Genomic DNA, 113,723 nt, shown 5'->3' with positions numbered 1-113,723 from the left:
TGGAGCCGCAGGACGCGGACGGCTGGGCGTCGGTGGCGCAGTTCACCGACCCGCAGGGCGGCCAGTTCGCGGCCTGGACGCCGGGCCGGGCGCGCGGCCTGGAGGCGACCGACGACCCGGGCGCGCTGTGCTGGACGGAGCTGTACACCACGGACGCGTCGGCGGCGCTGGCGTTCTACGAGACGGTGTTCGGCTGGCAGCGCGAGGACATGAAGATGCCGGGCGGCGGGGGCGAGACCTACACCATCGTCACCCCGGCCGGGCAGCCCGCCGAGCGGATGCACGGCGGTGTCCTGCAGGTGCCGCCGGAGCAGCTGTCGCTGTCCCGGGGCCTGCCGTCCTGGCACCCGGTGTTCACGGTATCCGACTGCGACGCGGCCGCCGCGACCGTGCGCACCAAGGGCGGCGAGGTGCTGATGGGCCCGGCGGACGCGCCCGGCATCGGACGGATGGCGGTGTGCGCGGACGGCGCGGGCGCGGACTTCGTGCTGATGACCCCGGCGGAGGCTCCCGCATCCTGATGCACCGTCAATTCGCCTCTTCCTGATCGCCCTTGAGGCTCTCGCGCGCCTCGCGGAAGCGGACTCCGGTGCTCTCGGGGGCGATCAGCGGGGCGGGGTAGTCGGCCGGTCGGCGCCGGGCCCGCCAGGGGCGGTGGATCTCCCGGCCGGACAGCGCGGCCAGTTCGGGCACCCAGCGGCGGACGTACGCGCCGTCCGGATCGTAACGGTCGGCCTGGGCAAGCGGGTTGAGGACCCGGTTGGGGCGGGTGTCGGTGCCGGTGCCGGCCACCCACTGCCAGTTCAGCTGGTTGTTCGCCAGATCGCCGTCGACCAGGTGGTCGAGGAAGTGCCGGGCGCCGAGCCGCCAGTCCAGGTACAGGGACTTGGCCAGGAAGCTCGCCGTGAGCAGCCGGGCCCGGTTGTGCATCCAGCCGGTCTCGGCGAGCTGCCGCATCCCGGCGTCGACGATCGGGAACCCGGTGCGGCCCTGCTGCCAGGCGGCGAACTCGGCCTCGTCGGTGCGCCAACTGTCGTGCCGGGTACGGTAGTCCGCGTGGGCGGCGGCCGGGCGGGCGGCCAGCACCTGGTGGTGGAAGTCGCGCCACACCAGCTGCCGGACGAACGCCTCCGCGCCGGGCCCGCCGCGCCGTTCGGCGAGGTGGACCAGCTCGTTCGCGGACAGGCAGCCGAAATGCAGGTACGGCGACAGGTGCGAGGTGCCGTCGGCGGCCAGGTCGTCGTGCAGCTGCGCGTACTGCGCGACGCGCCAGTGCTGCCAGGCCCGGCGGGCGGCGCTCTCGCCCGCCGCGGGCAGGCTGCCGGCGGTGGGCTTCACGCTGCCAATATCGCTTCCTTGCAACCCCGTTGGGGTGTTGAGCGGCCCCGGGACGGGCAACGGGGCGCGGCGGCCGACCTGCTGCCAGGCCCGCTGGTACGGGGTGAACACCGCGTAGTGGTCGCGACCCGCGGGTGTCACCGCGCCGGGCGGCACGGCCGTCAGCGATCCCTCGTGCACCCGCAGGCGGTCGCCGAGTGCGCGGCGCAGCCGCTGTTCGCGCCGCCGGGCGTAGCCGCTGACCCCGGCGGCGACGTGCACGGCCACCGCGCCGAGTTCGGCGGCCAGTCGGGCGGCCTGCTCGGCGGTGTCGCCCTCGCGCACCAGCAGCCGGCCGCCGAGGCGGCGCAGCGAGGCGTCCAGGTCGGTGAGGCAACCGGCCAGGAACGCACGGCGGTTGGGGGCGGCGAAGCCCGCGGCGGCGATCGCCGGGTCGGTGACGAACAGCGGCACCACCTGGTCGGCCGCGGCGCGGGCGGCGTACAGGGCGGGGTTGTCGTGCAGGCGCAGGTCCTGGGTGAACAGGACGACGGCGAGGGTCATCTCGGTGCGCGGCTTCCATGGTCGGCCCGGCGGGGCGTGGAACGAGCGGTCGCCCGGAGTGACCGGGCGGGCCGCCGGGGACGGCCGTCCCCCTCTGCTCATCGGCGCGAACACCGCCGCGGATGAGCGCCGGACGCCGACTGCCCGTGCACGGTACGCCGCGCGCGGGAACATCTCGGCGGGCCGCCTCGTTCCTCCGAGGTCCCGTCGCCTCGCTGCCCTGGGAGCACCATGCCCGAAGCCACGCCCGCCATGTCCGCCGCGCACTCCCGCCTCACGCCGCTCCGCGTGCAGGCCGAACGCCTGGTCGAGCTGGGGGTGCACGAGATCGTCGGCCTGTCCGCCGCCGAACTCCGCGCCTTCGCCGCGGCCGCCGAGACCACCGCGCCCGCCGACGGTGCCCTGCTCGCCGTCCATCCGGACCGCGCTCCCGCCTCCGTGCTCGCGCCGCTGCTGCGCCGCGACGGCAGGCCGGGCTTCGTCGTCGTCGACATGCCCGACGTCGACGCCTTCGCCCCGCTGGACACCGTCGAACTGCCCGACGCCCCGCTCTACCTCGTCACCGGCCTCGACCGTGGTGACCGGATGGCCAACTGGAGCCCCGACGAGGCACTGCCGGCCCTCGCGGCCGAGGACCGCACCCCGCTGCTGCTCACCGAGGGCATCCACTGGGTGCTGCAACAACCCGAGGTCCTGGCACGCAGTCGCTGCTTCATGACCATCGGCTCCCGGCTGCGCCGGCCGAACGGCACGCTCGACGCCCGCACCCCGGCGATCTGGATCAGCAACGGCACCGGGCGGGACGGCCGCGAGCGCCGCAACGCCCCGAAGGTCGGCTGGTGCTGGGCGGGCAACCGGCACACCTGGCTGGGCTTCGCGTCCGCGACGGGCCGCAACCCGTAGCCGCCATCCGTAGCCGCCAGCCGTCACCGCCGTCCGTCACCGCGGCCCGCAGCGGCGACCCGCCACCGCGCCGCACCGGCGAGGTGCGGCCGGAAGGTACGGTCGGGTTCGACCGATGCGGGCCTCGCGGGCCCGCGCACCCTCGATGCGACAGGAGCGACAGCGTGCACCAGCTCACGTACGGCGACATCAAGGCGGCCGGCGACCGGATCGCCGGCCGGGTCCGGCCCGTCGCGGTGGCCCCGCTCGACGTCGCCGGCGGGGAGGTCTGGGCGGCGCTCGAACTCCTCCAGCACACCGGCTCGTTCAAGGCCCGGGGCGCGCAGAACTTCATCCGGGCGCACCGGGAGGCCGGCACGCTCCCCGACGCGGGCGTCACCATCGCGTCCGGCGGCAACGCCGGCCTGGCGTGCGCCTGGGCGGCGCAGGAGCAGGGCGTCCGGGCCACCGTGTTCCTGCCCACCAACGCCCCGGCGGTGAAGGTGGCCCGGCTGCGCGGCTACGGGGCCGAGGTGCGGCTGGCTGGCCACGAGTACGCGGAGGCGCTGGCGGCCTGCGAGGAGTTCGCGGCGTCCTCCGGGGCGCTCGCCTCGCACGCCTACGACCACCCGCTGGTCGCGGCCGGCGCGGGCACCCTGCTGGACGAGATCCGCCGTCAACTCCCGTCCCTGGACACGGTGGTGGTGTCGGTCGGCGGCGGCGGCCTGTTCGCGGGCGTGGCCACCGCGGCCCGCGAGCACGGGGTGCGCACCGTCGCCGTCGAGCCGGAGGGTTCGCAGGCCCTGCACGCCGCGGTGGCGGCGGGCCGCCCGGTGGACGTCCCCGTCGACTCGGTCGCCGCCGACGCCCTCGGCGCCCGGCGGGCCTCCGCGGCCGCCCTGTGGGCCGCCCGCCAGGACGGCGTGCGCACCGCCCTGGTCGCCGACTCCGAGATCGTCCGCGCCCGCCGACTCCTGTGGGACGGCCACCGTCTGGCGGTCGAGCACGCCGCCTCGACGGCGCTCGCCGCCCTCACCGGCGGCGCGTACCGGCCCGCCGAGGGCGAGCGGGTGTGCGTGGTGCTGTGCGGGGCCAACACCGACCCGGGCACGCTCGCCTGACACCGCGTCAGCTCTCGATTTTCCGACTGTCGGACGGCGGCACTACGGTGCCGCCCATGACCTCACACCACACCCCGGCCGCGAGCGGCTGGGACCGTCAACTCGCCGACGCCTTCGCGGTGATGCTCGGCCGGCCCCTGCACGAGTACGACCCGGACGCGGTGTACGCCGCAGGCGTCGGCGGCAACCTGATCCACGAGGTCGAGTTCGACCGGGACGCCGCGTGGGTGCGGCCGCAGGCGCTGAGCGGCGCCGAACCGGTGCGCTGGGACTGCTCGTTGTTCGACGACAGCGAGCGCACCCCGGTGTTCGACGCCGCCGGTTCGATCTTCGCGATACCGGCCGACCGCGATTCGCCGGCCCTGCCGGAGCCGTTCGCCTCCGCCGTCGCCGCGGCCTGCTTCGCCGAGGGCCTGATCCGGGGCGCGGACCTCGCCCCGCTGGTGGTCGAGCACGGCGTCGACCTGGCCGACCACCAGGGCAGTTGGGCGGTCTTCTTCGCCCGGCTGCGCTCCGACGGCACCCTGCTGGACGCGTTCCGCGCCGCGCTCGACACCGGCCGCTCCCCCGAGGACCTGGTGCCGTTCGAGGCCACCCCCGCCGACGACTGGGAGGAGGACCTCGCCGCCGTCGAGCACCCCGGACTGCGCGCCCACCTCGCGTACTTCCTCACCGACGGCGAGGAGGGCCTGATGCCGATGGTCGAGGACGCCCCGGCCTGGGGCCTCGACGACTTCGGCTGCGAGCCGGTCATCGGCTGGGAGGACGGCTTCGGCCAGCTCGACCTCGCCGTCGTCCGCCTGAGCCCCCTGGCGGCCGGCCCCCGCCCCTGACTCCCGCACCCGCCGCCTCGCCCGTGCGGGGCGGCGCCACTCGACCGGGCCCGCTGTCGGCGGAGTTCGTCCCCCTTGTACGCATCCCGCAACGGCCCCCTCCCCCTTACTTCCGAGGACCCTGTGATGACTGCTGAGCCCGTGTCCCGGCAACCGCTGGACGACGAGCGGATCGACCGGCGCCTGGCCCGCATACGCGAACTGATGGCCCAATGGGCCGCCCTGCGGCCGGGCGACGGCGAGGTGTGGCGGACCGGCTTCTGCGCGTTGACGGAGGCCGAGGTGGTGGCGGCGGAGACCCGGCTGGGGCTGCGGCTGCCGGAGAACTACCGCCGGTACCTGCTGGAGTTCGGCGAGCCCGCCCACCTGCTGATGTCGTACGCCGGACGGCTCGTCGCCGAGCAGAAGGGCCCGCGGCCCGCCGAGCCCTTCCCCCTCGACCGCCCCTGGGCCGGCCTGTCGGCACAGATCACCGACTGGGAGGAGACCGAGGGGACCGACTTCTTCGAGGACGGACCGGGCGAGTTCTACGGCTGGCTCGACGATCCGGAGGACGCCTTCTACGACCTCCCGGCGGGCGCCCGGCACACGGACGGCACCCTGCTCCTGGGCGCGACCCGCAGCCACTTCCTGGCCCGGCTGGTGCTCAACGGCCCCTGGGCGGGCACGGTCTGGCTCGACAGCTTCGGCAACGACGGCGAGCTGATCCACCTGGCCGACGAGACCGAGGACCCCTACCAGGACTACACCCTCGGATCGTTCGTCAACGCCCAGGAATGGCTGCCGCTCGCCGAGCTGCCGTGGTTCCCCGCACCGGAGGCCGGCCCGGCCGACCCGGCCCCGGGGGACTTCCTCGACCTGACGATCGCCGTGCTGTGCCGCCGCGTGCGGCGGGCCGCGGCCGAGCGGGCCTGCGACCGGCTCGACCCCACGGACCTGCAGGACGCCCAGCTGCGGCTGCGCAGCCCCCGGGCGCACGGCTTCCCGGCCGGGCACACCTACGGAAGCCTCGCGCCCTGGTTCTCCGGGCGGGTGCGGGACGAACTGCTGCGGGCCACCCCGGACCCGGAGGCCGCCGAGCACCTCCTGGCCCTGCCGGACCCGCGCGGCCGACCCGCGGCGCTGATCCTGGCCGGGCGCTGGGCCGAACTGGCCGCCCACGAGACCGACACCGTCCCGGACGACGGGCGCAGCGCCGTCAACCTGGCCCTGGCCGCCGAACTGCTGGACGCGGAGCCCGGGCCCCTGCCCGTCCCCACCGCGTCGGACGCCCGGCGCCCGGACAGCGAGCGGTGGGCCGTCCTGAACGCCCTCGCCCGCCTCGACGCCGGGCGGCGGCAGCGCTGCCTGGACCGGATGCCCGTCCCGGACGCCGCCGCGCTGCGCCCCCTGCTGGAGATCGCCGCGCTCCCCGCGGACGCGGAGGCCCTCGACGGGCTGCTCGCCGGGGAGCTGTCCGGCCCCGAACGCATCGCGGCCACCGTCGCCCTGGTGCGGGCCCTGCACAGCGCGGCCGCCGCCGGCGTCCCGGATCCGGCGCTGGTGGACCGGTTGTGCGCCCTGGCTGTCGCGGTCGACCGGGTCGGTGAGGTCTTCGACCTGCTGGCGGCCGTGTCGGCGGGCCGCTGGACCGACTGGCGCGCCGCGGGCGCAGCCGGGCAGCGTCGACTCGACGTCCACCGCGCCCCCGCCCGGTAGCCGTCCGGTCGGTCACGGGGCGGGGCGGTCCGTGGGCGGAGTCAGCGGCACCCGGCCGACGGCGCGGCCGTGGTCGTCGAGGAGCCAGCCCATCCGCTTCGGGGTGTGCAGCACGATCGTGCGGTCCTTGATCTCCAACCCCGGGAAGGAGGCGGCGAGTTGCGCCTCGAACTGGTCGATGTCGGAGAGGCTGTGCAGCAGCACCTGGACGAGGAGGTTGTGCGGGCCGGTGACCGAGGCGCACAGCCGGACCGGGCTCAGCCGGGTCAGGCCCTGCCCGGCCTGCGCGAGGAGGCGGTGCGGGGACGCCATCCGGTACACGGCCGTCGTCCGCAGACCGGCGAGGGGGTGGGCGAAGTCGCAGCGCAGCCTCAGGTCGCCGTCCCGGAGCATCCGCTGCACCCCGCGGCGGGCCACGTGCTCGCTCAGCCCGGTCGCGGCGGCGAGCGCCGCGTAGCCGAGCCGGCCGTCGCCGCTCAGCGCCGTCAGGATCGCCTCGTCCGGCGCCGCCCCCCGGGTGCCGGCGCGGACGGCGTACGGCGTACGGCTCGGCACGCCGGGGGCGCCGAGTCCGGCGCGGCCGGCCGGTTCCATGGCCCGGATGCGCCAGTCGCCGCCCTCGCCGAACAGGGTGACGCCCAGCTGCATCCGCATCGCCCGCACGCCCGACAGGCCGCCGACGGCGCGGTGCACGGCCCGGCCGAGATCGGCCGGGCGGAAGGCGCCCACGGACAGCAGGAGATCGAACTCGCCCGACGTCTCGTCGACGCTGAACACCCAGGGCAGCGCGCACGCCTGCGCGCTCACGGCCTGGTGGGCACCCGGTTCGCTGCTCACCTCGACGAAGCCCACGGCGCCGTTCCTGGCCGAGTCGTAGGCGGTCACCCAGGCGAGCCCACCGGCCGTCAGCCGCTCCCAGCGGCGGGCGGCCGTCGTCGCGTCGATGCCCAGGGCCCGCCCGACGGCCGACCACGGAGCCCGCGGCGCCGACTGCAGGGCGTCGACGAGCGCGAGGTCCTGCTCGGTGAACTGCACGTCGGCCCCGATGCCGTGGGCCGGAGCGCCGGAATCCTGCATGGTCGACTCTTCCCCGTAGTTTTCCTGCAATTCGGCGGGCTGTGCGCCCGCGAGCCGGATCTTAGGTGCACTTCCCGGCCGAAATCCTGCTGCGGCCACTGGTGACAGGAGTTCCATGTCTGCTCCCGCTGTGCCGCCCTCGGACACGGATCCCGCTGCCGTCGACCCGGCCGCCCCGGCCGGCCGGTCCGCCGCGGCCGAACGTGCCGTCAGGACCACGGTCGTCCTGCTCTTCACCGCCTGGCTGATCGACTACGCGGACCGGCTGGTCATCAACTTCGTCCTGCCCTCGGTCGGCGAGGAGTTCCACCTGACGCACGGGCAGCAGGGCCTGATCGTCTCGGCGTTCTTCCTCGCCTACGCCCTGGCGCAGATCCCGGGCGGCGTGCTCACCGACCGCTTCGGCGCCCGCCGGGTCATCACCTGGGCCCTGCTCGCCTGGTCCCTGTTCACCGCGCTGACCGGCTTCGCCTGGTCCTTCGCCGCCCTGCTGGCCGTGCGCTTCCTGTTCGGCGCGGCCGAGGGCGTCTTCCCGCCGGCCTCGATGAAGGTGCTGGTCGAACGGACTGCTTCCGAGCAGCGCATGGGCGCCAACGGTCTGATCATGAGCTCCAACGCCGTCGCCGCCATCGCCGCTCCGCTCGCCGTCGCCCCGCTCGCCGCCGTCTTCGGCTGGCGCTCGGCGTTCTTCTCGGCCGCCGCGCTCGGCGTGTTCGTCGTCCTGGCGATCCGGGCCTGGCTGCCGGCTCCGCTGCACCGCGGCGGGCCCGGAGCGGCGGAGGAGCGGCACGGCATGCGGCACGTCCTGCGGATCGGCGTGCTCTGGCGTTTCGCGGCGATGCTGTTCGGCCTCAACGTCGTCCTGGGCGGACTCCTCACCTGGGCCCCGTCGTACCTCAGGACCGAGCTCGGCGTCCCGCTCGCCACGGTCGGCGTGCTGATGATCGCGCCGGCCGTCGCGAGTGCCGCCGCGACGATCATCGGGGGGCGGCTCTCCGACCGGCTGGGCGGTCACCACCGCAAGCTGATCGTGCCGAGCATGGCCGTCGCCGCGCTCGCGCTGCCCGCGATGGCCTTCTCCTCCTCGCCCGTCGGTTTCGTGGTCTTCGCCACGGTCGTCGTCATCGCCGCCTCCCTGGCCTACATGCCGATCCTCGCGGCGCCGCTGAGCGGCCTGCCGCCCGCCTACGTCGGCGTGGGAAGCGCCGTGATCGTCCTCGGCGGGCAGGTGGCCAGCATGGTGGTCCCGCCCGTCATGGGCGTGATCACCGACGCCTTCTCGTTCGAGGTCGCGTTCGCCTCCCTCGTCGTCGGCGCGCTCGTCGCCGCGCTTATGGCCGTCCTCACCCCGCAGGACTCCGCCTCCTTCCGCGCCGCGTTCGGCGCGTCCGCCCGCATCCGCCCGACCACCGACTCGGAGCAGTCATGACCACCGACTCCGCCGCCATCGCCACCGCCGCCGATCTGTTCACCGGCGTCGCCGAACGCGTCCCCGCGCTGCGGGCCCTGTACGAGGACCTGCACGCCCATCCCGAACTGTCCTTCCAGGAGATCCGCACCGCGGGCATCGTCGCCGGGCGGCTGCGCGAACAGGGCTGGCAGGTGACCGAGCACGTCGGCGGCACCGGCGTGGTCGGCGTCCTCGCCAACGGCGAGGGCCCGGTGGTCCTGCTGCGCGCCGACATGGACGCCCTTCCCGTCGAGGAGAAGACCGGCCTGCCGTACGCCTCGACCGCCAAGGGCGTCGACGGCGACGGCAACGAGGTCCCGGTCATGCACGCCTGCGGCCACGACATGCACGTCACCTGCCTGCTCGGCGCCACCGCACAGCTCGCGGCCCGCCCGGAGCACTGGAGCGGCACCGTCGTCGCGGTCTTCCAGCCCGCCGAGGAGGTCGGCGGCGGAGCGGCCGCCATGATCGAGGACGGCTTCCTCGACCGCTTCCCGCGGGCCGACGTGTGCCTCGCCCAGCACGTCCTGCCGGCTCCCGTCGGCATGGTCGCCACCCGCCCGGGACCGATCATGTCCGCCTCCGACAGCTTCCGGGTCCTCCTCCACGGGCGGGGCGGCCACGGCGCCGCCCCGCAGCTGACCGTGGACCCGGTCGTGATGGCCGCCGCGATCGTCGTGCGCCTTCAGACGGTCGTCTCACGCGAGGTCGCCGGCACCGAGACCGCGGTGGTGACCGTCGGCGCGATCCACGCCGGCACGAAGGAGAACATCATCCCCGACACCGCGGAACTGCTGATCAACGTCCGCAGCACCACCCCCGCGGTGCGCGACCGGGTCGTCGGGGCGGTCCAGCGCATCATCCGCGCCGAGGCGGCGGCGTCCAACGCCCCGAGGGACCCGGAGATCACCGCCCTGCCCTCCTTCCCCGTGACCCTCAACGACCCGCACGCCACCGCCACCGTGGTCACCGCCCTCGGCGGCGCCCTGGGCCGGGACCGCGTGGTCGTCCTTCCCCAGCCCATCACCGGCAGCGAGGACTTCGGCGCCTTCGGGACCGCTCTCGGCGTCCCCTCCGTGCTGTGGCACTTCGGCGGCACCGACCACGCCCTCTTCCAGGGCATCAGCCCCGAGGACCTGGTGGCCAACGGCCTGCCCGACTCCGTCCCCACCAACCACTCGCCGCACTACGCCCCGCTCCCCGACCCCACCATCCGGGTCGGCGTCACAGCTCTCCTGGCCGCCGCCGCGCACTGGCTCCCCCGCCCGACCGGGAGCTGACCGCTCCCCGGCGGGGCACGGGCGCGTCCTACCAGAGGGTGGACGGTCCCCCGACGACCCAGCCGGCGTCAACGGGCTTGACCCAGAAGCCCAGTGCCACTTCGAGCGTGCGCGCGCGGTGGGCGACCTCGACGTAGAAGTGGCTGCCGGCGGGCCCCCAGTGGAAGCCGGCGAGTTCGAGTTCGCCCAGCCACGACAGGTCCTGTTCCCACTCGCCGTCAGCGGGACCGCCACCCGCGCCGTCCGCATCGGGGCCCGCTCCGACCGAAGCGGCCCGGAGCGACTTGAGCACGTGCCGGACCGGCGGGTGCTCGACGAGTTGCTCGGCCTCCGGGATCCTCCCGGCTCGGAGCAGGCCGAAGTAGCGGCGGACTTCCGCCTCGACGTCGGTCTTGGCGGGCGGCTCCGTCCAGGTCCTCACCCCCGGGACCGTAGCGGTGCCGAGTGACGCTCGCGGCCGCTTCGGACGGCGACGGGCGCCGGGTGGCGGTCGCGGAAGGTGAACGCGTCCGGGCCGGTGCCCAGGTCGCGGATCCGGGCGATCCGGCCCATCGCCTCGGGCAGGCCCGGGCGGTGGCCGGCCGGCACCCACCACAGGGCCTGGTGCGGGCCGTCCGGGCGCTCGAACCACTCCCGGCGGCGGCTCAGCGCCCGCAGGTGGTCGCTGCGGTACGCGTACTCCCAGAGCGCCTCGACCGACTCCCACACCGAGCAGTTGATCTGGAACCGCGCGTCGGCCACCTCGGGGAAGGCGGCCACCGCCGCCGCGTCCGGGTCGTCCACCATCCGCCAGACGAAACCGGGGCTGCGCTCGGCGAGCGCGTTCATCTCGCCGAGCTGGCCGACGAATTCGGCGACCCGCGGGTCGCCGGGCGGGGCGACGAGGCGGCCGACGTTGATCTGGGCGAGGTGAAAACCGGTCATGGGCCAAGCATGGCCCGGCCGATGTTCTAGCGTCAATGATTTTTGTTTTTAGAGAGCGCCACGCAGCACCCGCCCGCGCACGCGTCCATCGCGGGCGACCACTCCTCCCCCGCCAGGCCGTCCAGCAGCGCCAGGTTCATCCCGCACACCAGCCCGGGGAACTCCTCCGCCAGCGCGTGGAACGGGCAGTTCCGCAGGCGCAGCACCTCGCCGTCCCAGAACGGCGCGTACCCGCGCGCCCGCAGCACCTCCTCCAGGTCCGCCCCCGAACCGGCGCCCTCCGGGTCCGCCGCGCCCGCGGCCTTCGCGGCCGCCTGCAACTCCCGGTCCAGCCCGGCCCGCTCCACCGTCTCGGCGAGCAGCCGGCCCGCCGTGTCGTACGAGCGCGGCGGGACGGACACCGCGAACTCCCCCTCCGCCCGCCGGTACAGCTTCGCCGGCCGCCCCGCACCCGGCCCGGTCCGACCGGACAGTCGCCGGTAGGAGACCGCCAGCAGCCCGGCCTCCACCAACTTGTCCAGGTGGAACGCCGCCAGCGACCGGGAGACCCCGGCCGCCTCCGCCGCCGCGTCCCGCCCCACCTCCTCCGGCGCCCCGGCCACCTGCCGGTACAGCCGCCGGCGCACCGGGTCCGCAAGCGCGCCCAGCACCGTGTACGAGTCGTCCTCAGCAGTCATCCGCCGAGTTTATGACCAACGGTCGTACCCGAAAGAGCCCGGTGGCGCGAACCCGCTGCCCGCACGGCGACGTTGCGCCATGCTCGGGGATTCCCCGCCACCACTATCTACACCTCTGTAGAGTGATCTCCACCGATCGGACTCGAAGGAGGCCGCAGTGCTCCCTCCGCAGCTGCAGACCGACCCCACCTGGTCCCCGCCGGAACCCGAAGTCCGCCCCGCCTACCAGCCCGTCGAGGTCCGCCTCGACGACACCGCAACCGGCACCTGGACGCTCGGGCGCATCAACGCCTGGTGGCAGGCCCCCGACGGCACCCCCTGGTGCCGCCTGCGCCTCATCGGCGCGGAGCCGGTGTGGTGCCCGTACGACCCGGACCGCATCCTGCTGCTGCCCAGCATCGGGACCTGACGGTCAGTCGGCCGCCGGCGGCGCCGGCTCCTCGGCGTCCAGCACCAGGTCCACCAGCAGCGGGACGAGCTCGGGGGCGACCCGGGCGAACTCCTCGACCACCTCGTCCCACGGGGTCAGCGCCAGCGCCTCGGCCAGCAGCAGCCGGCCCGCGGGGCCCGGCCCGCGCCGGGCCCCGAGCATCGCGAGCGCCCGGCCCCGGGAGGCGGGGTCCTTGAGCCCGTCGGCGAGCTCCCTGGCGGCCGGCCACTGGTCGTCGTCGGCCAGGCAGGCCGCCAGGTGCGGGGCGGTGCGCTCCTCCAGCGGCGACGCCTCCAGTTCGGTCCGCCACCGTTCCGCGCGGGCGACGTCCCCTGCGGCGGCGGCGCCCCGGACCATCGCGGCGACGCTGTTGTTCCACTCCACCTCGTAGTGCACGTCGGCCACCAACGCCTCGGCGGAGTCCAGTTCGCCCTGGTCCACCAGCGACTCCACCACCAGGTGGAGCAGCACGGCCGCGTCCCAGTCGTTGTCGAAGCTCTTGACCAGCTCCAGGCACGGCTCCAACCGCCCGGCCGCCAGGCAGGCCTGCGCCGCCGCGTTCCGCAGCCACACCAACCGGGTCGGGCTGCGCTCCGCCGCCACCCCCGCCAGCAGTTCGTCCGCGATCCGCCCCGCCGAGTCGCGGTCGCCGATCGCGCCGAACGTTCGCGCCACCTGCGCCAGCGAATCGCCGCGCTCCGCCGGGTGTTCCATCCGCCGACCGCGCTCCGCCTCGGCCAGCAGGAGGCTTCTGGCCTCGTCCCCGAGCCCGGCCGCGTGCAGGCCCAGTGCCACCCCGAGCCGGTCGAGCGTTCCGCCGAAGTGGTCGGCCAGATAGCCCTCCTGACGCTGGAGATGGCGGACCAGCCGGATCGCGCTGTCGCGGTGGCCCAGTCGGCCCAGCGTCGCCGCCGCCTCTCCGAGGGTCCGGCTGTTCGAGACGGCCACCGCACCGCGCCGCGCGATGGCCGCCGCGGCGCTCAGCACCTCCGACGCCTCCCGACCGCGACCGGCCTGCCACAGCACGTCGGCCGTCCGGACCCGCAGCAGGGCCCCCGCATGATCGGCGGCCGACTGCGCCGCCAGGACGGTGTCGTGCTCCAGCACGACAGCGGCGGCCTCCTCGGCCCGGCCGTCCCTCAGCAGTCTCCGTGCGACCGCGTACCGGACCGTCCACCTGTTCTCGGGCTCCGTGATCCCGTCGAGCGCCGCCACCGCCCCGTCGACGTCACCGGCCCGGGCCCGCCCCGCCGCGATCCGCGCGAGCGCGTACGCCCGGTCCTCCCCCGCAAGCTCCGATCGCTCCACCAGCGCCCGCGCGTCCTGGTGGAAACCGCCCCGGGCCAGGTCTTCGACGATGTCCGGCAGCGACCACTCCAGTTCGGCGGGGTCCAGCCGCCCGACCGCCCTCACCGCCGCCTGCCGGCACCTTCGCAGCGGCTCCCGAACTCCGCCGCCGCCCGCCGCCCGTCCGACGATCTCCGCGAACCACACCGCCCGCACACTGTCGTCCGACTCGGCGTCGGCGATGTCCTCCGCCAGGAGCAGCAGTTCCTCCGCCCGTCCCCGGTCGCCGAGCAGATCCCGCGCGGCGGCCTGTGCGGCCAGCAGCTCCAGCTGCCGCAGACCGCTCTCGAGTCCGGCGGCGGCCAGCAACGCGTCGTGCGCGACGGCCCCGGCGAACTCCGGGTGCTCCGCCGCGACGCGGTCGGCCGCCATCGCGCCGAGCAGCGCGGTCAGCGCACCCGCCCGGCGCCCGGCATCGGCCAGGCTCCGACCCAGCTGCCACGCCTCCCCGAACCGCCGCGCGTCGACGAGCCCGCGCACCACCCCCTCCCGGCACTTGTCGCGGTCGATCGCGGCGTCCAGCCCGTCCGCGATCGCCTTCGCCCGCGACAGCTCGCCGTCCTTCGCCAGCACCCGGGCGACCTCGGTCAGCGAGACGATCCGGTCGTACGGGTCCCGGTGCGACAGCGCCAGGTTGATCGCCCGGTCCGGGTGGCCCAACGTCGCCCAGCAGGCGACGAGTTCGGTCGGCATCCGGGAGGTGAGGTCGTGCAGCCCGTCCCGGGACACCGCGAGCCGCAGCGCCCGCTCCACCGACACCTCGCCGCTTCGGCCGGCTCGGGCCACCAGCTGGCCTGCGGTCGAGCCGAGTTCGCCGAGCGCGTCGAAGTCGGAGCCGGTGACCTCCCAGAGCCGGTGCTGGCGCGCCCGGTCGGCGACCAGCTCCACCAGCCGTTTGTCCTCGCCGAGTTCGCCCAGCAGGCGGCCGTAGCCGCGCAGCAGGTACTCGGGCGTTCCGGCCGGCCAACCCGCCGCACGGTGGCTCTCCGCCCACCGGTGGAGCCGCGTCCGGTGCTCGGCGAGCTCCCGGCGGTCCAGCAACTCCTCGGCGCTGCGCCGGATCTCCTCGTGCGCCAACAGGTAGACCCCGGGGCCGGCGGCGTCCCACTGGCCGGCCCGCCACTGGAAGCTGCGGCCGTGCACGGCCGACAGCTCGCGCTCCACCAACCGCCGTGGCCGGTCCACCAGTTCGGCCAGGTCGTGCGCACTCAGACCACCACCGGCGGCGACGGTGAGCCCGACCAGCTCCCAGCCCAGGCCGCCCGCTTCCCGGAGGCGCAGCAGGTCCTCCTCCGCCTCCCAGCGGATCGCCTGTGCAGCCTCCGACAGCTCCAGCGGATGGTCGATGTCCGTCGTCCGCAACGGATGCCCGGACGGCACGTCGCCGGGCACGGGCGGGTGCGGGCGGCCCGCCAGGACGAGGCACAGGCCGTGCGGCGGGGTGTGCGGGAGGAGGGCGGCGATGCTGTGGCAGTCGGGGCCGGGACGGACGCCGCGGTCCTCGTCCAGGCCGTCGATCACCAGGGCCAGGCGGCGGCCGCGCCGGGCGCAGTGTTCGGCGGCGCGGTCCAGCGCGAGGCGGAACTGCTCGTCCCGGCTGTGCGGCGTGCTGAGGGGTTCCTCCTCCCCCAGCAGGGCGTACAGCTGACGCTGCACCACCTCGCAGAAGGCGGCGACGTCGGCCTGGCCGGCCAGCCGGGAGGTGATGAAGAACGCCGCCACGTCGACCGCGTCCGGCGGGTGCAGCACGAACTCGGCCAGCAGCGCCGACTTCCCCGCCCAGGCGGGCGCGAGCCACCGCCAGTACCCACCGGGTCCGGGCTCCGCACAGAACCTGCGCAGCTGCGCCAACTCCTGTTCCCGGCCGACGAATGCGCCCGCGGCGAGGGCCCGCACCTGGTGCAGGTAGCCGGAGACGGCGATCGACCGGCCGGCGCCGAGGTGAACGTCGCCGAGGTGGACGCCGCTGTTGGCGTAGCCGCCCGTCCGGGCGCTCGCCGTGCCGCTCCCGCGTACCGTCGCCCCGCTCACGGCGCGACCGATCAGCCCTGCCGGTGGCCGGAGTTGGCCACGCCGCCGTCCTCGGCCCGGGCCTCCCCGGTGCCCGTCACGCGGACCTGCCCCGCCGCCGGGGCGGAGCCGTCGCCCTGGTGACCGGTGTTGGCGATGCTTCCGCTGCCCGTGGCGATTGCCGCACCGGTGTTGGCGACCTCGATCGCGCCGGGCCGTGACCCGCGGGCGGGGACCAGCGCGGCGACGGCCGCGCCGAGGGCCGCGATCGCGACCAGGCCGGAGACCACGCCGGACACCTTGTTGGCCTGGTCCCAGGTCAGGAACGACAGCACTCCGGCGAACAGGGCCACCGCGCCCCCGGTCACCACGATCACGGTCCGCTGCACGACGAGCTCCCCCACATCCGTCGACTGGTGCCCATACTTCAGCAGACACCCGCCTGCGCACGCAAAACCGGACGGTGCGCTCGCCCCGCGCACCGCCCGGCGCCGCTCGCAGGCCTCAGCGTCAGCGTCAGCGCCTGGTGCCGCAGCCGGGGCAGAACGCCGAGCCGGCGGGGACGTCCGCGTGGCAGGAGGTGCACTGCGGGGGCTGGGCGAGGCGGAAGCCGCAGGAGGGGCAGAACGGGGTGCCGTGGGTGTCGGCGCTGCACTGGGGGCAGACGAGTTGGCGCGGGGCGGTGACGTCGAAGTGCTGGGCCTGGGACTGGCCGTGCTCGTAGGCGTTCTGGGTGACGGCGTCGTTGAGGCCGCGCTGCTGGGCGGCGACGGCTTCGGCGGCGGTGTCGGGGGCGCAGCCCAGGCACAGGCCCTGGGCGGCGTTCCAGCAGCGCCCGCAGACGTACTGGGTGCAGCGGGCGCAGCGGTTGAAGTGCTGCTGGGCTTCGCCGATGGCACGCTGGAAGGCGGTGTCGCGGCCGCTGCCCCAGCTGGCGCCGGCCAGGCCGTCGGCGGCGTTGGTGAGGCCGCTGGAGGCGCTGCCGCCGAGCAGGCTCCACGCGGCGCTGACGCCCTTGTTGATCCAGCTCGCGGCCTGCCCGGTGCGGAACGGCTCGAACGGCGAGCGCCAGGTGTCGTAGCAGCGCGAGCAGGAGAACTCGAACTGGAATCCCGCGCCGGTGCCGTGCTGCTCGCTCAGGTCGCGGTAGTTGTTGCTGAAGTAGATCTCACTCATGGCCGCCGCCCCACCCTTATACATCTTTCACAGTTTCGACGCACAGGCTGCCACACGGGTGTGCGGAGCCGGAACCGGGGTGCCGGTCCGAACCTCGGCCTGCGGGAAATCTCTTGAGGAAAGGTCAGCGGCCGAACAGGACAGGTCCCAGCACGGAGGGACGGAACAGCGTGCTCGGCGGTTCCACCATCGCGGTGACGCGGTGGAACGCGGCGGACACGGCGGCGTCGGTGGTGGCGCGGGCGAGGACGCGGTCGAGGAAGCGGTGCTGGAGCCGGGCGACGGGGCCGCGCGGGCCGCCGGTGGTGCCGGCGAAGCGGACGTCCTCGCTGCCGGCCATCAGCCAGGAGTTCCTGGTGGTGGCGGCGATCGCCCGGCGGGCCTCGCGGACGGTGGCGGGCCCGAGTCCGCCGTGCCGGCGGGCGGCTTCGCGCAGGGCGCGGGCGCCCAGCGCGGCGACGGTGATGCCCTGCCCGTAGACCGGGTTGAAGGTGCAGGCGGCGTCGCCGAGGGCGAGGAAGCCGGCCGGGTCGGTGCGTTCGTGGTGCCGTCGGACGCTGGGACCGGCGACGAACCCGCGGGCGGGGCCGACGGGTCGGGCGTCGGCGACGGCCTCGGCGATGGCGGGGTCGCGGAGTTCGCCGAGCTGCTTCTCGAACTCCTCGGGCTGGATGGACGGTTCGAACCCGCGCATGCCGCCGACGCCGACCAGCCAGCGGTTGCCCTCGACGGGCAGCAGCACGCCGAACCGGCCGTGTTCGGGGGCCCGGCACTGCACGTACAGGGCGGGCTGGTCCTCGCGGCCGGGCGGGCGGTGGTAGAAGCGGCTGGCGTAGGAGACGCCCGCGTCGATCCGCTCGGCGGGGGTGGGGGGAAAGCCGAGCCCGATCAGCCAGCGCCCGGAGCGGGTGCCGCGACCGGACGCGTCGATCACCAGCTCGGCGGAGAGTTCGGTGACGGGCGCGCCGTCCGGGCCGCGCTCGCGCAGCTGCACGCCGGTGACGGCCCGTCGGCCGCCGAGCAGGCCGACCGCCTCGGTGCCCTCCAGGATCTCGATCGTCGGCTCGCTGCGGACCCGGTCCAGCACCACCCGGTCGAGCAGCGGACGGCTGCAGCTGAGCATCGCCAACTCGCTGTCGTGGGAGGCGAGTCGGCCCGCCGAGGTGAGCCACCGCAACCCGCCGGGGACGGGCACCAGCTGGGCTCCGGCGGCGAGCAGTTCGGCCCGGGCGCCCGGCATCAGCTCGTCGATGGTGCGGTGCCCGGCCTCCAGCAGCAGGGTCCCGTGCCGGGCCTGCGGCACGCCGACCCGGAAGTCCACGCCGTCCGGGTAGCGGTCGCTCTCCAGCACCACCACCCGACGTGCGACACCGCGCAGCGCCCACGCGGCCAGGCACCCCGCCGGTCCACCGCCGATCACCACCGCCGTGCCGCGGTCCCCGACCGCCCTCCCCGCAGGACTCATGCCCCGTACAGTAGGCGACACGACGCGCACCGTCACCGGGCCGCGCACACCCGGCCGAAGCCGCCCCCGCCGACCACTGCCGACCCTGCCCACCGCTGCCGCCCGGCGGGGCGCGCCCGCCCGGCGGGCGCCGCGCCCCGGGGGCCGACCGCGAATCGGCTGCGCGATTAATTCGGATGACAGTGCCACGAGCGCCGCCTACGGTGTCTCCCGGACGCCTCCCGATGCGCTGGGTCTTCCGGTTACTTCCTGACTATGACGCACCGGCACCCGCTTCGATCACGGGGGGCGTTTCCTCGGCCTGCCGTGTTTTCCGGCCGCCACTCATTCGACCGACCCGCCTGGGGGACTTCTGCATGGCCCGTTTCAACCGTCAGCGCAGCAAGGCCGAGACCAGGGCGGAAATCCGCACCGAGACACCGGAGTTGTTCGCAGGCGGGGCCAGCGGGGCGCTGGTGATGCACGGGCAGTGGCCGGTCGCCCCGCGGGCCGCACCGGCGCCGGTCCGGTCGCCGGTGCCGCAGCTCGGCCTCCCGCTGGTCAACCACCAGGGCGGGCCCGGATGGGAACGTGAGCCCCGGTCGGAGCTGTTCGTGCTCGCCGTGACGCACTTCTCCGGCCAGCAGACCTTCTACGAGAGCGCCGACAGCCGTGAGGCCCGCTTCACGTCGCTGGTGCGCCGCTTCGCCCTGGAGGATCCGGAGTGGACACTGGGCCTGCTGCGCTGGCTGCGCACCGAGGCCCACATCCGGTCCGCCGCGGTGGCCGGCGCGGTCGAGTTCGCCCGGGCCAGAGCGGAGGCGAAGGCCCCCGGCCACTCCCGGCAGGCCGTCGACGCGGTGCTCCAACGCCCGGACGAGCCGGGCGAGTTCCTCGCTCTCTGGACGGCCCGGTACGGCCGCCGGCTGCCCCAGCCGGTCCGCCGCGGGCTCGGCGACGCGGTGCGCCGCCTGTACACCGGCCGGGCCCTGCTCAAGTACGACACCCCCTCGCACGCGTTCCGCTTCGGCGACGTGCTGGAGCTCACCCACCCCTCCCCAGCCGCCGACCGGCCCTGGCAGGGCGAGCTGTTCCGCTACGCCCTGGACCGCCGCCACCGCCCGCGGCGCGCCCTCCCGCCCGCCTCCGAGCCGATGCTGACGGCCCATCACCGCCTGCTCGCCGTGCCGGTCGCGGAACGCGGCGCCCTGCTGGACGGCCCGGACGCCGCCGGGATGCTCGCTGCCGCCGGAATGACCTGGGAGGCGCTGGCGGGCTGGCTGCAGGGGCCGATGGACGCGGCGGCGTGGGAGGCGGTCATCCCGTCCATGGGCCCGATGGCCCTGGTGCGCAACCTGCGCAACTTCGACGAGGCCGGCATCGACGACCGGGCCGTGGCCGAGGTCGCCGCACGGATCTCCGACCCGGCCGGGGTGGCCCGCTCCCGCCAGTTCCCGTTCCGCTTCCTGGCCGCCCACCGCGCGGCCCGCTCCGCGCACTGGGCGGACGCGCTGGAGGCCGCGCTCGGCCACTCGCTGGCCAACGTCCCGGCGCTGCCCGGCCGGACGCTGGTCCTGGTGGACCGCTCCGGGTCGATGTTCTTCGCCCCCGAAAGCCGCACCTCGCTCACCAGGGCCGACGCGGCGGCGGTGTTCGGCAGCGCGCTCGCGCTGCGCGCCGAACAGGCCGACCTGATCGAGTTCGGCACCGGCAGCCGCAACGTGCCGCCGGCGCCGGACGGCTCGCTGCTGCGCACCGTGGACCGCTTCCACGACCTGGGCGGCACCGACACGGCGGGCGCGGTGGCCCGGCGCTACCAGGGCCACGACCGGGTGGTGGTGATCACCGACGAGCAGCCGCACTACTCCGGCGCGGCCGACCCGTTCGCCCCCGTGCCACCCGAAGTCCCGGTCTACACATGGAACCTGGGCGGCTACCGACTCGGCCACGCCCCTACCGGGCCGCACCGCCACCTCTTCGGCGGCCTCTCCGACGCCGCCTTCCGCCTGGTGCCGCTGCTGGAGGCCGGCGGCCTCGACCGGTGGCCGTGGGAGTCGCCGACCGCCGACTGATCGACCGCCCCGGGACGACGAGGTGCTCTCCCCCGTCAGGACAGCAGGATCGGGTTGGTCAGCGCCGCCATCCGCCCGTCCGGGTGCCGGACCTCCACCCGGACGAAGCAGGTCTCGGCGGCCGAAATGCGCCCGCCCGCCTCCCACGGGGCCTTCCCGCGCTCGGTGTGGACGCGCACCTGCGGGTCGGGGACGCCGGCCAGCGCCAGGCGCAGCTCGACGGGACGGCCCCCGGTGGCCAGGTGCTCGCCGACACCGGCCTCGCGGCCGTCCGCCTCGGCGGTGAACTCCAGGTGCACGGCGGCGGATTCGGCGATCCAACTGCGCCCCGCGCGCATTGCCGCGAGGATCGCCGGGGCGCTGAGCCCCTCGGCGAACACCACGGTCTGCGGGGTGCCGAGCCGGCCGACCAGATGGGTGTCGCTGTTGCCCAGGGCAGGCTGCCAGTGGCCGGCGCGCACTCCGGCGGCCAGGCGGCGGCCCCATTCGGCGTGCGCGGCGGCGTTGTCGGCGTTCCACGGCCGGTCGGAGGCCCATGCGCCGTTCCACACCTCGACCGCGTCGAACGCCTCCAGCGGGAACATCAAGTCCCCGCCGGGGTACGGCGCGTGGGGGTGCGCGGCGACGCTCAGGCCGCCCGCGGCCCGCACTTCGCGCAGGGCCCGGCGGAAGGTCGGCTCGCCCACCCGGTGCCGCCAGTCGACGAGTTGGCCCGGACGCAGGCCGAGCGCCAGCCAGTGGCCGGTGCGGGTGGTGACTTCCTGACCGAGCAGGATCAGCAGGTCCTCGCCGCCGAGCCGGTCCCAAGTCCCGGCCCGCGCAGCGCGGTTGTGCTCGGTGACGGCCAGGAAGTCCAGCCCGGCGGCGCGGGCCGCCGCGGCGAGTTCGGCGGGGGTGAGCTCCCCGTCCGAGTGCACCGAGTGCACGTGGCAGTCGCCCCGGTACCAGTCGCCCATCGTCGGCCTCCCCGTCTCGTCAACGGCGCTGCACGGCCGGGGAGTTCCGTGTCCGGCTCAGCCCGGGGAGAACCACGGGGCGGGGCTGTCGGCGAGGGCCTTCTCCAGTAGGAAGGCGTCGTTCGCGGAGAGCGGCGGCAGGGCGTCCAGCGGGAACCAGTCCACGGCGAGGGATTCGTCGTCGTTGACGTGGGCGGTGCCGGCGAGGAAGCGGCAGCGGAAGGCGACGTTGAGGAACTGGACCTGGTCGCCGTTGGCGCAGACCGAGGCGGGGAGGGTGTGCACGCTGGTGATCCGCTCGGGGCGGACGGTGACGCCGGTCTCCTCCAGGACTTCCCGCACCACCGCGCCGGCGGGCTGCTCGCCGGGTTCCACGATGCCGTGCAGCAGCGCCCAACGCCCGCTGTCGGAGCGGCGGTTGAGCAGGATCCTGCCCTCTTCCACGATCACCGCGGTGACGCCGGACAGCCACAGCGGAGCGTGTCCGATGTGCTCGCGCAGGTCGAGGATGAACTTCGGGGTCGCCATGCCCGCACCCTACGCGACCGGACGGGCGCACCGACGCGGCGCGCCGCCGCCGACCCCGCGAAGGGGCCGACGGCGGCGCGCCGGTGTCAGAATCTGACGGGGCGTCAGGCCAGCGTGGCGAGCGCGTCGTTGAAGGTCTTCGACGGGCGCATCACGGCGGCGGCCTTGGCCGGGTCCGGCTGGTAGTAGCCACCGAGCTCGGCGGGCTGACCCTGGACGGCGATCAGCTCCTCGACGATGGCCTGCTCCTGCTCGGCGAGGGCCCGCGCGAGCGGCGCGAACGCGGCGGCGAGCGCGGCGTCCTCGGTCTGGGCGGCCAGCTCCTGGGCCCAGTACAGGGACAGGTAGAAGTGGCTGCCGCGGTTGTCGATGCCGCCCAGGCGGCGCGACGGCGACTTGTCCTCGTTGAGGAAGGTGCCGGTGGCGCGGTCCAGGGTGTCGGCGAGGACCTTGGCGCTGGCGTTGCCGGTGGTGGTGGCCAGGTGCTCGAAGGAGGCGGCCAGCGCGAAGAACTCGCCGAGCGAGTCCCAGCGCAGGTAGTTCTCCTTGACCAGCTGCTGCACGTGCTTCGGGGCGGAGCCGCCGGCGCCGGTCTCGAACAGGCCGCCGCCCGCCATCAGCGGGACGACCGACAGCATCTTGGCGCTGGTGCCCAGCTCCAGGATCGGGAACAGGTCGGTCAGGTAGTCGCGCAGCACGTTGCCGGTGACCGAGATGGTGTTCTCGCCGCGGCGGATGCGCTCCAGGGAGAGCTTGGTGGCCTCGACCGGGGAGAGGATCTGGATGGTCAGGCCCTCGGTGTCGTGCTCGGGGAGGTACTTGTTGACCTTCTCGATCAGCACGGCGTCGTGGGCGCGGTTCGAGTCCAGCCAGAACACGGCCGGGTCGCCGGTGGCGCGGGCGCGGGTGACGGCCAGCTTGACCCAGTCCTGGATCGGCAGGTCCTTGGTCTGGCAGGCGCGGAAGATGTCGCCCGGCTGGACGGCCTGCTCCAGCACGGTCTCGCCGTTGGCGTCGACCAGGCGGACGGTGCCGGCGGCGCCGATCTCGAAGGTCTTGTCGTGGCTGCCGTACTCCTCGGCGGCCTGGGCCATCAGGCCGACGTTCGGGACCGAGCCGATGGTGGCCGGGTTCAGCGCGCCGTGGGCGCGGCAGTCGTCGATGACGGCCTGGTAGACGCCCGCGTAGGAGCTGTCCGGCAGAACGGCGAGGGTGTCGGCCTCCTGGCCGTCCGGGCCCCACATGTGGCCGGAGGTGCGGATCATGGCCGGCATCGAGGCGTCCACGATGACGTCGCTGGGGACGTGCAGGTTGGTGATGCCCTTGTCGGAGTCGACCATGGCGAGGGCCGGGCCGTCGGCGATCTCGGCGTCGAAGGAGGCCTTGATCTCGGCGCCGTTGGCGAGCTTGTCCAGGCCGGCCAGGATGCCGCCGAGGCCGTTGTTCGGGTTCAGACCGGCGGCGGCCAGGTCGGCGCCGAACGCGGCGAAGGTCTTCGGGAAGAAGGCGCGGACCACGTGGCCGAACAGGATCGGGTCGGAGACCTTCATCATGGTGGCCTTGAGGTGCACCGAGAACAGCACGCCCTCGGCCTTGGCGCGGGCGACCTGCGCGGCCAGGAACTCGTTCAGCGCGGCGGCGCGCATCACGGACGCGTCGACGACCTCGCCGGCCAGCACCGGGACCTTCTCGCGCAGCACGGTGACGGCGCCGTCCTCGGCGACCAGCTCGATGCGCAGCGCGCCGTCGGCGCCGATCACGGCGGACTTCTCGGTGGAGGCGAAGTCGTTGACGCCCATGGTGGCGACATTGGTCTTCGAGTCGGCCGACCAGGCGCCCATGCGGTGCGGGTGGGTCTTGGCGTAGTTCTTCACCGACAGCGGGGCGCGGCGGTCGGAGTTGCCCTCGCGCAGCACCGGGTTGACGGCGGAGCCCTTGACCTTGTCGTAGCGGGCGCGGACGTCGCGCTCCTCGTCGGTCTTCGGCTCGTCCGGGTACTCCGGCAGCGCGTAGCCCTGGGCCTGCAGCTCCGCGACGGCGGCCTTCAGCTGCGGGACGGAGGCCGAGATGTTCGGCAGCTTGATGATGTTCGCGCCGGGGGTCTTGGCCAGCTCGCCCAGCTCGGCGAGGGCGTCCGCGATGCGCTGGTCCTCCTGGAGGTACTCCGGGAAGACGGCGATGATCCGACCGGCCAGCGAAATGTCACGGGTCTCCACGCTCACACCTGCGGTGGCGGCGTAGGCCTGGACAACCGGCAGGAAGGAGTACGTGGCGAGGGCGGGGGCCTCGTCCGTGTGGGTGTAGATGATGGTCGAGTCAGTCACCGTAGCTCCAGCTTCCACGTCTGCAACGTCTTGACGTCAAGATATCTCGACTCGGGGGCATCTCCGCAACCAACCCCCCGTACGCGTCGCGCCGACCGGCCCCACCGGCCCGCTCCGGAGCCCGTTCACCGGCGCCCGCCTGCGGTCAACGGCGCTCCGCCCGGGCGGCGATGTTGCGGGCCATCCCGCCGAAGACGACCGCGTGGAACGGCGCGACCGACCACCAGTAGGCCTGGCCGGCCAGGCCGTGCGGGTGGAACAGGGCGCGCTGGCGGTAGTGCGCGCCGGCGCCCTCGGGGGTGACGGTGAGCTCCAGCCAGGCCAGGCCGGGCAGCCGCATCTCGGCGCGCAGCCGCAGCAGCCGGCCGGGTTCGATCTCCTCGACCCGCCAGAAGTCCAGCGAGTCGCCGACCCGCAGCCGCCCCGGCGAGCGCCGGCCGCGCCGCAGCCCGACGCCGCCGGCCAGCCGGTCGAGCGCGCCGCGCACCCACCAGGCGAGCGGGAACGAGTACCAGCCGTGCTCGCCGCCGATGCCCTCCACCACCTGCCAGAGCGCCTGCGGGTCGGCGTCCACGTGCCGCTCCCGGACGTCCTGGTACAGGCTCCCGCCGGCCCAGTCGGGGTCGGTGGGCAGCGGGTCGCTGGGCGCGCCCGGCAGCGCGGCAGAGGACCAGCGGGTGGCGACCTCGTCGTCGCGGATCCGGCGCAGCGCGAGGGCGACGGCCCGGTCGAAGCCGATCGCGCCGCCGGGCGGGTCGGGGATCCACCGGGCCAGGTCGTGCTCGGCGCACACCACCTCGTACCGCAGCGACTCCACCAGCGGCCGGGCCAGCCCGCCGGGGACGGGCGTCACCAGGCCGACCCACTGCGAGGACAGGCCCGGGCTGAGCACCGGCACCGCGAGGATCAGCCGGCGCCGCAGACCCGCCGCGCGAGCGTAGCGCTGCATCATCGCCCGGTACGTCAGCACTTCCGGCCCGCCGATGTCGAACACCCGGCCGGTGTCCGGGCCGGCCGGCAGGCCGGCCGCGCCGACCAGGTACCGCAGCACGTCACGCACCGCGATCGGCTGGATCCGGGTGTCCACCCAGCGCGGCGTGACCATCACCGGCAGCCGCTCGGTGAGGTGCCGCAGCATCTCGAACGAGGCCGACCCGGAGCCGATCACCACCGCCGCCCGCAACTCGGTGACGGCCACCCCGCCCTCGCGCAGCGCCCGTCCGGTGGCGACCCGGGACCGCAGGTGCGGCGACAGCTGCCCCTCCGGCACGTCACGGGGCACCAGCCCGCCCAGGTAGACGATCCGCCGGACCCCCGCCCGCGCGGCGGCCCGCCCGAACGCGCGGGCCGCTTCCCGGTCCACCGCCTCGAAGTCCGGCCCCGTGCCGAGCGAGTGCACCAGGTAGTACGCGACGTCCACCCCGTCGAACGGCCCGTCGAGCGTCTCGCCCCGGGTGACGTCCCCCGCGACGACCTCCACCGCCCCCCGCCACGGATGGTCCCGCAGCCGCGCCGGCTCCCGCACCAGACACCGCACCTCGTGCCCGGCCGCCAACAGCTCGGGCACCAGCCGCCCCCCGAGATACCCCGTCGCCCCCGTCACCAGACACCGCACCGCCACCACCGCCTCCTCGCTCCGCCCCGGTCAGTTCAGCCGATCATCGCCGTCCCGGCCAGCGCGGGGCCCGGCGGTCCGGGCGCGGCGGTGGGCGGCGACGCGTTCGCGGGTGGCGCAGCGGCGGGAGCAGTAGCGGCGCTCGATGCCGCTGCCCTGGGCGAGGTACACGTTCCCGCAGCGGGACGCGGCGCAGCTCCCGCCGGGCGGACGGCCGCGTTCCCACACCAGGACGGCGAGGGCCAGGCAGGACGAGGCGATCAGCCAGTCGTCCCACGGGGCGTCGTCGTCGTGGTCGAGGTGGGGGTGCCAGCCGGTGGCGCCGCCGTGGGTGGTGAGCCGCAGCGGGCCGGTGCGTTCGCGCAGCAGGCGGTTGAGGACGGCGGCCGCGCCGTCGGTGTCGGGCGCGACGAACACCTCCCGCAGGAGGGCGGCGGCGGTGCGCAGGGCGTCCACGTCGCCGGCGGTGAGATCGACGGGGTCGGGTTCGCCGTGGGCGCGCAGGATCGCGGCGAGGTCGGCGGGGGCCGGCTCTCCGGCGAAGGCGTTGATCACGGCGGCGGCGCGCCGGGCCGAGGTGAGGACGGACGGTCGCAGCGGCGGGTCGGTGGCGGCGGGTGTGGTCGGCACGTCGGCAATGTAACGCATCTTGTCGAGTTTTCCGTTACCGACGTAGCGTCCGGCAGGTGATCAGGTGTTCTTTCCTCGGACGGTGTCTGACGGGGGCCGCGATGGCCCGAACGGGCGACGAGATGTCGGGGCCCGCCCTGCTGCTGGCGGGTTTCGCCGCAGCGGGTTCCACCGGCGAGGCCTCGGCCCTGCTGGCGGCGCTGACCGCCGCATCGGCGCTCGGCGGCCCCCTGCTCGGCGTCCACCTCGACCGCGCCCGCCACCCCGGCCGCCTGCTCGCCCGGGCCCTCGCGCTGTACGCGGCAGGCCTCCTCGCCGTCCTCGCAGCCCTGGGCCGGCTCCCGCTGCCCGCGGTCCTGGCCCTGGCCGCCGCGACCGGCCTGCTCGGCCCCGCCCTCTCCGGCGGCTGGACGGCCCAACTCCCCCGGGTGGCGCCGCCCGACCGCCTCCCCCGGGCGAACGCCCTCGACGCCATGACGTACGACACGGCAGCCCTGGCGGGCCCGGCCCTGGCCGGCACGGTCGCGGCCACCCTCGGGGCGGACGCGGCGGTCCTCCTCGCGGCAGCCCTGATCGCCGCCGCCCTGCCGGCGGCCTGGACCCTGCCCGCCCGCGACACCGCCTCCGGCAGGTCCCGCCCAGGCCGGAACGTCGCACCCGACCAGGACGCCCGCCCCAGCCGGGGCATCGGACCGAACCGCGACGAAGCCCACTCCGACCGGGGCCGAGCCCGACCGCGCAGCGACCGCACCCGCCCCCAACGAGACACCAGGTCGAACCACGACGAACCTCTGCCTGACCGCAACGAAGCCCACTCCAGCCGGGACGACGCCCAACCGAGCCACAACCGCACCCGCCCCGAACGAGGCACCAGATCGAGCCACGACGAACCTCTGCCTGACCGCGACGAAGCCCACTCCGACCGTGGCCGAGCCCGACCGAGCCACGACCGCATCCGCCCAGAACGTGGCACCGGGTCGAACCACGACGAACCTCCGCCTGACCACAACGAAGCCCACTCCAGCCGGGACGACACCCGACCGAGCCACGACCGCACCCGCCCCCAACGAGGCACCAGATCGAACCACGACGAACCTCTGCCGGACGGCGACGACGCCCGCCCACGCCCCGTCGACGCCTGCCCTGGCCAGGACTCCCAGCCCGACCGTCACCGCGCCCGCCCGGACCGGCACGCCGCCTCGCACCACGACGATCCCCGCTCCGACCAGGACCCGGACGGCACCCGCCCAGCCCGCGACTACGGCTCCATCCGCTCCGAACTCGCCGCCGGCCTACGGTTGTTGACGTCCCGCCCGGCGCTGGCCCGGGCGACGTTCGTCTCGGTCGGCGTCTGTGCGGCCCAGGGCATACTGGCGGCCTGCCTCCCACTGCTCGGCGAACGCGCACTGGGCGGCGCGAGCCGTGGCCCGCTGCTGCTGACGTGCACGGCGGTGGCCGCCCTGCTGGCGAACGCGGCGCTCGCCCGGCGTCCTCACCTGCTCGCACCGGACGCGGCGGTCCGCCTCGGTGCGCTGCTGCAGGCCGTCGCGCTGGCCCTGGCCGCGACCGGCGCCAACGGCCGGCCGTGGGTGCTGCTCGCGGCGGCCGCCCTGGCGGGCCTCGGCGACGGACCATTGCTGACCGGCCTGTTCGCCGTCCGGCACCGCGAGGCACCGGCCCACCTGCGGGGGCAGATCTTCACCACCGGCGCCAGCCTCAAGATCACCGCTTTCGCCCTGGGCGCCGCCCTGGCCGGCCCGCTCGCCACCCACTCCGTCCCGGCCACCCTCGCCGCGGCCGCCGCCCTGACGGCCGCCACGGCGCTCGTCGGACCGCGAGCCGCAGAGCCCGCGTCCGACGGGTGAAACTGCTCGTCGTCGGCTTCGTCCCGCCGCTCCCACACACCTGCGGCAACCAGTTGGAGAAGCACCTCGTGCAGCGCGTTCCCCAACGGGTTGTCGGTCCAGAAGACCCACTTGACGTGCGTGAACGTCACGGGCTCGGCAAAGGTCCCGAGCTCGAAGGCGGCGCCGTCCCGATCGGTCCAGGCGCGCAGGCACTCGCGGAGATCCATGGGCCTGAGCCTGGCCAACTCGCTTTCACCGCAGGCGACTCCGTCAGGTGGCCGACGCAGTGCTGATCGTCCGTCCGGTGACGGTCGCGGGGGTCAGGCGGACCCAGCGGCCGTGGGCCGAGGGCTGGGGGAGTTCGGCGAGCAGCGCGGGTTCGGTGACGTAGGCGAGGGGGCCGACCATCAGGACGCTCCAGCCCTGGCGCAGGTCGGGGTCGGCGTGGTCCACCTCGAACGCGGCCTCGCCGCCCGCGGCGGGGGCGAGCACCCCGTCCGGGTTGGTGCGGTAGAGCACGGTGCGGTCGTGCACCAGGTAGCTGACCGGTCGTACCACCGGGCCGTCGGGGCCGGTGCGGGCGAGGCGGCCGAGGCCGCTCGCGCCGAGGCGGTCCCAGCAGTCGGCGGTGCCGAGTTCGCCGAGGACGGGAGGTCCGACCATCGGGAGGCTGTCGGAGCGGGGTGCGGCGCTCGCGCCGTGGACGCGTTCGGCGGGGCGGCCGGAGACCAGTTCCTGGTAGTCCAGGCCGAGGACCGCCGCGAGGCGCAGCAGCGCCGGCGGGTCGAAGTCGCTGTCGAGTTCCAGCACCCGGCGCAGGTAGGCGATCGACATGCCGGCCCGGGTCGCGGCCTGCGCCTCGGTCAGCCCGAGGTCGGCGAGGCGGTCGGCGAAGCGCCGGGCGCGCGCGGTCTGCGGGGCGGGGGCACCGGCTGCGTGTTCGTTGGTCACTTCGGTCACCTCCCTGGCGGTGGCGGTACCCCCATGGTGCGCGCCCGGGGGCGACTCCGGCAGAGGCGTTGGGCCCGTTTGGACCCACCGCGACGCCCGATCCACCGAAGGGACCAACGTCCCACTCGGCCGGGCCCCGCGACCCTGGCGGGCCTTCTGGCGCGGGGGAAGAGTGGTCAGCGATCCCGAGGCGGGCCAAGAGGCCCGCGGGGAACCCGAACAGGGAAAGGCACTGCCATGACTCGTCCCGTTCTCGCCGCCGTCGACGCGTCCGTCCGCAGCCGGGCCGCCGCTCACTGGGCGGCCCAGGAGGCCGGCCGACGGGGCGCTCCCCTGCGGCTGCTGCACGCCTGGCCGTACCTCGGCCGCAGGGCCAACGACCTGGTCAAGATGGACGACCTGGAGATGGGCGCGCAGACCATGCTGGGCGACATCGTCCAGGAGCTGGCCGCGGCGTACCCGGGGGTGGCGGTCTCCTCGGCGCTGGTGCCGGACTCGGCGATCGACGGTCTGACGGAGGCCGCCGAGGAGGGGCAGCTGCTGGTGATCGGCACCCGGGGCCTGGGCGGGTTCCGCGGACTGCTGGTCGGCTCGGTGAGCCTGGGCGTGGCCGGCCGGTCGAAGACGCCGGTGGTGCTGGTCCGCGAGGGCGGCCCGGCCCTGGAGTCGCCCGAGCCGGAGGTGACGGTCGGCTTCGACGCACTCGAACCGGCGGACGCCGTCCTGGAGTTCGCGTTCGAGGAGGCGCAGCTGCGCGGCGCCCGGGTGCGGGTGGTGCACGGCTGGGAGCTGCCGCCGACCTACGGTTACGCGGGCTGGGTCCCGGTGGAGACCGAGCGCCAGGAGCTCGGTGCGCTGGCCGTCGGCATGGTCGCCGACGCGGTCGCGCCGTGGCGGGAGAAGTACCCGCGGACGCTGGTGCTGGAGGACGTCCGGACCGGTGGCGGCGCGGCCGCCCTGGTGGAGGCGTCCGCGCAGTCGGACCTGGTGGTGGTGGGCCGTCGCCGCCGTGCCATCAACATCGGCCCGAAGCTCGGCTCGGTCGCGCACGCGGTGATCCACCACGCGCAGTCCCCGGTGGCGGTCGTCCCGCACGACTGACACCCCTCGACTCCCGGCCCCTCCCCCGGGCCGGGTCGCCAGGCCGCCCCGTCCTCACCCACCGCCTCCGGGTGACGACGGGGCGGCCGCGCGTTGTCGTACCCGGCGGGCAGGCTGGCCGGCATGGACAACGACGAGTTCTGGCAGCTGATCGACTCCGCCCGGGCGGCGGCCACGCCCGCCGTGCCGTTCGAGCGGGCCCTGGTGGATGTCCTGGCCACTCGCCCGGAGCCGGAGATCCTGCGCTTCGAGGCCTGCTTCGACCGCCTGCACCACGCCCTGTACCGGTGGGACGTCTGGGCGGCGGCGTACCTGATCGGCGGCGGCTGCTCCGACGACTCGTTCATGGACTTCCGGGCCGGCGTGATCGCCGAGGGCCGCGCCTGGTACGAGAAGGTCCTCGCGGGGCCGGACGTGATCGCCGAGCACCCGGCTGCGGTCGGCGAGAACCGCTTCGAGGCGGAGGACGTGTTCTTCAACGAGACCGTCAACTACGCCGCGTCGTACGCCTTCGAGCGCCGCACCGGCGACCGGGCCGGCTTCCACCTGGCCTACGAGCGCCACCGCGCCGAGCTGGGCGTCGCCCGGGTCGGGCCGGTCGAGCGGGACGCGGGCATGGGCGAGCCGTTCGACTTCGACGACGACGCCGAGATGCACCGCCGCCTGCCCCGTCTGGCCGCGCTCTACCTCGTCGACTGACCATCTGTGCAACACAGTTGACGCCTCGTCAGCGGTCGAATCGGAACGCCAGCAGCGTCGCATCGTCCTCCGACAGCGGGCCGGACATGTCGCGGACCACGGCGTCCACCAGGTCCTGCAGGGTGGGCTCCGCGGCGTGCGCCTCGACGGCCGCGCACAGGGCGTCGAGGCGCACGTCGATGTCCTGGTCGCGGCGTTCGATCAGGCCGTCGGTGTAGAGCAGCACGGTGTCACCGGGCCGGACGAGCGTCTCCGCGGCGCGGTAGGCGGCCTTCGGCAGGACGCCGAACGGCGGGCCGATCTCGGCGGGCACCAGGGTGGCCCGGCCGTCGCGCAGGAGCACCGGCGGCGGGTGGCCGGCGCAGATCCAGCGCAGCAGGTGCCGGTCGGGGTAGTAGCGGGAGACGATCGCCGTGGCGGTGGACTCGTCGCTGTCGTCGCAGGCGATCCGGTTGAGCCAGCCGCCGAGCGACTCCACCAGGGCGCCGGTGAACGCCAGCCCGGCCAGCGCGTGCCGCAGCATGGACATCAGCGCGACCGCGTCCAGCCCGTGGCCCCGCGCGTCGCCGACCGCCAACAGGGCTCGCCCGTCCGGGAGTTGGCGCACCTTGAACCAGTCGCCGCCGACCCGGCCCTCGGCCGGACGGTAGGCGACGGCGGTGGTGACGCCGAGGCCGATCAGCGTCGCGGAGCGCGGTTGCAGGGCGTCCTGGAGGCGTTGGACGACGGAGTGCTCGGCGTCCGCGCGGCGGGCCTGACGCTCCGTCTCCTCCTGCTGCTCGCGCAGTCGGCGCTGGCTCTCGTACAGCTCGGTGACGTCCTGCAGGACGGCGCGCAGGCCCTCGATCGGGCCGCCCTCGTCGCGGACCACCTCGGCCACCAGCCGGACCCGGCGGGGCCGGCCGACGCCGTACAGCTCGGTGAGCACGTCGATGTCGGCGCCGGTGGTGAGCAACCGGTCCAGGGCGCGGTACAGCGCGGGGCGGGCGGTCTCGGTGACCCGGCCGAGCATCTCGTGGAGGGTGAGGGTCTCGGTGTCGGGGGTGCGGCCGAGCAGCACGGCCAGGCCCGGCGAGATGTCGAGCCGGCCGTCGCGCAGCGTCCACTCGGCCCAACCGACCCGGGCGATCCGCTGCGCGGCCCGGGCCACCTCCTCGGTCCGGTCGTCGGTCCACAGCAGCAGCAGCCGGCGGCCCAGCCGGTGCACCGTGAGTCGCTCACGGCGGCTGCGGGCGCTGCCGTCCGGGCCGGCGCCGTCCCACCGCACGGGCACGCCGCGCGCGGCGTGCCCGGTGCGCAGCACCTCCTCGACGGCGGTCGCGACCGGCTCCGTCCACAGCCCCGGGTACGCCTCCCGCAGCGACACGCCGTGCCCCTCGGCAGCCACCCCGGACAGCTGCTCCGGGTGGTGCGGGTGCCGGACGACGGCCTCGTTGGCGATCACCACCGCCAGGTCCAGCACCGCGCCGTCGGAGCCCCGGACGGGTTCGGCGAGCACGGCCGCCTGCGGGACGGCGTCCAGCAGCCGGTGCAGGTCCTGCTCCGGCGGGCGGGCCAGGTCCGGGTCCAGCGCGGCGTCCGGGACGATCGGCGGCGGTCCGGGCGCGAGCTCCGGCCAACGGGCGGGGTGCTCCTCGCGCAGCCGGCGGACGGTACGGCGCAGCGCCTCGCCCCAGTCGGCCTGCTCGGCTCGCCCGTACAACCCTCGCCCCTCTCCGCTCGGCGTTCCCTGCCACTGTTCCGGCCCGCCCCGCCGCCCGACGACCGCACCGGCCCGGACGGGTGAGCGCCGCCACCCGCCCGGACCGACACTACGTCACCACCCGTCCACGGACCGGGGAACCCCCAGCTCAGGCGGGGCGTTGTCGGCACGGAACGATCTTCGGTTCAAGTGGAGGACCAGCATGTCAACGGCCTTGGCCAAGGGCGCCAACGTTCCTGTGCTCCGGGACGGCAAGGGCTCGGCGAGCGTCCTGATCGGCCTCGGGTGGCAGGCCGCCGGCGAGTACGACCTGGACGCGAACGCCCTGCTGTGCGACGCCGACGGGAAAGCGGTTTCCGACCAGCATTTCGTCTTCTTCAACAACCTCACCAGCCCCGACGGCGCCGTCACCCACCTCGGCGACCCGGGCGACGGCACCGACCGCGAACGGCTGCGCGTCGACCTCGGCGCGGTCGAGGACCGGGTGGAGCGGATCGTCCTCACGGTGGCGATCTACCAGGCCGACCAGCGCCACCAGGCGTTCGGCTCGGTGCACGGCGCGTACGTCCGGGTGGCGGACGCGGCGGGCGGCGGCGAGCTCGCCCGCTACGAGCTGGGCCCGGAGCTGACCACCGAGACCGCCGTCGTCTTCGGCGAGCTCTACCGGCACGGCGGCGGCTGGAAGTTCCGCGCCATCGGCCAGGGCTACTCGTCCGGCCTGGCCGGCATCGCCGCCGACTTCGGCGTCGCGGTCCTCGCCCCGACGCCGGCCGCGCCCGCGACACCCGCCACGCCCGCGGCTTCCGCGGCTCCTGCTGTGCCGCCGATGCCTGCCGCTGCCCCGGCCCCCGCGGCCGTCCCCGCACCGCTTCCCGCGCCATTGCCCACGCCCACGGTGGCGGTGCCTGCCGCCGTCCTGCCCGAGCCCTCCGGAGGTTCCCCGGTGACCTGCTTCTTCGACCCCGCCCACGGCCCCGGCACCGCGGCCGTCCTGTGGTCCCCGCAGTGGGGCGTCCCGCGCCAGATCCAGTCCTGCGGCGCCTGCGCCCAGCGCGTCCAGACCACCCCGCCGCCGTACTACACCGCCCCCGCGGCCGCCGGCTACCCGCAGCAGGGCTACCCCGCCGCCCAGCCCGGCTACCCCCAGCAGGGCGGTTACCCGCAGCAGGGCGGCTACCAGCCCGAGCAGCCCCAGGGCCGCCGCTTCGGCACCGGCGCGCTGATCGGCGCCGGCGCGGCCGGCCTGGTCGGCGGCGCCCTGCTGAACGAGGCCTTCTCCGACGACGCGCCGGACGTGGTCGTCAACAACTACTACGAGGACTGATCCTTCCCCGGCTGCGCCCCGGCCGGCGATCCCGGGCCGGGGCGCAGCAGCCGGAAAACGCTTTCCCGCTCCGGCGTGCCGGTGCGCGCACGCCGCGGGCGAAACCGATCGCCGGCACTTGCACTGGCACTGGCACTCGGCTCCGTCGACAGGGTGAAGTTCCCTCCGGGCGATTGCTTGATGCTTCGTCACCGCTCTACCGTGCTCCGGGAGTTCCGGCGGGCAGGCGCGCCCCGCCGCCCGGGCGAGAGAGCGGAGGCAGGAATGCCGGCTGATGTGAAGAACCAGAAGTTCACCATGCTCTTCGACTGGTTCGACCAGGGCGGCGACGGCGTGCTCACGCACGACGATTTCCGGGCGATGGGGGCACTCTTCGGCAGGCTGGCCGCGCCGGACGACCGGGAGAACGTCTCGGCGATGCGGAGCGCGTTCGAGGAGTGGTGGCGCGTGCTGCTCGCCCGCGGCGACGCCAACGGGGACGGGCAGATCGACCGCAAGGAGTTCCTCGACCTGATGGTGGCCGACATCACCGCTCCGGAGCACTTCGAGAAGGCGGTGCTGGCGATCGCGGACGCGCTGATGCGCGCACTGGACACCGACCATGACGGCGTCCTGAGCAAGGACGAGTACGTGCGCATGTACGACGCCCTGGGGATCCCGCCCGTGCACTCGGAGGATGCGTTCCGGCGGCTCGACCGCGACGGAAACGGGGCGATCAGCCATGACGAGTTCCGGACGGCCATCACCGAGTTCTACCTGAGCAGCGACGAGAACGCGCCCGGGAACTGGCTGATCGGCCCCATCCAGCAGGGCAGCTGACCCGCGCCGGGACGCGCACCGGCCCCCGCCTGCCGAGGGGGACCGGGCACGAACTCGGCGCTGCGCGAACTCGGCGCTGCGCGAACTCTTGACGGTGCATCGACCAACACCTACGGTGCGGACACCGGTGGCCCCGGGCGGGTGGCCACGGCATCCCCCGTTCCGCGCCAGGAAGGGCGGCCGCGTTGCCCGTTCACCCGCTCCCCCACCCGAGCGGCGCCAGCCCCCAGCCGGGCGGCGCCGACCCGATCCCGATCCTCGACCGACCCGAACGATCCGACCGGCTCGACCGGCTCGACCGGCCCGCCCCTGAGCGGCCGTCGTCCGGGCCCGGCCCGACGCTCGCTCAGGTCGCCGCGCACGCGGGCGTGTCCAGCGCCACCGCGTCCCGGGTGCTGAACCGGTCCGCGCCGGTCTCGGCGCAGATCGCCGCGCGCGTCGAGTCCGCCGTCCGCGAGCTGCGCTACGTGCGCCGCCGGGCGTCCGCCGCGACCTCCCGCGACACCGGCGCGATCGCCGTCGTCGCCTTCGCGGACGTCCTGCGCTTCCACGCCGACCAGTTCCCCGTCCGGCTCCTCGCCGGGGCGCAACGCGTCGTCCCCGACCGGGAGTTGGTGGTCCTCACGGCGGGGCCCGGGCCGGCCAGGCCGTCGCTGGTGCGGTACCTGTGCGGCGGCCACGTGGACGGGGTGCTGCTGGTCGGGCGGTGGGGCGATCCCGCGCTGCCCGGGCTGGTGCAGGCGGCGGGCGTGCCCGTGGTCGCGCTGGGGCGGCCCCCGCAGTCGCAGCGCCTGGCGCACGTGGACGCCGACAACCTGAGCGGCGCCCGCGCCGCCGTCCGTCTGCTGCACCGGGCCGGCCGCCGACGGATCGCCACCATCGCGGGCCCGCCCGACACCGCCGCCGGCGCCGACCGCCTGGCAGGGTATCGCCGCGCCCTGCTCGACCACGGCGACCCGGCCCGCTGCGCGGTGGCCTACGGCGACTTCGGGTCCCGCTCCGGCGAGCACGCCATGGTCCGGCTGCTCGACCAGTTCCCGGACGTGGACGCCGTGTTCGCCGCCTCCGACGCGATGGCCGTCGGCGCCCTGCGCGCCCTGCGCCGACTGGGCCGCCGCGTCCCGGACGACGTCGCCGTGGTCGGCTTCGACGACTCCCCCGCCGCCGCCTCCGCCCGCCCCGGCCTGACCACCGTCCGCCAACCCGTCGAGGACCTCGGCGCCCGCGCCGTCGAACTCCTCCGCGACCCCTCCCCGACCCGCTCGGTCGTCCTCCCCACCCACCTGGTGGTGCGCCAGTCCTGCTGAGCGGCACGGCGTCGGCTCCAGGCGCAGTTCCGGCCCCGTGACCGGCTCCGGCGCGAACCCGCGCGCAACGGGTCGTCGGGGCCGTCCGGGGCGGACCTGGTGGACCTCGCGCGGCAACCGCGTCGGCGCGGACCCGATCGTGCCGCACGGCTCGGACGTCGTCGCTGCCCCGGTGGTGCCCACGGAGCCTCCTCGGCGAGGACAGCCTCGGGCCGACTCTGCGATCATCGTCGAAATCCGGGCGCCGACACCGGCGAACCACTGAGCAACGAGGACGCGAGGGCGACATGGCAGACACCTGGCGGCAACTCCAACCCCTGCGCGTGGCACCGGCCTGGGCGATCGACATGAACAGCCTCTACGCCGTGGACCCGTCTCCCGACACCATGGAGTGGTTCTACGGATCCGTGCTGATCAGCGGCCACCTGGCGCACAACGGGCTCTGCTTCGACGCCCGTTGGGAACCGGAGGGGGATCCCGACGGCTGCTACCAGGTCGACTTCCTGCAACTCGCCGGGTTCCCACGCAAGGGAACCGCCACCGGCGTGCACGCCTGGCTCGGCACCTGGACCACCCGGAGCCGGACCGAACTCGTCGCAGTCCTGGAGGAGTTCATGTTCACCAGGAATCCGCCGTCCGGCATCGTGCCCCCGCCTCCCGCCCAGTGACACGCCCCGTCGACCGCGGCTCCGCCATCAGCACCACCCGATCCGCGACGGGATCGAACCCGAGCACCGGATTCCCGTGGTCGCCCTCGGCGGTCATCGCCACCACCTTGGACTGGGTGACATTGCCGTTCCCGAGCTACAACTCCGTGATCCTGCCCGGCGGTTCGACCTCCTTCGGCTTCGACGGCAACTGGACCACGGCGAACAACGCGCCGTCCGACATCACCCTCGGCAACGCCGTCTGCGCGGTGAAGAGCGGTCGGCGGCAGGCGAGTTGGGCTACCGCGCGGGGGTGATCTCGATCCGGGTGACCAGGCCGTCCGGGTCGAGGCGCAGCCGGATCAGCGCGTAGGGGCGGCCGGCGGGGGCGATCACCGCGCCCGGGCGGCCGTCCAGCAGGAGCGGGGTGGCGAGCGCGATGCGGGCGGCGAAGGCGCGGGTCTCGGTGGCGATGGCGTCCGCGCCGTGCACCTCGGTGGGGGCGCCGGGCGGCAGCAGGCGGGGGTCGGCGGTGCGGACGGCGTCGGGGGCCAGCAGGGCGACCAGGCGGCCCAGGTCGCCGCCCCGGGCGGCGGCCAGGAAGGCCTCCACGACCAGCAGTTGGGAGGCGGCGGGAGTACCGGGTTCGGGCCGGCCGGCCCGCAGCGCGGTCCGGGCCCGGCTGGCCAGTTTCTTCGCCGCGCCGGGTCGGACGTCGAGGACCTGGGCCACCTGGTCGAACGGGACGGCGAACAGGTCGTGCAGGACGTAGGCCACCCGCTGGCGGGGCGGGAGCGCGTCGAGCAGCACCAGCAGGGCCCGGGAGACCTCCTCGCGGCGCAGGAACGCCTCTTCGGCGGCGAGCTCCTCGGAGCGGAAGTCCAGGTCGAGCAGCGGGAGTTCGGGCCGCCGGGCGCGGGCCCGCAGCTGGTCGACGCAGAGCCGGGCGGTGACGGTGGTCAACCAGCCGTCGGGGTTGTCCAGGGTGGTGGTGTCGAGGGCGTGGACCCTGGTCCAGGCGGTCTGCACGGCGTCCTCGGCGTCCTGCTGGGAGCCGAGGATGCGGTGGGCCAGCGAGAGCAGTCGGGGCCGGGCCGCCTCGAAGTGTTCGATCAGTTCCACGACAGGGGTCACCTTTCGGGTGCGGGGGTCGTCAGGAGGGGCGAGAGAGAACGACCGGCCAGGGCCCGGACGGGTTTCCGCCCGGCCCCACCTGCACCTTCGAAGTGAATCGTGGAGTCGTGATGAGTGTACTGTGCGCCGATCCCCCGTCCTGGCAGGCGGATTCGTCGGACCTGGGGTGGCGGCGGTGAGCGGGGTGACGCAGGCGGTGCTGTCGGCCGTCACGGTGTGCTGCGTGCTGGCGAACGCCTTCGAGGTCGGGGCGAAGGCGTTGCGGGCCCGGTTCGTGGTGCAGAACGCCACGGAGGTGGGCCTGGCACCGCGCTGGATTCCCGCGCTGGCCGTCCTGGAGGGCGCGGGCGCGGTCGGTGTGCTGGCCGGCCTGTGCGGGCTGCGGCAGTTGGGGCTGGCGGCGGCCGTCGGCCTGGTGCTGTTCTTCGTCTGCGCGGTGCTGGCGCACCTGCGGGCCCGGGTGCTGCACAATCTGGCGTTCCCGCTGGTGTTCCTGCTGCTGGCGGCCGCCGCTGTCGCCCGTTTCCGGTGAACCCACCTGCTCCTGCCGTCAGTCGACGGCGGGCTTCCAGCCGAGCAGCGGGCCGAGGCGGGTGGCCAGGTCGGTGAGGATCTGCGTGTAGTCCTCGGGTTCGAAGGTGAACGGCAGCGCGACCGCCACCTCGTCCACCTCGCGGAACGCCTCGTGGGCGTACAGCAGTTCGGCGAGCTGCTCGGCGTTGCCGACCAGGTCGGGGGCGAACAGCAGTCGGGCCGGGCCGTGCGGAACGAGCGTCCGGGCGTGCCGGGAGGCCGCGTACGCCCGGTACTTGGCGCGCTGGGCGGGGGTGGCGCTGTCGGTGGGGATCACCACCAGGCCCTGTGAGACCCGGGCCCGTTCGCCGTCGGGGTGGGCGGCCCGGAAGGCCTGGATCTGGCCGAGTTGGATGCTCGCGAACTTCTCGCCGTCCTGCTCGGCCTTGACCACGTTGCTGGTGAGCAGGCGCAGGCCCTGCTGCCCGGCCCAGCGGGCGGAGCGCAGGCTGCCGCCGCCGTACCAGACCCGCCCGGCCAGTCCGGGGACGTGCGGCTGGACGCGCTCGGAGTACGACTCGATGCCCTCGACGCCGCGGAAAGCGCTTGCCGTGTCGCCGCGCAGCAGGCCGAGCAGGCGCTCGACCCGGCCGTAGCCGAAGTCCTCTCGGTCGGCGGTGTCGGGGTACAGCGCGTCCTTGACGTCCTCGTAGTGCGCGGGGACGCCCACGCTGACACCGGGGTTGAGCCGACCGCCGGACAGCACGTCGACGGTCGCCAGGTCCTCGGCGTAGCGCAGCGGGTTCTCCCAGCCGAGCGGGGTGACGGCGGTGCCGAGGGCGATCCGCCGGGTGCGCTGGGTGGCGGCGGCGAGCACGGTGAGCGGCGAGGAGATGCCGTACTGGAGGTGCCGGTGGCGCAACCAGGCGCTGTCGAAGCCGAGTTGCTCGCCGAGTTCGATCAGGCGCAGCGTCGCTTCGTGGCCTTCGGCGGGGCGGCGCTCGTCGAACAGTCCGATGGTCAGAAAGCCCAGCGAACGCAGTGGCCGGTCGGGGGTGGGCACCGGGTTCCTCCTTGCACGGCGGCGACCCCGTGCGGCCGCCCGTCCCGCTTCCGTCACGCTCACACACCGGGGGCGGCGCGATCAACGGGGCGGCGGGTGATTGTGACGCGGTGCAATCCCGCCGCAATGGTGCGAAATCCGGCCGTCCCACCCGACGGGGTCGCCGGGGCGCAGTCGACGCCCCGGCGGAGGCCGCCGCCGAGCAGGCTCCGGCCCGCCCGGTCGTGCCGCGCCCGGGCTTCCGGCGTCCCGTCAACCCCGGTAGGTCTCCAGCAGCCGCAGCCACACCTCGCTGATCGTCGGGAAGGCGGGGACGGCGTGCCAGAGCCGGGAGAGCGGGACTTCGCCGGCGATGGCGATGGTGGCGGAGTGCAGCAGCTCGGCGACGCCGGGGCCGACGAAGGTGACGCCCACCAGGGTCTCCCGGTCGAGGTCGACGACGGCGCGGGCGCGGCCCCGGTAGCCGTCGGCGTACAGCGAGGCGCCGGCCACGTTGCCGAGTTCGTAGTCCACGGCGCGGACCCGCAGGCCCGCGTCCTCGGCCTGACGTCGGGTCAGGCCGACGGCGGCGACCTCGGGGTCGGTGAAGACGACCTGCGGGACGGCGGTGCGGTCGGCGGTGGCGACGCTGCGGCCCCAGGGCGCGAGGTCGAGCGGGCGGCCGGCGGCGCGGTCGGCGATCACCTGACCGAAGATCCGGCCCTGGTACTTGCCCTGATGGGTGAGCAGCGCACGGTGGTTGACGTCGCCGGCCGCGTACAGCCAGCCGCCGGGGACGCCGGTGGCCACGCCGCTGTCGTCGGTGGCGATCCAGTCGCCGGGCGTGAGGCCGACGCTGTCCAGCCCGAGGTCGGCGGTGTTCGGGACGCGTCCGGTGGCGAACAGCGCCTCGTCGGCGGGCAGCCGGGCGCCGTCGGACAGGTCGAGCGTGAGCGTGCCGTCCTCGGCGCGGTGCACGGCGGTGACGGAGACGCCGAGTCGGACGTCGACCCCGGCCTCGCGCAGCCCGTCCGCGACCAGCTGCCCGGCGAAGTCCTCCGTCCGGTCGAGCAGCCGCCCGCCGCGCACCAGCAGCGTGACTTCACTGCCCAACGCCCGCCAGGCGGTGGCCATTTCGACCGCGACGACACCGCCGCCGACCACCGCGAGCCGCCCGGGCACACTGCTCGCCGAGGTGGCCTCCCGGCTCGTCCACACCTTGGCCTCGGCCAACCCGGGGAGCTTCGGAAGCGCGGCCCGCGTCCCGGTGCAGACGGCGACGGCGTGCCGCGCGGTGAGCGTGCGCGAGCCGCCGTCCGAGGTCTCGACGGTGACGCGCCGTTCGCCGTCGAGCCGCCCGTGCCCGCGCACCAGCTCGACGCCCACGGACTCCAGCCAGGCCACCTGCCCGTCGTCCTGCCAGTTCGAGGCGAACCCGTCCCGCCGCTTCAGCACCGCCCCCGCGTCGAGCTCCCCGCCGACGGCCTCCCGCACCCCGGCCAACCGCCGCGCATCGGCCAACGCCGCCGCCGGCCGCAGCAGCGCCTTACTGGGCATGCACGCCCAGTACGAGCACTCGCCGCCCACCAGTTCCTGCTCGACGACCGCGACCGTCAGCCCGCCGGCCCGCGCCCGATCCGCCAGATTCTCCCCGGTCGGCCCTGCCCCGAGCACCACCAGGTCATAGCTGTCGCCGTCCGCACCCATCAGCAACCGCCCTCCCGCATCCGTCGTCCGTGTCACTTGGCCCGGGCCGCACACTGCCGTCCCGTCACGCCCATTCGTACACCACGGACCGCAGCCTGCACACACGCCTCACGGGAGGCCGGCCCGACGCACCGCCGGGCCCGCTACCGCCGCGTCGCCAGGACCAAGTTGTCCACCCCGGTCAAGGCACTGGCCATGGTCGGGGTCGTCCTCGCCAGCGGTGTCGGCTTCCTCGTGGTGGCCGTGCTGATAACCGTCGCAGTCGGCAAGTGACGACCGCCGAGGCCCTGCGACGGTCATCCGCCGCTCCCCGCCTCAGAGTTGCGGTGCGGCCGTGGGCGATCCGGAGTCGGTGGCGGCCGGGTCGGGGAGAGGGATGGTCACCGTCCAGCGCTTTCCGTCGAGGTCGATGCGGACATCCAGGTCGGGGTCGTCGGCCAGCTCCCGGAGCAGGGCTTCGTGCAGTTCCTCGCTCTGCTTGCGGGTGGCGCTCCAGGCCCGGCTGTAGTGCACCAGGCGCTTGGCCTCCGACCGGGGGACGAGCTCCAGGTGGACCACCGCGAAGATGCAGTCCCCCTGGCGGAAGCCGAGCTCCTTGAACCATTCCAGGAGCGCCTCGACGTCGGTTCCCGCGGCCAGCCGGCGGCGGGCCTCGGCCAACAGGTCCTGGTAGTCGGGGCGTTGCACGGCGATCATGGTCAGCGGCCTCCTGGGCGGGACTTCGGCAGGTCGACATCATGGGCGAGCGGCTGGACACCGGCGCGGTGGGCGCCGAAGCGCTGCGGGCGGCGATCGGCCGGGTCGCCTCGGACCCGGTGGTGCGCGGCAGCCTGGCGGGAATGCGTCGAGCCGTGCTGCGCGGGGGTGGAGCCGCGCGTGGCGCCGACCCGGTCGGGCAGCGCCTGCGTCACGGGTGATCGGTCGTCAGGGGCGGGTGCGGGCCCGGGAAGAGGGTGGACGGGTCGGTGGGGGCGGGCTGGTGGGCGGGCTCGGCGCCCGGGGGGACGAGGGTGTGGGTGGCGGAGAGGAATTCCGCGAGGAGGGCGGTGGGGGCGAGGACGGTGGCCCGGGCGCCGTCGGCGCCGCGGAAGGCCAGGCGGAGGCGGCCGTTGGGCCAGGGGCGGATCCGGACGGCGCCGTTGCCGGCGGGGCCGGTCAGGCCGGCGGCGAGGAGGTCGCGGGCGATCAGCCAGGTCACGCCGCCGTCGGGGGCGCCGTCGGGGAAGGTGAGCCGGACGGCGTACGGGTCGCCCGGGTGGTAGCCGAGGACCATGGCGCGCCGTCCCCCGGTCGGGCCGAACACGTGGACGGGCAGGTGGCGTTCGACGCACGTGCGCATCAGGCGGGTCTCCTGGTTCCGATGTCCGCAACCGCCTTCCCCGGGTGGGGTGTTGCATGCGTCCGAAGCCCGGACGGGCGGGCCCACATGGTACGGCCAGGGCGGGACGACCGAACGTCCGGGCGGCGCCTCGCGCCGGGAGGCCCCGTGACGGAGCGGCGCCGGGCGCGGGCGGAGGCCCTCGAACCGCGTGCGCGCGCGGCCCGCCCGGACACCCGGTCGGACCGCGGAATCGCGCCGCTGAAGACCTGACGACCAGTCAGGCCTGCTTGATGGCGGAGACGTCGAACTCCAGCACCACCTTGTCGCCGACCAGCACGCCGCCGCCCTCCAGCGCGGCGTTCCAGGTGACGCCGTAGTCCTTGCGGCTGATGGTCACCGAGCCCTCCAGGCCGACCCGCAGGTTGCCGTACGGGTCGACCGCGTTGCCGGTGTACTCGAAGTCGATGGCGACGGGGCGGGTGGTGTCCTTGATGGTGAGGTCACCGGTGACCCGGTAGTCGCTGTCGGAGCGCTTCTCGACGGCGGTGGCGCGGAAGGTGATGTCGGGGAAGTTCGGGGCGTCCAGGAAGTCGTTGGTGCGCAGGTGCTGGTCGCGCTGCTCGACGCCGGTGTCGATGCTCTCGGCCTTGATGACCACCTGTCCGGTGGAGCGCGACGGGTCGGCGCCGTCCAGGTGCGCGGTGCCCTCGAACTGGTGGAAGGCGCCGCGGACCTTGGTGACCATGGCGTGGCGGGCGACGAAGCCGATCCGGGTGTGCGTGGGGTCGAGGACGTAGTCCCCGGTGAGCTCGGTCAGGCTGGCGGACATGGTCGGCGCTCTCCTCGTGACGTGACGGCATGACGACGTGACGGCGAAACGGCATGACGGCGTGGCGAGGTGGCTCCGGCGGGTGCACCGGAGGCCGCTCGCCCCGCTCGCACCCGTCCACGCTAGGCGCTTCCCGCGGTCCGACCCGAATGTGACACACCGTCACCCGGGTCGGACCCGCAGCCGCACTCCCCGGAGCCGCGACGCTCAGCCGAAACGGCCGTTGACGTAGTCCGCGGTGCGCGGGTCCGCCGGGTCGGTGAACAGTCGCTCGGTGGGGCCCGCCTCGACGATCCGGCCGGGGGTGTCGTGGGAGGCGAGGAAGAACGCGCAGGACTGCGAAACCCGCTGCGCCTGCTGCATGTTGTGGGTGACGATGACGATGGTCAGGCGGTGGCGCAGTTCGGCGATGGTCTCCTCGATGCGGCGGGTGGAGGTCGGATCGAGCGCCGAGCAGGGCTCGTCCATCAGCAGGATGTCCGGGGAGACCGCCAGCGAGCGGGCGATGCACAGGCGCTGCTGCTGGCCGCCGGAGAGTGCGCCGCCGGGGGTGCCGAGGCGGTTGCTGACTTCGGTCCACAGGCCGGCCTGACGCAGGCTGGACTCCACCAGGTGGTCGCGTTCGTCGCGGCTCGCCTTGATGCCGGCCAGCTTCAGCCCGCTGATCACATTGTCGTACAGCGACATCGCGGGGAACGGGTTGGGCCGCTGGAACACCATGCCGATCCGCCGCCGGACCTCGGCGGGGCGGCGGCCGGTCGCGTACACGTCCTCGCCGTCGAGCAGCACCTCGCCGGCCAGCGCCGCGCCGCGCACCATCTCGTGCATCCGGTTGAGGATCCGCAGGTAGGTGGACTTGCCGCAGCCGGACGGGCCGATCAGCGCGGTGATCTCGCCGGCCCGCATCTGCAGCGAGACGCGCTCCAGCACCTTGCGCTGCCCGAACCAGGCGGTCAGGTCGCGGGTCTCCAGGCCGGACAGCGGCCCCGACGGCCCGTCGGCGGGCACCGCCGGCAGCGGAACGGTCGGCGGATCGACCGGCGGCGAGCCGACCGGGCCCTTGTCGAACGCGGCGGCGGGGTACGGGGGTTGTGCGGTGTCGGTCATCGTCGGGCGGGTCCTCTCCGGCGAGCGGGAAGTGCGGAAGGAGCAGAGCGGGTCAGTAGACGTTGGGCAGCAGGGCGGCGGCGTTCTCGTACACCGCCCAGAGCAGCGCGGCGACCACCGGCGCGAAGCACAGGTAGCTCGCGCCGCGACGCCAGTGGCGTGCCGCGACGCCCGCGCCGACGACGGCCGACAGCAGAGCCAGCGACCAGAGTTGCAGTGCGGACAGGGCGCCCTTGTCGGCGGCCAGTGCCTTGTCGGTGGGCGCGGCGGCGGGGCGGCGGGCGCCGAGCGGCTGCGGGTCGCCGTCGAGCCGGGCGCCGATCAGCACGGTGCTGGTGGGGATCCAGTCGGAGTCCCCGGTGACCAGCACCAGCCGGTTGGGCGCGGTGTCGGTGATCGGGTGGTCGCCGTCGCCGGAGGTGTTGACGGTGTAGTGGAAGCTGCCCTGGCCGGTGGTGATGTCGATGCCGTCGCCGTCCCGCAGCCCGGCGAGGCCGGCGAACGGTGCGCCGAACGCGGTGGAGCGGCCGAACAGCACGGCCACGCCCGGCTGTCCGGGCAGCACGGTGTCGCGGCGGTGGCCGGGGCCGCGCATCAGGTCGCGGCCGCCGGTGCCCTCGACCACCACCGCCTGGTGGAGGCCGAGCGCGGGAATGTCCAGCACGGCGAGCGGCGCGCCGTCGGTGGTCGGGCCGGTCGGCGCGGTGGCCTTGCCGAGCTGGTCGCGCAGGGTGGCGTACGCGGTGGACTGGTGGCGCGCCTCCTGCAGCCCGGAGAGGGCGAACAGGTAGCCGACGAAGCCGAGCAGCAGCACCGCGGCGAGCGTCACCGACCAGGCGACGGCGGCCAGTCGGCGCCGGGCGGGACCGCCCGCCGGTGCGGGGGCAACTCCGGGGGCGGTGGCGGCCCCGGCCGGGGCCGAGGTGGGCCGCTCCAGGGCGGTCGCGGTCATCCGGTCTCCTCGGGTGCGCTGCCGGCTGTGCCTGCCGGCGGTCGAACTCGTGCTGTCCACGGGCAGGTCGAGAGGTGCCGACGGTCGTTCATCGGGGCCCCGCCGGGGCGTTGCGGCGGCGCCACCAGGCGGCGAGCAGCGGCGGGACGGTGACCACGCCGAGCAGTTCGAGCGCGGTGAGGGTGGACAGCAGCCAGTCCTGCGGGCGGCCGCCGAGCGCGACCACCGTGCCGGGCGCGTTGCCGCCCGCTCCGCCGCCGGTGCCGGAGTCGGCGACGAGTTCACCGGTCTGCGGGTCGACGGCCTGCGGTCCGGCGTCGCCGGTCGTCCCGGCCCCGCCCGTCCCGCCGCCGTTGCCGGTGCCGCCGCTGTCCGAACCGCCCTTGTTGCCGGCGGAGTTGCCGCCGTTGCCGGCCTTCACGGCCTGGCCGTTCTGAACGGTGCAGTCCAGCGGGCTGCCCTTCTTGTCGCACGGGCTGGGCTGCGGCGCGTTCTTCAGCACGGTCAGCACACCGGACGGGTCGAACGTCGGGTTGGGGCAGTTGTTGAGGCTGTTCGGGTCGACGGGGCTGGCGTTGCCGGGGATGTGCTGGGTCTGGAGCAGTCCGCCGCGCACCAGGTTGCGCGGGATCGGCGAGTAGCCGAGGTCGTCGGCCTCGGCCTGGCCGGCGCACAGCACGTAGGCGAGGTAGCGGCTGAGCGCGCTGCCCTTGTCGTTGGTGAACTTCGGCGTCACCGGGAGGCCGGAGCCGGCCCGCGGCACGATCAGGTAGCTGTAGGACGAGATCGGGTAGGAGCGCGGGTCGTTGTTGGTGTAGACGCCGTCGAGGTTCTGCTGCAGGTAGTCCGGGTCGTTGGCGGAGGTGTTGTCGTCCACGCCGCGGATCTTCGCGGCGGTCAGCGCGACCGCGACGTTCGAGGCGCTCGGCAGGGTGTAGTAGCCGGCCGGGTTGAGCACCTTGACGACGGGCCAGCCGCTGCGCTTGGCGAACGCGTACTCGTCGTAGCCGATCGCGCCGATGCCGGTCGGCGACTGGATGTAGCCCGCCACCACGTCGGAGCCGTTCTGCGCGGTCATCCGGCCCGCGGCGGGGTAGAACTCGGTGTAGTCGCCGCAGCTGACGCCGTTGACCTGGGTGCAGTAGGCGTCCCACTCGGCCTTGTGGGTGTGCTCCATCCAACGGGTGAACTGGGCGCTGGCGCCGGAGCCGTCGGAACGGACCACCGGCGTGATCGGGATCTTCGGCAGCGCCCGCCCGTAGTCGGCGGTGATCTTCGGGTCGTCCCAGGAGGTGATCTTGTTGGTGAAGATGCCGACGATGGTGTCCGGGGACAGCCGCAGGTCGGTGACCCTCTTGCCGCCGACCTCCAGGTGGTACATCAGCGCGGTGCCGCCGGCGGTGATCGGCACGTACGAGTAGCCGTACACCGGGTTCTCCGCCTGGCCCTGGCCGGTGTTGGCCCGGCCGCCGCCGACGCCGCTGTCGGCCTTCGAGCGGAACGGCACGTCGGAGGCGGTGAAGTCGTCCTGGCCGATCGACCACTGGACGCGGCCGGCGGCCGAGCCGATCGGACTGAAGTCGATCTCGATGCCCATCGGTTGGACGTCGTGCCGCCACTGGTCGATGGCCGGCCCGGCCCAGCTGGAGCCGTCGGCCTTGAGCGAGGTGGAGGCTTGCGCGGGTGTCGCGCCGAGCAGCACGGCGGGCAGGGCGAGCGCGACGGCGAGCAGTGCCGACGTCAGGTGACGGAGTCGCACGGGACCGGTCTTCCTTCTCGTACCGAGGAATTGAAGGTTCATCAGTTCGCCGCCCGGGCCTTGGAGTTGGCGACGAGGGCGGCAGTCGGCGCAGCGGCCGCGGTGCGGGCCCGGCGCAGCGGGCGGCGGGTGCGCCGGTCGCCGGGGGCGCGGTGGCGGCCGAGGACGCGGGCGGTGACGAACAGGATCAGCACCACCGCCATCAGGGTGAGTCCGCCGGCGAACGCCCGGGCCACCATGTCGGGGTAGGGCTGCTTGACGTAGTTCCAGATGAACAGCGGCAGGCTGGCCTGGTTGCCGTGGAAGGCGTCCAGGTTGAGCCGGGCGGTGAATCCGGCGGTGAGCAGCACCGGGGAGGTCTCGCCGACGCCGCGGGCCATGCCGAGCACCACGGCGGTGGTCAGGCCGGGCCGGGCGGTGGGCAGCACGACGTGCCACACGGTGCGCCACTGGCTGGCGCCGAGCGCGTAGGACGCCTCTTTGAGGGTGCCGGGGACCAGCCGGACCACGACCTCGGCGGCGCGGGTGACGATCGGCATCATCATCACGGTGAGCGCGAGGGAGGCCGCGAAGCCGCTCTTCTCGACGCCGAGGGTGAGGATGACCACGCCGAGGACGAACAGTCCGGCGACGATCGACGGCAGCGCGGTCATCGCCTCGACCAGGACCCGGACGGGCTTGACCAGGCGGGCGCCGCGCCGGGTGTTTCCGGCCTCGACCAGGAAGACGGCGGTGAGGATGCCCAGCGGCACCGAGAACAGGGTGGCCATGCCGAGTTGTTCGAGCGAGCCGACCACGGCGTGCAGGCAGCCGCCGGAGGTGATCGGGGAGAGCGCGGCGGTGCTGCGCATGGATTCGGTGAAGAAGTTCAGGTGCCGGGCGGCGTCCAGGCCGCGGATCAGCACGTAGCCGATCTGGTCGGCGATGACGCCGAGCACCAGCAGGCCGGAGCTCCAGGCGAGCGCGGTCGCCAGTCGCTCGCGGACCGTCAGGGCGTCCCACTGGAGGCGGCCGGCGATCGTGTAGAGGACGAGGAACAGCAGGTACCAGCAGAGCAGGAAGCCGAACGCGCCGCTGAACGGCAGGATGCGTTCGTACAGCAGCCAGTCGAGGGCGAGCGAGCCCGCGCCGGCGCCGGCCAGGGTGAGGACCTCCTCGCGGGTGACGCCGCCGAGGCGGATCCGCTGCTGTTCGGGAGCGGGCGGGGCGTCGGCGGTCGACGGGGCGTCGGGGACGCTGCGGGTGGTGACGGGTGCGGACATCGGTGGCCTCCGGTCAGTCCGAGGTGGTGGCGCCGGACCGGGACCGGCTGATGATGAACCCGGCGGCCACGTTGACCAGCAGGGTGAGGGCGAAGAGCACCAGCCCGGCGGCCATCAGCGCGGACAGCGAGAGGCTGTCGGACTCGCTGAAGCGCAGCGCGATCAGTGAGGAGATCGAGTTGCCGCCGTTCTCCAGCACGTGCCAGGAGACCCGGAACACCGGCGAGATGATCAGCGCGACGGCGATGGTCTCGCCCATCGCCCGGCCGAAGCCGAGCATCACGGCGCCGACCACGCCGCCGCGCCCGAACGGCAGCACCACGGTGCGGACCATGCCCCAGCGGGTGGAGCCGAGCGCGTACGCGCCCTCGCGTTCGCCGGCGGGGGCCTGCGAGAACACCTCGCGGCTGAGCGAGGCGATGATCGGGATGATCATCAGGGAGACCACGGTGCCGGCGATGAACGTGGACGAGGTGTAGGAGGTGGCGATGTCGCCGGTGCGCACCTCCAGGAACGGCAGTGCGCCGCCGAGGTGGACGGCCAGCCAGCGGCAGAGGCCGACGATCCGCGGCTGCAGGAAGAACAGGCCCCACAGGCCGTAGACGATGCTGGGGATGGCCGCCATCAGGTCGACCAGCGAGATCAGCGTCGGCCGCAGCCGGACCGGCGCGTACTCGGAGATGAACAGGGCGGCGGTGAGCGCGACCGGCACCGCGATGCACAGCGCGATGACGGCGATCAGGATGCCGTCGGGCAGCACCGCGGCGATGCCGAAGGAGTGCGCGGCGGTGCGCCAGCGCTGCTCGGTGAGGAACGACCAGCCGACGGCGTCCAGCGCCTCGGTGCCGCGCAGCAGCAGGAAGAACGCGATCAGGCCCATCAGGGCGAACACGGACAGGCCGGCGGCACGCAGCAGCCCGCGGAAGGCCCGGTCGGCGGGCGAGGCGGGGGCGCTGATCGGGCGGGGACGGTCGGCTTCGGGCGGTGGAACGCGGTACTCCGTCGGCTGGACGGCGGCGGTCATGGTGTCAACTCTCCGCGCGGTGAGGGTTCGTGGGGTGGGACGGCGGGGGTGGCCCCCGGTGGGCCGGGCGGGCGCGCGGGGCGCCCGCCCGGCGGGGCGGGTCAGCCGTTGCGGCCGAACAGGCGGGCGCGGATCCGGCCGGTCCCGCGACGCAGTGCGGCGCCGGCGGGGGTGCCGCCCAGCAGCAGCGCGGCGGGTCCGCCGACCAGCAGCACGGCGCCGGTGGCGAGCACCACGGGCAGCATCAGCCGGGCCAGGCCGGCCCGGTCGGCGGCGGCCTGGCCGGCGGCCGCGGCGCCGAGCCGGGGCGACGCCCCGGCACTGGCCTTGGCGCCGGCGCTGGGGCCGGTGGCGCCCGGGAGGCCGGCCCCGGCGGGCGTGTCGGCGCTGGTGTAGGAGCCGTTGTCGGTACCGGAGTTGGCGCCTGCGCCGGTTCCGGTGCCGCTGCCCTGGCCCTCGCCGCCGGCTGCGGGGCCGTTCCCGTTGCCGGGTGCGGTCTGGTTGCCGGGCAGTGCGCCGTCCTGGGCGGCGACGTGGCCGGCCGCGGCCTTCGCCGCGGCGACCTGACTGTTCGTCAGGCCTGCGAACCCTACGGCGAGTTGGCCGGGCTGACGGCCGTAGATCTGGCCCTGCGCGGGGTCGGTGGCGGTGCGCACGAAGCGGGCGATCGCGGCCGCCTTGTCCGCGGAGACGCCCTGGGTGGGCAGCATGGCGTACTGGACCATGGTCAGCGGGTACGCCCTGCTGTCCTTGGCGTACGCCGATTCGGCGTCACCGTAAGGAAGTTGCTGGGTGCCGGTGACGGCGTCGAGCGGCATGTCGGCGGCCGCGGCCTGCATGGAGCCGATCGTCGGGGTGGTGAAGGCGCCCGCGGGGTTGGGGAGTTCGGCCTCGGGCAGGCTCATCGCCTGGGCCTGGCCGGCGTCCATGACGGCGAACAGGGCCCGCTGGCCGTTGTCCTGGCTGCGGCACTTGGCGTGCTGGCCCTGGATCTCGTCGGGGCTCAGGCAGGACGGCCGGACCTCCAGGGCCATCCGCAGCACCTGGCCGAGGCCGCCGAGCACCGGGTTCCACTCGTACTGCTTCCAGTTCTTCGGGCCGCTGAAGTCCTGCGGCTGGAACGCGTCGGCCGGGAAGCCGGGGTAGCTGGAGCGCAGGTACTTGGTGTCCAGGTGCATGCCCCACGGGTCGGCGGCGCCCTGCAGGAACTGGGCGGCGTCGGGGTCGGCGGCGATCCAGGTGGTCAGCCGGGTGACCAGGTCGGTGGTGCCGCCGACCACGATCGGGGCGGTGGCGGCGAAGCTGCCGCCGGCCAGGCAGCCGGGCCAGTTCGGGCCGTTGTCGCCGGTGGGGTTGAGCTTCAGGAACTCGGGGTCGGCGAACAGGCAGATCGGGTTGCCCTTGACGCTGTCGGTGTCGTCGCCGGCGTCGAGCCGGTAGCTCTGGGTCAGCATCTTGGCCAGCAGCCGCTGGTTGAGCCGCAGGGTGCGGATCTGCCGGCGACTGACGCCGTCGTCGACCAGGTAGACCACCGAGATCGCGCTGGTCGCCAGCGGCGCGTACACGTACGGGCGGGTCGGCGGGTTGCGGTCGGGGATCGCGGTGAGCGCGATGTCGCCGCCGGAGCGGCGCAGGAAGGACCCGCGGGCCTGCGGCTCGCCGCCGCCGGAGGTGTACTGCACGGTCAGCGGGCTGCCGTCCTGGCACAGGCCGGTCCGCCACTGCTGGACGGCGCGGTCGGCCATCTCCAGGCCGATCGCGGAGAAGTCGGAGTTCCGGGCGGTGCAGGCCGCCGGGGTGGGGCCGAAGCTCAGCGGCACCACGACGTGGTTCTTCCAGGCGCAGGCCTCACCGCTCGCGTAGCGCTTTCCGCCGGTGTTCTCCACCGCCACCACGTTGTCGCTGGCGGTGTTGAACAGGCCGTCGGAGTCGGGCGAGTGGTCGTCGCAGTTGATCTCGCCGGCCGGGAACTGGTAGGCGCCGACCGAGTCGCCGCCGTAGTTCGCCTCGATGACCAGCGAGCACTTGTGCGTGGGGTCGCAGCCCAGGGTCTGGCTCTGCTGCGCGGTCCACACCTCGATGTCCGCCTCCCCGGTGCCGTCCGGGCGGGTCGCGGCGATCACCATGTTGGACGGGAACTCGGGCGTGGTGGTGCCGGGCTTCGGGAAGTCCTGCAGGAAACCCTTGGCCGGGTCCGCGCCGTACAGGCTGGAGCCGTAGCAGTCGGTGATCTGCGGCTGCTCGCCCTTGCACTGGTAGATCCGCACCGGGTAGCGGGCGACCTTGTCGAAGCCCGAGCTGCCGTGCGGGTTGAGCACCACCGGGACGGGCTGGAAGTCGGCGTCCACGGTCGGCGTGAAACCGCTCCACGTCACGTGCAGCACCTGGTTGCCGAGGCCGCTGGTCGGCGTCACGGTGACGGAGCCGGGCGGGCCGCTGGTCCAGGTGAACGGGTCCCAGCGGTTGGGGCCGGGCACGGTCGTGCCGGCGGCGGCCTGCGCCTGCTGGACGCCGGTCCCGCCGAGCGGCAGCAGCACCGCGGCGGCGCCCAGCGTCCACGTCAGGACGGCCGCCAGCCAGGCCTGCAGCGGTCGTGATCCGATTCTCGGCCCTGACGGGCGGACTCTCATGGGCACAGCACCTCCGGCGACGGGCGCGCCGGAGCAGGCACGCACGGGTGACAGGGAGCGGAGCGGCGGCGTTCGACGGCTCCGACGATATTCGGCCAGTGGCGTCTGACCGGATGCTGTCCACCAGATGTACGAGACCCCAATTAGTGCTCGAATCAAGGGATTTGACGTGTCATCAGGTCCGAAAACGCGCGCACCGCCCGACCGTGCGGGTCGGGCGGTGCGGGTGTGGCGCGTGGTGCGCCCGGTGCGAAGGGTCAGGAGGCCGGGGTGTACGTCACCGTGAACGTGCCGACGCTCTGGCCCGCGGTGAAGAAGGAGGTGCGCAGCTTGCTGTCCAGGAACTGCGCGCCGGCCGGGTCGAGGGCCAGCGAGGCGGCGGACAGGTTCTGGGTGGCGCCGGTCCGGGTGACCACGGTCTCGCCCGCCGGGGTGAACAGCGCGACGGGGGCGGTGGAGCCGTCCGGCACGCCGACGACCTGGTAGGTGTCGGAGGAGAACGCCAGCTGGCGGAAGGCCACCGCGCTGCCGGTGCGCGCGTCCACGAACAGCAGGCCGCCGCCGAACTGGATGCTCCCCCAGAACTCGGCCAGGCTGCCGGAGCCGTTGGTGACGGGGAAGCTCGCCGACAGGCCGCTGGCGGGGTCGTACCCGGCGGTGGCGGTGGGCAGCGGCACGGCCACGATGCCGGCCTGGGCGGCCTGCTGGAAGAACGCGTTGCTCTCGTGGATCACCGCGTTGCCGGCGGCCGGCGCGGCCGAGGCGCTGGTCGCGGAGGCGGCGGTGACGGCGAGCGCGAGGCCGGCGGCAGCGGCGGCGACACGGGCGAACGTGCGGGACATCGTGGCTCCTTCAAGCTGAGTGCTGGGTGCGGGGGTGCGGGGCTCTCGTCGTGCGGGGTTCTCGTCGTGCAGGTGTGGCGTGGTGCGGGCGGGCATCTGGTGCGGCGTGCTGGTGGTGCGGGCGCCTGGTGGTGCCAGGTGCGTCGTGCACGGCGGGTGTGCCGCTACGGGCCGCCGCCCGTCCCCGGTGCTGCGGGACGGGCGGCGGTGTGGTGCGGGAACGACGTGTGGTGCGGGGTGGAGCGGTGGTGCCGGGGCGTCAGTGGATGATCGCGCCGCAGCCGGTGCCCGGCAGGTTCAGGAAGCCGTAGCTGGCGATGTCGGCGCGGCCGGTGGTGCCGCAGATCCAGCCGGTGGGGCTGAAGATGGCGCGCAGCGCGGTGCCCTGGGTGGTGTTGGCGGTGTAGTCGCCGTCCCGGACCACGTTGAACAGGACGCGGCCGTAGCTGCCGCCGGCGAACGCCGGGTTCAGGGTGTTGGTCGCGGTCAGCGGCGGGACGTTGTTGATGTTGCGCAGGGTCAGGACGCCGGGGGCGTCGCTGCCGCTGGCGTGCCCGTTCAGCTGGCCCACGTAGTGGCCGACGGAGTACGGGAAGACGCTGCCCAGGTTGGCGAACACCGGGTCGGTGCCCTCGTTCTCCTCGGGGGTGCTGGTGACGCAGGCGCCCGGGGTGATGTTGCCGATCGCCTGGAGGAAGAACGAGCGGGTGCCGGAACCGGTCTGCGGCAGGTACGGCTTGATGGCGCCGGCGGTGCCGCCGAGCTGCGACCAGTCGGTCTTGACGCAGGTGTAGATGTCCACCAGGTTCGCGGTGGTCAGGTTGTTCGGCGCGTAGCCGCCGGTCGGGGCGGACCAGGTGACCGCGTCCTTGGCGAAGGCGATGAAGTCGAAGGTCGACGGGTCGGTGGCCTGGGCGGCGCGGGAGGAGCGGGCGAAGTCCAGGGTGGTGTTGGTGGTGGTGTTCAGCGCGCCGATGCCGGCGCCCGAGCCGTTCGGGCGGGGGATCGAGGCGCCGCCGGTCTTCGGGGTGATGGTGCTGGGGGTGCCGGTGGCGTCCCAGCTGTACAGGCGCGGCGTGGTGGTGTCGGTCGCCGGCAGGGTCGCGTTGTAGTCGGTGGAGAACTTGCTGAACAGCGCCTGCGTGGTGTCCGAGCCCACGCCCACGATGTCCTTGGCGGCGGGGGTCACGGCGGGGTCCGCCATGGCGGGAACGGCGGCGACAGTGGTCAGGGCGGCGGTGATCGCAACGGCCGCGAGCGCCTTGGCAGCGGTGTGACGCATGGTCCTCTTCCTCCGAGGGGGATCGTGCCTCGCTTGACCGGTCCTGGCGGGGTCCGGTACCGGGCAGCTCCGCGGCTTCCCGGCGGAGTGATCCTCGCCGCCGTCGACCGCCGTCCGGAAGCCTCTCCCGGCCCGCCCGCACCGCCTTCCGGCGGCGTCACCGCACCCGAACTCCGCTGGTCAGAGGGGTGATTGACGGTCCTTCACACCTTCTCCCCGACCTGGTCACGTTCTTCTCCAGGTGTGCTCACGGGGGCACCTCGGCCATCTCCGCTTCACCCCTGCACCACCGACACCTCCGCTTCGCCGGCGCCGACCGGACGTGCCCGGACCTGGGGGCGGCGCGGGAAGGACTCCCGCGCCGCCGACTCACCAGGGGCTTCCGGCCGTTCGCCGCATCCGCTGGACGTGCTCGACGCCCTGCAGGAAGCCGGTCACGCTCTGCCGGCACTGGTCGCGCCGCAGATAGCCGCGGGCGCTGCGGGCCACCGCCTCGCCGCCGCCCGACCCCGCCCGGGTGCTCCGGGCCGGCAGGTACGCGGTCCACGCCCACTGCCGGTCCTCGCGTTGGCTCAGCACGAACCGCAGGGCCGCCCGCTCCGCCAGCAACTCGGCCACGCCCGCCGCGAGTTCCTGCTCCGAGCGGTAGCCGCGGACGGCGGCGGCCAGCCGCCGCCCGTTCGCGGCCACCAGCGACCACCCGGCCCGCCCGTCCGCGCCGCGCACCGGCACCAGTCGCGGGCCGCGGCCCGTCTCGGCCGCGCTCACGGCGCACCGCCGGGCAGCGGAGCGGCCTCCGCCATCCGGGCCAGCAGCGCCATGAACCGCCGGAACGCGTTCTGGCAGGTCGCGTAACGCTCGTACGCCCGGCTGGACTTGACCAGCGGATTGCCTCGCGCACCGGGCACCACCCAGGTCCAGCCCGGCCCGCCCCGCACATGGGTGATCCGGGCGACCAACGCCGGCCCCAGGGCGACCAGTTCGGCGAACGCCCGCTCCGCGTCCCCGGCGGAGTCGTAGACGGCGGCGGACACCGCCACCACCCGCCCGTTCATCGCCTTCAGCTGCCACTGGAACCGTCCGTTCGCCGCCCGCTCCGTGAACAGACCCTCCCCGCGCACCGCCCGCTACCCCCCGGGTCTCCGCCGGCCCGAGGCCCGTCCTGGGCCGCAGCACCGCATGGCCCGTCCGGTCCGTATCCCTCACGAACCGGACGCACATCGTCACGCTGCGAACGCTATGTGTGCACAGACGACCACCGGAAGTGGAATGCCTCCTGAGCTGCCTCTGTTCGCCCCGAAGTTCTCCCTTGTTAATGCGCCGCCGACGGTCGGTGCGCCCCGACCCGGCGGCCCACCGCGCCGACGGCCGTGACATGCTCGGGCGCGTGACAGAACTCCCCGCCGACAACCGGTCGTTCACCGCGGCGCGCGGGCCCGCGCGGTTCGCCGCGTGCGAGGAGGACGGCGTCCCCGGCGTGGAGCACGCGGCGGGCGCGCGCGGGACGCTGTGCGGCATCCCGGACGCACGCATCACCGTTTACCGCCGCCTGTTCGTCCCCCGCCGCCTGCCGACCCTGCGCGGCCGACGGTCCTGCGGGCGCTGCCGCGACATCGTCCGCCGCTGACGGCCGTTCACTCGTCTGCGCCCTCAAGTCCACGGCGCACCCGGACGATCTCCTCCGGGGGGCGACCGTCACGGCCTCCGTCCGTTCACCGAGGAGAGACCGTGCCACGTACCCTGTCCCGCCTGGCCGTTGCCGCCGGCACTGTGGCCCTCGCCGCCGGCCTCGCCGTCCCCTCCGCGGCCGACGCGGACGGCCGGTCCGACGCCCTCCGGTGGGTCGCCCTCGGCGACTCGTACACCTCCGGGCTGATCCCGGCGACCGGGGAGGTCTTCGAGAACCCGCCGGACGGCTGCGCCCGCACTGTGCAGTCGTACCCGGAGATCGTCCGCCGGGAGCTCCGCTCCCTGGTCGCCCTGCGGAACGTCAGCTGCGGCTCCGCGACCGTCGCCGACGTCGCCCGGACGCAGCAGACCCCGCCCGGCCGGCCGGCGCCGCCCGGCAGCACCGACCCGGACGGCCCGTTCCGGCCCGTCCCGCCGCAGATCGACGCCGTCGGCCCGAGCACGAACCTGCTGACCGTCGGGATCGGCGGCAACACCCTGGGCTTCGCCGAGATCCTCAAGAGGTGCACGGAGCTCGGCGACGGCAGCAACAACACCGGCACGCCCTGCAAGGACGAGTTCGCGGCGAGCCTGCCCGGCCGGTTGGAGAACCTGCGCCGGCAGTACGACCAGATGCTCACCGCACTGCACTCCAAGGCGCCGCTCGCCAAGGTGATCACCGTCGGATATCCGCACATCGTCCCCGAGAACGCCGGCAGTTGCCGGTTCGGCGACATCCAGCAGTTCCACACCATCACCACCGGCGACCTCGACTGGTCCCGCCGCGCCGCCCTGGAACCGCTCAACTCGGTCATCCGGCAGGTGACCGCCGCCCACGGCGACACCTTCGTCGACCTGTACGCCGCCAGCGCCGGCCACAGCGTCTGCGACTCCGACCACTGGGTGGACGGCGTGCTCAGCAGCGTCTCGCCGCTGAGGCTCGCCTACGTGCACCCCAACGCCAAGGGCCAGGCCAACGCGGCGCGGCTGGTCGAGGACGCCGTCCTCGGCGGCTGAGCGTCGGCCGCGGGCGGGCGCGCTCCTACTGTGCCGCGCTCCGGCTCCCCGGGAACGGCGGCGTCCGGTCCATCGCCCGCAGCAGCCTTCGGGCAGGTTCCGCCTCCTCCGGCCGCACGGAGGAGGCGACGACCGGCCGGCCGGCGTGGATCGCCGCCCTCGCGGCCGTCTCCCGGCCGAGTCGGCGCCGGTGGCCCGAGGTCTGTCCCGTGGCGGCGGAGTGCCACCGGGCTGCGCGACAGAGGTTCGCCGGCAGGTCCCGGAGCGCGGGCCGGCACACACCATGCCCGGGGACGCGGCCAGTTCGAGCAGGAACGGGACGGCGGGCGCGGTCGCCTCCGCCAACACCAAGCCCAACCCGCGGACGCCGTGGGCCAGTTCGTCCACGGCGGCGCACGCCGTCCGCTCGCCCCCGGACGCGATCCGGGACAGCAGCGCGGGAATGCCGCTCGCCGGTGCGCCCGTCGCCTCGCGGAGGTCTCCCCAGCGGACCACCGCGACACCCTTCAACAGTTGCCCCGCACTCAGCTCCTGACGCTCTCGCCGACCGTCTCCACGAGGCGACACCGCGCCGTCCGGCGTCCGGCCCGGGCGCGGCGGGCGTGGTCCAGCGTCACCGCCGCCAGCAGCGGGCCCCAGGCCACCAGCGGCAGGTAGCAGAGCGTCATCACCGCGCCCGCGAGGCCGTGCGGCGAGTCCGGGTCGCTCATGTTCCGCTGCCACGGGCCGAGCGCCGCCGACCAGGTCACCGCCGTCACCGCCAGCGCCCCCAGGCCGGCCGGGACCAGCACCGTCCACGCGGGGAGCGTCCGTCCGCCGAGCGACGGGACCCGGCGCGGCACCCGGCGCCCCCACGGCCGGACCAGACCCAACGTCAGGAACGCCAGCCCTTCCGCCACCGCGCTCAGCCCCACCACGTACACGGTGCCCCAGCCGGGCATCCACCGGCCGAACATCCGCTCCAACTCGCCGTGGAAGCCCACCGGCAGACCGAAGCCCAGTGCCACTCGCCACAGGCCCGACGGCACCACCGACCACGCCGCCGCCCGCGCCGCCCGCACGGCCCACCGCGGCGCCGCTTCCATGTTCCCCACCATCTCAGGCCCTCTTCTCGACTCCCGCCGGTCCGACCGCCGGCCACGCCGAGGACTCTGCCGCCGGGCCCCACCCCGCCGGCAGATGTCGAACGGCCACTCGACCGTCGCTCCAATGTGCCGATCGGCACACCCGCCACGCCCCACCCGCCCCTAGGGTGATCACATGAACGGGGACACGGGGGTAGCCGCGCGCACGCGGGAGCGCCCCAGCACGAATCCATCCGGTCCGGGTGCTGCGCCCACGCCTGCCGGGGCCGCCTCATGAGCGGCGAACCCGCCTGGGACGCGGCGGGGTTGATCGTCCCTGCCGCCGTCGCCGGGTGGGCGCTGTACCGGCCCCGGCAGGGCTGGCCCGCGGCCGGGCTCTCGCTCGCGCTGAGCTGCGCCGCCGGGTGGGCCGGTCCGTACCGGGGCGGGGCGCCCGTGGTGGGGCTGGCCGGGGTGGTCGAACTCGCCGCGCTGGTGGGCCTGGTGGTGCTCGCGGTGCGTCGCGGCCGGTACCGGTCGGCGCTCTGGACGGCGCTCGCGGTCCTGGGCTGGCCGATGCGCTTCGTCGGCTTCGATCCGCTGCTGCCGGTGTTCGGCGCGCTCGCGCTGGCCGCCGCCGGCACGGCCGGCCGGTACCTGCACGCCCTGGACCGGCAGCGCGAGCGGGCCGTGGCCGCTGCCCGGCACGCCCAGCGGCTCGAACTCGCCCACGATCTGCACGACTTCGTCGCCCACGACGTCAGTGGCATGGTCGCCCAGGCGCAGGCCGGGGCGCTGCTGGTCCAGCAGTCGCCCGAGCGGGCGGCCGCGCTGTTCGCCCGGATCGAGCAGGCCGGGCAGCATGCCCTCGCCGCACTGGACCGCACCGTCGACCTGCTGCGCGCCCCCGACCAGCAGGACGGCGGCGGTCGCGCGGCGCTCGGCGGCCTGGACGAACTCCCGGACCTGGCCGCCCGGTTCACCGCCACCGGCGGCCCGCGGGTCCAACTCGCGCTCACCCCGGGCCCGGTGGGACGCGAGTGCGCCGCCACCGTGCACCGGATCGCCGTCGAGGCGCTCACCAACGTCCGCCGGCACGCCCCGACCGCCCGTACCGTCCGGATCGAACTCGCCCGCACCGCCGACCGGTTGGAGCTGGTCGTGCACAACGACGGCCCGGCCGCCGCCCGGCGTTCCCGGCCGCGCGGCGGTCACGGCCTGGCCGGCCTGGCCGCCCGGGTCGAGGCCCTCGGCGGCACCTTCCGGGCCGGGCCCGTCCCGGACGGCTGGCAGCTCACCGCCATCTTCCCCACCCCGACCCCTCTCCCGGAGACCCCGTGACCACCCGGATCCTGCTCGCCGACGACCACGAGGACATCCGCACCGCGTACCGGATCATCCTCGACGCTCAGCCGGACATGCAGGTCGTCGCCGACGCCCCCGACGGCCTCACCGCGCTCCGGCTCGCCCGCCGCATCCGGCCGGACGTCGTCCTCGCGGACATCCGCATGCCGCACCTCGACGGCCTGGACCTCACCCGGCAGCTGGCCGGCCCGGACGTCGCCGACCCGCTGCGGGTGGTCGTCGTCACCACCTTCGACCTCGACGAGTACGTCCACACGGCGCTCGCCAACGGTGCCGCCGGGTTCCTGCTGAAACGTTCCAGCCCCGCACTGCTCACCGAGGCGATCCGCGCCGCGATGGCCGGCGACACCCTGATCAGCCCGCAGTTGACGCTCCGTCTGCTGCGGCACTACGCCCCGCCGGAGCCGTCCCAGCAGGCCCCGCGCGAGGCGCTCAGTCCGCGCGAGCGGCAGATCGCCACCCTGGTCGCGGACGGGGCCACCAACGCCGAGATCGCGGCCGAGCTGTTCCTCTCCCCCGGCACGGTCAAGAACCACCTGGCCCACATCCAGCGCAAGCTGGGCACCCGCAACCGCGTCGGCATCGCCACCTGGTCGCTGACCCACCGTCAGCGGCTGCCGTAACCGGCGGCGTCAGACGAACAGCTTCTGGCCGGCCGGGGTGAGCGTCCAGTCGCCGAGCAGGCTCTCGCCGATCCGCACCGCGTACAGCTCGCCGTGCGCCCCGAGGTGGAACACCGCGATCCGGGCCTCCCGGTCCTCGCCGGTGTAGGCGAGGGTCTTCGGGGCGTCCGGCGCCGGGTCCCCGTACACCACCGAGGGCTCGCCGAACTCGGCCAGCACGTCCGCCAGTCGGCGCCGGTCCTCGGACCAGTCCAGGACCCGGTCGAGCAGCTGCCCGAGTTCCTCCTCGCCCAGTGCGCGGTCCAGCCGCAGCCAGCCCCGCCGGTGGGCGTCCTCGCCGTACTGGGAGGCGACCAGTGCCGCGTCGGCCTCCCCGAAGCTGCCGCGCAGCAGCGTGCTGATCGTGCGGGAGGCGGTGTCCGGGATCCAGGCGGTGCCGAGCCCGCTGTCCGGGTCGGCGGCGGCCAGGGTGTTCAGCAGCTCGACCACGGCCGCGGTGCCGCCGAGGAGTTCGGGGTGCCGGACGGCCGCGTTGAGCGAGTCCAGCAGCTCGGCCCGCCGGACGTCGGTGAGCGGCGGCCGGGCGCTTCCGCGCGTGGTCGGGGCGGCGGTCGACCCGTCGGCGTCGGCGGCGTGGGTGAGTGCACTCATGGGGTCAAGTGTGCCGGTTGCGCGGTCCTTCGACGGCCACCGGGCAGCTCATCCGCCGCCGGTGGTCCAGTTCCCGCTCCGGGCCGGTGAGTTCGAGCCGGACGGTGTGGCGGACGTCGGCGCTGGAGGCGGCCAGCCGCAGCCGGATCTCGCCGGGCTCCACGGTCCGGCGCCCGTCGGGGCCGGTGCAGGAGGCGAGGTCGGCGTGGAACCGGAACCGCACCCGGCGGCTCTCGCCGGGCCCGAGCGGCACCCGCGCGTAGCCGATCAGCCGGGCGTCGGGCCGGGTGGTGCGGGCGACCGGGTCGTGCAGGTAGAGCTGGACGGTCTCGATGCCGGCGCGCCCGCCGCTGTTGCGGACGGTGAGCTGCACGTCCGTGCCCGCGTCGGTGGCGAGTCGGGGCAGCGGATCGGGCCCGGGCGTCCACTCGAAGCGGGTGTAGGACAGACCGTGGCCGAACGGGTGCAGCGGCGTCGGGTCGAGGCTGCTGACGCCGTTGGCCAGGCCGAGCGGGGGCTGGAGGTACGTCCAGGGCTGGCCGCCGGGCTCGCGCGGGATGCTGACGGGCAGTCGGCCGGACGGGTCGACGTCGCCGGTGAGGACGGCGGCCAGCGCCGGTCCGCCCTCCTCCCCGGGGAAGAACGCCTGCACGGCGGCGGCGCAGCGTCCGTGCCAGCGGCCGAGCGCGTACGGGCGGCCGGTGAGCAGCACCAGCACCACGGGGGTGCCGGTGGCGAGCAGCGCGTCGAGCAGGTCGCCCTGGACGCCGGGGAGTCGGAGGTCGGGGGCGTCGCAGCCCTCGCCGGAGGTGCCGCGTCCGAACAGTCCGGCCCGGTCGCCGAGGACGGCCAGGCAGAGTTCGGCTCCGGCGGCGGCCCGGACGGCGTCCGCGAAGCCCGCGGTGTCGGTGCCGTCGACCGGGCAGCCGGGCGCGAACTCCAGTGCGGCGCCGGGCAGTCGGTCGCGCAGGGCGTCGAGGACGGTGGGGATGTCGAGGCCGAGCGGGATATCGGGGTGGTGGGCGCCGACGTGGCTGGGGAAGGAGTAGCAGCCGAGCATCGCGAGCGGGTCGTGGGCGCGCGGTCCGACGACGGCGATCCGGCGGGCGCCGGGGGCGATCGGTAGGGCGCCGGCCGGGTTGGTGAGCAGGACGACGGACTGTTCGGCGATCCGGCGGGCGAGCGCCCGGTTGCCGGGCGGGTCGAGGTCGATGCCGCCGCGGACGTCCTCGGGCGCGGTGTCGGCGCCGCAGCCGGCGGGCAGGGCGGGCGGCAGCGGGCTCCAGTCGGGGTCGAGCAGGCCGAGTCGGCACTTCTGCAGCAGGACGCGGTGCAGCGCCCGGTCGACCAGCCGTTCGGGGATCCGTCCGTCGCGGACGGCTTCGACCAGGGTGTCGCCATAGGCGCGGACGGTGGGCAGTTCGACGTCCACACCGGCGGTGAGGGCGAGCCGGGCGGAGTCGGCGCGGTCGGCGGCGACCCGGTGCAGGGTCTCCAGGAAGCCGACGGCGAAGTAGTCGGCGACCACGGTGCCGGTGAACTGCCAGGTGTCGCGGAGCAGTTCGGTGAGCAGGGCGGGGTCGGCGGCGACCGGCAGGCCGTCGATCTCGGTGTAGGAGTGCATGACGGAGTCGGCGCCGCCTTCGTGCAGGGCCATTTCGAACGGGGGCAGCAGGACGTCGCCGAGTTCGCGGGCCCCGACCCGGACGGGGGCGAGGTTGCGGGCGCCGGCGGAGGCGGAGTAGCCGACGAAGTGCTTGAGGGTGGCGACGAGGCCGGCGGAGCGCAGTCCGCGGACGTAGGCGGTGCCGATGGTGGAGACCAGGTAGGGGTCTTCGCCGATGGTCTCCTCGACGCGTCCCCAGCGCAGGTCGCGGGCCACGTCGAGGACGGGGGCGAGGCCCTGGTGGATGCCGACCGAGCGCAGGTCGCGGCCGATCCGGTGGGCCATCTCGGCGATCAGCTCCGGGTCGAAGGTGGCGCCCCAGGCGAGCGGCACGGGGTAGGCGGTGGCGCCCCAGGCGGTGAAGCCGGCCAGGCACTCCTCGTGGGCGACGGCGGGGATGCCGAACCGGCCGGCGGCGGTGAGCTGCTGCTGGGCGCGGGCCAGTGCGAGGGCGCCGACGGCGGGGTCGACGGGGGCGGTGCCGAACGGGCGGGTGAGCTGGCCGAGACCGTGCGCGGAAAGCGCTTTCAGGTCGACCGGGTCGCACATTTCGTTCTGGTGCGGGGCGACGCCGTCGCCGCCCGTGTCGGCGCCGACCCACACGCCGTACAGCTGGGCGGTCTTCTCCTCCAGGGTCATCCGGGCCATCAGGTCCGCGACCCGGACGTGCGGGTCCTGCGCGGGGTCGCGCCAGGGTCCGGCCGGGCGCGGATCGTCGGCGGCCGGTGCGGGGTGGGTCGTCATCGGACGGCTGGGTCCTTCCGCTGCGGGGTGGTGGACGATCGGGCGGGCCGCTCAGCCTTTGACGGCGCCGGCCATGCCGCCGACGATGCGGCGCTCGGCGAACACGAAGAAGCCGAGCGCGGGCAGCATCGACAGGGCGGTGTAGGCGAGGATCCCGGCGGTGTCCTGCGAGTACTGGGACTGGAAGGCGGCGACGCCGAGCGGCAGGGTGAAGTGCGCCTGCTGGTTGAAGACCAGCATCGGCAGTTGGTAGGCGTTCCAGGAGCCGAGGAAGGCGAGCACGGCGACGGTGACCAGGGCGGGCCGGGCCAGCGGCAGCATGATCCGCCACAGGAAGCCGAGCCGCCCGCAGCCGTCGACGGCGGCGGCGTCCTCCAACTCCCCCGGGATCGCGGCCATGAACGGCCGCAGGATCACCACCGTCACCGGCAGTCCGAACGCCGCCTCGGCCAGCGCGACGCCGAACCAGCTCTCCAGCAGGTGGAGTTGGCGCAGCAGCAGGTACACCGGCAGCGAGGCCACCCCGAGCGGGAACAGCAGGCCCGCGGTGAACAGCGTGTAGACGCCCTCTCGACCGCGGAACCGGTAGCGGGCCAGCGCGTACCCGGCCGCCGCGCCGAGACCGCAGGTGAGCGCGGTGGCGGTGACGGCGATCAGGGCGCTGTTGCCCATCAGCCGCCAGAACACCGAAGACGCCAGCACGGAACGGTAGTTGTCCAGCACCCAGGGGCTCGGCAGCCCGGTCGGGTCGGCGTTCAGCTGCGCGTTGGTGCGGAAGCCGCCGAGCACCACGAAGGCGATCGGAACGAGCGTCACCCCGGCCACCAGCAGGGCCGCCAGGTACCGGCCGGGCAGCGTCAACTGCCGTGCGGTGATGATCGGTTGCCGCCGCGCGGCGGGCGGTGCGGTCACGGGATCAGTCCACCCTTCCGGTGAGCGCGCCGCCGGTGTCGCGGCGCAGCGCGAACCGCTGGTAGGCGAGCGCGAAGACGAAGCAGACGGCGAACAGCACCACCGCGACGGCGCTGCCGTAGCCGAACTGGTAGCGGCGGAAGCCGCGGTCGATGACGTAGGTGGCCATGGTCGCGGAGGAGCCGGCGGGGCCGCCGAGCGTCATGATCCAGACCAGCTCGAAGAGTTGCAGCGAGCCGATCACCGAGAGGAAGATCCAGATCCGGACGGTCGGGCCGAGCAGCGGCAGCACCACCTTGCGGGTGGTCTGCCAGGCGGACGCGCCGTCCAGGGCGGCGGCCTCGCGCAACTCCGTTGGCACGCCCTGGAGTCCGGCGAGGAACAGGATGATGCCGAAGCCGAGGTACTTCCAGGTGGAGACCGCGAACAGGGTGTACAGCACCAGGTCGGGGTCGGCCAGCCACTGGTGCACCAGCGAGTCGAGGCCGACCGAGCGGAGCCCCCGGTCGACGGCCCCGCCGGGCTGGAGCAGCACCAGCCAGGCGACGGCGGTGATCGCCTCGGACAGCACGTACGGGGTGAAGGCGACCAGCCGCAGCAGGGCCCGGCCGCGCAGTCGGCCGTTGAGCAGCAGCGCGAGGGCGACGGTGAGCGGCAGTTGGACCGCCACCGACAGCACGGCGAACACCAGGTTGTGCCGGACGGCACCCCGGAACACCGGATCGGCCAGCGCCTTGCGGTAGTTGGCGAGTCCGACGAGCCTGCTGGGCGGGCCGAAGCCGTTCCAGTCGAAGAAGCTGTAGTAGACGGCGGCGGCGATCGACACCAGCACGAACAGCGCGAACAGGGTGAGCGCGGGGCCGAGCAGCAGGGCGAGTTCGGCCCGGGTGCGGCGGCCGGTGCGCCGTCGGACGGAGCCCCGCGACGGGGTGGCGGAGCGGGCCGGGGTGGCGGCCCGCTCCTCGACGGTGCTCATCCTCACCCCGCCGCGTTCACCGCGCGGGCCACCGAACCGGCGTCGCCCTTGCCGGCGAACAGGTCCGCGGCCGCGTCGTTGAGGGCCTGCCCGACGGCGGTGGGCAGCGCGACGTCGAAGTACACCTGGACGTAGCTCGCCCGGGCGTTGTAGTCGAAGATCTGCTTGACCACGGGGTCCTTGACGGCGGCGACGGCCGCCGGGTTGACCGGGATGGTGGCGGCGCCCGAGTCGACCAGTTCGGTCTGCACCTCGGCGCTGGTCAGGTACTTGAGCAGCTGCGCGCAGTCGGCGGCCCGCTTCACGGTGCACGAGAAGCCGTCGCCGCCGCCCAGCGCCACGCTCGGGTCGCCGGCCGCACCGGCGACCGCCGGGAACGGGAACCAGCCCAACCGGCCCCGGTAGGACGGGTCGGCGGCCAGGCCCTGCATGACGCTGGGGTTCCAGTCGCCCTGGAGTTCCATCGCGGCCTGCCCGGCGGCCACCATCCCGGCCGAACTGCCGCTGCCCTGCTGGGCGGGAGTGCCGTTGAAGCCCTCCTGGAACGGCTTCAGGGCGATCAGATCGAGCACGTCCTGACCGGCGCTGGTGAAGCACGGGTCGGTGAACCTGGCCGCTTTCACCGAGGACTTGAGGGTGTCGACGGCGCACTCGCGGACGGCGAAGTAGTCGTAGTAGAAGGCGTCCGGCCAGCGGTCCTTGCCGCCGAGCGCGATCGGGGTGCTGCCGGCGGCCTTCAGCTTGCCGATGTCGGCCTTCAACTCGTCCATGGTGGCGGGAGGTTGAGTGATGCCGGCGTTGGCGAACAGGTCCTTGCGGTACCAGAACCCGACCACGTGCGAGTCGTAGGGGACGCCGAGCTGCTTGCCGTCGGCGGCCCAGCCCTGGGCGGCGGGCCCGAGGTCCTTGATCCAGTCGGCGGTGAGCGAGGTCAGGTCGGCGACCCGGCCGGACTGCGCCTGGGTGGCGAGCAGGCCGCCGCCCTGGTTGAAGTAGACGTCCGGTGGGTTGTCGGACTGCAGGGCCAGCGGGACCTTGGTGGGGAACTGCTCGTTCTGGATCGGCACCACGTCGAGTTTCGAACCGGCGTGGGCCTGCTGGTAGTTGGCGGCCGCGTGGGCCCAGACGGTCCTCAGCGGGTCCTGGGTGCCGTTGTGCCACCAGGTCAGCGCGCCGCTTCCGGACCCGGAACCGCCGCTGCCGCAGGCGGTGAGCAGGGTGAGCGCGACGGCGGCGGCCGACGCGGCGACGGGCAGGCGTCTGCGGACGAACATGGTGCGGGCCTCCTGGGGCGGGGAGCGGCTCGAAAGTTTCGGGACCGGTGACACGGGTGGCGCCGGGACTCAGTGGGGCCGAAGGTGGCGCGACAGTGCTGAGCTGCGAGAGGTGCCGTCGCGGGGCGGCGCGAGGCGGCACGATCGAACGATTCGAATGTTTCGCTGGCTGTTCGAATGTTGCGAGGAAGCTACGGCGGCCGCGCGGGCGAGTCAAGGCCTCCGACCGAACCGGACCGCCGTTCGCACACCACCTTGCCGGGCGGGCCGCGGGCGCTACTATCCGTGCCATGAGCGCCGCTGAACTCGAACCCGACCCCGCGCCGACGCTGTCGGAGATCGCCCGGGCGGCCGGCGTCTCGGCGCCGACAGTTTCGAAAGTCCTGAACGGACGGACCGACGTCGCCCCCGCCACCCGCGCCAAGGTCGAGGAGATCCTGCGCCGCACCGGCTACCGGCGCCGCCGCACCACCGCGCCGCCGTCCCGGCTGCTCGACCTGGTCTTCCATCAACTCGACAGCGCCTGGGCGGTGGAGGTGATCCGCGGCGTGGAGAACGTCGCCAGGGACGAGGGGCTGAGCATCGTGCTCTCCGAGTCCGCGGGCCGGCTCACCCCCGGCCAGACCTGGGTGGACGGCGTCCTCGCCCGCCGCCCCGCCGGGGTGGTGCTCGTGCTGTCCGACCTGGACGCCGCCCAGCGCGACCAACTCACCAGCCGCGACATCCCGTTCGTGGTGCTCGACCCGGCCGGCGACCCCGCCGACGGAGTGCCCGCCGTCGGCACCGGCAACTGGCAGGGCGGCCTCGCCGCCACCCGACACCTGCTCGACCTCGGGCACCGCCGGATCGCCGTGATCTCCGGCCCGTCCGGCATGATGTGCAGCCGAGCCAGGGTGGACGGCTACCGCACCGCGCTGGAGACCGCCCGGCTGCCGGTCGACCCGGAGCTGATCCACGAGGGCGACTTCCACCACGAGGCCGGGTACGCCGCCGCCCGCGCCCTGCTGACCCGCGACGACCGGCCCACCGCGATCTTCGCCGGCAACGACCTGCAGGCGCTCGGCGTCTACGAGGCCGCCCGCGAACTCGGCCTACGGGTGCCACAGGACCTCTCGGTGGTCGGCTTCGACGACCTGCCGCTGGCCCGCTGGGTCGGCCCGCCGCTGACCACCGTCCGGCAGCCGCTGGTGGAGATGGCCGAGACCGCCGCCCGCCTGGCCGTCGAACTCGGCCGCGGCGAACACCCCGCCGCCACCCGCGTCGACCTCGCCACCAGCCTGGTCGTCCGCGCCTCCACTGCCCCGCCGCCGGCCGACTCCCTGCCCCTGCCGACCCGTTGACGCCCGCCCGGCCACCGGCACTCCGCCCCCCGGTCACTGACGGGGAGTCAACGTGACACCACCTTGGGTCGATTGGCCGAATCGTTGCACGAGGGTGATTCCCGACAACTCACCACATAGCCAACCATTGCGCCTGGTACGTGAGTTGACTTGTGTGAACAGTGTGGAGAAATTGGTGCCGCCTCGGACCTTCCGTGGCGTGTCTCCGATCCCATGCGCCAGTGAGTGAGTTGCCCATGCGCCACCCCAGAGCCTTCCGCGCCGCCGCCGTCACGGCCGCCGTCGGTCTGATCTCCGCGCCCGCCGTCTACACGGCCTTCGCGGCGAGCGGCAGCACCTACACCGTGAACCTGCACCAGGCCAAGGACCTGCCGCTCACCGCGGCCGGGTTCAACGGCCACAGCACCTGCAACACCGTCCCGAAGACGCAGGACGGCTGGCACTTCGTCCTCTCCGGCAACAGCACCGAGTTCGTCACCCTCACCGTGACCTTCGAACCGGGCGGCCGCCAGGTCGTCACCGACTTCGGCCCGCCGAGCGGCAAGCACGCCTACGTCGGCTCGGCCAAGGGCGCCAAGCTCACCTCGGCGGTCGCCGAAGTCCGCGGCGGCGACGTCAACAAGCTCAACTTCAACCTCGGCGACACCTGCCCCGCGACCCAGACCGGCCCCACCCCCTCGGGCTCCCCCAGTCCCTCACCGTCGGCCAGCCCGAGCCCGTCGCCCTCGGCAAGTCCGAGCCCCTCCCCGTCGCCGTCGGCGAGCCCGAGTCCCTCCGATTCGCCCTCGGAGAGCCCGAACCCGTCCGCTTCACCCTCGGAGAGCGCGAGCCCGTCCGCTTCGCCCTCGGAGAGCCCGAGCGAGAGCCCCACCGAGTCGCCGTCCCCGAGCGCCTCCCCCTCGCCGGAGCCGTCCGCGAGCAGCTCGCCGACGCCGGAGCCGTCCGAGTCCCCGGCGCCGAGCAGCAGCCCGACGCCCTCGGAAAGCCCCACGGAGAGCCCGGCCGAGAGCCCCTCGCCCTCCGACAGCCCCACCGACAGCCCGACCGACAGCCCGTCGCCGTCGGCCGGCCCGAGCGAGAGCCCCGCCGAGTCGCCGTCCCCGAGCGGCTCGCCCTCCCAGGACCCGTCCGAATCCCCCGCCCCGAGCACCAGCCCCGCACCGTCGACGAGCCCGTCCGACGGCCCCTCCCAGTCCCCGTCCGAGTCCCCGTCGGAATCCCCGTCCGGGTCTCCCTCCGGCAGCCCCTCGCAGTCCCCGTCCGGGTCTCCGAGCGGCAGCGCCAACCCCTCCGGCATACCCTCGGGCACGCCCGGCCCGACCGCCCCAGGCTCGGACGGAACGGGCGTCGGCACGCCCGCCGCCACCGGCCAGCAGGGCGACAGCCTGGCCTTCACCGGCGCGGATGTCCTCGGCACCACCGTGGCCGGCCTGGCGCTGATCGGCGCGGGCGGCGCCCTGGTGCTGCGTCGCCGCAAGGGCGCGCACAGCTGAGAGCCTTCGCTCGCAACGGAGTTCACGTCCCGCCCGGCGGGGCGCCGGTACCCGGATTCGGGACCGTCGCCCCGCCGGGCCCGTGTCGGGCCTCGCGCAGCGGGGCCGCCGGCAAACGGTGGTCAGTGCGACGCCGGGCGTCGGGCTCAGACCGTGTCCGGCTGCCAGAGCGACGCGGGGTCGGTGTGGAGGCGGCGGACGGTGGTCAGGGCCGCGCCGAGGACGGGGCCGCGGCGGCCCAACGGGGAGGCGCGGAGGGCGTCTTCGGGCCACGGGCGGACGCGGATCAGCGCGGCGAGTTCGGTCCGCATGGGGGGCAGCAACCAGCGCGCGAGGTCCGCGTAGGCACCGCCGAGCACCAGGGTGGTCGGGTCGATCAGATGGACGGCGGCGGCGAGCGCGGTGCCGAGGGCGGTCCCGGCGTGCCGCAGGGCGCGCAGCACGGCGGGGTCGCCGGCCTCCGCCCGGACGACCAACTCGCCGACAGCGTCCGCAGAGTGATGGATCGTCAGCTCAGCCGTGCGCAACACAGCGGCGAGACCGGCGTACGGTTCGAGGCAGCCGCGGGCACCACAGGAGCAGGGGCGGCCGTCGGGGCGGACGGTGAGGTGGCCGAGTTCGCCGGCGAAGCCCTGGACGCCGCGGAACAGGCGTCCGTCGAGGACGAGCGCGCCGCCGATGCCCTCGCCGGCCGAGATGTGGACGAAGGTGCCGGAGCCGACGCCCTGTCGGAGTTCGGCCAGCGCGCCGAGGTTGGCCTCGTTCTCGATCGCGGGGGCGGTGCCCGGGCCGGGCCACGCGGTGGGGAGGTCGAGGTGGTGCCAGCCGAGGTTCGGGGCGTGTTCCAGGTAGCGGCCGGGGCCGTCGAGCGGGACGCGCACGCTGCCGGGCACGGCGAGCACCCGGCCGACCACCCGCAGCCCGAGGGCGACGGCCTCCGCCTCGGCCTGCGCGGCGAGTCGGGCGAGTTCGGTGAGGGTCTGCTCGGCGGAGCGCGCGGCGTTCGGGGCGGGACGGTGGAGTTCGACCCGGACGTCGCCGCGCAGGTCGAGGACGCAGGCGCCGAGGTGCTCGACGCCGACCTCCAGGCCGAGCCCGGCCGGTCCGCTGTCGGGGAGGACGAGGGCCCGGCCGGGTCGGCCGACCCGGCCGCTGCGGGCGAGTTCGCCCTCCACCAGCAGTCCGCCGCCGATGAGTTCGTCGACCAGGCTGGACACGGCGGTGCGGGTCAGTCCGGTCCGGCCGGCCACGTCGGCGCGCGACAGCGGGTTCGCGGCGACGACGGTGCGCATCACCAGGGCGAGGTTCTGCCGCCGCATGTCCTGCTGGGAGGCGGGGCCGCGCCGCGGTGCGGGTGCGCTGTCGGCCGGCTGCTGCCCGTCCGCTGCCACGTCGATCGGTCTCCGCTCCACTGCCGCCCGTGCCGAGTCCGGGTCTGTTCGCCGTCCGCTGCTACCGGCCGCCGCCCTGCAGGGCCGCCGTCTGCGAAATGGTAGTCGCGATCCGTTCGAGCGCCGCGTCGTCGCGTTCGAGCGCGGGCAGCACCGGCCCGTCGGCGGTGCCCCAGCGGCGGGCGACGGCGTCGGCGGGTTCGCCGGTGAGCAGCGCGGCGGCCTGGGCGGCGGCGCCGAGGGCCACGAGTTCGCGGGCGGCGGGCAGTTGGACGGGGCGGCCGGAGAGCCTGCGCACCGTGTGCTGCCAGGCCGGGCCCCGGGCGCCGCCGCCGATCAGCAGCAGCGGCTGCGCGGGGTCGGGGGTGTCGGTGCTGCCGGCAGTGCGGGTGGCACCGGCGGTGTCGGAGCTGCCGACAGTGCCGGTGGTGCCGGCAGTGCGGGTGGCGCCGGCGGTGTCGGAGCTGCCGGCGGGCCGGTCGACGGCGAGGACGTCGTCGAGGGCGGCGAGCAGGGAGTACGCGGCGCCGTCGTAGGCGGCCTGGAGGAGTTGGCCGGCGGTGGTGTCGTGGCGCAGGCCGTGCAGCAGTCCGCTGGCGTGCGGGAGGGCGGGGGTGCGTTCGCCGTCGAGGTAGGGCAGCAGGACGGCGGTGCCGTCGGGTTCGACGGCTTCCCGGTCGCGGCCGAGCAGGGTGGCGATCCGGTCCACGGCGAGCGTGCAGTTGAGAGTGCAGGCGAGGGGCAGCCAGTTGTCGAGGGCGTCGGCGAAGCCGGCGACGGTGCCGCTCGGGTCGGCGGGGCGGGTGCGGGCGACGGTGTAGACGGTGCCGGAGGTGCCGAGGCTGAGCACGGGGGTGCCGGCGGTGAGGCCGAGTCCGAGGGCGGCGGCCATGTTGTCGCCGGTGCCGGTGGCGATCGGGGTGCCGGGGCGCAGTGGTCCGCCGGCCCGGGCCTGGCCGGCAGGGGTGCCGGTGGGAGCGACGGCGGGGAGCAGGGCGGGGTCGAGTCCGATCCGGGCGAGGACGGCGGGGTGCGGGCCGGCGGGGGTCCACCAGCCGGTGCCGGAGGCGTCGCCGCGGTCGGTGACGGCGTGCCCGGTGAGGCGTTCGGTGAGGTAGTCGTGCGGGAGTCGGACGGCGGCGGTGCGGTCGGCGTTCGCGGGTTCGTGGGCGCGCAGCCAGGCCCATTTGGCGGCGGTGAAGGACGCGCCGGGGACGCTGCCGAGTTCGGCGGCCCACCACTGCGCGCCGAACTCCCGTACCAGTTCGGCCGCCTGGGGTGCGGAGCGGACGTCGTTCCAGAGCAGCGCGGGCCGGACGGGGCAGCTGGCGGCGTCCAGGGTGACCAGTCCGTGCTGCTGTCCGCCGATCGCCAGCGCCTGGGCGCGGTCGGCCCAACCGGTGGCGGCGACGGCGGTGTTGAGGGCGTCCCACCACTGCTCGGGGTCGCTCTCCTGTCCGTGCCGGGAGTCGACCCGGTGCGCGGCGCGGCCTTCGCCGAGGACGCGTCCGGTGCCGGTGTCGACGGCCAGCGCCTTGGTGGACTGGGTCGAGCTGTCGACGCCGATCACCACCTGCGGGTGTGCCATGGGCTCGCCACTCCTGTCTCTTCCGAACGTGTCCTGCCCGAACCTGTCCTGCCCAGACGGGCCCGGCCCGAGCGCGCCCGGCCCGGCAGGCCCTGCCCGGCAGGCCCTGCCCGGATGCGCTCTGCCCGGATGCGCTCTGCCCGAGCACGTCCCGTCCGAGCACGTCCCGTCCGAGCACGTCCTGCCCGAGCACGTCCCGTCCGAGCACGTCCCGTCCGAGCACGTCCTGCCCGAGCACGTCCCGTCCGAGCACGTCCCGTCCGAGCGCGTCCTGCCTGAGCACGTCCTGCCTGACCGGTTCCGCGCGGGGGCTTCCCCCGCGGGCCGACCCATATTAATTTGTCTTCCGGCCTGACGAATAGACTCGCGTCGTTCCCGGTCGATCCGCCGCGGTCGATCCCCAGCGTTTGGAGTGCCCGATGAGCCGACTCACCCCCACCCCCGCCGACAAGTTCACCTTCGGCCTGTGGACGGTCGGCTGGCAGGGCCGCGACCCGTTCGGCGACGCCACCCGGCGGGCGCTGGACCCGGTCGAGACGGTGGAGCGGCTGGCGTCGCTGGGCGCGTACGGCGTGACGTTCCACGACGACGACCTGATTCCGTTCGGCTCCTCGGACGCCGAGCGCGCGGCGGTCGTCAAGCGGTTCGCGGCCGCCCTGGAGTCCACCGGCCTGCGGGTGCCGATGGCCACCACCAACCTGTTCACCCACCCGGTGTTCAAGGACGGTGCGTTCACCGCCAACGACCGCGACGTGCGCCGCTTCGCGCTGCGCAAGACCATTCGCAACATCGATCTGGCCGTCGAGCTGGGCGCCGACGTCTACGTCGCGTGGGGCGGCCGCGAGGGCGCGGAGCACGGCGCGTCGAAGGAGGTCCGCACCGCGCTGGACCGGCTGAAGGAGGCGTTCGACCTGCTCGGCGAGTACGTCGTCGGGCAGGGCTACGACCTGCGCTTCGCGATCGAGCCGAAGCCGAACGAGCCCCGCGGCGACATCCTGCTGCCGACCATCGGCCACGCGCTGGCGTTCATCGAGCGACTGGAGCGTCCCGAACTGGTCGGCGTGAATCCGGAGGTCGGGCACGAGCAGATGGCGGGCCTCAACTTCCCGCACGGCATCGCGCAGGCGCTCTGGGCGGGCAAGCTGTTCCACATCGACCTGAACGGCCAGTCCGGCATCAAGTACGACCAGGACCTCCGGTTCGGCGCGGGCGACCTGCACCAGGCGTTCTGGCTGGTCGACCTGCTGGAGTCGGCCGGCTACCAGGGCCCGCGCCACTTCGACTTCAAGCCGTCGCGCACCGAGGACTTCGACGGCGTGTGGGCCTCCGCGGCCGGTTGCATGCACAACTACCTGCTGCTGAAGGAGCGCGCCCGGGCGTTCCGCGCCGACCCCGAGGTGCAGGCCGCGCTGCGCGCCGCCCGGCTCGACCGGCTCGCGGAGCCCACCGCTGCGGACGGCCTGGCCGCCCTGCTCGCGGACCCCACCGCGTTCGAGGACTTCGACGTCACCGCCGCCGCCGAGCGCGGCATGGCGTTCGAGCAGCTCGACCAGCTCGCCCTGGAACACCTCCTCGGGGCCCGCTGAACCCGCTGCGCCCACTGCGGTCGACCCGGTCGCGGTGGCGGCGGCCGCCGGCGGTCGACCCGGTCGCGGCCGCTGCCGACGCCGATCGCGGTGGCGCGGCCGCTGCTGGCGCTCGACGGGAGGTTTCTGGCAGCATTGCGCGAGCCGCAGCAGGTGGATACCGCCCCGGCGCGCCGAAGGGCCGGAGCCCCGCGCGCCCGACGCACTGTTCCCGGCCCGATGACATATCGCCTGCCCGCCGTCGAGCGGCAGTCCCGGTCCGTTCCGACGCAGCGGCGCACCGCACCCCATCGACCGGAGAGGTCCGCTTCCGCATGCGCCCCACCCTGTTCACCGTCGAGCGGCCCGGCCCGGGCCGCCTGAGCACCATGGCCCGGCCGCGCGGCGGCGACTGGCTGCCGGACGAGCTGGCCGCGCTCGCCGCCGCCGGTGTCACCGACCTGGTCAGCGCCCTGACCTCGGCGGAGTGCGCCGAGCTCGGACTGACCGCGGAGCCGGAGCTCGCCGTCGCCGCCGGGCTGCGCTTCCACAGCCTGCCGATACCGGACTACACCACCCCTTCGCACACCCAAGTGCGGCCCAAACTCGACGAGTTGACCGGCCGACTGCGGGCCGGCGGGCAGCTGGTGTTCCACTGCCGGGCCGGTATCGGCCGGTCCTCGCTGCTCGCGGTCTCCGTCCTGATCCTGGACGGCATGGACGCCGACACCGCGTGGGAGCGCCTGGCCCACGCCCGCGGCCTGCCCGTCCCGGACACCGCCGAGCAGCGCGCCTGGACCGACGCCCTCCACTCCCCCGCGGTCTGACGCCCCCTCCGGTCTGACGCCCCCTCCGGTCGGCCGCCGATCTCGGCGTTCGGGTGGTCCGTCCGTGTCGCGGCACACGCGCGCCCGCGCCGGACCCGGGCCCGCCTACCGTGGGACCCCCGGTCACTGTGCGTGGTGACGGTGGGCCGATGGGAGGGTTGATGTCCTCGTCCGCATCGAACCGGTCCGAGCACCCTCCGGCGGCACCGCGCCGGGGGCTGCTGTGGCGGGTGGGCGGCTGGTGCGCCCGGCACCCGGTGGTGGTGATCGTCGGGTGGCTGCTGGTGCTGGCGGGCGTGCAGGCGGCCAACCGGACCGTCGGCGGTACGTACTCGGACGATTTCTCACTGCCCGGTTCGCAGTCGCAGCACGGCCGCGACGTGCTCCAGGCCCACGAACCGTCCGCGGGCGGGACGAGCGCGCAGGTGGTGCTGCACGACGACCAGCCGCTGACGGACTTCCAGTCCCAGGTGAACCAGGCCGTGACGTCCCTGCAGCACCTGCCGCATGTGCTGTCCGCGCAGGACCCGCTGCCCCCGCCGGGGCAGAGCGCACAGCCCGGCGGCCCGCTCTCCTCGGACGGGCGTACGGCGTACATCACGGTCCGGTTCGACGCCAATCCGTCCACCTTCGGCAGCGACTACCTGCCGCAGGTGGACGCCGCGGTGGCGCCGCTGCGGCAGGCGGGGGTGCAGGTCGAGTACGGCGGGCCGCTGGGCGAGTTGGCACGGCCGGCGCCGGACGACCGGGTGAGCGAGCTGATCGGGTTCGCGGTGGCGGTGCTGGTGCTGCTGGTCGGGTTCGGCAGCGTGATCGCGGCGGGGCTGCCGCTGGTCAGCGCCCTGGTCGCGGTGGTGGTGGGGCTGGGGCTGCTCGGTCTGCTCGCGGTGCTGACCACGTTCGCGACGGTCGCGCCGACGCTGGCCACGATGATCGGACTGGGCGTCGGCATCGACTACGCACTGTTCCTGTTGACCCGTCACCGGCAGAACCTGATGGACGGCGCGGACCCGCCGACGGCCGCCGGCCACGCGGTGGCGACCAGCGGGCGGGCGGTGCTGATCTCCGGCTGCACGGTGGTGATCGCGCTGGCGGGCCTGTCGGTGTCGGGCATCGCCTTCATGGCGAAGCTGGGCCTCGCCGCGGGCGTCACCGTGGTGACGGCGGTGTGCGGCGCGCTGACGCTGCTGCCAGCAATGATGGGCCTGATCGGCCGCCGGATGGATCGTTTCACCGTGCGCACGCCGGTCGCGGAGGGCACCGGGGCGGACGAGGCGTCGGCGACCGGCATGTGGCACCGCTACGCGCGGCGGGTCGAGCACCGCCCGTGGTGGTACCTGGCGGCGGGGCTGGCGACGGTGGCGGTCCTGGCGGTGCCGCTGCCGTCGATCCAGCTGGGCCACATCGACGACGGGGCGGATCCGGTGTCGTTCACCGACCGGCGGGCGTTCGACCTGATGTCGGCCGCGTTCGGGCCGGGCTCCAACGGGCCGCTGACGGTGGTGGTCGACCAGACGACGGTCCCGGCCGCGGACCGTCCCGCGCTCGCGTCCTCCGTGCAGCAGGCGCTGACGAACGTCCCGAACACGGCGAGCACCGCGCCGTTGCAGACCAGCGGCGACGGCGACGTGCTGTTCACCACCGTCACTCCGGCGCAGGTCCCGCAGGACCGGGCGACCACCGACCTGGTGGGCCACCTGACGGACACGGTGCTGCCGGACGCCGCCCGGGGGACGTCGGCGGCCACGTACGTCACCGGCACCACGGCCGCGCAGGTGGACTTCCTCGATCTGGTGGCGAGCCGGCTGCTGCCGATCATCGCCGTGGTCGTCGCCCTCGCCTTCCTGATCATCCTGCTGGTCTTCCGGGCGCCGCTGGTCGCGTTGAAGGCGGCGGTCCTCAACCTGGTGTCGATCGCCGCCTCGTACGGGGTGCTGGTCGCGGTGTTCCAGTGGGGCTGGGGCGGGCCGGCGCTGGGCGTGGCGGGCAAGGTCCCGATCGAGAGCTACGTCCCGATGATGATGTTCGCGATCGTGTTCGGACTCTCGATGGACTACGAGGTGTTCCTGCTGTCCCGGGTGCACGAGCGCTGGCTGCTCACCGGCGACAGCCGGGGCTCGGTGGCGCACGCGCTGGAGACCACGGCCCGGGTGATCGGCTGCGCGGCGCTGATCATGGTGAGCGTGTTCGCGGCGTTCATCGTCAGCGACAACGTGGTGATCAAGATGATGGGCCTCGGCCTGGCCGTCAGCGTGCTGATCGACGCGACGGTGGTGCGGCTGCTGATGGTCCCCGCCGCGATGACGCTGCTCGGCGGCGCCGCCTGGTGGACGCCCCGGTGGATGGACCGGGTGCTCCCGCACATCGACACCGAAGGCACCGGCGCCGCACCCGCCGAGGGGAGTTGATCGCGCGTCGCCGAATCCGAGCGCACACGTCCCACTTGTGTGCGAACTGTGAACTCGGCGTGTCCCACCCTCTTGTCAGGTGCACCAATGCTCCCTACCTTCATCCTCCAGGACTCCAGCCCCACCGGGCCGGAACCGTCCACGGCGTTCACCCGAGCCGCGGAGCAACGCCGGAGACACCACAACCTGGAGGCGTCACATGCCCGTTGCCACCCTCACCGAGATTCGCGACGCCGGTCCGCTGCTGGTCGACGACGAGATCCTCGTCTTCGAGGACGACGACCGCGCCGACCACGACCCGACGGCCTGCCTGGCCGACCCGTGGGTCACCGCCACCACCCGCATCGCCTGCGACCGCTGACGGTGACCGCGCCCATCGCCGGCCGCCGCGCCTGGTCCGACGAGATCTGGTCGTACCAGCACGATCCGCGGATGCCGGCGATGGAGCACGGATGGAAGCTCCACGTCTCCGCCCGCCCCGGCACCCTGGACGCCGTCCACGCCGTCGTCCTGCCGCTGCTGGAGCAGCACGTCTGCCACGCCAAGTGGGCCCGCGACCCGGCCACCCTGCGCGCCCTCAACTCCGGTACCAAGAACGCCGCTTCGGTCGGCAAGGCGTTCACGATCTACCCCGCGCCGGACGAACTCCGGCCGCTGGCCCACGCGTTGGTCACCGCGCTGCGCGGTCACCGGGGCCCGCAGATCGTCAGCGACCGCCGCCTCGACCCGGACGCCCCGGTGTACTACCGGTACGGCCCGTTCACCGGCGACTACCGCACCGGCCGCAGCGGACGCCTGGAGTCCGTGATGACCGGCCCGGACGGCCGCGTCTTCGACGGCCTGGCCGGCACCGCGTACCGCTGCCCGCCCTGGGCCGAGGACCCGTTCGCGCCGCCGCCCTCCGGCGCCGACCCCGGTTTCGGCGGCGGCCGCTACCGCGTCACCGGCGGCATCACCCGCAAGCCGCAGGGCAACGTCTACCGGGCCCTCGACCGGACCACCGGCGCCCCCGTGGTGGTCAAGCAGGCCCGGGCGTACGTCGCCGAGGACGAGCACGGCGCCGACACCCGCGACCGCCTGCGCCACGAGCGGGCCGTCCTCGCCCTGCTGGCCGACACGCCCGGGGTGCCGCGCGAGCTCGACTACTTCCGGCACCGCGACGACGAGTACCTGGTGATGACCAGCTGCGGCGACCGCGACCTGCGCCGCGACGTCCACACCCACGGCCCCTACGCCGAGGCCGAGTCGGGCCCGCGCAGCCTGCTTCCGCTGGCCCGCGAGCTGCTCCGGATCCTGGACGGCGTCCACCGTCGCGGCGTGGTCGTCCGCGACCTGAAGCCCAACAACGTGGTGCTCGCCCCCGACGGGCGCCCCCGGCTGATCGACTTCGGCACCAGCGCCGTCCGCGGCACCGGCCCCGCCGGGTCGACGCCCGGCTACAGCGACCCCGTCGTCCGGCCCGGCGTCGCGCCCGAACCCGCCGACGACTACTACGGGTTGGGCATGACGCTGTACTTCGCGGCCACCGGCATGGACCCGGTGATCCTCGACCCCGACGACGCCGTCAACCGCGAACGTACCCTCGCCGCCCTGGAGTTCGCTCTGCCCGGCCCGGCGCACCGCCAGGTCCGCACGCTCGTCGGCCAGTTGACGGACCTCGCGCCGACGGTCCGCACGGCGGGCGCGGACCGCCTCCGCACCCCCAGCCAACCTTCTTCGTCCGCACCGAAGTTGATCCGCTCCGACCCGTGCCTCTCCGCCGACCTGCTCGCCGAGATCCTCGACCACACCACGGCGTACTGCGTCGCCGAGGCCCGGCGGATCGCCGACCCCGAGCTCGCCGCCCGCGCGGCCGTCCCGACGCCGATCGACCTCTACAGCGGCAGCGCGGGCCTCGGCCTGGAACTCCTCCAGCACCTCGACCGCCCGGGCGTCCGCGACGCCGTCACCGCGCTCGCCGACTGGACCTCGCGCCAGAACCGCACGCTGCCGGCGGGGTTGTACTCCGGCCGGACGGGCGTCGACCTCTTCCTCACCGCCGCCGGACTCCCTCCCGACACCACGATCGCCCTCCCGACCCGGGGCCCGGACGGCGACCCGCCGGAGGCCGACCTGATCGACGGCGTCGCGGGCATCGGCCTCGGCCACCTGCTCCTCGCCCGCCACGACGACCGGCACCTCGCCGTCGCCACCGCCTGCCACGAGCAACTCACCACCGGCCGCGCCCGCCTCACCCCCACCGACGCGCCGCGCCCGGGGGACGCCGCCCTGGCCCAGGGACTCGCCCACGGCGACGCCGGGGTCGCGTACTTCCTCCTCGAGTACGCCCGCACCACCGGCGACCCGGCCGCGCTGGAGCACGCGCACCGCGCCTGCGCCGAGCTCGCCGCCGCCACCCCCGCGATCATCGCCGCCGCCAACCACCCTGCGGCCACCCGCCGTTACGGCTCCTGGTGCCGCGGCCTGGCCGGCATCGGCACGGTGCTGGCCCGCGCCGCCGACCGGCTCGACGACCCCGGGTGCCGCACCCTCGCCGAACAGTCCGCCCGCACCTGCCTGGCCATCGCCCCGCGGATGCCCCTGGTCACCCACTGCTGCGGCCTGGCCGGCGTCGGCACGCTGATACTCGAACTCGCGCCCGCCGCCGAGGAGTTCCGGGCGGCCGCCGGCACCGTCGCCGCCCTCCTCCGCACCCGCGCCGCCGGCCCCCCGTCCCGCCCCGTCTTCCCCGACCCCGGCCTCACCGGCCCCGCCTTCCCCTACGCGACCGGCACCGCCGGAGTGCTCGCCTTCCTCCGCCGCCTCGCCGACCTCACCGGAACGGAGGGCGAGGGCCGTCGGAACGAGAGTCGGCGCCAAGGGAGTTGGGACCTGCTCGGCGGCTGACGATTCAGCCGGGGAGGGACGCGAGCCAGGAGGTCAGCAGGTGGTTCACCTCGTCGGGGCGCTCCTGCTGGATCCAGTGCCCGCAGCCGTCCAGGACATGAGCGGCGGTCAGGCCGGGGAGGGTGGCCGGGAAGGCCTCGATCGCCTCGGCCAGCCAGGTCGTGGAGGCGTCCAGGGCGCCGCCGACGAACAGGGACGGCTGCTCGATCGGAGCGCCGGCGTACGGGGCGAGGTCCTCCCAGTCGCGGTCCATGGCGCGGTAGCGGTTGAGGGCCCCGGTCATGCCCGTGCGCTCGAACTCCCCGGCGTACACGTCGAGATCGTCCTCGGTCAGCCAGGCGGGCAGCCGGCCGTCGGGGAAGCGGTCGCGCAGTCGGCCGCCGGCGCGGGCCACGAAGTGCGGGTCCGGCGCGCCGTCGGCGGGCATGGTGTCGGCGGACATGGCCGCGTAGAAGCCCGCGAGCCAGCCCCGGACGTCCGGCTCCACCTCCGCTTCGGCCCGGCCGGGCTCCTGGAAGTACGAGACGTAGAACTCCTGGTCGCCGCCCATCCGCGCGAAGACGTCGGTGGGGCGGGGGCCGCCGGGCGGCGCGTAGGGGACGCTCAGCAGTCCGACGGCGCGGAAGAGCTCGGGGTGGAGCAGTGCGGAGGTCGCCGCGATGTTGGCTCCCCAGTCGTGCCCGACGACCACCGCCGTCTCCTCGCCCAGGGCGCGCACCAGGGCGACGTTGTCCGCGACCAGATCGAGCATCCGGTAGGCGTCCGTCCCCGCCGGCTTCGAGGAGCGGCCATAGCCGCGCACGTCGAGCGCCACGGCCCGGTACCCCGCCGCCGCGAGGGCCGGGAGCTGGCGGCGCCAGGAGTACCAGGACTCGGGGAAGCCGTGGACGAGCAGGACCAGTGGTCCGGCGCCCTGCTCGACCAGGTGCAGGCGCCCGGCGGGCGCCTCGATGGTGCGGTGGCGCAGGTCGGCGGACGGCGCGGGCTGGTGCATGGCTTCTCCTCGGTTCACGGGCGGCCGCGGTGGTCCGCCGATCTTCCGACGCGGCGACCGCCCGACGCGAACACTCTTGCCATTCTGGCAAGCTTGCAGGACAGGGCGGTGGCAACGACACGGCCGGAGGGAGCGCAGCGATGACGATGGACGACGGCACGGCCGAGACGCTGGCGGCCATGGGCCCTCGGCTGCGGGCCGCACGGGAGCAGCGCGGCGCCACGCTCACCGGCGTCAGCCGCGCGACCGGCATCTCGATGAGCACGCTGTCGCGGATCGAGACCGGTCGGCGCAAGCCGACCCTGGAGGTGCTGCTGCAGCTCGCGAAGGTGTACGGCGCCTCCCTGGACGAGCTGGCCGGCACCGCGCCCACCGCCGCGGCCGCACCGCGCATCCCGCCGCGGCAGCGCGCCGGCGACGACAAGGTGGTGCTGCCGCTGACCCCGTACGTGGGGGGTCTGCACGCCCACAAGCACGTCCTGCCCGCGCTCGACGCACCGCCGGCGCGGCCCCGGCAGAGCTCCCACGACGGCCACGAGTGGCTGTGCGTCCTGTACGGGCGGCTGTGGCTGGCCCTCGGCGAGCAGGACCTCGTCCTGAGCGCCGGCGAGGTGGCCGAGTTCGACACCCGCACCGCCCACGGGGTCGCGAACGCCGGGCCCGACGGACCGGTCGAATACCTGATCATGTTCGGGCCGCAGGGAGAGCGCCCCCGACCGCGCACCCCGGCCCTCGGCCACCGAGCCCCGAGGTCCTGACGTCAGCGATGGCGTATCCTGTCCGGTTCGCCGCCGGGCGCACGCCGACGCAGGGTCGGCCGAGTGTCAGGAAGCCGAGATGGCAACGGAGTTGTGGGAGCGGGTGCTGCACCAGCGCGGTGCGGCGACGAAAGTGGCGGTCACGGACGAATCGGTCCTGGTGCACGAGCGCACCCGCCTGGTCTGCCTCGATCCGGCCGACGGAGCCCTCAAGTGGGAGGCCCGGGTGGGGCATTGGCCGGACGCACTGCTGGTCGTCGGGCCGCGCGTCCTGGTGCTCTCGCCGGGCGGGGCGCTGCACTGCCTGTCCCGCTCCACGGGCGCCGCCCACTGGCGGGCCGAACTGCCGCCCTGGACTCGGCATCTCGCGGTCGCCAACGGGGTTGCCCTGGCCGGAGGTTGGCGCGGCTACACCGCTCAACGGGCCTTCGACCTCGCGGACGGCCGACTTCGCCGGCAACTCCCGAACCCCGTCCTCACTCACCGTCCGGTGGCCTGGGCCGGCGGGTTCCTGCTCGGCAACGGGACCAGGGCCTGGCTGATCGACCCGCTCACCGGCCGGGAGCAGCAGTCCTGGCAGCTGCCCGAGCCCCTGCCGGACACGGACTTCCAGGACCTGTTCACCGCCGTCGACGGCGACCGCTGCGCCGTCCGCTGCGGGACCTCCGGCGTCGCGCTCCTCCAACGCGATTCCCCCCGCGCGAAGTTGCTGCTCACCCACGACGCCCCGCTGCACTACGAGCCACCCCTGCTCGCCCAGGGCCTGCTGTGGCTCCGCGGCCACCGGCCCGACTGCGCCGTCGCCGTGGACCCGGCCGACGGCACGGTCGTCCACCGGATCGACGCCCGCCACCCCCTCGCCCACGGCGTCGTTCCGCCGGCCACCGTCGTCACCCAGGCCGGCACCCTCCTCCACCCGGACGGCGCCACCACTCGCCTCGGCATCCGCATCGCGGCCGTCCACGACCTCGGCGGCGGCCGCCTGCTCACCGTCACCCGCAACAGCGTTCGGGCGTACCGTCTCTGACGAGCCATCGGACCGTCTCGGCCAAGGGCGCCGGGAGCCACACCTAGCGGTGTCGGCCAGGCCCCGGGCTCCGACCGGCGGACCCTCAAGTCCGCCCGGTTCCCGGCAGGGCCTGTCGTCCGGGCGCTCCCGGCGAGGCGATCAGACGCCGTCCTGCACCGGCAGCGCCGCCACGACCGGGTGGTCGTGGCCGATCGGGCCGAGCCGCGCGCTGCCGCCCGGGGTGCCGAGGTCGGCGGAGAACTCGACGTTCGCGGTGGTGAACTGCTGCCATTCCGCCGGGACGTCGTCCTCGTAGTAGATCGCCTCGACGGGGCACACCGGCTCGCACGCGCCGCAGTCGATGCACTCGTCGGTGTTGACGTAGAGCATTCGCGGCCCCTCGTAGATGCAGTCGATCGGGCACTCGTCGACGCAGGCCTTGTCCTTGACGTCCACACAGGGCAGGGCGATGACGAACGTCATCCGGCCGCCCTCCTTTCCGGGTCTCCGTTGATTGCCGCTCCGGCGCTGCCGACCGTATGACCTCAAGTAATGTTGAGGTCAATGGAAGGGCGGTCCATGACGGGCTACGCACACGACGACACCGGAGCCGCCCCGGACGACTGGCTGGGCATCGGAGAGGTCAGCGCGCGCACCGGGGCTGCCGTGTCCGCGCTGCGGTTCTACGAGGAGCTCGGCCTGATCGCCTCCGAACGCGACGCCCGCAACCAGCGCCGCTACCCGCGCCACATGCTGCGCCGGATCGCCCTGATCTCGGTGGCGAAGCGCATCGGCATCCCCCTGCAGGACCTCCGCGAGGCGTTCGCCGACGTCCCCCTCGACCGCCCGCCGAGCCACCACGAGTGGCAGCGCGCCTCCCGCGGCTGGATGCGGCAACTGGAGGAACGCCGCCGGACCATCGAGCGCCTCGAAGCCGAACTCACGGGGTGCATCGGCTGCGGCTGCCTCTCCATGAAGGCCTGCGCCCTGCTGAACCCGGGCGACGCACTCGCCGAGGACGGCGTCGGACCCCGCCGGCTGTGAGGCCGGGGCAGCCTCCGCGGGGCGGTGCCGCCCACCTGGCCGGGGAGCGTTGACGATGGGTCAGGGCGCGCCGATTATGCGTTGGTTGTCCGGCGGAGCGAGCGGTTACCATCTGCTGGCATGACCAACACCTCTCCTCGCCCGGGCGTGCCCGACAAGCCCACTCTCGACGGCCTCGAGGCCAAGTGGGCCCCCTTCTGGGACGAGCAGGGTGTGCACGTATTCGACCGTTCCGCGCCGCGTGAACAGGTGTACTCGATCGACACCCCGCCGCCCACGGTCAGCGGCTCGCTGCACGTCGGCCACGTGTTCAGCTACACGCAGACGGACGCGATCGCCCGCTTCCAGCGGATGCGGGGCAAGCAGGTCTTCTACCCGATGGGGTGGGACGACAACGGGCTGCCCACCGAGCGGCGGGTGCAGAACTACTTCGGGGTGCGGTGCGAGCCGTCGCTCCCGTACGAGCCGGACTTCACCCCGCCGGAGACCCCGGGCAAGCAGCAACTCCCGGTCTCCCGGCGGAACTTCATCGAGCTCTGCGAGCGGCTGACGGTCGAGGACGAGAAGGTCTTCGAGAGCCTGTGGCGCCGGCTGGGGCTCTCGGTGGACTGGGGGCGCACCTACCAGACGATCGGCGGCAACGCCCGGGCGGTGTCGCAGCGGATGTTCCTGCGCAATCTCGCGCGCGGCGAGGCCTACCGGGCGGAGGCGCCGACCCTGTGGGACGTCACCTTCCGGACGGCGGTCGCCCAGGCCGAGCTGGAGGATCGGGAGCGGCCGAGCGCCTACCACCACCTGCTGTTCCGTCGCGACGGGTCCGCAGAGCCGCTGGAGATCGCGACCACCCGGCCCGAGCTGCTCCCGGCGTGCGTGGCCGTCGTCGCGCACCCGGAGGACGAGCGGTACCGGGCGCTGTTCGGGACTTCGGTGACCACACCGCTCTTCGGCGTCGAGGTGCCGGTGCTCGCGCACCGCCTGGCCGACCCGGAGAAGGGCACCGGCCTGGTGATGGTGTGCACCTTCGGCGACACCACCGACGTGGTGTGGTGGCGCGAGCTCGACCTGCCGACCCGCAGCGTCCTCGGCCGCGACGGCCGCTTCCTGCCGGACGCCCCGGCCGGGCTGGACGGCGAGCAGGCCTCGGCGGCGTACCGGGCGCTGGCCGGTGCGACCCCGCACACGGCGCGCGAGCGGATCCTCGAACTGCTGCGCGCCGAGGGCTCGTTGGTGGGCGAGCCGCGGCACTTCAACCACATGGTGAAGTTCTACGAGAAGGGCGACAAGCCCCTGGAGATCGTCACCAGCCGCCAGTGGTACCTGCGCAACGGCGGCCGGGACGCCGAGCTGCGCGAGCGGCTGCTGGCCCGCGGCCGGGAGCTGGCCTGGCACCCGGAGCACATGCACGGCCGCTACCAGGCGTGGGTCGAGGGCCTCGCGGGCGACTGGCTGATCAGCCGTCAGCGGTACTTCGGCGTGCCCGTCCCGATCTGGTACCGCTGCGACGCAGCGGGCAACGCGACGGACGAGCTGATCCTGCCGCCGGAGGAGACGCTGCCGGTCGACCCGACCAGCGACGTCCCGCCGGGGTTCACCGCCGACCGGCGCGACGCCCCCGGCGGCTTCACCGGCGACCCGGACGTGATGGACACCTGGGCGACCTCCTCACTGACCCCGCAGATCGCCGGCGGCTGGGGCTTCGACGACGACCTGTTCCGGCGCGTCTTCCCGATGGACCTGCGCCCGCAGGCGCACGAGATCATCCGGACCTGGCTGTTCTCCACCGTGGTCCGCGCCGAGCTGGAGCACGATGAACTGCCGTGGCGCAACGCCGCGATCAGCGGCTGGATCCTCGACCCGGACCGCAAGAAGATGTCCAAGTCGAAGGGGAACGTGGTCACCCCGCTGGACCTGCTCGACCAGCACGGCTCGGACGCGGTGCGGTACTGGGCGGTGTCGGCCCGGCCGGGCACGGACACCGCCTTCGAGGTCGCGCAGATGAAGATCGGCCGCCGCCTGGCGATCAAGATCCTCAACGCGACGAAGTTCGTCCTCGGGCTCGGGCTCGACACCGGTGCGCGGGCCGCCGTGACCGAGCCCCTCGACCGGGCCCTGCTCGCCCGGCTCGACCAGGTCACCGGCGAGGCGACGGCGCTGCTGGAGGGCTACGACTACGCCCGCGCGCTGGAGGTCACCGAGCGGTGCTTCTGGGTCTTCTGCGACGACTACGTCGAGCTGGTGAAGAACCGCGCCTACGGGGAGGGCGACGACCCGGGCGCGGCCTCGGCCCGGGCCACGCTGTCGTACGCCCTGTCGGTGCTGCTCCGGCTGCTCGCGCCGTACCTCCCGTTCGCGACGGAGGAGGCGTGGAGCTGGTGGCAGGACGGTTCCGTGCACCGCGCCCCGTGGCCGGCCGAGGCGTCGGCCGAGCTCCGCGGCGGTGACGCCGCCCTGCTCGACGTCGCGGGCGGCGCCATCACGGCGGTGCGCCGGGCGAAGAGCGGCGCACAGCTGTCGATGCGGGCGCAGGTGGCCAAGGTCACCGCTCGGGGCCCGGCGGACCTGCTGGACGCGCTGCGGCAGGTCGCGCCGGACGTGTGCTCCGCGGGCCGGGTCGGCGAGCTGATCCTCGAACCGGCCGAGACCGAGGACCTCGGGTACGAAATCGTCCTGTAGCACCGACCGATCAACGGCGGTGGCGGCTCCGAACGGAGCGGCCACCGCCGTCTTCTTCTGCCGTCGTCACACGTCAACTCGCCGGGCGCGACACAGATTTACCCGGATCGGGTGAGACCGGCCGAGACACGCCGGACACGCCGACAGCGCCCTGCCAGGATCGGGGCGCACCCGCAACCCCACCCCGAAGCAGCGCGCCGTCCGGCACCGCGGCCACTCCGGCCTGCCCTCGCACGCACGCGGCGCTGCCGCTTCGCCGTCGCACCAGGGAGCAACGTGAACGAGACCCGCACGACCCCGCCCCGGAAGGCCGGCCCCGGGCCCGAGGGACCACCGGAGGGCGCCGAACCGACCGAGCACGACGAGGAGTTGCGCTACCGCCACCCGGGCGACAAGCGGCAGCTCGTCGGCCAGTCCATCTCCACCGGCACCATGGTGCGCCGCCTGCCGCAGCTGATCCGCCGCGCCCTGCACCTCGCCTGGCGCGCCGACCGGCGCTCCACCGTCCTGCTGCTGCTCGCCCAGGCGGCGAGCGGCGTCTTCGGGGCGCTCGCCCTGTACGCCACCACCGGGACGCTCGCGGCGCTGCTGCGCCCGGGCCCGGTCACCGTCCATCTCCGGGACGCCGCACCGTCGTTGGCGGTCCTGACCGGGTCCGCCGCGCTCCGGGCGGTGCTGGGCATCGCCGTCCTGACGCTGTCGGGGCGGGTCGCGCCGCGGATCAACCGGGAGGCCGACATGGCGCTGATCGAGGCCGGCTGCTCGGCCGAACTCGCCGCCTACGACGAGCCCCAGTACGGCGAGCGGTGGGAGGCGGCGGACCGCGGCGCGTCCACCACGCCCGACCTGCTGACCTCCGCCCAGGACGTGATCGCCTCCGCCGTCTCGCTGCTCGCCGCCGCCGGCGTGCTCGCCACCCTGCACCCGCTGCTCGTCCCGTTCCTCCTGCTCGGTTCGGTGCCCACCGGCGTCGCCGCCGTGCGCACCGCCCGCATCCACTACCTGGCGGCCATCACCACCGGCGACGAGCGCCAGGCGCTGCGGATCTACCGCTGGTACCTGATCGACAAGGGCCGGGCCGACCAGGTGCGCTCCGACCAGGTGCTGCCGTTCATGCTGGACAAGTACCGCAAGGCCGAGGCCCGGATCGTCACCGTCACCGACCGCGCCGGGCGCGAGGCGGCGCGGGTCTCGCTGTTCGCCGCGCTGGGCACCGGCGCCGGGGCGGCGCTGATGTGGGGAGCACTGCTCTACCTGGTCTCCTCCGGCCGGATCGGCCTGGCCGCGGCCGGCTCCGCGACGTTCGCGCTGCGCACGGCCGCCGGCGGCGTGCAGGGCATGGTCGGCAACGGCGCCCGGCTGTACCGGATGGGGCTCTACCTGGACGACTACTTCACCTTCCTGGACGAGGCCGGCGGCCACCGGATCGCCCGCGGCAGCATCGTCCCCGGCCCGCCGAAGACGATCGAGGTCACCGGCCTGACCTACACCTACCCGGGCGGGCAGCAGGAACCGGCGCTGCGCGGCATCGACCTGACGCTCACCCAGGGCGAGGTGGTGGCGGTGATCGGGCAGAACGGCTCCGGCAAGTCGACCTTCCTGAAGCTGCTCTCCGGCCTGTACCTGCCGCAGCCCGGCGGCGGGCGGATCAGCTGGGACGGCGTCCCGATCGGCGATCTCGACGCCGACGCGCTGTTCCGTCAAGTCGCCCGCGTCCCGCAGGAGTTCGCCCGCTGGCCGCTGCAGGCGGCGGAGAACGTCCACCTCGGCCAGTACGACGGCGACCCGGCCCCGGCGGTCGCCGCCGCCGCTGCCCTGACCGGTTTCGACGAGACCGTCGCCCGGCTGCGCTCCGGCTGGCGGACCCTGCTCGCCCAGGGCTGGCAGGGCGGCGCGGAGCTCTCCGGCGGCGGTTGGCAGCGCGGCGCCGTCTCCCGCGCGTTCTTCCGCACCGCCCGCCGCCCGGGCCTGCTGATCCTCGACGAGCCGACCTCCGACCTCGACCCCCGCGCCGAGCACCGCATCCTGCACTCGCTGCGCGCCCTCGCCCCCGGCCGGATCACCCTCCTGGTCACCCACAACCTCGCCAACGCCCGCCTCGCCGACCGGGTGATCGTGGTCGACCGGGGCCGCATCGTCCAGACCGGCACCTGGGACGAACTCGCCCACTGCGACGGCCTGTTCCGCGAACTCCTGGACCTCCAGGCCGACCGCACCGTTCCGGCCCAGCGCCCGCGCCCCGGTCAGCACCCGCACCCCACCGGGTGAATGACGCGCCGGGTGACCGAGTGTCCGGTGTGTTGACTCCTGCCCGGTTTGTCACGGCCCTAGCCTGCCCGGGGAGGTTGTCACATGATGATCATCAGAGCATCACACTCAGTCACCACGGCCGCGCCCGCACGCCGGCGCCCACGAGGACGGTGGTCCGGCCTGCGCCGCCGGTTAGCAGCCGCTGCGGTGGGCGGCGTCGTGGTGGCGGGGTCGTCGGCCTTGACGGCGACCCCCGCCGCCGCGGCGACGGTGGACATCCGCACCGTGTGCACCGCCTCGTCCACGTCCGGCACGACGATCACGCTGACCGGAAACTGCGCCACCACGGACAACCTCACCGTCCCCGACGGGTACACCCTGAACGGCGCCGGCCACACGATCACCGCGACCGACCCTTCCCCGGCCGACCCGCTGCTGGGTCCGGTGGTGGGCAACGCCGCCGGCGCCACCACGATGAACATCGAGAACCTGACCGTCCGGGGCGACTACCTGCCCCGCGATCCGGCCGATTCCCGGACGAACGCCTCGTTCTTCGGGATCAGGTTCCTGTCCGCGTCGGGGTCGCTGTCGAACGTGACGGTCACCGGGATCACCCGGCACCAGACCTACAACTTCGGCCAGGCGATCACGGTGGACGCCACCAGTGGCGGCCCGCAGACCGTGACCGTCACCGGCGTCCACGTGTCGGACTTCCAGAAGAACGGCCTGACCGCCAACGGCGCCGCGACCATGAACGTCACCGGCTCCACCCTCGGCCCGCCGGACATGGCCATTCCGCTGCCCGCGCCGCCGATCACCGGCAACATCGCGCAGAACTCGGTGCAGTACTTCAACTCCAGCGGCACCTTCACCGACAACACCGTGGTGACGTACACGGCCAACAACTCGGCGAGCACCTCCACCGGGATGCTGCTGTTCACCGCGAACAACGTGACGGTCGATCACAACAGCATCACCGGCCCGAACGGCGCCGACGTCGGGATCAACGTCACCGGCGGTACGAACATCACCATCTCCTTCAACGACATCACCCGCTCGCCCGTCCAGCCGCCCCTGCGCGACTTCTGGGGCTACGGCATCGCGGGCTACTCCGGCGCCGCCGCGACCACCACCCTGATCTGCAACACCTTCTCCGGCTGGAACCGGAACCTGTTCGGGGGCCTGACCCAGCCGCCGTGCATCATCACCCCGTCCCTGCACAACGGGACGGTCGGCGTCGACTACACCGACGTGGTCGAGGCGGTCACCGAGAACCCCGACCCGGAGCTCACCTGGACCGTCCTCTCCGGCGACTTCCCGCCCGGGCTGACGCTGAACCCGGACGGGACGATCACCGGCACCCCCACCACGGCGGGCAGCTACACGTTCGTCGTCCAGGTCTCCGACCCCGTCGACGGCACCTCGACCCGCGAGTACACCATCGTCGTCGACGCGGCGGCCCCCGGGCTGACCCTCGCCAAGACCGCGACCGCCACGAACGCCGAGGGGCACCCGATCGACGAACTCACCGAGGCCGGTGACGTCGTGACCTACGCCTTCGACGTGCACAACACCGGCAACGTGCCGTTCGGCACCCTGACGATCACCGAAACCGGGTTCTCCGGCACCGGCGCCCCCGGCCCGATCACCTGCGCCCCCACCCCGCTCGAGGGCACCCTCCCCGCGGGAGCCTCCACCCACTGCACCGCCACCTACACGGTCACCGAGGCCGACATCGCCGCCGGCGGATCCCTGCGCAACACCGCCACCGCCTCCGGCCTGCTGCCCGACGGCGCCACCTTCAGCTCCGAACCGGCCACCGCCTCCCTGCCGATCACGCCGGCCGGCCCCGAGCCGCCTCCCACCCACCGCCCGACGCACCGGCCCACCCGGCCTCCGGGCCACCGTCCCGAGGGCCCGGAGGTGAACACCGGCGGCTCACTGGCCGACACCATCGCCTCGCCCCTGGCCTGGCCGGTCACCGGCGCGGCGGTACTGCTGACCGCCGGCGTCCTGGCCGCCACCGCACTGCTGCGCAGAAGGCGCCGCCCCTGACCCACCGGCACACCGCCCGACCGCCCGCCGGCCCTCCCGGGCCGGCGGGCGCACCTGTCCCAGAGAGGCCGAACGCCCATGACGGTGCACCACCGCGACACCCCCGCCGGTCGGTCACTACGGGCCGGGTCGCTGATCCTGCTGCTCGCCGCCGCCGGACTGCTCGACCGCCACACCCTCCCCCACCACCGGCCGGCGCCACCCGCCGGACAGGTCGCCGGCGTCGACATGAACGGCAGGCCCGTCCGACTCGACCAGGGCGCGGCCCCGCTCCCGGGACAGCAGCGGGAACAGGACGCCGAACCGGACGGTGCAGGCCGGTTCATCGTCCCCTCGGTCGGCCTCGACGTGCCCCTGGGGACCATGAACGAGGTCGACGGATCGGTCGTCCCGCCCGGCTTCACCTCCGCCTACCGCATCACCAACCTCGGCACCCCCACCGCCCCCGAAACCGGCACCGTCTACGTCGCCATGCACTCCCTGCGCCGGGGCGCCATCGGCCCCGGCAACTACCTCTTCGCCCTGGACACCGGCGCCTCCAGACTCGCCCCCGGCGCCACCATCAACGCCGGCGGCGCCCACTACCTCGTCGACGGGGCCGCCACCATCCCGAAGACCGACCTCCCGACCGCCAGCACCGTCTGGGCCGACGTCCCCGGCCGCCTGGTCGTCCTCACCTGCCTCGAAAGGCCCGACGACACCCCGGCCGTCGACAACTTCGTCATCACCGCCCACCTCGCCCCCTCCGACGAGGACGCGCCGTAACCCGCAGGCCGGGCCGGAGGGAGCCGGCCGACGTCCCGTCAGTCGAGCCGGGGCGCCGTCAGTCCTGCCGTCAGGAAGGCGACCACGGTGGGGAGTTCGGGGAAGGCCGGGACGGGGACGGAGGCTGCGTCGGTGGCGAGGGGGCGGCCGTAGGTCTCCAGGAGGGCAGTGAAGGCGAGCCGCCAGCGGTCGGTGATCTCGTGGACGGTCAGGTCGGGCATCGCGCGGCCGAGGACGACCTCGAACGGGGCGGTGCCTGCCCACGGGGAGCTGTTGAGCGGGCGGTCGGCGGCCAGCATGGTCTGGGCGAGCAGGCGGCAGAGCATCTGGCCGCGCTCGGTGCGCACCAGTTCGTCGAAGGGTTCGGCGACGGCCGTGACCAGCGTCCGGACCTGCGCCGGCCCGGTGGTGGCGGGGTGGCGGGTGGCGGCCTCCAGCCGGTCGTGCCAGAGCGGGAGCAGCTCGCGTCCGAGGAGTGCCGTGACCAGGCCGTCCCGGGAGCCGAAGTGGTAGTGCACCGCGCCGGGGTTGAGTCCGGCCTCCGCGTTGATCGCCCGCACCGAGACCTGGCCGACCCCGCGCTGGAGGAAGAGTCGCTCGGCGGCCGCGAGCAGCCGGTCCCGGGTGGTGGCGGGGTCGGGGGCCTGGGTCGGGTTCTGGGCTGGTTCGTCCGGCATGCCGCCATTGCATCACGGGAGCTCGGGTTACCATCCAATCAGTGATTGAATTCCGATTGGCAGACGTTCGAGGGGACGTCCCGGCCAGTCCCGTGCGCCCCCGCGCACAGTGATCGAAAGGCTCGCACCATGGGTATCTACGCCGTCACCGGCTCCGCTTCGGGAATGGGCGCCGCCAGCGCCGCCGTCCTCCGGGAGAATGGGCACACCGTCATCGGCGTCGACCTCCACGACGCCGACATCACCGCCGACCTCGGCACCGCGGAGGGCCGCCGGTCCGCCGTCCAGGGAATCCTGGACGCCTCCGGCGGGCTCCTGGACGGCGTGGCCGCGGTGGCCGGCGTCGGCCCTTCGATGAAGGACGCCGGCGCGGTCGCCGCCATCAACTACTTCGGCCCGGTCGCCCTGCTGGAGGGCCTGCGCCCGGCGCTCGCCCGCTCCTCGGCGGGGCGCGCCGTCGTGATCGGCTCCAACTCCTCGACCACCGTCCCGATGATCGACGAGAAGCTGGTCGACCTGCTGCTCGCGGGCGACGAGGACGCGGCCCGCGACCACGCCCGGTCCGCCCAGGCGGCGCTCCCCGCCGAGCTGGGGCAGTCCGCGCCGAGCATCTCCGCCTACGCGACCTCCAAGTTCGCGCTGGCCCGCTGGGTGCGCCGGACGGCGGTCACGCCGTCGTGGGCCCGCGAAGGCGTGCTGCTCAACGTCATCGCCCCGGGCGCGGTGATCACCCCGCTGATGCTCGGCTCCACCGGCGCGGGCGAGGAGCCGGACGCCGACGACTTCCCCACCCCGATGCCGCTGGGCGTCTTCGGCCGCCCCGAGGACATCGCCTTCTGGGTGCACCAGTTCCTGCGGCCGGAGGCCCGTTTCACCACCGGAGCCACCCTGTTCGTCGACGGCGGCACCGACGCCGCGATGCGCCCGGACGCCCAGCCCACCGCGCCGTCGCCCCGGCGTCGTGGCCGTACCGCCGTTCGGCCCAGTGCGCCACCCGTCCGGTGGACTGCCGGAAACCAGTGCGTCCGGCGGTCGTTGTCCCTGCGACGCGGCCACCGCACGCACCGGAACACCAGGGGGAACATTCATGAACACCGCATTCCGCGGCACCCTGCTGGCCACCGCTCCGCTGTTCGCCGCCGTCCCGCTGATGGTCGACGCCTCGGCCCGCTTCCAGCCGCCCACCACCGACGCGACGTGCGTCCTCCACGGTCACGGGGCCGGGGTTCGCGGCTCCGGCACGCTGGCGATGACCGGCACCGCGACCTGCGTCGACGCCGCCGGCGCGCCCGTCGCCGCCGGGACCTTCGCACGGTCGGTCACCGTGTCGGCCACCGAGTGCGACGGCGACGAGGACGCCTCCACCACCGTCCGGTGGAGCGACGGAACCTCCTCCACCGTCCGCTACGGCAAGGGCAAGGTCGTGACGGCGAACGGCACTGCCTCGCTGATCGCCGACGGCGCCGTCGCCGCCGACAGCACGCGCTTCGCCGGCGACACCGTCCACGCCGTGGGCACCAGCACCGGCACCGGCTGCGGCGTCGCGGCCGGGAAGGCCACTGTCGACTCGACCCTCGTGCTGCGCCTCATCCACTGAAGTCCGCCGAGCCCGCCGAAGGCCGTCCGGACAAGCCCGACATTCCGGGCGTTCTTTTGCCTGCGTTTGCACAAGGGGCGTTTTGGTGCGATCGACCGACGGGCCGGAGGTAGCGTTCCGTGTCCAGGCCGGAACCCACCGTGCGGTGGGTTGTCGTGGTCGGTGAGGCGAACACCGACCACGACGAAGGGCCATTCACAGCAAGGACTCTGAGAGATGCTTGAAGGACCCGCTCGGGATCGAGCGATCATGCCGTCGATGGCTCCACACGCTAGCAGGGTGTGGAGGTTGAGTGAGGGATTGCCCCGGCTGCGCGCGGTCCGATTCTCCGCGCGGCTGGGTGCACTGCTGGCGGTTCCGGCGCTGCTGTGGGCGGCGGCCGGTGAGGGGCCGATCGGCTGGGAACGGGTGACGCTGGTCCTGGCGTTGCTGCGAATCGCGCAGGATGCGCAGGTCAGCGGAGTGCTGCTCGACCGGCGCTGATCGATCCGGAGGCCGGCCGGGCGTCGCGCCCGGCCGACCCCTGCGCCCCTGCGCCCCGGCGCGCCGTTGCGCGCGGGGCGCCGTCCGCGCGCCGGGCCGTGCCGCCCCGCGCCCCCGCCTCGAACGGCGGTTCCTTTCCGCCGAGTTGACGCCGAAGGAGTCACGGTGTCCGGTCACCGGACCGCGCCCGCACTCGGGTACGCGGCGTTCGTCCAGCTGCGCCACCACCCGTACGAGCAGTACGCCCACGCCCGCCTGGGCGATCTCGACCTCAGCCGTCGGGTCGTCCAACAGGCCCTGCGGCGCACCGAGTTGAGCTGGCCCGCGGTGCTGGCCTCCGATCCGGACGCGTTCGCCTGGCGGGTGCTGGGCGAGGCGGTCGCGGACGCCCTGGCGCGCTCGGCCCGCCCGGGCGCCGACGCGCTGCACCGGACCCTGCCCGCCCGCGCCGCGGACGCCGCGCTCCTGCACGAGCAGTTGGGGATGCCGACCGGCGCGGCGGCCGAGCTGATGGGGCTCGGCGAACCCGAGCTGCAGGTCGAACTGCGCACCGCCCGCCGCCTGCTCACCGGAACGAGGAGCCGCCCCACCGCCTGACACCGACACCCCGGCACCCCGGCACCCCGGCACCCACAGCGGCCCCGACACCCCGACCCCGGCGCCGAAGCCGCCCGGCCGTCGCCACCGGCGCACTCCGCCCCCTGGGGGTGCGCCGGCGCGGCTCGCGCCACGGCCTGCGCCGGGGCTCGCCATGCTTGCGCCAGGCAACACCCCGGCGGGTGATGCCGCTTCGCCATGCCCGGCGATAGCATGACGGGTCGTCACATTCGGTGGCAGTCACCGCACTTGGACGGCTCGAAGGGGAACGGGTGACCGATTCACTACCGGGCGGGATCGACGTCAGCAGGCCGACCGCCGCGAGAATGTACGACCATCTACTGGGCGGGCGCTTCAATCACCCCTCCGACCGCGCCGCCGTCGAGCAACTGCTGAAAATCGCCCCCAGCACCAGGGAACTCGCGCTGAACAACCGGGCGTTCCTGTGCCGCGCCGTCGAGGTCATCGCCCGCGACTACGGCATCCGGCAGTTCGTCGACCACGGCTCCGGGCTGCCCACCCGGAACAACGTCCACCAGGTCGCCCAGCGCGTCGACGGGTCGTGCCGGGTCGTCTACATCGACGACGATCCGCACGTCCACGCCTACAGCGGCCTGCTGCTGGACGAGAACCCGCAGGTCGCCCTGTTGAAGACCGACATGACCCGGACCGGGGACATCCTCGCCGACCCGGACTTCCGCTCCCTGATCGACCTGCGCGAACCCACCGCGGCGCTGTTCGTGTCGGTGACCCACTGCCTCACCGACGAGCAGGACCCGGCCGCCATGATCCGCCGCACCGTCGACGCGCTCCCCGCCGGCAGCGTCGTCGTGGTGTGCCAACTCGTCAGCGACGACGAGCGGATGCGCGAGGACGTCACCCGCCTCATGCGGGACGGCACCGGCGACAAGTGGGGCCGGGTACGCACCGAGAGCGAGGTGCGGGCGTTCTTCGACCTCGACCGGCTGCGGATCGAGGAGCCGGGCCTACTGGACGTGACGCACTGGCGTCCGGACCGCGACGTCCACCCGCGCCAGCGCACCGACGAGTGGATCGAGTTCGGCGGCCTCGCCGTCGTCCTGTGACACCGCCCGCCGATGCGCGGGCACGGCCGCACTCACGGCGCCGGCCGGCTCCCCGCCCGTTCGCCGTGCCAGGCGATCGCGGCGCGGATCAGCTCCCGGCTGGGCTCCCGGCGGCGGGCGCGCACCGCGACGTCGTTCAGGATCTCCTTGTAGTCCTCGAAGCCCGCCGAGTCCTCCGCCCGGTCCGGGTAGTAGTAGTGGCCCTCCCGGTCGCCGGTCTCCACGTAGATCAGCTCCGTGATCGTCCCGGGCTTGTCGAAGTCCAGCTTGGTCAGGTTCGTCACCTGCAGCGCCAGCGGCAGTTCGACCGGAATGATCCGGACGCCGATGTTCGGCGTCTCGGTGTACTCCAGCAGCTTCTCCAGCTGCTCCACCATCAGCGCGTGACTGCCCATCACCCGGTGCAGCGCGGCCTGCTGCATGCAGAACACCGCCCGGATCCCCGACTCGAACACCACCCGCTGCCGCACCAGGCGGGACCTGACCACGCCCGGTACCTCGTGCTGCCGGCTGCGCACCAGCGTGGCCCTGGTGACGGCCTCCATGTACGCCCGGGTCTGCAGGGCGCCCGGAACCACCTGGGAGTCGACCGCGATCAGCTGCCGGGCCTCCTGCACCATCCCGGACAGCCGCTGCTGCGCGCCCGCCCCGGCGTCCCGGTGGAAGCCGGGCTGGCTCTTCTGCGAGGCGGCCGCCGCGAGTTCCATCAGGCGTGCGCGACGGGGCCCGTGCTCGACCTCCAGGGCGTCGAGGATGCGGGCGACGTCCTCCGGGTTGTTCAGCCGGCGCTGGCCGTTCTCGATCCGGCTCAGCTTCGACACCGAGATGTGGGCCCGTGACGCCACCCACGCCAAGGTCCGTCCGCCGCGCAGCGCCCGCAGGTCGATGCCGACCTGCGCGGCGGGAACGGACCATTCCGGCGCGCCCGAGTCACGACCCCGGCAAATCGGGATCACATTTTCGTTCGAATATTCGCCGTCGAACATGTCAGCGACCACAAGGGCCCCCCTTGCACAAGCCAATTAGATCGGCAAGCTTGGCACAAGGAGGGCCACTGCGTCATACCGGAGGTTTCCCGGGGTGGGGAAACCCCCTTCGATCAGGCCAACAGGTGGTCGAACTCCTCCCGCTTCGCGCCGTCGAGCCAGGCGTCGATCTCCGCCCGTGTGAAGATCAGCGCCGGACCGGACGGGTCCTTGCTCTGCCGCACGGCCACCCGACCGTCCGCCAGGCGGCGCAACTCCACGCACTCGCCGGAACCTTGACTCTTCTGCGCCACCTGCCAGGGGTGGGGCGAGTCGATGCCGTCCGCCGGCATCCCGTTGTAGAACGCTCCGACAACGTCCACGGCCCGTCTCCTCTCCGATGAATCCCGCCCGCCGGTCCGTCAGTCATACTTTTTCGGACCTCCGCAGATCAGCGGCCCGGGCAATCCCACGTGCAATTGCCCGGGGCGGCGAAGTGAATCATTGCGCCCAAAAATCGAACAACGCCACTCCCCGATAGGGTGATCCGAAATCGAAGCCGAAAAATAATGATCGCATTCTGATATCACCGGCGTGGTCGACATCGATCGTCCCACCATCCACGACGTCGCCCGCTTCACCCGCGTGGTGGCTTGTCCGGCCCGGCGAGTCGCACACAGACTTCCCCCCGGGACTCCCCCCTCCCCTCTCCCCGTCACCGGAGGACAGCGATGACCAACGCCAAGCGCGGATCCGAGGCCCTGCTGCAGGCCTGGCGCGACGCCGGCCAGCCGATCAGCGACGAGTTCGTCTCGGGCCTCGCCGACATCACGTCCGAGCTCGCCCTGGAGCGGATCCTCATCCGCGGCATCCCCCGCCCCGACGGCCTGCACGCCACGTTCCGGGCCGACGGCGACAGCCAGGGCGCGCAGATCGGGTCGGTGGTCCAGCAGATGGTGGACCTGGCCCACCGGACGAACGTCGCCCACAGCAGTGCCTTCACCGTGCTGACCCGCGGACTCCCGCCGGTCGTCGACGCCCAGATCATCGAGGTGTCCGTCGGGGCCGGCAACCTCGTCCACTGATCCCCGACCGGACACCCCGATGACTCTTCCCGGCCGGGCCTTCCTGCAGGTCCACCCGACCCGGCGCTGCAACCTCCGCTGCCTGCACTGCTACTCCTCCTCCGGGCCCGACGTCGCGGAGACCACCGAACTGACCGTCCTGCAGCGGGCGGTGGCCGACGCGGCGGCCCTCGGGTACGACGTGCTCGGGGTGTCCGGGGGTGAACCGACGCTCTACCGGCCGCTGGACGAGCTGCTGCGAACGGCCCGTTCGCACGGCATGCGGACCACCGTCACCAGCAACGGCATGCTGCTCACCGGCCGCCGGCTCTCCGAACTGGCCGGTCTGGTCGACGTGTTGGCCATCTCGCTGGACGGCGTGCCGGACAGTCACGTGCGGATGCGCCGCGATCCCCGGAGTTTCGCGGCCATGGAACGCAGGCTCCCGCTGGTCCGGGCCTCCGGGATCCCGTTCGGCTTCATCTTCACCCTGACCCAGTTCAACGTCCACGAGCTGGCCTGGGTGGCCGACTTCGCCGTCGCCGCAGGGGCGACGCTGCTGCAGATCCACCCGCTCGAAGCCGAGGGCAACGCGGTGGAGGCCCTTCCCGACGCGGTGCCCGACGTGACCGAGATGCTCTTCTCGGTGCTGGAGGCCGCGCGGCTGCGGACCTCGACGGACCTCGTGATCCAGCTCGACCTGGTGGAACGCGGGAACCTCGTGTCCCAGGCCGACCGCTTCCTGCTCGACGACGGCGACGTTCGGGGAACCGGGCCGACCGAGCGGCTCAGCTCCTGGCTGTCACCGCTCGTGGTCGAGACGGACGGCACGGTCGTGCCCTTCGCCTACGGGTTCGACCGCCGGTTCGCCCTCGGGAACCTGCACGAGGCGCCGCTGTCCGCCCAGGCCCGCAGCTGGGACCCGGCCCCGTTCCGAGGCCTCTGCCGGAACGTGCACGCCGACCTGGCGGGCGAGCACGGGCCCGCCTTCGTGAACTGGTACGACGAAGTCACCCGCGCCTCGCGGGCGGCGAGCCTCGTCGGCTGACGCTGCTACGGCGAACCCGGATCCGGGTTCATGCAGATCCGCCACGACTGCAGGCAGTCGGTGTTGCACGGCTGCCAGGCGTCGAAGTCGTCCTGGAGCGGGTCGCACCCCTGCTCGCAGATCTCGTAGGAGTGCTCGCACGCGTTGATCAGGTCGAGCTGCTCCTGTGTGAACATCGGCGCGATCCGGTCGGCGGGCGCGGCGCGATCCGGTCGGCGGGCGCGGCGCGGAGCCGGCCGCGGGGCCGGTACACCCCGGTGCGGAGTCGGACGGCGGCCTCGGCGCGGAAACCGGGGATGGTCATGGCGGATCGGCAGGGACGCGGGGTCGTCGACCAGCGTGTTCTGCGTCGCCGAGTGCCGCGGGGTCTGCGCCCCGTTCTGCATCAACAGCCCGCGCGGCCAGCGATGCCTGGGCTGCTTGAGCGGCTGCCACGCCCTCTGCCCGCCGGACTCGAACGGGTGAGGCCGCTCGATCTGGTCGGGCTGGCGCCGCTGATGGCGCGCAGTGCCGGCCGGCCGGAGGTCGCCGTCGGGTTGCTCGACGGCTTGGTCGCCGTCGGACAACCCGCCTTCACCGGGCGGCGGTTGCACGTTCTGCCCGGCCGTCCGAACGCCACCGGCGGGCCGGTCTGCGTGACCGCCGGCGACGGTCCCTGCGTGCACGGCAGCTTCGTCGCGGGCGTGTTGAGCGCCGACCGCGCCTCGCCGTCGCCGGGCATCTGCCCCGACTGCACGCTGCTGATCCGCCCCGTCTTCGCCGGCCACCGCGCCGACCCGCCCGCCGCACCGGCCGGTCGTCCCACCCCGCTGGACGCCTCGACCGAGGAGCTGGCCGCCGCCGTCGTCCAGGCCGTCGACGCCGGAGCCCGGGTGCTCAACCTGAGCGTCGCGCCCGAGCGGCCGTCCAGCAGCGGCCACCGCGAGCTGACGGCCGCCCTGGACCACGCGGCGGCGCGCGGCGTACTCACCGTCGTCGCGGCCGGCAACCAGGGCCGGCTGGGCAGCTCCGTGCTGACCCGCCACCCCTGGACCATCCCGGTCGTCGGGTACGACGGCCTGCGCCGCCCGATGGAGCTGTCCAACCTCGGCGGCTCGATCGGCGCCCGCGGTGTCGGCGCACCGGGACAGGCCGTGGTGCACCTGGACCCCGCCGAACGCCCGCTCGTCCTCTCGGGCACCAGCGTGGCCGTCCCCTTCGTCACCGGGACCCTCGCCCTGCTGCTGTCCTGCTTCCCGCACGCCACCCCGGCCGAGGTCCGCGCGGCCGTCCTCCGCGGCGCCGCCCGCCCGTCCGCACGGCGCTCTGTGGTGCCGCCGCTGCTGGACGCCCGGGCCGCGTACGAGCACCTGCGGGGCTGACCTCCGACGCGGTCGGTCACCTGCTCGTCGGCAGGGCGGCGACGGCGGTCGCCCACGGGTAGGCGGCGACGTTCCCCCGCTCCGGCGGGTGGGGCGTGAAGCCGTTCGCTCCGAGGAGCACCGTCACGCCCTCCTCCCGCAGGACGGTGACGCTGCGTCGGACGGCAGGGTGGGCGGCCAGGGCCGTGTTGAAGTGCGGCAGCGCGACGATGGGCAGGCGCAGGCCGATCCCTTCGGTCAACACGCCGAGGGCGAGCGTGTCGCAGGTCCCGGCGGACCACTTGTTGAGTGTGTTCGCGGTCAACGGCGCCACCAGGAGGGCATCGGGAGCGGGCGTCCGGCCGGACTGGGAGGGCAGGCCGTACTGGTGGCGAACGGGGTGGCCGGTGAGCGTGTGGAGCTCGTCGAGCAGGCCCGGGAAGTCCTGGTCCGCCCAGCGGTGCGCGGCGGGGGTGAGGATGACGCAGACGTCCCAGTCGGCGGCTTGGGCAGCCCGGATGCCGACGCCGATGTCGCGCACGGGCGGGGCGGCGCAGCCGATCAGGTACAGGGTGCGGGCGGTCATGCGTGCAGTCCATGCCTGCGTGGTGCGGGCTGCAACCCCGGCGGTGCCGGACGAGATCCTCGCCGGCCGAGGCAGTCGGCGAGGGGTCTCGCGCGGTGGGACGGTTCGTGCGGCCGACGCGGGGCGGAACCGTCCGATCGGCCGGTGTGCGGAGGACACCCGGAGCGTGCCCTCATAGCGTGGGCGGCGCATGCGTTGCTGCTGACGACGGGAGAGTCTCATGGAGCCCGCAGGAACCGTTGACGACCCTGATGACTACACGTTCGATCTGCCGGACGATCTGGTGGCCCAGGAGCCGCCCGAGGCGCGTGGCGGCGAGCGGTGCGATGCCCGGCTGGCCGTGCTGAGACGTGGCACGGCCCAGGTGGAGCACCGCAGTTTCCGCGACATCGACGCGTACTTCGGGCCCGAGGACGTGCTCGTGCTGAACAACGCGCGCGTGGTGCCGACGCTGCTGCACGGGGAAGACGCCGAAGGCAGGGTCGTCGCGGTGAGCATCCACTCGCCGCGGCCGGACGGCGGGTGGTACTGCCTGGTGGCGCCGGCCGCGGTCTGCCGGCCGGGCGCCGAGTTCCGGCTGGGGCCCGAACGCCAGGTCGCGGGACGGCTGGTGGCCGAGGTCGAGCCCGGTGTCTGGGAGATCCGGCTCACCCCCGGTGACGGTGAGACGCTGTACCGGCTGGCCGAGCCGATCTACCCCGGGTACCTCAAGCAGGTGCCCGCCGACCCGGAGTACTACCAGAACGTGTACGGCACCCGCCCCGGGGCGGTCCTCTTCCCCTCGGCGGGGCGCCACTTCACGCCGGCGGTCCTGGATCGGCTGCAGGACACGGGAGTTGCGGTGGCCGAGGTGACGTTGCTGATCGCCGCCCGGTCGCACCACTTCGTCCGCGAGCTGTTCCGCAAGCGGGTCGCCGAGGGCGGCGCCGGTGACGTCGCCGCGGAGGACCGGGTGGACCGTGCGGCCCGGACCGAGGGCTTCGACTTCCCGCGGGCGGAACGCTACGAGGTCGCCGCGCCCGTCGCGGAGGCGATCAACGAGCGCCGGGCGAGGGGCGGCCGGGTCGTGGTGTGCGGCACCTCGGCGTTGCGCACCCTGGAGACGGTGACCGGTCCGGACGGCGTGGTGTCGGAGGGGAGCGGTTTCACGCAGCTGCGGATCACCCCGGGGCACCGGTTCCGGGCCTGCGACGCGTTCATCACGAACCTGCACCGGCCCAGGAGTTCGGAGCTGCTGCTCACGTCCGCGTTCACCGGCCGTGAGCCCTTGCTCGACGTCTACCGGCGCGAACTGGTGCCCGGCGCGTACCGGTTCCACGAGTTCGGCGACTCGATGCTGATCGTCTGACGGGTCTTCGGCCCCTGCTGTCCGGCGCGGTCCTCGGAGGCGCCCCGGCGGTCGGGGCCGGGCCGGACCCTCGGTGAACGGATGTGATCCCAGTGCTCGTTGACGACGTCGTTCGCGTGCCGGTGGCGGACGGCTGGCGGCTGTCCGCCACCGTCCGCACCGCGTCGTGGCCCGAGGGGCGGCACCTGTACTTCACCGTGCGCGGCGGCGAGCGCGACTGGCTGCCGGTGCGCGGCGACGCGTTCTTCGCCGCACTGGTGATGCCGGCCATGGCGCTGGGCGAGGACCTGACCGTCGCCGCCCCGGTGTCGCCGCGCCTGCTCAGGTCCGCGCAGACCGCGATGGAGATCTACCACGCGTGGTGGGGAGCACGGCTGCGGCCGGTGCGGTTCGCCGTGGCGGAGGAGGCGCCGGCGGAGGCGTCCGCGGACGGCGTGGGGCTGTTCTTCAGCACGGGGGTGGACTGTTTCTACAGCCTGCTCAAGGACCGCGACCGGCACGGCCGGCCCGGGCACCGGCCGGTCGACGCGCTGGTGCACGCCAACTTCGACCGGCACCGGGGCGCGGACTACGACCGACTGGTCTCCCGGGTCCGCCGGGTGGCCGCCGAGTCCGGTTGCGCGGCGGTGGTGGTGGAGACCGACATCCGGGCCGCGACGGCCGAGTTGGTCCACTGGGAGGAGTTCCACGGGGCCGCGCTGGCCGCCGTCGCGCTGGCCCTGCAGGGGCTGCTCGGCCGGTGCCTGATCGCCGCCAGCGACCAGTACAGCCGGCTGCCGCCGCTCGGCTCCCACCCGCTGCTGGACCACCTGTGGTCCACCGAGGGTCTGGAGATCGTGCACGACGGCGCCGAGGCCACCCGCACCGACAAGGTCGAACGGCACCTCGCCGCCTCGCCCCTGGTGTGGGAGAACCTCGGAGTGTGCTGGCTGAGCCGGCCCGCCCACAACTGCGGGATCTGCGAGAAGTGCCTGCGGACCATGGCCGCCTTCGACATGGCGGGTTCGCTCCGGCACTGCCGCACCCTGCCGACGGTGCTCGACCTCGACCGGCTCCGGACGGCCCCGCTGCGTTCGGAGGGTGCGATGGAGTCGATGCGCTCGCTCGCCGAGGACGCCACCGCCCGTGGACGGCGCGACATCGCCGAAGCCGCGGACCACGCCCACCGCAGCGCCGCGCAGCGGCTGTACCAGGGCGCCGTCCGGTGACCGGTCGGCGGGACGTCGATCCGGCGGCCGCGATCCGGGCGAAGGCCGGGGCCGAGTCGACCGCGGTGCTCCGCGGACTCCTCCCGCCGGGCACCCGGTGCGCCCTGGTGGACTTCCCCCACCACGCCAACGTCGGCGACTCCGCGATCTGGCTGGGCGAGCGAGCCCTGCTGCGGGAACTGGACGTCGACCTCGCCTACGTCTGCGACCGGCACACCTTCGCGGAGGCCGACCTCGCCCGGCGCCTGCCGACCGGCGCCATCGTGCTGCACGGCGGCGGCAACCTCGGCGATCTGTGGCCCCACCACCAGCAGTTGCGGGAACGGGTCGTCCGCGCGTTTCCACGGCACCGGATCGTCCAACTCCCGCAGTCCGTGCACTTCGACGACCCGCGGAACCTCGCCCGTGCCCGGGCGGTCTTCGACGCGCACCCCGATCTGACGCTGCTGCTGCGCGACGCGCACAGCCTGCGGCAGGCCCGCGACGCGTTCGCGACCCGCAGCGTCCTCGTCCCCGACTCCGTCTTCGCACTCCAGGACCTGCCGGCCGCCGGAGCGCCCCACCGCCGCCTGCTGTGGCTCGCCCGGACCGACCACGAGGCCGCCCCGCACGCCGAGCCGTCTCCGGACCGCACGGTGCACCGCACCGACTGGAACGCCGGTGAAGGCGGTGGTCCCGACTGGCCGGAGCAGCTGCGAAGCGTCCGCACGGCGATCCGGGCGGCGGCCGACGCCCTCCGCCGGGCCCCCTCCGACCGGTCGGCCGAGGACCTGGCCGACGCCTTCGACGCCCACGCCCGGCTGCAGCTGCGCCGCGGCTGCCGGCTGCTCGGCAGTGCGGGGGCGGTCGTGACCGACCGGCTCCACGCGCACCTGCTCTGTCTGCTCCTGGGCATCCCCCACACCGTGCTCGACGACCGGAACGGGAAGATCAGCAGCTACCGGAACACCTGGCGCCACCGGCACGGATGGCCGCGGACCCACCTGGCCCCGACACCGCACCGGGCGCTGCGGCACGCCGCGGCACAGGCGGACAGGCTGCGGCAGGAGACGTGATCATGGGCCGAGAGCCGCTCCCGTCCGCCCTCCCCGCACCCGAACTGCTCAGCGTGATCATCCCGGCCCGCGACGCCGCCGCCCTCCTTCCCGGGCAACTGGCCGCACTCAGCCGGCAGGACCACACCGGTTCGTGGGAGGTCATCGTCGCCGACAACGGATCCACCGACGACACGGCGGCCACCGCCCTGCGATGGGCCGACCGGCTGCCGGGCCTGCGGGTCGTCGCGGCCTCGGCGCGCCCCGGCATCAACCACGCCCGGAACATCGGCGCCGGCACCGCCCGCGGCGACGTCCTGGTCTTCTGCGACGCCGACGACACCGCGACACCGGGCTGGCTCCGTGCCATGGCCCGGGCGGCCGGCACCGCCCACCTCGTCGGCGGCTACCCGGCCCCGTACACCACGGCCAACCACCACGCCCGCTCCTGGCGGACGCCGCAGCCCCGCGACCGGCTCCCCGTCGCGCTGGACTACCTGCCCTTCGCGATGGGCTGCAGCCTCGGCGTCCGCACGGACGTCTACCACGCCCTGGGCGGGTTCGACGAGGGCTACGCGGGTGGCGGCGACGAGGTCGAATTCTGCTGGCGCGCCCTCCTCGCCGACTACACCCTCGCCTACGCGCCCGACGCGGTGATGCGGTACCGACTGCGCGAACGCCTCGGACCGCTGGTCAGACAGGCCTACGGCTACGGCGTCGGCAACGCCCGGCTGATGCGTGACTTCCGCGTCCACGGCCTCCCGGCCGTCGCTCCCGCGGAAGCCGCGCGCACCTGGCTGCGGCTGCTGCGCCGGCTGCCCGAACTCGCCGACCGCGAACAGGCCGGCCGGTGGTGCTTCGACACCGCGTTCCGTGTCGGACGGCTCAACGGCAGCGTCCGCTACCGGGTGCCCTGCCTGTGACCCCGGCCGCTGCATGCCGCCCCGCCCGCTCCCGGGGCGAGGCGGCATGCAGCGGCCAGGGGTCCTGCGGCAGGTCGGACGCCGACCCGGCTCGGGGCGGGGCCGGCGTCCTGGACGGGCGGGGGTCAGCCGGCGACGGCCAGGCCGTACAGCCAGAGGCTGTTGACCCGGCTCCGCTCGGCGCTGTTCGGGTTCGGGTTGGTGCAGGAGGTGCCGGGGCCGCCGCCGGACATCAGCTCGCTGCACGGGCCGGAGTAGTGGTCGGGCAGGCCGAGCACGTGGCCGGTCTCGTGGGCGACGACGCGCAGCGAGCTGTACTGCCGGTTCTGCGCGTAGTCGAGGAAGACGTAGCCGCCGCCGTGGCCGTCGGTGGAGGCGTAGGAGCCGCGGGAGTCGTTGCCCTCGTAGTAGCGGAAGTCGGCGTTGGTGCCGGAGCGGAGCTGGACGTTGGTGACCGAGGAGTTCCAGATCTGCGCGCTCTGGGATATGACGGTGCGGAAGGTCGGGGCCTGGCTGGCGTCGTAGGTGACGGTGACGGCCAGCAGGTAGGGGTTGGCCGCCTGCTTGGCACGGGCCGACTTCATCACGGCCTCGTAGAACGCCTTGTTGTTGGCGTCCTCGGAGGACTTGGCGGCGATGCCCGCGGACGGGGTGTAGCCCTGGGCGGTGGTGGCTGCGGCGGCGGGCACGGCGGCGGTGCCGGCCGCGAGGACCAGCCCGAGGGCGGCGGCGAGCACGGTCATGGAGCGGTTCATGTGGGGACTCCATTTCGCGGGTCCCGGGGGCATGGGGAGGCCGTCCGGAACGCGGTGGCAAGGTGTTGCACCGAGCTTGGGGCAGGGCGGGCGGGGCGCGGAGATGGCAACCGGCGATAGCTCGGGGCAATACCCGTGCACGACCCTTGATTTGACGGATCGCCGACATGCTCTTGACATGCTCTTGGCAAGCAATGGACGCCTGGCTATGCTCCCGTGATGGAGCTCGACGTCCGACACCTGCGGGTGCTGTGCGCGATCGCGGACACCGGCAGCGTCCGGAAGGCCGCCCGTCGACTCGGCATGGCCCAGCCGTCGCTGACCACCCAGCTGCACCGCATCGAACGGGCCATCGGCGGACGGCTGTTCACCCGCGAACAGACCGGCAGCCGCCCCACCGCCCTCGGCCACTCGGTGCTCTCCCGGGCCCGACCGCTGATCACCGAGATGGACGCCCTCGTTGCCGCCGCCCGCGCCGAGGCCGCCGGACCCGGCCGCCGCCGACTGCGGATCGGCAGCGTCGGCAGCCGCGCCGTCCCCGCCTGGCTGCGCCGCATCCACGACCGGCTCCCGGAGACCGACACCACCATCCACATCGACATCTCGGCGATCGCCCTGATCCACCTGGTCGCCGCCGAACAGCTCGACATCGCCTTCGTCCACGAGAGCGAGGGCTTTCCGCTGCACGTGCCGACCGGCACCGAGCAGCGGGTGCTGGTCGCCCGCGAACCCCAGTTCGTCGCCCTCGCCGAGACCCACCCCGCCGCCGGCCGACCGGTCGTCGACCTCGCCGACCTCGCCGACGACACCTGGATGGTCGACCCGACCGCCGACCACGAGTACGCCGCACTGCGGCGGATCTTCGCCGAAGCCGGGCTCGACCCGCGGGTCGTCCAGGTCCGCGACAACGCCACCGCCGCCGAACTCGTCGCCTCCGGCGAAGCCGTCCGCCCCTGCCAACCCACCTCACCGCCCGGCCCCGGCACCGTCCTGCGCCCCGTCCACGGCGACCCGCTGGCCGTCCGGCTGCTCCTCACCTGGCGCCCCGACACCGTCGGCGGCCCGGCACTCGACGGCCTCTGGGTCGACCTCTGCCACGCCTACCTCGACCTCGCCAGCGTCAACCCCGCCTACCGGGCCTGGCTGCGCCACCACAACCGCTCCCTCCACACCCTCCTCGCCCCGACGGGGCCACCGGCCTGATCACCGGCAGGGCGCCGGGGTTTCCGCCCGCCCGGGCGGCGCAACGGTGTGCGGGGAGCTCGACGTCGAACCGGCAGGCCCGAGCAACAGCGCCCGCAGTACGCCCTGTTGGGCGCGCCCGCCGCCCTGCACCACCCGGCCGGGAGCCGTGAGCACGGTGAAGTCACCGCTCCGCAAAGGCTTTTGGGTTTTGCCGACACACCGGTCCGGCCGCCGCCATACTCGTCGGCGTGACGGAGTACATCGAGCTCGGCCTCTCTGACGACACGTCGATCATGCTGCGGGTCTTCCCGATCGGCCGGGTCGTGGCCCGGCCGGCCGACGGCGCGCAGGGGGCGGAGGACGCGGACTGGGGCAGGCCGCCGGACCTGGTCGGGGCCGTGCCGGTCTCCAGCGGGGCGGGGGCCCGGACGGCGGAACTCGCGCGGGACGCGCTGCGCCTGGCCCTTCGGCCGCTGGTGCCGTTGCTGCAGGAGGTCCACGACACCGTGGCGGCCGTCCCGGCGCGCCCGGACGAGGTGTCCGTCGAGTTCGGGGTGCAGTTCGGCGCCGATCTCAAGCTCGGCATCGTCGGCGGCAAGGCCGAGGCGACCCTGACCGTCTCGGCGACCTGGAAGCTGCCCCCCGCGCCGCCCGCACAGCCCGACGGCGACTGAGCGCCGTGGGCTGGTTCGGGACCGGCGGGGACACCGCGGAACGGGAGCTGCTCTCCTCGCTGGCCACCGTCCTCACCGGAACCGGTCAGGCCTCCGGCTGCGGGGTGTACCTGACCGGGCGACACGTCCTGACCTGCGCCCACGTGGTCAACGACGCGCTCGGCCGGAGCCAACTCGACCCGTCCGATCCCGGCCCGGCCCCGCTGCGGCTCGGGTTCCGCAGCGGCACCGCCACCGCCCGCTGCACCGTGTGGGTCGCACCCCGCGCCCCGGGCGGCGGCCCCGTCACGGCGGGCACGCCGGAGTGGCACGGCGACCTGGCACTGCTCGAACTCGACGGGGACCCGCCGCCCGGCGTCGTCGAACAGCGCTGGCTCGGCCTGCGCCGCGGCCAGAACGTCCGCGCCTGGTACAGCGGCCGGGCCCCCGAGAGCTACGTGGACACCACCGTCACCGCCTGCGGTCCGGCGCTGTACTACCTCGACCGGGCCCTCGCCACCGGGCCGGGCATCGTCCCCGGCTACAGCGGCGGCCCGCTCTGGTCGCCCGCGGACGAGGCCGTCGTCGGCCTGGTCGTCGGCAAGCTGACCGGCGCCGGCTACGACGACCGGGGCCTGGCCATCCCCTGGCAGGTCGCCCGCGAGCAACTCGTCGAGCAACTCGCCGAGCGGCTCGGGGAGTCGGCCGCCCACCGGCTGCTCCCGCCCGCACCCGCGGCGCCCGCGGACGGCCCGTACACGCCGGCCGGCCAGGAGGGCCACCGTCGGCTCGCCGCGATCATCCGGGCCGAACTGTCGACCGCCGCGCTCCGCGGCCGGCACGCCCGTGCGATGGCCGACGCCTGCGGACTCACCGTGCTCGGCGCCGAGGACAGCGGACCCGCCCCGGACGAACTCGCGGCGGTGCTCGCCGACACGCCGCGTGCGCTGGCCGCCCTCTGCGAGTCCCTGCGCCCCGCGCACCCCGGGGCCGCCGACCGCCTCGCCGCGCACGGCCGGATGCTGGGCATCCCCACGCTGCTGTCGCCGGAGGAACACGGCTGGCTGGTCCGGCTGCTCGGCGAGCCCGTCCCCGACCTGCCGCTCGGCACCGCGTTCCGGGCCGCGCTGCCGGACGTCCCGCTGCCCGCCGACGTCCGGTTGCCCGCCGCGGGCGAACACGCGGCCACCCTCGAACAGGACGCGGTGCCCGGGCTGATCGCCCATCTGGAGGCCCTGCACGGCGGGCCGTCCGCCGCCCCGGGCATCCCCCGGGTGCCACCGCTGCTGCGGCTGGTGGAGTACCGCGCGGCCCAACTGCGCGGCGCCCGGCCGGCCGCGGCCGACGAGCACCACGACTGGGCCGGCCGGGTCGCCCGTCGGCTCGGCATCCCCGACCCGGCGCTGCTCGAACACCGGGCGGACGCCGCCGACTGGGCCGCCCGCGCCACCCGCACCCCCGCCCGGCCGCGCGTCGCCGTCGGCCTCAGCCGCTACCAGCACGCGGGCGGCAGCGGACCGGGACGCTACCTCTGCCAGGTGTGGATCGACGAGGACGGCAGCCGGCCCAGACCCGCCGCCGAACAGGCCGCGGAACCGCTGTCGCCGGACGCCGTCGCCCGGCACATCCACGCCATCGTGGCCGCCGGCGGCGGCGAGGCCCTCGTCGAGTTCTTCCTCGACCCCCACGACCTCGGCCTGCCGGTCGAGGACTGGGACGCCGCCGAACCCGACGACCCGTACGGGCTCGGCTTCGGGCCCGAACCGCTCGGCCTCAACCACCAGGTGGTGGTCCGGCTCGGCGGCGAGCTCAGCGGAGTCCGCCAGGCGGAACGCACCGGGTCGCTGCGCCGGCGCTGGGCCCACCGCGACCGCATCCCCGCCCTGCACCTCGACGAGTCGCACCGCGAGCCCCGCCAGGTGGTCGCGGCCGTCAAGCACGACCAGCGCACCGCCCGGGTCGTGGTGCGCAGCCCCGACACCGCCGTCCGGCACCGGTACGCCGCGATCTGCCTGGTCGTCGGCGTCCCCGTGGTGCTGTGGGACCGCGAGACCGCCGGCCCGCTGCCGGTCGACCACTTCGAGCCGGTCGGCCCCGACGGGACCCACGGCGGGCTCGCCGAACGCGTCCGCCGCTACCGGGCGCTGGTCCACGGCGACGGCGCCAAGCACCCGGTCCGGCCCGCACTCGCCCAAGAGCACCCCGACCGGCCCGCGCCGACGGTCCTGGACCTGTTCGACCCGGAGGAGCGACCGGCCCTGTGATCACCGACCACCCCCCAGCCGACCGTCCACCGACCTCCGGAGCGCCCGAATGAACCCGGCCACCACCCCGGCGACCGCCCCCGACGGCTGGCAGCTCTTCCACGGCGACGGCCTACGCCGCGCCGTCACGGCGCTGCCCGCCGCCCCGCCCTGGCGGCGGTTCGGCACCCGCCCGGACCACGACCCGGACGCGCCGCAACCGTTCCCGTACCGGCTCGGCCGGGCCGAGGCCGACATCGTCAACGCCGCCCTGCACCTGCGCCGCCCGCTGCTGGTCACCGGCCGGCCCGGCACCGGCAAGTCCTCGCTCGCCCACGCCGTCGCCCACGAACTCGGCCTCGGCGCCGTCCTCCACTGGCCCGTCAACTCCCGCTCCACGCTGCAGGACGCGCTCTACCGGTACGACGCGATCGGACGGCTGCGGGAGAGCGCGCTGCGCAGCGGGCAGCGCGACGGGGCGGACGATCCCGGCGGCGACCCGGGCGCGTTCATCCACCTCGGCCCGGTCGGCACCGCGCTGGTGCCCGGCGCACTGCCCCGGGTGCTGCTGGTCGACGAACTGGACAAGGGCGACCTGGACCTGCCCAACGACCTGCTGACCGTCTTCGAGGACGGGTTCTTCGACATCCCCGAGCTCGCCCGGCTGCGGCGGGACCCCGACGACGACGCGCCGCGCGAGGTCCTGGTGCACCCCGCCGGCCCGGACGGCGCGCCGGTGGCGGTCCGGGACGGCCGGATCACCTGCACCGAGTTCCCGGTCGTCGTCATCACCAGCAACGGCGAACGCGAGTTCCCCCCGGCGTTCCTGCGGCGCTGCCTGCGCCTCGACCTGCCCGACCCCGACCGCGACCGCCTCCTCGACATCGTCACCACCCACCTCGGCAGCGCGGCCCTGCCCGCGGCCGAGGCGCTCCTGGAGGAGTTCCTCGAACGCCGCGCCGAGGGCGAACTCGCCACCGACCAGCTCCTCAACGCGGTCTTCCTGCGCAGCGGCGGCGTCCCCGCCAATCAGGACCACGTGCTGCGGGCCGTGCTCCGCAGCCTCGGCGGGACGAGCTGACCCTTGCACCCGGACACGGCCCCCCGCGTCCTGGCCGCCCTCGCCGAGGCCGGGCTGGACCTCGACGCCCACGCCCTGCTCGACGCGCTCTGGCTCGCCGACCGGCTCCGGACCGACCGGGCCCGCGACGCCGGGGCGGCCGGGGCGGACGTCCCGGAGGCCGGGCCCGGGCCCGGGCCCGTCACGGACGGCCGACCCGAACCGCCGGCACCGGCACCGGCACCGGACGACTCCGCCGGCGGCGGCGAGTCGCCGTCCGACGAACCGTCGCCGCCGGCTGCCGAACCGGACGGCCTGCCCCTGCACTCCGCCGCCCGCCCGGCCGCCGACCGGGCCCGCCGCAGCGGCGGCGGCCACAGTCTCCGCGTGCCCGAGCCGAAGGAGCTGCCGCAGGAACGGCTGCTGGCCCGCAGCCTGCGCCCGCTGCGGCAGCACCGGCCCAGCAGCCACCACCGGTTCATCGACGAGCGGGCGTCCGCCGAGGCCATCGCCGAGAGCCGGCAGCCGATCGTCGTCCTGCGGCCCGCCCGGGAACGCTGGCTGCGCTGCCTGCTGGTCGTCGACGACGGCGTCTCGATGCTGCTGTGGCGGCGGCTGGTCGCCGAACTGTCCGACCTCCTCCAGCACACCGGCGCCTTCCGCCAGATCCAGCACCTGGGCCTGCGCTCGCGCGGGCCGGACCCGATCGCCCTGCGCCCCCGGCCGTTCACCGACGCGCCCGCCACCATCCCCACCAGGGCGGTCGTCGACCCGACCGGGCAGACCCTGATCATCGTCGTCAGCGACGGCGCCGGCCTGGCCTGGCGGGACGGCCGGATGCGCCGGGTTCTCGGCGACTGGGCCCGGATCGGGCCGCTCGCCGTCGTCCACACACTGCCCCGGCGGCTGTGGGCCGGCACCGGCCTGGCGGCCCGTCACCTGAGCGTCCGGGCGGAGCGGCGCGGGGCCGCCAACCACACCTGGACCGTGCGCGACCCGCTGATGCCCTGGTTCTCCGGCGGGCCGGCCGACGGCCCCGTGCCCGTTCTGGAGTTGACCCCGGCCGCGCTCGCGGACTGGGCGCGCCTGCTGTCCGCCGGCGGCGCCGAGGTGGAGCTGCCGCTGTGGCAGCCGTCCGCCCTCGCCCGTCCCGCCGACGCGCCGTCAGCGACCCGCGTCCAGGCCCGTCCCGGCGGCGCACCGGCGCCGGCCCACGCGCTGGAGCGCTTCGTCGCGGGAGTCTCGCCGACGGCGCACCGCCTCGCCGCGCACCTCGCGGCGCTCGCACCCGTCAGTGTGCCGGTGATGCGGCTGGCCCAGTCCGCGCTCGACCCGACGGGCCGGGCCGGATCGGTGCCGCTGGCCGAGGTCTTCCTCGGCGGTCTGCTCCGCCCGGTCCCGCCCCCGCCCGGGCAGACCTCCGAACTCCCGCCCAACCAGCGGCTGTTCGACTTCCCCGCCGCGGTGAAGGACGAGCTCTTCGCCGCTTTCCCCACCGGCAGCCTGGTCGCCGTGACCCGCGCCGTGTCCGCCCGGATCACCTCACTGGCCGGCACCTCGCCGGACTTCCCCGCCTGGCTCGCCGACCCCCGCCTGCGCGGCGGCCCCGCTCCTGACGGCACCGCGTTCGCCACCATCGGGCCGGCGCTGCTGCGGCACCTCGGAGTGAGCCTGGAGAGCGACCCGGAACCGGCCGCGACGGCTGCCGGGCCCGTCGAGCCCGTGCTCTCCGAACTCGCCGAGCCCGCCGAGCCCGCCGAACCTCCGGTGACCGAGCCCGAGGCTTCCGCGTCCACGACGGCTGCGGACGTCCTCCCGGGCCTCGGCGTCGCCATGGTGGCGGCCAACGGAATGACCTACAGCGTGGTCCACGACCGACGGAGCGTCAGGCTCTGGCCGCCGGACGCCTACAGCCCGCTGTCCGGCCGGCGGACGGGCTTCCCGCTGGGCGTGAGCCACGTCGAGGCCGCGGTGGTGAAGGGCCACCCCCACGCGCTGGTGTGCACCGATTCGGGCTCCGTGGAGGTGTGGAGCATGGTGCGGTGGCAGCGCGAGTACGCGCTGACCGGCCACGACCTGCCGGTCACCTTCGTCACCACCGCGGTCCTCGATCGCCGCCAGCACGCGATCACCGCGTCCGCGGACGGCACCGCCCGGATCTGGGACCTCGTCGACGGCTCCTGCCGGAACGTGCTGACCGGGCGCCGCGGCCCCGTCACCTTCGCCACCACCACCGTCTTCGAGCGTCGCCCGCACGCGATCACCACCTCGGCGGACGGCACCGCGCGGGTCTGGGACCTCGTCGACGGCTCCTGCCGGAACGTGCTGACCGGGCACCGCGGCCCCGTCACCCACGCGGCCGTGACCACCGTGTACGACCGGACCTACGTGTTCACCGCGTCCGCCGACGGCACCTGCCGGGGCTGGGACCTGCTCGACGGGCAGTCCAAGATCGTGATGTCGGGTCACACCAAGCCGGTCAACCGGATCGCCCTGAACATCGTCCAGGGCCAGCCGCAGGCCGTCACCATCAGCGACGACAGCACCGTCCGGGTCTGGAGCGCCAACAACGGCAGGTGCCGCAGAGTCCTGACCGGACACACCGGCCCGGTCACCCAGATCGTCGTGGGAGCGGGCGGCGCGACCGCGATCACCGTCTCCGACGACCGCACGGTGCGCCGCTGGGAACTGTCCTCCGGGTTCCTGTACG

Annotated in this window: 102 protein-coding genes and 1 pseudogene (2 of these 103 cut by a window edge); 54 read left to right on the top strand and 49 right to left on the bottom strand. The window is 74.4% G+C overall.

Annotated features, from left to right (window positions below; genetic code table 11):
• A protein-coding gene (locus CG736_RS07730) for a VOC family protein (protein WP_100585409.1) crosses the window boundary here: on the top strand, window positions 1-521 show its 3' portion. It extends 286 nt beyond the left edge of the window; only the last 521 of its 807 coding nucleotides appear in the window; its start codon lies off the left edge, out of view; its stop codon occupies window positions 519-521.
• A 7-nt stretch (window positions 522-528) separates the two neighbouring features.
• Here the strand turns inward: CG736_RS07730 and CG736_RS07725 are convergent, their stop codons facing one another.
• Window positions 529-1,881, bottom strand: coding sequence for a deoxyribodipyrimidine photo-lyase (locus CG736_RS07725; protein WP_100585408.1), 1,353 nt, complete (start codon window positions 1,879-1,881; stop codon window positions 529-531).
• A gap of 231 nt (window positions 1,882-2,112) precedes the next feature.
• Here CG736_RS07725 and CG736_RS07720 point away from each other — a divergent pair, with 231 nt between their 5' ends.
• The 4 genes from CG736_RS07720 (at window position 2,113) to CG736_RS07705 (ending at window position 6,415) form a co-directional block, all read left to right on the top strand.
• Window positions 2,113-2,784 (top strand): DUF5701 family protein, encoded by a 672-nt coding sequence (locus CG736_RS07720; RefSeq protein WP_100585407.1) that lies wholly within the window; start codon window positions 2,113-2,115, stop codon window positions 2,782-2,784.
• A gap of 164 nt (window positions 2,785-2,948) precedes the next feature.
• Window positions 2,949-3,884 (top strand): serine/threonine dehydratase, encoded by a 936-nt coding sequence (locus CG736_RS07715; RefSeq protein ID WP_100585406.1) that lies wholly within the window; start codon window positions 2,949-2,951, stop codon window positions 3,882-3,884.
• Window positions 3,885-3,940: 56 nt separating this feature from the next.
• A complete protein-coding gene (locus CG736_RS07710; RefSeq protein ID WP_100585405.1) occupies window positions 3,941-4,717 on the top strand; it encodes a hypothetical protein in 777 nt (258 codons plus the stop codon).
• 126 nt (window positions 4,718-4,843) lie between these two features.
• Window positions 4,844-6,415 (top strand): SMI1/KNR4 family protein, encoded by a 1,572-nt coding sequence (locus CG736_RS07705; protein WP_100585404.1) that lies wholly within the window; start codon window positions 4,844-4,846, stop codon window positions 6,413-6,415.
• Window positions 6,416-6,427: 12 nt separating this feature from the next.
• Here CG736_RS07705 and CG736_RS07700 read toward each other — a convergent pair whose 3' ends face one another.
• Window positions 6,428-7,492 (bottom strand): Lrp/AsnC family transcriptional regulator, encoded by a 1,065-nt coding sequence (locus CG736_RS07700; RefSeq protein ID WP_100585403.1) that lies wholly within the window; start codon window positions 7,490-7,492, stop codon window positions 6,428-6,430.
• A 115-nt stretch (window positions 7,493-7,607) separates the two neighbouring features.
• On the opposite strand from CG736_RS07700, the gene CG736_RS07695 reads away from it, so the two are divergent.
• Window positions 7,608-8,921: an MFS transporter gene (locus CG736_RS07695; RefSeq protein WP_100585402.1), complete on the top strand. Its 1,314-nt coding sequence runs from the start codon at window positions 7,608-7,610 to the stop codon at window positions 8,919-8,921.
• Window positions 8,918-10,222 (top strand): amidohydrolase, encoded by a 1,305-nt coding sequence (locus CG736_RS07690; RefSeq protein ID WP_100585401.1) that lies wholly within the window; start codon window positions 8,918-8,920, stop codon window positions 10,220-10,222. Before CG736_RS07695 ends, CG736_RS07690 begins: the two co-directional genes overlap by 4 nt.
• A gap of 28 nt (window positions 10,223-10,250) precedes the next feature.
• Here CG736_RS07690 and CG736_RS07685 read toward each other — a convergent pair whose 3' ends face one another.
• The 3 genes from CG736_RS07685 to CG736_RS07675 are packed head-to-tail and all read right to left on the bottom strand — an operon-like array spanning window position 10,251 to window position 11,823.
• On the bottom strand, window positions 10,251-10,643 hold the full coding sequence (locus tag CG736_RS07685; protein WP_100585400.1) for a hypothetical protein: 393 nt from the start codon (window positions 10,641-10,643) through the stop codon (window positions 10,251-10,253).
• The gene (locus CG736_RS07680; protein ID WP_100585399.1) at window positions 10,640-11,146 is read right to left on the bottom strand and encodes a DUF3291 domain-containing protein; all 507 of its coding nucleotides are present in this window, start codon (window positions 11,144-11,146) and stop codon (window positions 10,640-10,642) included. The genes CG736_RS07685 and CG736_RS07680 overlap by 4 nt, the downstream gene beginning before the upstream one ends.
• A gap of 32 nt (window positions 11,147-11,178) precedes the next feature.
• On the bottom strand, window positions 11,179-11,823 hold the full coding sequence (locus tag CG736_RS07675) for a metalloregulator ArsR/SmtB family transcription factor (protein ID WP_100585398.1): 645 nt from the start codon (window positions 11,821-11,823) through the stop codon (window positions 11,179-11,181).
• 157 nt (window positions 11,824-11,980) lie between these two features.
• Between CG736_RS07675 and CG736_RS07670 the strand changes: the two genes are divergently transcribed.
• The gene (locus CG736_RS07670) at window positions 11,981-12,232 is read left to right on the top strand and encodes a hypothetical protein (protein ID WP_232733861.1); all 252 of its coding nucleotides are present in this window, start codon (window positions 11,981-11,983) and stop codon (window positions 12,230-12,232) included.
• 3 nt (window positions 12,233-12,235) lie between these two features.
• Here CG736_RS07670 and CG736_RS07665 read toward each other — a convergent pair whose 3' ends face one another.
• From CG736_RS07665 to CG736_RS07650, 4 genes are all read right to left on the bottom strand, one after another.
• Window positions 12,236-15,631 carry a hypothetical protein gene (locus CG736_RS07665; protein ID WP_100585397.1) on the bottom strand — a complete coding sequence of 1,132 codons (3,396 nt, stop codon included), beginning with the start codon at window positions 15,629-15,631 and terminating at the stop codon, window positions 12,236-12,238.
• Window positions 15,632-15,642: 11 nt separating this feature from the next.
• Window positions 15,643-15,999 carry a hypothetical protein gene (locus tag CG736_RS07660; RefSeq protein WP_232733860.1) on the bottom strand — a complete coding sequence of 119 codons (357 nt, stop codon included), beginning with the start codon at window positions 15,997-15,999 and terminating at the stop codon, window positions 15,643-15,645.
• A gap of 127 nt (window positions 16,000-16,126) precedes the next feature.
• Window positions 16,127-16,786, bottom strand: coding sequence for a zinc ribbon domain-containing protein (locus CG736_RS07655; RefSeq protein WP_100585396.1), 660 nt, complete (start codon window positions 16,784-16,786; stop codon window positions 16,127-16,129).
• Between the two features lie 124 nt (window positions 16,787-16,910).
• Window positions 16,911-18,251 carry an NAD(P)/FAD-dependent oxidoreductase gene (locus CG736_RS07650; protein ID WP_100585395.1) on the bottom strand — a complete coding sequence of 447 codons (1,341 nt, stop codon included), beginning with the start codon at window positions 18,249-18,251 and terminating at the stop codon, window positions 16,911-16,913.
• A gap of 458 nt (window positions 18,252-18,709) precedes the next feature.
• Here CG736_RS07650 and CG736_RS07645 point away from each other — a divergent pair, with 458 nt between their 5' ends.
• On the top strand, window positions 18,710-20,302 hold the full coding sequence (locus tag CG736_RS07645; protein WP_369879987.1) for a TROVE domain-containing protein: 1,593 nt from the start codon (window positions 18,710-18,712) through the stop codon (window positions 20,300-20,302).
• Between the two features lie 35 nt (window positions 20,303-20,337).
• Here CG736_RS07645 and CG736_RS07640 read toward each other — a convergent pair whose 3' ends face one another.
• The 5 genes from CG736_RS07640 to CG736_RS07620 all read right to left on the bottom strand — a co-directional run bounded on the left by CG736_RS07640 (window position 20,338) and on the right by CG736_RS07620 (window position 26,373).
• Window positions 20,338-21,258, bottom strand: coding sequence for a CehA/McbA family metallohydrolase (locus CG736_RS07640; RefSeq protein WP_100585393.1), 921 nt, complete (start codon window positions 21,256-21,258; stop codon window positions 20,338-20,340).
• 57 nt (window positions 21,259-21,315) lie between these two features.
• Window positions 21,316-21,786 (bottom strand): NUDIX domain-containing protein, encoded by a 471-nt coding sequence (locus tag CG736_RS07635; protein ID WP_100585392.1) that lies wholly within the window; start codon window positions 21,784-21,786, stop codon window positions 21,316-21,318.
• 104 nt (window positions 21,787-21,890) lie between these two features.
• Entirely contained in the window at window positions 21,891-24,110 is a 2,220-nt protein-coding gene (locus tag CG736_RS07630; RefSeq protein WP_100585391.1) for an NADP-dependent isocitrate dehydrogenase, read from the bottom strand.
• A gap of 145 nt (window positions 24,111-24,255) precedes the next feature.
• On the bottom strand, window positions 24,256-25,725 hold the full coding sequence (locus CG736_RS07625; RefSeq protein ID WP_100585623.1) for an SDR family oxidoreductase: 1,470 nt from the start codon (window positions 25,723-25,725) through the stop codon (window positions 24,256-24,258).
• A 30-nt stretch (window positions 25,726-25,755) separates the two neighbouring features.
• Complete coding sequence (locus CG736_RS07620; protein WP_100585390.1) at window positions 25,756-26,373, bottom strand: CGNR zinc finger domain-containing protein; 618 nt, start codon at window positions 26,371-26,373, stop codon at window positions 25,756-25,758.
• An 83-nt stretch (window positions 26,374-26,456) separates the two neighbouring features.
• Between CG736_RS07620 and CG736_RS38870 the strand changes: the two genes are divergently transcribed.
• Complete coding sequence (locus CG736_RS38870; RefSeq protein WP_369879943.1) at window positions 26,457-28,220, top strand: MFS transporter; 1,764 nt, start codon at window positions 26,457-26,459, stop codon at window positions 28,218-28,220.
• 252 nt (window positions 28,221-28,472) lie between these two features.
• Here the strand turns inward: CG736_RS38870 and CG736_RS07610 are convergent, their stop codons facing one another.
• Window positions 28,473-29,153 carry a pyridoxamine 5'-phosphate oxidase family protein gene (locus CG736_RS07610; protein ID WP_100585389.1) on the bottom strand — a complete coding sequence of 227 codons (681 nt, stop codon included), beginning with the start codon at window positions 29,151-29,153 and terminating at the stop codon, window positions 28,473-28,475.
• A gap of 237 nt (window positions 29,154-29,390) precedes the next feature.
• Between CG736_RS07610 and CG736_RS07605 the strand changes: the two genes are divergently transcribed.
• Window positions 29,391-30,254, top strand: a complete 864-nt coding sequence (locus CG736_RS07605; RefSeq protein WP_157815464.1) for a universal stress protein — start codon at window positions 29,391-29,393, stop codon at window positions 30,252-30,254.
• Window positions 30,255-30,377: 123 nt separating this feature from the next.
• The gene (locus tag CG736_RS07600; protein ID WP_100585622.1) at window positions 30,378-30,953 is read left to right on the top strand and encodes a DUF4240 domain-containing protein; all 576 of its coding nucleotides are present in this window, start codon (window positions 30,378-30,380) and stop codon (window positions 30,951-30,953) included.
• Window positions 30,954-30,981: 28 nt separating this feature from the next.
• Here CG736_RS07600 and CG736_RS07595 read toward each other — a convergent pair whose 3' ends face one another.
• On the bottom strand, window positions 30,982-32,655 hold the full coding sequence (locus tag CG736_RS07595) for a PP2C family protein-serine/threonine phosphatase (protein ID WP_100585387.1): 1,674 nt from the start codon (window positions 32,653-32,655) through the stop codon (window positions 30,982-30,984).
• Window positions 32,656-32,857: 202 nt separating this feature from the next.
• Here CG736_RS07595 and CG736_RS07590 point away from each other — a divergent pair, with 202 nt between their 5' ends.
• The 5 genes from CG736_RS07590 to CG736_RS37550 all read left to right on the top strand — a co-directional run bounded on the left by CG736_RS07590 (window position 32,858) and on the right by CG736_RS37550 (window position 37,069).
• Window positions 32,858-33,979, top strand: a complete 1,122-nt coding sequence (locus CG736_RS07590; RefSeq protein WP_100585386.1) for a TerD family protein — start codon at window positions 32,858-32,860, stop codon at window positions 33,977-33,979.
• A gap of 264 nt (window positions 33,980-34,243) precedes the next feature.
• Window positions 34,244-34,798: an EF-hand domain-containing protein gene (locus CG736_RS07585; RefSeq protein ID WP_100585385.1), complete on the top strand. Its 555-nt coding sequence runs from the start codon at window positions 34,244-34,246 to the stop codon at window positions 34,796-34,798.
• A gap of 185 nt (window positions 34,799-34,983) precedes the next feature.
• Window positions 34,984-36,105: a LacI family DNA-binding transcriptional regulator gene (locus tag CG736_RS07580; protein WP_232733859.1), complete on the top strand. Its 1,122-nt coding sequence runs from the start codon at window positions 34,984-34,986 to the stop codon at window positions 36,103-36,105.
• 287 nt (window positions 36,106-36,392) lie between these two features.
• On the top strand, window positions 36,393-36,773 hold the full coding sequence (locus tag CG736_RS07575) for a hypothetical protein (RefSeq protein ID WP_100585384.1): 381 nt from the start codon (window positions 36,393-36,395) through the stop codon (window positions 36,771-36,773).
• A gap of 116 nt (window positions 36,774-36,889) precedes the next feature.
• Window positions 36,890-37,069, top strand: coding sequence for a cellulose binding domain-containing protein (locus CG736_RS37550; RefSeq protein ID WP_232733858.1), 180 nt, complete (start codon window positions 36,890-36,892; stop codon window positions 37,067-37,069).
• On the opposite strand, the gene CG736_RS07570 is transcribed toward CG736_RS37550, so the two are convergent.
• Window positions 37,053-37,874, bottom strand: a complete 822-nt coding sequence (locus tag CG736_RS07570; protein ID WP_100585383.1) for a sigma-70 family RNA polymerase sigma factor — start codon at window positions 37,872-37,874, stop codon at window positions 37,053-37,055. The two genes, CG736_RS37550 and CG736_RS07570, sit on opposite strands and share 17 nt — an antisense overlap.
• Before the next feature lie 187 nt (window positions 37,875-38,061).
• Between CG736_RS07570 and CG736_RS37545 the strand changes: the two genes are divergently transcribed.
• Window positions 38,062-38,418 carry a DoxX family protein gene (locus CG736_RS37545; RefSeq protein ID WP_232733857.1) on the top strand — a complete coding sequence of 119 codons (357 nt, stop codon included), beginning with the start codon at window positions 38,062-38,064 and terminating at the stop codon, window positions 38,416-38,418.
• An 18-nt stretch (window positions 38,419-38,436) separates the two neighbouring features.
• Here the strand turns inward: CG736_RS37545 and CG736_RS07560 are convergent, their stop codons facing one another.
• The 3 genes from CG736_RS07560 to CG736_RS07550 all read right to left on the bottom strand — a co-directional run bounded on the left by CG736_RS07560 (window position 38,437) and on the right by CG736_RS07550 (window position 41,844).
• Window positions 38,437-39,462 (bottom strand): LLM class flavin-dependent oxidoreductase, encoded by a 1,026-nt coding sequence (locus tag CG736_RS07560; protein WP_100585382.1) that lies wholly within the window; start codon window positions 39,460-39,462, stop codon window positions 38,437-38,439.
• A 252-nt stretch (window positions 39,463-39,714) separates the two neighbouring features.
• A complete protein-coding gene (locus CG736_RS07555) occupies window positions 39,715-41,148 on the bottom strand; it encodes an NAD(P)/FAD-dependent oxidoreductase (protein ID WP_100585381.1) in 1,434 nt (477 codons plus the stop codon).
• A gap of 315 nt (window positions 41,149-41,463) precedes the next feature.
• Entirely contained in the window at window positions 41,464-41,844 is a 381-nt protein-coding gene (locus CG736_RS07550; protein WP_100585380.1) for a hypothetical protein, read from the bottom strand.
• Between the two features lie 41 nt (window positions 41,845-41,885).
• Between CG736_RS07550 and CG736_RS07545 the strand changes: the two genes are divergently transcribed.
• Window positions 41,886-42,065, top strand: a complete 180-nt coding sequence (locus CG736_RS07545; RefSeq protein WP_100585379.1) for a hypothetical protein — start codon at window positions 41,886-41,888, stop codon at window positions 42,063-42,065.
• On the opposite strand, the gene CG736_RS07540 is transcribed toward CG736_RS07545, so the two are convergent.
• From CG736_RS07540 to CG736_RS07485, 12 genes are all read right to left on the bottom strand, one after another.
• A complete protein-coding gene (locus CG736_RS07540) occupies window positions 42,056-42,487 on the bottom strand; it encodes an SsgA family sporulation/cell division regulator (RefSeq protein ID WP_100585378.1) in 432 nt (143 codons plus the stop codon). The genes CG736_RS07545 and CG736_RS07540 overlap by 10 nt on opposite strands.
• Window positions 42,488-42,746: 259 nt before the next feature.
• Entirely contained in the window at window positions 42,747-43,298 is a 552-nt protein-coding gene (locus CG736_RS07535; protein ID WP_100585377.1) for a YceI family protein, read from the bottom strand.
• Between the two features lie 207 nt (window positions 43,299-43,505).
• Window positions 43,506-44,405, bottom strand: a complete 900-nt coding sequence (locus tag CG736_RS07530; protein ID WP_100585376.1) for a phosphate ABC transporter ATP-binding protein — start codon at window positions 44,403-44,405, stop codon at window positions 43,506-43,508.
• A 52-nt stretch (window positions 44,406-44,457) separates the two neighbouring features.
• Entirely contained in the window at window positions 44,458-45,357 is a 900-nt protein-coding gene (locus tag CG736_RS07525) for a sortase domain-bontaining protein (RefSeq protein ID WP_100585375.1), read from the bottom strand.
• Window positions 45,358-45,445: 88 nt separating this feature from the next.
• A complete protein-coding gene (locus CG736_RS07520) occupies window positions 45,446-47,116 on the bottom strand; it encodes a substrate-binding domain-containing protein (RefSeq protein ID WP_100585374.1) in 1,671 nt (556 codons plus the stop codon).
• A 41-nt stretch (window positions 47,117-47,157) separates the two neighbouring features.
• The gene (pstA, locus tag CG736_RS07515; RefSeq protein ID WP_100585373.1) at window positions 47,158-48,378 is read right to left on the bottom strand and encodes a phosphate ABC transporter permease PstA; all 1,221 of its coding nucleotides are present in this window, start codon (window positions 48,376-48,378) and stop codon (window positions 47,158-47,160) included.
• Window positions 48,379-48,391: 13 nt separating this feature from the next.
• On the bottom strand, window positions 48,392-49,402 hold the full coding sequence (gene pstC, locus CG736_RS07510; protein ID WP_100585372.1) for a phosphate ABC transporter permease subunit PstC: 1,011 nt from the start codon (window positions 49,400-49,402) through the stop codon (window positions 48,392-48,394).
• A 101-nt stretch (window positions 49,403-49,503) separates the two neighbouring features.
• Window positions 49,504-52,032: a hypothetical protein gene (locus tag CG736_RS07505; protein ID WP_157815462.1), complete on the bottom strand. Its 2,529-nt coding sequence runs from the start codon at window positions 52,030-52,032 to the stop codon at window positions 49,504-49,506.
• Between the two features lie 257 nt (window positions 52,033-52,289).
• Entirely contained in the window at window positions 52,290-52,874 is a 585-nt protein-coding gene (locus CG736_RS07500) for a hypothetical protein (RefSeq protein WP_100585370.1), read from the bottom strand.
• Window positions 52,875-53,133: 259 nt separating this feature from the next.
• Window positions 53,134-54,156 (bottom strand): substrate-binding domain-containing protein, encoded by a 1,023-nt coding sequence (locus tag CG736_RS07495; RefSeq protein WP_100585369.1) that lies wholly within the window; start codon window positions 54,154-54,156, stop codon window positions 53,134-53,136.
• 369 nt (window positions 54,157-54,525) lie between these two features.
• The gene (locus CG736_RS07490) at window positions 54,526-54,924 is read right to left on the bottom strand and encodes a hypothetical protein (protein ID WP_043908048.1); all 399 of its coding nucleotides are present in this window, start codon (window positions 54,922-54,924) and stop codon (window positions 54,526-54,528) included.
• Window positions 54,921-55,277, bottom strand: coding sequence for a DUF1508 domain-containing protein (locus tag CG736_RS07485; RefSeq protein ID WP_100585368.1), 357 nt, complete (start codon window positions 55,275-55,277; stop codon window positions 54,921-54,923). The genes CG736_RS07490 and CG736_RS07485 overlap by 4 nt, the downstream gene beginning before the upstream one ends.
• Before the next feature lie 266 nt (window positions 55,278-55,543).
• Between CG736_RS07485 and CG736_RS07480 the strand changes: the two genes are divergently transcribed.
• Both CG736_RS07480 and CG736_RS07475 read left to right on the top strand, forming a co-directional pair.
• Window positions 55,544-55,783 carry a hypothetical protein gene (locus tag CG736_RS07480; protein WP_157815461.1) on the top strand — a complete coding sequence of 80 codons (240 nt, stop codon included), beginning with the start codon at window positions 55,544-55,546 and terminating at the stop codon, window positions 55,781-55,783.
• Window positions 55,784-55,884: 101 nt separating this feature from the next.
• The gene (locus tag CG736_RS07475; protein WP_100585366.1) at window positions 55,885-56,841 is read left to right on the top strand and encodes an SGNH/GDSL hydrolase family protein; all 957 of its coding nucleotides are present in this window, start codon (window positions 55,885-55,887) and stop codon (window positions 56,839-56,841) included.
• A 524-nt stretch (window positions 56,842-57,365) separates the two neighbouring features.
• Here the strand turns inward: CG736_RS07475 and CG736_RS07465 are convergent.
• Window positions 57,366-57,926 carry a hypothetical protein gene (locus tag CG736_RS07465; protein WP_100585619.1) on the bottom strand — a complete coding sequence of 187 codons (561 nt, stop codon included), beginning with the start codon at window positions 57,924-57,926 and terminating at the stop codon, window positions 57,366-57,368.
• 273 nt (window positions 57,927-58,199) lie between these two features.
• Between CG736_RS07465 and CG736_RS07460 the strand changes: the two genes are divergently transcribed.
• Both CG736_RS07460 and CG736_RS07455 read left to right on the top strand, forming a co-directional pair.
• Window positions 58,200-59,246, top strand: a complete 1,047-nt coding sequence (locus CG736_RS07460) for a sensor histidine kinase (RefSeq protein WP_100585365.1) — start codon at window positions 58,200-58,202, stop codon at window positions 59,244-59,246.
• The gene (locus tag CG736_RS07455; RefSeq protein ID WP_043908059.1) at window positions 59,243-59,893 is read left to right on the top strand and encodes a response regulator transcription factor; all 651 of its coding nucleotides are present in this window, start codon (window positions 59,243-59,245) and stop codon (window positions 59,891-59,893) included. Before CG736_RS07460 ends, CG736_RS07455 begins: the two co-directional genes overlap by 4 nt.
• Before the next feature lie 9 nt (window positions 59,894-59,902).
• On the opposite strand, the gene CG736_RS07450 is transcribed toward CG736_RS07455, so the two are convergent.
• Genes CG736_RS07450 through CG736_RS07430 form a run of 5 tightly spaced genes read right to left on the bottom strand, consistent with a single transcriptional unit; the run spans window position 59,903 to window position 66,116 of the window.
• The gene (locus CG736_RS07450; protein WP_100585364.1) at window positions 59,903-60,544 is read right to left on the bottom strand and encodes a hypothetical protein; all 642 of its coding nucleotides are present in this window, start codon (window positions 60,542-60,544) and stop codon (window positions 59,903-59,905) included.
• Window positions 60,545-60,548: 4 nt separating this feature from the next.
• Window positions 60,549-62,954: a glycoside hydrolase family 3 N-terminal domain-containing protein gene (locus tag CG736_RS07445; protein ID WP_100585363.1), complete on the bottom strand. Its 2,406-nt coding sequence runs from the start codon at window positions 62,952-62,954 to the stop codon at window positions 60,549-60,551.
• Between the two features lie 51 nt (window positions 62,955-63,005).
• Entirely contained in the window at window positions 63,006-63,866 is an 861-nt protein-coding gene (locus CG736_RS07440; protein WP_232733856.1) for a carbohydrate ABC transporter permease, read from the bottom strand.
• Between the two features lie 4 nt (window positions 63,867-63,870).
• Window positions 63,871-64,842: a carbohydrate ABC transporter permease gene (locus CG736_RS07435; RefSeq protein ID WP_100585362.1), complete on the bottom strand. Its 972-nt coding sequence runs from the start codon at window positions 64,840-64,842 to the stop codon at window positions 63,871-63,873.
• A 2-nt stretch (window positions 64,843-64,844) separates the two neighbouring features.
• Complete coding sequence (locus tag CG736_RS07430; protein ID WP_100585361.1) at window positions 64,845-66,116, bottom strand: extracellular solute-binding protein; 1,272 nt, start codon at window positions 66,114-66,116, stop codon at window positions 64,845-64,847.
• A gap of 290 nt (window positions 66,117-66,406) precedes the next feature.
• Here CG736_RS07430 and CG736_RS07425 point away from each other — a divergent pair, with 290 nt between their 5' ends.
• Both CG736_RS07425 and CG736_RS36015 read left to right on the top strand, forming a co-directional pair.
• Window positions 66,407-67,456, top strand: coding sequence for a LacI family DNA-binding transcriptional regulator (locus CG736_RS07425; RefSeq protein ID WP_100585360.1), 1,050 nt, complete (start codon window positions 66,407-66,409; stop codon window positions 67,454-67,456).
• 221 nt (window positions 67,457-67,677) lie between these two features.
• Window positions 67,678-68,949, top strand: a complete 1,272-nt coding sequence (locus CG736_RS36015; RefSeq protein ID WP_157815460.1) for an LPXTG cell wall anchor domain-containing protein — start codon at window positions 67,678-67,680, stop codon at window positions 68,947-68,949.
• Window positions 68,950-69,095: 146 nt separating this feature from the next.
• On the opposite strand, the gene CG736_RS07415 is transcribed toward CG736_RS36015, so the two are convergent.
• Together CG736_RS07415 and CG736_RS07410 are read right to left on the bottom strand one after the other, a co-directional pair.
• Complete coding sequence (locus CG736_RS07415; protein WP_232733855.1) at window positions 69,096-70,340, bottom strand: ROK family transcriptional regulator; 1,245 nt, start codon at window positions 70,338-70,340, stop codon at window positions 69,096-69,098.
• A gap of 61 nt (window positions 70,341-70,401) precedes the next feature.
• Window positions 70,402-71,928 carry an FGGY family carbohydrate kinase gene (locus tag CG736_RS07410; RefSeq protein WP_100585358.1) on the bottom strand — a complete coding sequence of 509 codons (1,527 nt, stop codon included), beginning with the start codon at window positions 71,926-71,928 and terminating at the stop codon, window positions 70,402-70,404.
• Window positions 71,929-72,347: 419 nt separating this feature from the next.
• Here CG736_RS07410 and xylA point away from each other — a divergent pair, with 419 nt between their 5' ends.
• The 5 genes from xylA to lanL all read left to right on the top strand — a co-directional run bounded on the left by xylA (window position 72,348) and on the right by lanL (window position 79,614).
• Entirely contained in the window at window positions 72,348-73,514 is a 1,167-nt protein-coding gene (gene xylA, locus CG736_RS07405; protein WP_100585357.1) for a xylose isomerase, read from the top strand.
• Window positions 73,515-73,828: 314 nt separating this feature from the next.
• Entirely contained in the window at window positions 73,829-74,320 is a 492-nt protein-coding gene (locus tag CG736_RS07400; RefSeq protein WP_100585356.1) for a tyrosine protein phosphatase, read from the top strand.
• A gap of 161 nt (window positions 74,321-74,481) precedes the next feature.
• Entirely contained in the window at window positions 74,482-76,728 is a 2,247-nt protein-coding gene (locus CG736_RS07395; RefSeq protein ID WP_100585355.1) for an MMPL family transporter, read from the top strand.
• A gap of 199 nt (window positions 76,729-76,927) precedes the next feature.
• Window positions 76,928-77,089 (top strand): SflA family class IV lanthipeptide, encoded by a 162-nt coding sequence (locus tag CG736_RS36975; protein WP_198520389.1) that lies wholly within the window; start codon window positions 76,928-76,930, stop codon window positions 77,087-77,089.
• 2 nt (window positions 77,090-77,091) lie between these two features.
• The gene (gene lanL, locus CG736_RS07390; RefSeq protein ID WP_100585354.1) at window positions 77,092-79,614 is read left to right on the top strand and encodes a class IV lanthionine synthetase LanL; all 2,523 of its coding nucleotides are present in this window, start codon (window positions 77,092-77,094) and stop codon (window positions 79,612-79,614) included.
• A 4-nt stretch (window positions 79,615-79,618) separates the two neighbouring features.
• On the opposite strand, the gene CG736_RS07385 is transcribed toward lanL, so the two are convergent.
• Window positions 79,619-80,608: an alpha/beta fold hydrolase gene (locus CG736_RS07385; protein WP_100585353.1), complete on the bottom strand. Its 990-nt coding sequence runs from the start codon at window positions 80,606-80,608 to the stop codon at window positions 79,619-79,621.
• Window positions 80,609-80,748: 140 nt separating this feature from the next.
• On the opposite strand from CG736_RS07385, the gene CG736_RS07380 reads away from it, so the two are divergent.
• Window positions 80,749-81,366, top strand: a complete 618-nt coding sequence (locus CG736_RS07380) for a helix-turn-helix domain-containing protein (RefSeq protein WP_100585352.1) — start codon at window positions 80,749-80,751, stop codon at window positions 81,364-81,366.
• A gap of 79 nt (window positions 81,367-81,445) precedes the next feature.
• The gene (locus CG736_RS07375) at window positions 81,446-82,393 is read left to right on the top strand and encodes a PQQ-binding-like beta-propeller repeat protein (protein WP_100585351.1); all 948 of its coding nucleotides are present in this window, start codon (window positions 81,446-81,448) and stop codon (window positions 82,391-82,393) included.
• Window positions 82,394-82,534: 141 nt separating this feature from the next.
• Here CG736_RS07375 and fdxA read toward each other — a convergent pair whose 3' ends face one another.
• On the bottom strand, window positions 82,535-82,858 hold the full coding sequence (gene fdxA, locus CG736_RS07370; RefSeq protein ID WP_100585350.1) for a ferredoxin: 324 nt from the start codon (window positions 82,856-82,858) through the stop codon (window positions 82,535-82,537).
• 96 nt (window positions 82,859-82,954) lie between these two features.
• On the opposite strand from fdxA, the gene soxR reads away from it, so the two are divergent.
• The 5 genes from soxR to CG736_RS07345 all read left to right on the top strand — a co-directional run bounded on the left by soxR (window position 82,955) and on the right by CG736_RS07345 (window position 91,162).
• Entirely contained in the window at window positions 82,955-83,419 is a 465-nt protein-coding gene (gene soxR / locus CG736_RS07365) for a redox-sensitive transcriptional activator SoxR (protein ID WP_100585349.1), read from the top strand.
• Between the two features lie 120 nt (window positions 83,420-83,539).
• Window positions 83,540-86,092 (top strand): valine--tRNA ligase, encoded by a 2,553-nt coding sequence (gene valS / locus CG736_RS07360; protein WP_100585348.1) that lies wholly within the window; start codon window positions 83,540-83,542, stop codon window positions 86,090-86,092.
• A 276-nt stretch (window positions 86,093-86,368) separates the two neighbouring features.
• Entirely contained in the window at window positions 86,369-88,360 is a 1,992-nt protein-coding gene (locus tag CG736_RS07355) for an ABC transporter ATP-binding protein (RefSeq protein ID WP_232733854.1), read from the top strand.
• A gap of 222 nt (window positions 88,361-88,582) precedes the next feature.
• Entirely contained in the window at window positions 88,583-90,397 is a 1,815-nt protein-coding gene (locus CG736_RS07350; RefSeq protein ID WP_198520388.1) for a right-handed parallel beta-helix repeat-containing protein, read from the top strand.
• Between the two features lie 78 nt (window positions 90,398-90,475).
• Complete coding sequence (locus tag CG736_RS07345) at window positions 90,476-91,162, top strand: class F sortase (RefSeq protein ID WP_100585346.1); 687 nt, start codon at window positions 90,476-90,478, stop codon at window positions 91,160-91,162.
• A gap of 38 nt (window positions 91,163-91,200) precedes the next feature.
• On the opposite strand, the gene CG736_RS07340 is transcribed toward CG736_RS07345, so the two are convergent.
• Window positions 91,201-91,839, bottom strand: coding sequence for a TetR/AcrR family transcriptional regulator (locus tag CG736_RS07340; RefSeq protein WP_100585345.1), 639 nt, complete (start codon window positions 91,837-91,839; stop codon window positions 91,201-91,203).
• Window positions 91,840-92,225: 386 nt separating this feature from the next.
• Window positions 92,226-92,450, bottom strand: a complete 225-nt coding sequence (locus tag CG736_RS37540) for a hypothetical protein (RefSeq protein ID WP_232733893.1) — start codon at window positions 92,448-92,450, stop codon at window positions 92,226-92,228.
• A 40-nt stretch (window positions 92,451-92,490) separates the two neighbouring features.
• Between CG736_RS37540 and CG736_RS37535 the strand changes: the two are divergent.
• The 5 genes and pseudogenes from CG736_RS37535 to CG736_RS07320 form a co-directional block, all read left to right on the top strand.
• A pseudogene (locus tag CG736_RS37535) lies at window positions 92,491-92,688 on the top strand (short-chain dehydrogenase); the annotation flags it as partial.
• Window positions 92,689-92,926: 238 nt separating this feature from the next.
• The gene (locus CG736_RS36970) at window positions 92,927-93,436 is read left to right on the top strand and encodes a hypothetical protein (protein WP_198520416.1); all 510 of its coding nucleotides are present in this window, start codon (window positions 92,927-92,929) and stop codon (window positions 93,434-93,436) included.
• 288 nt (window positions 93,437-93,724) lie between these two features.
• Window positions 93,725-93,919 (top strand): hypothetical protein, encoded by a 195-nt coding sequence (locus CG736_RS07330; protein WP_157815458.1) that lies wholly within the window; start codon window positions 93,725-93,727, stop codon window positions 93,917-93,919.
• A 165-nt stretch (window positions 93,920-94,084) separates the two neighbouring features.
• A complete protein-coding gene (locus CG736_RS07325) occupies window positions 94,085-94,516 on the top strand; it encodes a hypothetical protein (RefSeq protein WP_100585343.1) in 432 nt (143 codons plus the stop codon).
• A gap of 272 nt (window positions 94,517-94,788) precedes the next feature.
• Window positions 94,789-95,601: an SAM-dependent methyltransferase gene (locus CG736_RS07320; protein WP_100585342.1), complete on the top strand. Its 813-nt coding sequence runs from the start codon at window positions 94,789-94,791 to the stop codon at window positions 95,599-95,601.
• 32 nt (window positions 95,602-95,633) lie between these two features.
• Here CG736_RS07320 and CG736_RS07315 read toward each other — a convergent pair whose 3' ends face one another.
• A complete protein-coding gene (locus CG736_RS07315) occupies window positions 95,634-96,587 on the bottom strand; it encodes a helix-turn-helix transcriptional regulator (RefSeq protein ID WP_100585341.1) in 954 nt (317 codons plus the stop codon).
• A gap of 113 nt (window positions 96,588-96,700) precedes the next feature.
• Entirely contained in the window at window positions 96,701-96,949 is a 249-nt protein-coding gene (locus tag CG736_RS07310) for a DUF397 domain-containing protein (RefSeq protein ID WP_229847413.1), read from the bottom strand.
• Between the two features lie 348 nt (window positions 96,950-97,297).
• On the opposite strand from CG736_RS07310, the gene CG736_RS07305 reads away from it, so the two are divergent.
• Together CG736_RS07305 and CG736_RS07300 are read left to right on the top strand one after the other, a co-directional pair.
• A complete protein-coding gene (locus CG736_RS07305; RefSeq protein ID WP_100585340.1) occupies window positions 97,298-97,651 on the top strand; it encodes a hypothetical protein in 354 nt (117 codons plus the stop codon).
• Between the two features lie 19 nt (window positions 97,652-97,670).
• Window positions 97,671-98,678: a radical SAM protein gene (locus tag CG736_RS07300; RefSeq protein ID WP_100585339.1), complete on the top strand. Its 1,008-nt coding sequence runs from the start codon at window positions 97,671-97,673 to the stop codon at window positions 98,676-98,678.
• 5 nt (window positions 98,679-98,683) lie between these two features.
• Here CG736_RS07300 and CG736_RS36010 read toward each other — a convergent pair whose 3' ends face one another.
• Window positions 98,684-98,854, bottom strand: coding sequence for a hypothetical protein (locus tag CG736_RS36010; RefSeq protein WP_157815456.1), 171 nt, complete (start codon window positions 98,852-98,854; stop codon window positions 98,684-98,686).
• A 285-nt stretch (window positions 98,855-99,139) separates the two neighbouring features.
• Here CG736_RS36010 and CG736_RS07295 point away from each other — a divergent pair, with 285 nt between their 5' ends.
• Window positions 99,140-100,039: a S8 family serine peptidase gene (locus CG736_RS07295; protein WP_232733852.1), complete on the top strand. Its 900-nt coding sequence runs from the start codon at window positions 99,140-99,142 to the stop codon at window positions 100,037-100,039.
• A gap of 16 nt (window positions 100,040-100,055) precedes the next feature.
• Here the strand turns inward: CG736_RS07295 and CG736_RS07290 are convergent, their stop codons facing one another.
• Window positions 100,056-100,604 carry a flavoprotein gene (locus CG736_RS07290; protein WP_100585337.1) on the bottom strand — a complete coding sequence of 183 codons (549 nt, stop codon included), beginning with the start codon at window positions 100,602-100,604 and terminating at the stop codon, window positions 100,056-100,058.
• A 220-nt stretch (window positions 100,605-100,824) separates the two neighbouring features.
• Between CG736_RS07290 and CG736_RS07285 the strand changes: the two genes are divergently transcribed.
• The 4 genes from CG736_RS07285 to CG736_RS07275 all read left to right on the top strand — a co-directional run bounded on the left by CG736_RS07285 (window position 100,825) and on the right by CG736_RS07275 (window position 105,117).
• Complete coding sequence (locus CG736_RS07285; RefSeq protein WP_100585336.1) at window positions 100,825-101,952, top strand: S-adenosylmethionine:tRNA ribosyltransferase-isomerase; 1,128 nt, start codon at window positions 100,825-100,827, stop codon at window positions 101,950-101,952.
• A gap of 92 nt (window positions 101,953-102,044) precedes the next feature.
• Window positions 102,045-103,160, top strand: coding sequence for a hypothetical protein (locus CG736_RS36005; protein WP_157815455.1), 1,116 nt, complete (start codon window positions 102,045-102,047; stop codon window positions 103,158-103,160).
• Window positions 103,157-104,215, top strand: coding sequence for a polysaccharide pyruvyl transferase family protein (locus CG736_RS36000; RefSeq protein ID WP_157815454.1), 1,059 nt, complete (start codon window positions 103,157-103,159; stop codon window positions 104,213-104,215). Before CG736_RS36005 ends, CG736_RS36000 begins: the two co-directional genes overlap by 4 nt.
• Before the next feature lie 2 nt (window positions 104,216-104,217).
• Window positions 104,218-105,117, top strand: coding sequence for a glycosyltransferase family 2 protein (locus CG736_RS07275; protein WP_157815453.1), 900 nt, complete (start codon window positions 104,218-104,220; stop codon window positions 105,115-105,117).
• 125 nt (window positions 105,118-105,242) lie between these two features.
• On the opposite strand, the gene snpA is transcribed toward CG736_RS07275, so the two are convergent.
• On the bottom strand, window positions 105,243-105,872 hold the full coding sequence (snpA, locus tag CG736_RS07270; RefSeq protein ID WP_100585334.1) for a snapalysin: 630 nt from the start codon (window positions 105,870-105,872) through the stop codon (window positions 105,243-105,245).
• Between the two features lie 219 nt (window positions 105,873-106,091).
• On the opposite strand from snpA, the gene CG736_RS07265 reads away from it, so the two are divergent.
• The 5 genes from CG736_RS07265 to CG736_RS07245 all read left to right on the top strand — a co-directional run.
• The gene (locus tag CG736_RS07265; RefSeq protein ID WP_198520387.1) at window positions 106,092-107,075 is read left to right on the top strand and encodes a LysR family transcriptional regulator; all 984 of its coding nucleotides are present in this window, start codon (window positions 106,092-106,094) and stop codon (window positions 107,073-107,075) included.
• A 230-nt stretch (window positions 107,076-107,305) separates the two neighbouring features.
• Window positions 107,306-107,731, top strand: a complete 426-nt coding sequence (locus tag CG736_RS07260; protein ID WP_100585332.1) for a CU044_2847 family protein — start codon at window positions 107,306-107,308, stop codon at window positions 107,729-107,731.
• A gap of 5 nt (window positions 107,732-107,736) precedes the next feature.
• Window positions 107,737-109,974 carry a trypsin-like peptidase domain-containing protein gene (locus tag CG736_RS36965; RefSeq protein ID WP_100585331.1) on the top strand — a complete coding sequence of 746 codons (2,238 nt, stop codon included), beginning with the start codon at window positions 107,737-107,739 and terminating at the stop codon, window positions 109,972-109,974.
• A 49-nt stretch (window positions 109,975-110,023) separates the two neighbouring features.
• Window positions 110,024-111,034, top strand: coding sequence for a MoxR family ATPase (locus tag CG736_RS07250; RefSeq protein WP_100585330.1), 1,011 nt, complete (start codon window positions 110,024-110,026; stop codon window positions 111,032-111,034).
• Window positions 111,035-111,037: 3 nt separating this feature from the next.
• On the top strand, window positions 111,038-113,723 hold the 5' portion of the coding sequence (locus CG736_RS07245; RefSeq protein ID WP_100585329.1) for an SAV_2336 N-terminal domain-related protein. The gene runs 1,385 nt beyond the window's last position; only the first 2,686 of its 4,071 coding nucleotides appear in the window; its start codon is at window positions 111,038-111,040; its stop codon lies off the right edge, out of view.

This window comes from Kitasatospora sp. CB02891 (assembly GCF_002803145.1).
GTDB classification, from domain to species: Bacteria; Actinomycetota; Actinomycetes; order Streptomycetales; family Streptomycetaceae; genus Kitasatospora; species Kitasatospora griseola.
The sequence above is the reverse complement of the archived record's forward strand: the minus strand, read 5'-3'. Positions and strand labels throughout refer to the sequence as shown.

Coding starts and splice junctions, on each gene's coding strand:
- CG736_RS07725 (WP_100585408.1), bottom strand. CDS start 1,881: ATGACCCTCGCCGTCGTCCTGTTCACCCAGGACCTGCGCCTGCACGAC.
- CG736_RS07720 (WP_100585407.1), top strand. CDS start 2,113: ATGCCCGAAGCCACGCCCGCCATGTCCGCCGCGCACTCCCGCCTCACG.
- CG736_RS07710 (WP_100585405.1), top strand. CDS start 3,941: ATGACCTCACACCACACCCCGGCCGCGAGCGGCTGGGACCGTCAACTC.
- CG736_RS07705 (WP_100585404.1), top strand. CDS start 4,844: ATGACTGCTGAGCCCGTGTCCCGGCAACCGCTGGACGACGAGCGGATC.
- CG736_RS07700 (WP_100585403.1), bottom strand. CDS start 7,492: ATGCAGGATTCCGGCGCTCCGGCCCACGGCATCGGGGCCGACGTGCAG.
- CG736_RS07695 (WP_100585402.1), top strand. CDS start 7,608: ATGTCTGCTCCCGCTGTGCCGCCCTCGGACACGGATCCCGCTGCCGTC.
- CG736_RS07690 (WP_100585401.1), top strand. CDS start 8,918: ATGACCACCGACTCCGCCGCCATCGCCACCGCCGCCGATCTGTTCACC.
- CG736_RS07680 (WP_100585399.1), bottom strand. CDS start 11,146: ATGACCGGTTTTCACCTCGCCCAGATCAACGTCGGCCGCCTCGTCGCC.
- CG736_RS07675 (WP_100585398.1), bottom strand. CDS start 11,823: ATGACTGCTGAGGACGACTCGTACACGGTGCTGGGCGCGCTTGCGGAC.
- CG736_RS07655 (WP_100585396.1), bottom strand. CDS start 16,786: ATGAGTGAGATCTACTTCAGCAACAACTACCGCGACCTGAGCGAGCAG.
- CG736_RS07650 (WP_100585395.1), bottom strand. CDS start 18,251: ATGAGTCCTGCGGGGAGGGCGGTCGGGGACCGCGGCACGGCGGTGGTG.
- CG736_RS07645 (WP_369879987.1), top strand. CDS start 18,710: ATGCACGGGCAGTGGCCGGTCGCCCCGCGGGCCGCACCGGCGCCGGTC.
- CG736_RS07640 (WP_100585393.1), bottom strand. CDS start 21,258: ATGGGCGACTGGTACCGGGGCGACTGCCACGTGCACTCGGTGCACTCG.
- CG736_RS07635 (WP_100585392.1), bottom strand. CDS start 21,786: ATGGCGACCCCGAAGTTCATCCTCGACCTGCGCGAGCACATCGGACAC.
- CG736_RS07620 (WP_100585390.1), bottom strand. CDS start 26,373: ATGCGTTACATTGCCGACGTGCCGACCACACCCGCCGCCACCGACCCG.
- CG736_RS38870 (WP_369879943.1), top strand. CDS start 26,457: ATGGCCCGAACGGGCGACGAGATGTCGGGGCCCGCCCTGCTGCTGGCG.
- CG736_RS07605 (WP_157815464.1), top strand. CDS start 29,391: ATGACTCGTCCCGTTCTCGCCGCCGTCGACGCGTCCGTCCGCAGCCGG.
- CG736_RS07600 (WP_100585622.1), top strand. CDS start 30,378: ATGGACAACGACGAGTTCTGGCAGCTGATCGACTCCGCCCGGGCGGCG.
- CG736_RS07590 (WP_100585386.1), top strand. CDS start 32,858: ATGTCAACGGCCTTGGCCAAGGGCGCCAACGTTCCTGTGCTCCGGGAC.
- CG736_RS07585 (WP_100585385.1), top strand. CDS start 34,244: ATGCCGGCTGATGTGAAGAACCAGAAGTTCACCATGCTCTTCGACTGG.
- CG736_RS07575 (WP_100585384.1), top strand. CDS start 36,393: ATGGCAGACACCTGGCGGCAACTCCAACCCCTGCGCGTGGCACCGGCC.
- CG736_RS07555 (WP_100585381.1), bottom strand. CDS start 41,148: ATGGGTGCGGACGGCGACAGCTATGACCTGGTGGTGCTCGGGGCAGGG.
- CG736_RS07550 (WP_100585380.1), bottom strand. CDS start 41,844: ATGATCGCCGTGCAACGCCCCGACTACCAGGACCTGTTGGCCGAGGCC.
- CG736_RS07545 (WP_100585379.1), top strand. CDS start 41,886: ATGGGCGAGCGGCTGGACACCGGCGCGGTGGGCGCCGAAGCGCTGCGG.
- CG736_RS07540 (WP_100585378.1), bottom strand. CDS start 42,487: ATGCGCACGTGCGTCGAACGCCACCTGCCCGTCCACGTGTTCGGCCCG.
- CG736_RS07535 (WP_100585377.1), bottom strand. CDS start 43,298: ATGTCCGCCAGCCTGACCGAGCTCACCGGGGACTACGTCCTCGACCCC.
- CG736_RS07530 (WP_100585376.1), bottom strand. CDS start 44,405: ATGACCGACACCGCACAACCCCCGTACCCCGCCGCCGCGTTCGACAAG.
- CG736_RS07525 (WP_100585375.1), bottom strand. CDS start 45,357: ATGACCGCGACCGCCCTGGAGCGGCCCACCTCGGCCCCGGCCGGGGCC.
- pstA (WP_100585373.1), bottom strand. CDS start 48,378: ATGTCCGCACCCGTCACCACCCGCAGCGTCCCCGACGCCCCGTCGACC.
- pstC (WP_100585372.1), bottom strand. CDS start 49,402: ATGACCGCCGCCGTCCAGCCGACGGAGTACCGCGTTCCACCGCCCGAA.
- CG736_RS07505 (WP_157815462.1), bottom strand. CDS start 52,032: ATGAGAGTCCGCCCGTCAGGGCCGAGAATCGGATCACGACCGCTGCAG.
- CG736_RS07500 (WP_100585370.1), bottom strand. CDS start 52,874: ATGTCCCGCACGTTCGCCCGTGTCGCCGCCGCTGCCGCCGGCCTCGCG.
- CG736_RS07495 (WP_100585369.1), bottom strand. CDS start 54,156: ATGCGTCACACCGCTGCCAAGGCGCTCGCGGCCGTTGCGATCACCGCC.
- CG736_RS07465 (WP_100585619.1), bottom strand. CDS start 57,926: ATGGAAGCGGCGCCGCGGTGGGCCGTGCGGGCGGCGCGGGCGGCGGCG.
- CG736_RS07460 (WP_100585365.1), top strand. CDS start 58,200: ATGAGCGGCGAACCCGCCTGGGACGCGGCGGGGTTGATCGTCCCTGCC.
- CG736_RS07450 (WP_100585364.1), bottom strand. CDS start 60,544: ATGAGTGCACTCACCCACGCCGCCGACGCCGACGGGTCGACCGCCGCC.
- CG736_RS07445 (WP_100585363.1), bottom strand. CDS start 62,954: ATGACGACCCACCCCGCACCGGCCGCCGACGATCCGCGCCCGGCCGGA.
- CG736_RS07435 (WP_100585362.1), bottom strand. CDS start 64,842: ATGAGCACCGTCGAGGAGCGGGCCGCCACCCCGGCCCGCTCCGCCACC.
- CG736_RS07430 (WP_100585361.1), bottom strand. CDS start 66,116: ATGTTCGTCCGCAGACGCCTGCCCGTCGCCGCGTCGGCCGCCGCCGTC.
- CG736_RS07425 (WP_100585360.1), top strand. CDS start 66,407: ATGAGCGCCGCTGAACTCGAACCCGACCCCGCGCCGACGCTGTCGGAG.
- CG736_RS07410 (WP_100585358.1), bottom strand. CDS start 71,928: ATGGCACACCCGCAGGTGGTGATCGGCGTCGACAGCTCGACCCAGTCC.
- xylA (WP_100585357.1), top strand. CDS start 72,348: ATGAGCCGACTCACCCCCACCCCCGCCGACAAGTTCACCTTCGGCCTG.
- CG736_RS07400 (WP_100585356.1), top strand. CDS start 73,829: ATGCGCCCCACCCTGTTCACCGTCGAGCGGCCCGGCCCGGGCCGCCTG.
- CG736_RS07395 (WP_100585355.1), top strand. CDS start 74,482: ATGTCCTCGTCCGCATCGAACCGGTCCGAGCACCCTCCGGCGGCACCG.
- CG736_RS36975 (WP_198520389.1), top strand. CDS start 76,928: ATGCCCGTTGCCACCCTCACCGAGATTCGCGACGCCGGTCCGCTGCTG.
- CG736_RS07385 (WP_100585353.1), bottom strand. CDS start 80,608: ATGCACCAGCCCGCGCCGTCCGCCGACCTGCGCCACCGCACCATCGAG.
- CG736_RS07380 (WP_100585352.1), top strand. CDS start 80,749: ATGACGATGGACGACGGCACGGCCGAGACGCTGGCGGCCATGGGCCCT.
- CG736_RS07375 (WP_100585351.1), top strand. CDS start 81,446: ATGGCAACGGAGTTGTGGGAGCGGGTGCTGCACCAGCGCGGTGCGGCG.
- fdxA (WP_100585350.1), bottom strand. CDS start 82,858: ATGACGTTCGTCATCGCCCTGCCCTGTGTGGACGTCAAGGACAAGGCC.
- soxR (WP_100585349.1), top strand. CDS start 82,955: ATGACGGGCTACGCACACGACGACACCGGAGCCGCCCCGGACGACTGG.
- valS (WP_100585348.1), top strand. CDS start 83,540: ATGACCAACACCTCTCCTCGCCCGGGCGTGCCCGACAAGCCCACTCTC.
- CG736_RS07345 (WP_100585346.1), top strand. CDS start 90,476: ATGACGGTGCACCACCGCGACACCCCCGCCGGTCGGTCACTACGGGCC.
- CG736_RS07340 (WP_100585345.1), bottom strand. CDS start 91,839: ATGCCGGACGAACCAGCCCAGAACCCGACCCAGGCCCCCGACCCCGCC.
- CG736_RS37540 (WP_232733893.1), bottom strand. CDS start 92,450: ATGCTCGGCGCGGACTGCCCCAGCTCGGCGGGGAGCGCCGCCTGGGCG.
- CG736_RS36970 (WP_198520416.1), top strand. CDS start 92,927: ATGAACACCGCATTCCGCGGCACCCTGCTGGCCACCGCTCCGCTGTTC.
- CG736_RS07315 (WP_100585341.1), bottom strand. CDS start 96,587: ATGTTCGACGGCGAATATTCGAACGAAAATGTGATCCCGATTTGCCGG.
- CG736_RS07305 (WP_100585340.1), top strand. CDS start 97,298: ATGACCAACGCCAAGCGCGGATCCGAGGCCCTGCTGCAGGCCTGGCGC.
- CG736_RS07300 (WP_100585339.1), top strand. CDS start 97,671: ATGACTCTTCCCGGCCGGGCCTTCCTGCAGGTCCACCCGACCCGGCGC.
- CG736_RS36010 (WP_157815456.1), bottom strand. CDS start 98,854: ATGTTCACACAGGAGCAGCTCGACCTGATCAACGCGTGCGAGCACTCC.
- CG736_RS07290 (WP_100585337.1), bottom strand. CDS start 100,604: ATGACCGCCCGCACCCTGTACCTGATCGGCTGCGCCGCCCCGCCCGTG.
- CG736_RS07285 (WP_100585336.1), top strand. CDS start 100,825: ATGGAGCCCGCAGGAACCGTTGACGACCCTGATGACTACACGTTCGAT.
- CG736_RS07275 (WP_157815453.1), top strand. CDS start 104,218: ATGGGCCGAGAGCCGCTCCCGTCCGCCCTCCCCGCACCCGAACTGCTC.
- snpA (WP_100585334.1), bottom strand. CDS start 105,872: ATGAACCGCTCCATGACCGTGCTCGCCGCCGCCCTCGGGCTGGTCCTC.
- CG736_RS07265 (WP_198520387.1), top strand. CDS start 106,092: ATGGAGCTCGACGTCCGACACCTGCGGGTGCTGTGCGCGATCGCGGAC.
- CG736_RS07250 (WP_100585330.1), top strand. CDS start 110,024: ATGAACCCGGCCACCACCCCGGCGACCGCCCCCGACGGCTGGCAGCTC.